This window comes from Streptomyces bambusae, from assembly GCF_020532645.1.
Classification (GTDB): domain Bacteria; phylum Actinomycetota; class Actinomycetes; order Streptomycetales; family Streptomycetaceae; genus Streptomyces; species Streptomyces bambusae.
Genome location: NZ_JAJAUZ010000005.1, coordinates 109,105 through 219,815 on the forward strand (window position 1 = coordinate 109,105; position 110,711 = coordinate 219,815).

Sequence of the window (110,711 nt, forward strand, 5' to 3'; positions counted from 1 at the left end):
CCGCGCCCACAACGGCCTGGTCTTCGACGGGACCGACGCGCAGCAGCGGCTGCGGCACGAGTACGAGGTGCTGCGCGCGCTGCACGCGGCCGCCCCCGGAGCGGCCCCCGAGCCCCTGGAGCACTTCACCGAGTGGGAGCACGACTTCCTCGTCACCGAGTACGTGGAGGGGCAGCCGCTGGTGGGCTGGCTGAGCCGGTCCTCCCCGCTGGCCCGCGCCGACCGCACGGCCGGGTCCGTCGCCGCGTACTACGGGGCGTGCCGGCAGCTGCTGGACGCGCTGGACGCCACGCTGGAGCGGGTGCACGCCGCCGGCTACCGGTTCGGGGACCTCAGCCTCGGCAACATCATGGTCACGCCGCCGGGCGGGGTCCGGCTGGTGGACTTCGAGGCGGCCTCGGCGCTGTCCGCGGCGCCCTCCGGGATGGGCACCCCGGGGTTCACACCGCCGCCCGGCCTGCTGCGGACCGGCACGGATCCGTTCCTGCAGGATCGTTACGGCATGGCGGCCGTCGCGTTCGCCTTCCTGGCGCCGTTCCAGGAGACCGCGGAACACGCCCCCGGCAACCTGGCGCTGCTGCGCCGCGACCTGGCGGACGTGGCCCCGCCGCAGGACCTGTGGCAGCGGGCGACCGCATTCCACCCGACGGCGGGCCGGCCGCAGGACCCGGACGGTCCCGGCCGCCTGCCCTCGCCCGCCGAGCTGGACGCCGATCCGCGCGGCAGCCTCACCCGGCTGGCCGGTGAGGTGGCCGCGGGCCTGCTGGAAACGGCCGACCCCGACCGGCCCGACTGGGCCTTCCCGCCCTCGCCCGATGCGTTCCGCACGAACACCGTGTGCCTGGCCTACGGCACGGCCGGGGTGGTGCACGCCCTGCAGCGTGCCGGGACCGCGGTGCCGGAGGAGATCCGCGCCCGGCTGCGCCGCGACACGCTGGCGCAGCGCCACGCGCTGCCCCCGGGCCTGCTCGTCGGCTCGGCCGGCATCGCCCGGACCCTGGCCGGCCTCGGCCTGCCGGACGAGGCGGCCGACCTGCTCGGGGCCGCCGACGCCCACCCGCTCACCGCCTCCTGCGCCACGCTGGCGGGCGGGCGCGCCGGGGTCGGCCTGGGCTGGCTGGCCCTGCACCGGCTCACCGGGGAGGGCAGCCACCTGGAGCGGGCCGCCGCGGCCGGGGAGGCCCTGCTGCACATCCCCGACCTGCAGGCCGGCCTCGGCGAGCACGACGCCCGCGGTCTGCTGCACGGCCGCTCGGGGCTCGCCCTCTTCCTCCACCGCCTGGCCGGCGCCACCGGCGAGGCCCGCTACCGGGAGGCGGGCCGCCGGCTGCTGCACCAGGAGCTGGACCGGACCTTCCCGCTGGACGACGGCGCCCTGTCCGTCTCCGACAACGCGCGCCTCACCCGCGCCATGCCGTACCTGGCCACGGGCGCGGCCGGGGTCGCGGCAGTGCTCACCCGCTACGTGGCCACCGCGCCGGACGAGCGGTGCGCCGAGGCGCTGCCGCGGCTGGTCGCCGGCATCCGGGTCTCGTGCACCACGAAGGAGGCCGGCCTGTACCGGGGGCTGGCCGGCCTGACCTGGTGCCTGACCGGGCACGCCGAGCTCACCGGCACCGACGCCGACCGCCGGGACGCCGTACGCGCCGCCACCGGTCTGCTGAAGTACGCCGTCCCGTACCGGCGCGGGGTCCGCTTCCTCGGCGCGGGCTCGCAGCGCTTCACCGCCGACCTGTCCAGCGGCGGGGCCGGAGTCCTGCTGGCCCTCCACCGCCTGCTGTCCGGCCCGCTCCTGACCGAGCCCCACCCGGGCTCCCACGAACCCCTGGGCACGGCGGCATTCAGCCCCGTGCCGAGGCCTGCCTGACCAGACCGGACCACCCACCCACAGAAGAGAGGCAGTACACCGATGACCCAGATCCTCGCGCTCCAGGAACTCGACACCGAGCCGGAGTCCGCCGTCCTTCCCCCCTGCTTCAGCGTCTCCTGGAGCATCAGCGACATCTTCCCCGAGCCGATGTAACGAGCCCGCACCCCGCGAGGGGCCGGGCCCGGTGGCACCACCACCGGGCCCGGCCCTGCGCCGTTCAGCGCACCCGGCCCCGCGGCTTCAGGTGTGCCGGCGGGAGGGCCGGGGCCGGGATCGGGGCGCCGTCGTAGCCTTTGACCTCGCCGAAGCGGGTGCCGTTCGTCCAGTCCTCGCGGGCCTGGGCGATCTCCTCGTGGGAGCGGCCGATCCAGTTCCAGAACATGACCAGTTCCTCTTCGAACGGTTCGCCGCCCAGGAGCATCACGGAGGCGGGGCCGTCGGTGCGGAGGGGGAGGTCGGGGCGGCCGCAGCCGAGGTAGAGCATCGAGCCGGGGTGGACGGGGACGCCGTCCACGTGGGCCTCGCCCGACATGCCGAGGACGGCGTACTCGAAGTCGGGCTCCAGCGGGAGGCGGGTGTCCGCGCCGGCGGCCAGGGTGATGTCGGCACCGACGATCGGGGTGTAGGCGTCACCCGGAGAGGTGGTGCCGTCGAGGCTGCCGAGGATGACGGTCGCGTCCAGGCCGGGCGCGGTGACGCGCGGCAGGTCGGCGTGGTGCCGGAAGTGCGGCTCGATGTGGCGGTGGGTGTCCGGCAGGGCCACCCACAGCTGCGCGCCGTGCAGGTAGCGGGCGTGCGGGCGGGGGCTCTCCTCCGAGTGGCTGATCCCCCGCCCGGAGGTCATCAGGCCCAGCTCGCGGGGACGTACGGTCTGGAGACTGCCGGTGCTGTCGCGGTGCAGCACCTCTCCCTCGTGCAGCCAGCTGACGGTCTGGAGGCCCATGTGCGGGTGCGGGGGCACCTGCATGCCGGGCTCGTCGGCGATGTCGTCCGGGCCGTAGTGGTCGACGAAGCACCAGGCGCCCACCATTCGGCGGCCGAGATTGGGGAGCAGCCTGCGGACCTCGGAGGATTCGCCCAGCTTGACCTGGCGCGGGGTGAGGAGTTCGCGTACGGGTTCGGCGACGACGAAGCCCCGGCCGCCGCACACGGAGAGCGCGGCCTGGCGATCGAGATTGCTCATGGCGACAACCTAGTGCTGTGGGTGCCGTTGCGGGGCCCGGGCGGCACCGCGGCCAGTTCGTGGAATTTTCAACTTCATCGTGCGGTTGACGCGTCCGAACGGCCCGCAACGGACGGGCCGCCGGCCGGAAGGGCGCCATGAGCGAGCGTACGACGTACTACGAGCACGGGACGGCAGCCGAGCGCTGGGCGCGGGCCCGGCTCTTCTTCGACGCGAAGGAGTACGCGACGGCAGCGAAGGTGCTCGACGGGCTGGCGGCGGAGGCGCCCGAGCAGCTGGCGACGCGGCTGCTGCTGGCCCGCGCCTACTACCACTCGGCGCAGCTGCGGAAGGCGGAGGCCGAGCTGCGGGGCATCCTGGAGCGGTGGCCTGTGGAGGACTACGCCCGGCTGATGCTCGGGCGGACCCTGGAGCGGCAGGGCCGGGCGGCGGAGGCCGCGCCGCACCTGCGGATCGCCGCCGCGATGGCGGGCGAGCTGCCGGGCGAGTGAGCAGTGCGGGGTCCGGGGTTCCGCCCCGGACCCCGCACCCCGGCCGGCGGGGCTGCGAAGTGCCGGGCCGGGGCCCGGCTCGGATAGCCTGGGCGGCACGATGACTGGCACCACTGAGAACCGTTTCACGACGCCGTGGGGTGAGTTCGGCCTCGGCCGCTACCCCGAGGACCCCCGCGACCGGCTGCGCGCCTGGGACGCCGCCGACGAGTACCTGCTGCGGCACCTCGCCGGGGAGGTGGGGGACGGCGGGCCGGTGCCGCAGGACGGCCGGCAGGTCACCGTGCTGGGTGACCGCTGGGGCGCCCTGACCTGCGCCCTCGCCGCGCGCGGCGGGGCGGCCGGGCTCACCCAGATCACCGACTCGTACCTCACCCACCAGGCCACCCGAGCCAACCTCGCGCGCGCCGGGGTGCCCGCGGCCGCGGTCCGGCTGCTGACCACGCAGGACGCCCCGCCGGAGCGGATCGACCTGCTGGTGGTCCGGGTGCCCAAGAGCCTGGCCCTGCTGGAGGACCAGCTGCACCGGCTGGCCCCGCACGTGCACGCGGACACCGTCGTGGTGGGCACCGGCATGGTCAAGGAGATCCACACCTCGACGCTGAAGCTGTTCGAGCAGATCCTCGGCCCGACCCGGACCTCCCTCGCGGTCCGCAAGGCCCGGCTGATCTTCTGCACGCCGGAAGGCGCCGCCGACCGCGCCGCCGGGCCGGGCGCGGGCTCCTGGCCGCTCACGTACACGCTCGACGGGGACGAGGGCGCGGCGGCCGGGCTCACGGTGACCAGCCACGCGGGCGTGTTCTGCGCCGACCGGCTCGACGTCGGCACCCGGTTCTTCCTCGGCCACCTGCCGCACGAGGCCGGCCGGGCCCGGATCGCGGACCTCGGCTGCGGCAACGGTGTGGTCGGCACCGCGGTGGCGCGCGCCAACCCGGCCGCCGAGCTGGTGTTCACCGACGAGTCGTACCAGGCGGTGGCCTCCGCCGAGGCGACGTTCCGGGCGAACCTGCCGTTCGGCGCGGCCGAGTTCCTCGTCGGCGACGGGCTGGCCGGGGTGCCGGAGGGCTCGCTGGACCTCGTGCTGAACAACCCGCCGTTCCACTCGCACCAGGCGATGACGGACACCACGGCGTGGCGGATGTTCACCCAGTCGCGGCGGGCGCTGCGGCCCGGCGGCGAGCTGTGGGTGGTCGGGAACCGGCACCTCGGATACCACCTGAAGCTGCGGCGTCTGTTCGGGAACTGCGAACTGGTCGCCGGGGACCCGAAGTTCGTGGTCCTGCGGGCCGTGAAGCGGCGCTGATCGCACACCGCACCCCACCTGCTCCACCCCCTGGAACCTCCCGCCGCCCGGCGGGAGGTTTCCTTTTGACTCTGAATTGGGTCACAAGACCTAGATTTATGGGTCAGGCGACCTATAGTTGCCGCATGACCCTGATCACCGATGCCCTGCACCACGACCCGGCCGGTCCCGTGCTGATCGCCGGCGGCTACGGCACCGTCGGCGCCGAACTCGCCCGGCTGGCCGCCGCCGACCGGCTCCCGGTCCTGCTCACCGGGCGGACCCCCGAGCGCGGCGCGGCGCTGGCCGACGAGCTGGGCGGCGCCGTGCGCCGCTGGGACCTTGCGGCTCCCGAGCCGTTCCGGGCCGGCGTACGGGCGGTCGTGGGCGCGGTGAACGACCCGGCGGACCGGGTGCTGCGCGCGGCCGTCGCGGGGGCGGTGCCGTACGTGGACATCACCCGCTGGACCTCGCGGCTGCAGCGCGCCCTCGGGGTGGCTGCCGCGCTGCGGCCCGCCGCGCCCGTGCTGCTGTCGTCGGCGTGGATGGGCGGGGTGAGCGCCCTGGTGGCGGCGGCGCTGGCGGACCGGCTGGGCGGGGCCGACCGGGTGGAGACGGCCGTCCGCTGGGACCTCGCGGACCGGGCGGGGGCCGATTCGGTGGAGTTCATGGACCGGCTCGGTGTGCCGTTCGAGGTGGTCGAAGCCGGGCGGACCCGGCTCGCGGTGCCGCTGGGCGACGTGCGGACGGTGCTGGTGGGCGGGGAGCGGACGCGGGTGGCGCGGATCGACACGCCGGAGCAGTTCACGCTGCCGTTCACCCTCGGGGCGGGGACGGCCGCCACCCGGATCGGATTCAGCTCGGCGGCCGCGACCTCGGCGCTGCTGGCGGTGGGCCGGACCGGGTTCTTCCGGTGGGGCGGCGGGGAGCGGTGGGCCGGGGCGCGGCGGTCGCTGCTGTACTCCCCCGGCGACGGCGGCACGGCCCGGCTGCGGGTCGACGTGGCACGGGCCGGGCGGGAGCTGACGGCCACGGTCACCGATCCGCGGGGGCAGGCCCGGCTCACGGCGGTCGGTGCGCTGCTGGGGCTGCGGCGGGTGCTGGGTGCGGACGGGGCGGCGGCACCGGACGGGGTGAGCTTCCCCGAGCTGACTCCGCTGCCGGGCGGGGTGCCGGGGGCACTGGCCGCGCTGGGCGTGGAACTGGCGGTGTCCGGAGACGGTGCCGGTGCCGGTGCCGGTGCGGGGGTCGCCGCGTGAGTGCGCCGACGCCGAAGGGCAGCCGGCGGCGGGCCGAGCTGCTGGATGCGGCGGAGCGGGTGCTGGCGGCCGGCGGCGGGGCCGAGCTGACCATGCGGGCGGTGGCGGGCGAGGCGGGGGTGCGGCTCGGGCACCTCCAGTACTACTTCCCGGGCCGGCCGGACCTGCTGGCCGCACTCCTGGAGCGGGTGCTGACGGGGGCGCTGGAGCGGGTCGCCGCGCTGGCCGGGGCGGACGCAGAGCAGCGGCCCGCGGCCGGGGACGTACTGGACGCCGTACTGCTGGCCGATCACGACGATCCGCGCCTGGTGCGGGTGTTCACGGAGATCTGGGCCATGGCGGCGCGGGAGGAGCCCGCCGCCGCGGCCGTGCGGGGCTTCTACGACGCGTACGCCGGGCATGTCGCGGAGTACATCGCGCGGGGGGCGCCGGGGGTGCCGGCGTCGGTGTGCCGGGCTCGGGCGGAGACGCTGGTGATGCTGGTGGAAGGGGCGGCGCTGATGCGGTCCGGGGTTGCGGGGGTCCGGTCGGCGGCGACGGATGCGGAGGTGCGGAGGGTGGCGCTGTCCCTGCTGGCGCCGGGGTGACCCTGCGGAGGCTTTTCCCCTGCCCGCCCCTTCCCGAACCGGGGCTCCGCCCCGGACCCCGGTCCTCAAACGCCGGACCGGCTGGAAAGCTGGCTTCCGTCCCGGACCCCGGTCCTCAAGCGCCGGACGGGCTGGGAGGCGGGCTTCCGCCCCGGACCCCGGTCCTCAAACGCCGGACCGGCTGGAGGCGGGCTTGCGTCCCGGGGCCGGCGGGCATGCGCCGGAGGGGTCTGGGCAGGGAAAAGGCGTTGCCGTGGGCTCCGTTGGCGGGAGACGCTTCCCGCATGTCCACGATCACGAACGAATCCTCCCGCGGCGTCTCCGACCTGTTCCGCGACGGACGCCTCCAGGCGATCCCCCGCCGGCCCGCCCGCCGCGAGCAGTTGCTCGACCACCTGGCCGAGACCCTGTTCGAGCCGGGCCGTTCGTACACGGAGTCCGAGGTCAACCACGCCCTGCGGACGGTGCACGAGGACTGTTCCGCCCTGCGCCGCTACCTGGTGATCGGCGGGCAGCTGTCGCGCACCAGGGACGGGAGCGCCTACCGGCGTGCCGACCGGGCGGCCGGATGATCCGGCCGCCCGGCGGCGGGCCGTCCGCGAGGGCCCCTTTCCCGGCGCGGACGTGGCCCGGTTACGGGTTGGTCAGACCCAGGGTGTAGGAGCCGGAGCCGCTGTAGGCGTCCACCACGTAGCGGTAGTAGCCCGCGGTGCCGGTGTAGCGGATGTCCTCGTTGGCGGTCTCGTTGCCGGAGACGGCGACGTCCACCCAGCCCGCGCCGTTCCACTTCTGCAGGTAGAGGTCGAAGTCCGCGCCGGCCGGGCCGCGCAGGCAGCCGAGGTGGCTGCCGGAGACGGACGAGTAGTAGTACGAGCCGTCGGGCTGGGCCTGGGCCTGGCCGGAGGCCAGCGTGCCCTGGTAGGTGAACTCGGCGTTGGCGCAGCCGGTGGGCGGGGTGGTGGTGCCGACCGTCAGGCTGTACGTGACGGTGTGGGTGGCGGAACCGGTGCCCTTGACGGTGATCGGGTAGGTGCCGTTCGCCGTGCCCGCCGCGACCGCGACGGTCATGGTGGCGGAGCTGCCGGAGGTCACCGAGGACGGGCTGAAGGAGACGGTGACGCCGCTCGGCTGGCCGCTCGCGGACAGCTGCACGGTCTGTGCGCTGCCGCCGGTGGTGCTGGTGTTCACCGTGGCGGTGACGGAGGCGCCCGCCTGGACCGAGCCGGCGGCCGGGTTCAGTGCGAGGGAGAAGTCCGGCGTGGTGGTGCCGCCGCAGTCGGTCTCACCGGACTGGGCGGGGACCCGGACGGCGTCCCAGGCGGTCTTGACGGCCTGGCACTCGGCGCTGCCGTAGGTGTTCTTGGCGCTGGCCAGGGTGGCCTTGCGGGCGGCCGGGTGGTTCCAGCCGGAGGTCTTGGCGAGCAGGGCGCCCATGAAGATCTTGCCGGCCTTCTGGATGCCGATGCCCGTCACCGACGAGGGACCGCCGGCGCATATCGGGCTGGCGGGCTTGCCGCCGCCCGGGTTCGAGCCCTCGGCGAGCAGGTAGAACCAGTGGTTCTGCGGGCCGGCCGCCGCGTGCACCTCGGTGCCGGAGGTGAGCTGGTTGTAGCAGTTGGGGTCGTTGTTCGCGAGCGACGGGTTGTACATGTACCGGATCGGCTTGTTGTCGCCGAGGAAGTTCAGCTTCTCGCCGACCGTGTAGTCCGGGGTGTCGTTGGGGTTGTTGGCGTAGTGCTCGGTCAGGGCGCCGAAGATGTCCCCGGTGGACTCGTTCATCCCCCCGTTCTCGTTGCTGGATCCGGCGCTGCCCGGGGTCTTGTCGAAGATCTCGTGGCCGTACTCGTGCGCCACGACGTCGATGCCGGTCAGCTGGTTGGTCTGGTTCTGGTTGCGGCCGTACGTGGTCTTGGTGCCGTCGTAGTAGGCGTTGACCTCGGACAGGCCGGCGCGGGCCGGGACCATGCCGCCCTGGCCGTTGACGCCGTTGTAGCCGAGCCAGTTCTTCAGCATGTCGGACTCGCGCTGGGCCGCGTACATGATGTCGACGCAGGCGGTCACGAGGTCGTTGGCGCCGCCGTTGCCCCAGGGCGAGGAACCGGTGTAGGCGCTGCCGTTCTGGCCGCCGCACTTGAAGCCGCCGCGGCTGGTGTCCGTCATGGAGGTCGCGGCGGTGTCGATGGTGACGTTGCCGTTGTGGTGGCCGCGGCCGTCGGCGTGCATGACCTTGTCGGTGGACCGGGCCACCTTGCCGGTACGGGCGTCGACGAAGGTGTCAAGGACGCTGGGTGCGTTCCCGGCCGTCCGGCCGCTGACCGTGGTGCGCCAGGTGAGGACCGCCTTGCCGCCCTTGAGGAGCACCGTCAGGCGGGGTGCGCTCGCGCTCTCCACCCGGGCGAGCTGCTTGCGGGCGGTGGCCAGGGCGGCGGCCCTGGAGACCTTGGCGGTGGTGCCGGTGCGGATGGCGGGGGCGGCGGCCGCGGTGACGTTGCGGACCCTGCCCTTGCTGTCGCTGAGCACGACCGCGTCGCCGCCGACGACCGGAAGGCCGCGGTAGGTGCGCTCGTACGAGGCGTAGTAGAGGCCGTTCGACCAGGGGGTCACCCCGGTGCGCACGAGGTCCTCGTCGGCGCCGTGCCGCAGGCCGTCGAGGCCGCTGGCGGCCGCCTGGTCGGCGGCGGCGAGGGCGAGCGACCTGCCCTGCTGGGGAGGCACGGGGCTGCTGCTCGGCGCGGCTGCCGATGCGGTGCCGGCGAGGGTGCCGGCGAGGCTCGCGGTCAGCGCGAGTGCCGCCACGGTCGCCGTCAGTCGGGTGGACTGCACGTCTGCTCCGTTCGTGGGGGGAGACGGATGTTTCGCGCCGAGTATGGATGTGAACATGACGTGTCAGGGACATCTCATCGGTCATAACGCGCGGGTTATGGTGCCGCCGCCGAACGGGCCGTACGCTGCCCGAATGCAGCTGGAGTTGAGGCACTTGGAGGCGGTCTGCACGATCGCGGAGGCGGGCAGTCTCGGCCGCGCGGCCCAGCGCCTGGGGGTCTCCCAGCCCGCGCTCTCGGCCCAGCTCCGCCGCATCGAACGGGTCACCGGCGGGGAGCTGTTCGCCCGCGGCCGTGGTGGCGTACAGCCCACTCCGCTCGGCGAGTTCGTCCTCTCCAAGGCCCGCCGGGTCCTGGGCGAAATGGACGAACTGGTCGCAGGCGCCCGGGCCGTGGCCACCGACACCCCGCTGCGCCTGGGCTGCATCCTGCTCGTCCTGATCGACGGACTGCTGGCACAGCTCGACCAGGTGACGGGGGGTCAGGACGTGGCGATCGGCCTGGAGAACTCGGCGACCGCACTCAGCCGGATGCTCGGCGCCGGACAGTACGACGTCATCGCGTTCGGCGAGGTCAACGATCACGAAGTGCCGCTGCCGGCCGGGGCGGCGGCCCGTACGCTCGTCCAGAAGGAGCCGTTCTGCGTGCGCATGTCGGCGGCCCACCCGCTGGCCGGCCGCGACCGGATCGACCTCGCCGAGCTGGCGGACGAACCGTGGATGACGCTCGTCGAGGACGACGACGGCGGCCCCGAGGCACTCGTCGAGGCCTGCGCGAAGGCCGGGTTCACTCCGTCACTGCGCTACCGGATCACCGACCGCAAGATGCACTACGACCTCATCGCCGCGGGCCGCGCGGTCTCGCTCAGCCAGCCCACCGCGCAGGCCGCACCGGGCACCGTGATGGTGCCGCTGGCCGGCGATCCGGTCACCGGCCGGATCCGGCTGGCGTGGAACCGCTCCGCGGTCTCCGCCCGCCAGGCCGACCTGCTGTACCGCGCCGCCGCCCGCGCCTACCTCGCGAACATCGGCAACAACGCCTTCCACCAGGCCTGGTGGGACGCCCGACCGGAACTCCACCCGGTCCTCGACTGACACGGCGCCGCCCCGGCGGCCGTACGGCTGCCGGGGCGGCGGCAAAGTGCCCCAGGGGGCTGCCCCTAGAAGTTGCCGTAGTTGACCTGCCAGGTCGGCAAGCCCATCCGGCGCCAGACCGCGACCACCCGGTCCCGGTCGTCCAGCGACACCCGGACCGCGAACCGGTTCCGGACGTGCGCGTCGAACAGCTCCGCCTTCACGATGTCGTCGCTGCGCCCGTCGCCCGCCGCGCGCATCCACAGCTCGTCGTACACGACCTCGTGCCTGCGCAGCCACGCCTCGGTCTGCGGGCGGTGCTCCTCGCTGCGCCCGGACAACAGCACGACGGTGTCGCCGTCGGCCCGCCGGAAGGCGTCGAGGGCCTGCTTGACCGGCGGGTTCAGGAGGTCCAGCTCGCAGCGGGTGAAGTCGTACGGGCCGCGGTCCCCGCGCAGCGCGAGGGTGCCGTCGATGTCGCACAGCACCGCCGACGGCAGCGCCGGGTCGGCCGTGTACGGCTCGGCGGACGGCCGGTCGTTGAACCAGTCGCCGGTGAGCCGCCAGCCGCCGCGCCGGGACTTCGCGTGCTTGTCCGCCAGGATCCGGATGATCTCCTCGCCGACGCCGGGCTCCCGGGCCGCGTCGCGCGCCACGCACTCCTCCACCGGCACGTCGGTGAAGTCGTGCACCACGAAGGTGGCGTCCAGGCCGGTGACGGCGGCCTTGAGGCGCTTGGGGATGTGCGGGGTCAGGTGGGTGTTGTCGACGACCACGTCGAAGCCGTCCTCGACGGCCGCCCGGACCGCCGCGTCCTGTACGGCGAGCACGGTCTGCTCGTGGCCGTGGGAACGCTCCCCGCGCGCGGCGGGCAGGTCCATCATGGCCCGCAGGTCGTCGAGGTTGATCCGGCGCATCCGGCCCCCGGACTCCTCCTGGAGCCGCCGGGCCGCGGTGGTCTTGCCCGAGGCGGGCAGCCCGGTCATCACGTGTACGAAGGGCACGGGGTCAGTTCTCCTCATCGGTGGTGAAGGGGTCGGAGGCCTCCGGCCGCACCGAGCGCCAGACCAGGAGCTCGGTCGGGCGCCCGTCGAGGCGCAGGAAGACGGCGGCCCGGACGCCGCGGTCCGGCAGCGCCTTGGCGGCCCGGGCGAACGCGGCCCGGTCGGCGGCGAGCGGGGCGAGCGAGCGGTAGGCCTCGTCGATGGCCGCCTCGCGGAGCGCGGCCGCCTCCTCCATCGCCTCGATCCGCTCGCGCACCCAGGCGTCGAACTCGTCGGGGACCTGCTCCAGGAGGGCGTCGAGCGGCTTGCCGCCGGAGGCCTGGACGTCGGCGACGGAGCAGCCGATGCCTTGCGCGACCTGCCGGGCGGGCAGGCCGGCGAACCGCTGGATGCCGTGGCTGCGCCAGATGTCCCGCTCGGTGACGCCGGTGAGCACCTTGTGCAGCCGTACGTACTCGGAGAACTTGGCCTTGGCCCGGACCCCGGAGGCGAAGCGCAGCACGAAGCCCTCGGCGTCGGTGCCGGTGGCCGCGGTGCCGCCCGGCCGGGTGTCGGTCGCGGTGAGGGCGAGCAGGTCGGCCAGCGGCATGGCGGGCCACACGGTGACGACCGAGCCGATGCCCGCCCAGGCGGGCGCCGCGCGCTCCAGCGGCACCTCGGTGCCGGCCGCGCCGAAGGCGGCGAGCAGCACCAGGTCCCGGCGGTCGCCGTAGTCGACGACGATACGGTTCTGCGGGTACAGGATCTCGGCGAGGTAGGTGGTGCCGGGGACCAGGGCGGCGGTGTCCGCGGCGTCCAGGCGGCGCTGCGCCCAGGTCGCCTGTTCGCTGGTGAAGGACCCCTTGGACGCCACCTGCCAGCGGCCGGCGTAGTGGAAGACCACGGCGAGGCTGCCGTCGACCTTGTCGTAGACCTCGAACGGCTCGTCCGGCAGGGCGGGGGCGTACGGCTGCCCCGACTCGTGCTCGCCGACGTTGAAGAACTTGGGCAGCGGCAGCGCCACGACCGCGCCGGTCTCGTCGTCGGCGACGAGTCCCCGGCACCGGGTGGTGACGGTGTTCCAGATGCGCTCGTACTGGCACACCCGCGTGTAGGTGTACAGCGACAGCGGCAGTTCGGGGTGCCGTTTGCGGACGACGTGTCCGGCGTCGAGGGCCTGCGCGAGCTCCTGCTGCGGCATCAGGTCGTGAAGAGTCAGGCGGTCCTGGCTCATGGGGTCCTCCCGTGGGTGATGCGCCATTCTCACGTGCGGGAGCGGCCTGCCGGTACCCATTTACGGGGCCGGCAGGCCCAAGAGTCGCAGGTCACGGCCGGTGGCGCCAAGCCGGGAGGGGCGGGGTCAGCCGCTGCCGTCGCGGTACGCCTCCAGCAGCCGGAGCCAGACCTCGCTGACGGTGGGGAAGGCGGGGACGGCGTGCCACAGCCGGGCGAGGGGGACTTCGCCGGCGACGGCGACGGTGGCCGAGTGCAGGAGCTCGCCGGTGCCGGGGCCGACGAAGGTGGCGCCGAGCACCACTTCGCGGTCGAGGTCGACGACCATGCGGGCCTTGCCGCGGTAGCCGTGGGCGTACAGGCCGGCGCCGGTGACGGCACCGAGGTCGTGGTCGACGGCCCGGGCCCGGTGTCCGGCCCGTTCGGCTTCGGCGAGCGTCAGGCCGACGGACGCGGCCTCCGGGTCGGTGAACACCACCTGCGGGCGGGCGGCGTGGTCGGCGGTCGCCGCGTGGGCGCCCCAGGGGGTGGTGTCGGGTGCGGTGCCGGCGGCCCGGGCGGCGATGGCCGCGCCGGCGATCCGGGCCTGGTACTTCCCTTGATGGGTCATCAGGGCGCGGTGGTTGGCGTCGCCGACGGCGTACAGCCAGTCGGTGCCGTCGACGCGGCAGCTCTCGTCGACGGGGAGCCAGGCGGCGGGGGCGAGACCGACGGTGTCGAGGCCGATGTCCTCGGTCCGGGGGGCGCGTCCGGTGGCGAAGAGCACCTCGTCGGCGCCGATCATCTCGCCGCCTTGGAGGACCACGGTGACGGGTCCGGTGCTGCCGTCGCGGACCAGCGCCTCGACGGTCACGCCGGTACGGATCGCCACCCCGGCCTCGCGCAGGCCGTCGGCGACGAGTTCGCCGGCGAACGGCTCCATGCGGGGCAGCAGCTGCGGGCCCCGGACGAGCAGGGTGACGCGGGCTCCGAGGGCCTGCCAGGCGGTGGCCATCTCGACGGCTACGACCGAGCCGCCGACGATCGCGAGCCGGCCGGGGACGTGCTGGGAGCTGGTGGCCTCGCGACTGGTCCAGGGCCGGGCGGCGGGCACCCCGGGCAGGTCGGGGAGGACGGCGCGGCTGCCGGTGGCGAGGACCACGGCGTGCCGGGCGACCAGGACGTGGTGGTCGCCCTCGGGGCTGGTGACGGTGATCTTCTTCTCGCCGTAGAGGCGGCCGTGGCCGCGGTAGACGTGCGCTCCGATGGAGGCGAGCCAGTCCACCTGGCCGTCGTCCTTCCAGTGCCCGGTCCACCAGTCGCGGTGGGCGAGCACGGCGGGTGCATCCAGCCTGCCCTGCACGGCCGGGGCCAGGCCCGGGACCCGGCGGGCATCGGCGCGGGCGAGGGCGGGGCGCAGCAGGGCCTTGCTGGGCACGCAGGCCCAATAGGAGCACTCGCCCCCGATCAGCTCGGCTTCCACCAGTGCGGTGCTCAGCCCCGCGGCGCGGGTCCGGTCGACGACGTTCTCGCCCGCCGGCCCCCCGCCCAGGACGACGACGTCGTACTCCACGGCTTCGGTCATGGGGACAGTCTCGGGGAACGGGCGGGCGGGTGCACCCGGGTCAGGCGCCCGCGGCGCCGGCGCCGCGTGCCTCGGCGATCTTCGCGCGGACCTCGTCCATGTCCAGGGCGCGGGCCTGGCCGATGACGTCCTCCAGGAGGGTCTCGGGCAGTGCGCCGGGCTGGGCGAACACGGCCACCTGGTCCCGGATGATCATCAGGGTGGGGATGGAACGGATCTCGAAGGCGGCGGCCAGCTCCTGCTGGGCCTCGGTGTCGACCTTGCCGAAGACCAGGTCGGGGTGGGTTTCGGAGGCCTTCTCGAAGACCGGGGCGAACTGCCGGCAGGGACCGCACCAGGACGCCCAGAAGTCGATCAGCACGAATTCGTTCTCGCTGACGATCTGGTCGAAGTTGTCCTTGGTGAGTTCAACGGTGGCCATGGCGTGGTCCCTCTTTCGTCGTGTGCGGCGCTTTCCTCGGGTGCGGGCAGCCGTCCGCCTCAACGGTGGTCCGGTCCCGGCTATTCCGGTCCCTTCAGAACGGGTACCCGGCGGGCTCGCTCCTGACCGTGGTCCAGCGGAGTTCCGTGAACGCGTCGAGGTTGGCCTCGCCGCCGAAGCGGGCGCCGGTGCCGGAGGCGGCGACCCCGCCGAAGGGCGCCACGGCCTCGTCGCCCACCGTCTGGTCGTTGATGTGGGCGATGCCGGTGGGGATGCGGTCGGCGAGGTCGAGGCCGCGGGCGGTGTCCCGGGTGACGATGCCGAGGGAGAGTCCGTACGGGCCGGCGGCGGCGAGCGCGGCGGCCTCGTCGAGGGTGCGGAAGGAGCGGACGGGGGCGACGGGGCCGAAGACCTCCTCGGCGTAGGCGGGGGTGTTGTCGTCGGCGCCGGCGAGGACGGTGGGGCGGTAGTGGAGGTCGCGGTGGGTGCCGCCGGCCACGAGCTTGGCCCCGGCGGCGGTGCTCGCCTCGACGAGGGCGTGGACGCGGTCGCGCTGGGCGGCGTCGATCAGCGGGCCGAGGTGCACCTGCTCGCGGTACGGGTCGCCTACCGCGAGGGCTTCGGCGCGGGCGGCGAGGGCCTCCACGTAGGCGTCGTAGCGGGATTCGTGGACCAGGTGGCGGCCGGCGGTCATGCAGATCTGGCCCTGGTGGAAGAAGGAGCCCCAGGCGGCGAGGCCGACGGCCGCCTCGACGTCCGCGTCGTCGAGGACGACGAGCGCCGAGTTGCCGCCCAGTTCAAGGTGGGCCCGCTTGAGGGCGCGGCCGGCGGCCTCGCCGACGGTCCGGCCGGTGGCGGTGGAGCCGGTGAACGAGACGACGCGGACCCGGGGTTCGGCGACCAGGGCGCGGCCGGTCTCGGCGCCGCCGGGCAGGACGTGCAGGAGGCCGTCGGGGAGGCCGGCCGCGGTGAACACGGCGGCGAGGGCGAGTCCGCCGCAGACGGCGGTGCGGGCATCGGGCTTGAGGAGGGCCGCGTTGCCGAGGGCCAGGGCCGGGGCGACCGAGCGGACGGCGAGGATCAGCGGGGCGTTGAAGGGGGCTATGACGCCGACGAGCCCGGCGGGCACCCGGCGGGTGTACGAGAGGCGGGGGGCCTCGCTGGGCAGTACCTGGCCGGTGGGGCGGGAGGCGAGGGCGGCGGCCTCGTAGCACTCCTGGGCGGCCACGTGCAGTTCGAAGGCGGCCTTGCCGGGGATGGAACCGGATTCGCGGACCAGCCAGGTGGTGAGTTCCCCGGCGTGCTCGGTGAACAGGTCGCCGGCCCGGCGCAGGACGGCGGCGCGCTCGGTGTGCGGGGTGCGGGCCCAGGTGTGCTGGGCGGCCTCGGCGCGGGCGGCGGCGGTGGCGACGTCGGCGGGGGCGGCGAGGCGGATCTCGGCGAGCGCGTCGCCGGTGGCGGGCTCGGTGACCGGGGCGGTGCCGCCGGTGCCGGGGTGGCCGTCCTGCCAGGTCGTCGGGTCGAGCAGCGGCATGGGGTGCGCCTCCGGTCTGGGCGGGCCCGGCGGGGGCCGGGATCGCGCGCCATGCTAACGAGCCGGCCCCTTCAAATCTGTTCAGTTATTGGGCAGTTGCTGACCGAAAATGATCCACTGCGGGGGCGGGGAGACCCCGCGGCGGCGAGGCGGCGGCGTGACCGGTGCCACCGCAGTGGAGCAGTGCTCTGAGCCGTGATCAGCGCTCCAGGACGAGAGCGATGCCCTGGCCGACGCCGATGCACAGCGCCGCAACTCCGGTGCCGGAGCCGGCGGCGGCCAGCTGGTGGGCGACCGAACCGGCAAGCCGGGCGCCCGAGGCGCCGAGCGGGTGGCCGAGGGCGATGGCGCCGCCGCGCGGGTTGACCACGGCCGGGTCGAGGTCGGGCCACTCGGCGAGGCAGCCCAGCGCCTGGGCGGCGAAGGCCTCGTTCAGCTCGAAGGTGGTGAGGTCGGCGAAGCCGCGGCCGGCCTTGCCGAGGGCGCGCTGCACCGCGTCGACCGGGCCGAGGCCGAAGAGCTGCGGCTCGATGCCGGTGACGGCCGAGGTGCGGATCCGGGCGAGCGGCTCGCGGCCGGTGGCGCGCAGGCCCTCCTCGTCGGTGAGCAGCAGGGCGGCCGCGCCGTCGTTGAGCGGCGAGGCGTTGCCGGCGGTGACGGTGCCCTCGGGCCGGAAGACCGGCTTCAGTTTGGCCAGGGCCTCCGGGGTGGAGCCCTCGCGGATGCACTCGTCGCGTACGAGGTCCACGCCCGGGTACGGCGCGACCTCGGCGTCGTACAGCCCGGCGGACCAGGCGGCGGCCGCCTTGCGGTGGCTGGCGAGGGCGAAGGCGTCCTGGGCCTCGCGGCCGATGCCGTGCTTGTCCGCGACGAGTTCGGCGCCCTCGCCGAGGGAGACGGTCCACTCCTCGGGCATCCGGGGGTTGGTCATCCGCCAGCCGAGGGTGGTGGACCACATCTGCTGGTGGCCCGCGGGGAAGGTGCGCTCGGGCTTCTGCACCACCCAGGGGGCGCGGCTCATGGACTCGACGCCGCCTGCGATGGCGACGGAGGCGTCGCCCAGGGCGATGGCGCGGGCCGCCTGGACGACGGCCTCCAGGCCGGAGCCGCACAGCCGGTTCACGGTGACGCCGGGCACGCCGACGGGGAGCCCCGCCAGCAGGACGGCCATCCGGGCGACGTCGCGGTTGTCCTCGCCGGCCCCGTTCGCGTCGCCGAAGACCACGTCGTCGATGCGGGACGGGTCGAGGTCCGGGGTCCGGTCCACGAGGGCGCGGACCACGTGGGCGGCCAGGTCGTCGGGCCGGACCCCGGCGAGCGCACCGCCGAACTTGCCGATCGGGGTGCGGACGGCGTCGACGATGTACACGTCGCGGATGCTCATCGGGGTCTCCAGGGCAGATCCGTGCGGGTCGGGCACGTCCCGGTCGGACGCGCCCGAAGTCTCCTTCCGCCGCCGCCGCCGTGTCAACGGCGGCCCTGGTGGGCGGGGGTGCGGCGGCGCGATGGTGCGCACCGGCAGGTCGGGTGGAGCCCCGCCGGACCGCTCCGGCGGCCGACGGGCCGCGCCGCCGCTTGGCGGGGCCGGCACCATCCCGGGGCGGGCGGGTCCGGGCAGGCCGGGCAGGTCGGGCGGGACCGCGGTCGGCCGGAACCCGCGGACGGCTGGCAGCGGGCGGGTCCGGCGGGCGGGCCGACAGGCCAGCGGCCGGGTGGTCGGGCCGGCCGATCCGTACGGTGTTCGGGCGGGGCCGCAGCGGCGGCGGAGCCCGGGGAGAGCGGCAGGCCGGGTCGGCCGGGCGGGCGAGCAGGCCGGGCGGGCGAGCGAGCGGGCAGGGGGCGGGACCGCCAGTCGGCCGGAACCGGCGGACGGTCGGCGGCGGGCCGGCGGGCGGGCAGGTCTGCCATTCGGCGGGGTCCGGCGGTCGGGCCCAGCGGTACGGCGGTCGGGCCGGCGGGCCGGCGGGCCGGCCGATCCATACGGTGTTCGGGCGGGGCCGCAGCGGCGGCGGAGCCCGGAGCGGGAGGTTGGCCGGATCCGGTCCGGGGGTGCGTCCCGGGCGGATGACACGTGTAACCATGGGGCTCGCACCACGCTTGGCCACCGCCCCGCCGCGCTGACCCGGCCCGGCCCGGCCCGGGGCCTCCCGTACGACACGCAGAAAGGCACGCCCGTGCAGCTGAACACGCACACCTGGGGCGACGGGGACCGGACCGCCCTGCTCGTCCACGGCCTGATGTCCGACCACCGCACCTGGCGGCGGGTCGGGCCGGCGCTGGCCGGGCTCGGCTACCGGGTGATCGCCGTGGACCTGCGCGGACACGGCGCCAGCGGGCGGGGCGCGTACGCCCCGGAGCTGTTCGCCGACGACCTCGTGGAGACCCTGCCCGCCGGCGCCGATCTGGCCCTCGGTCATTCGCTGGGCGGGCTGAGCCTCTCGCTGGCGGCGGCGCGGCTGCGGCCGGCGCGAGCGGTGTACTCGGATCCGGCCTGGACCGTACCGGAGCCGCTGCGGGGGCTGGGGCCGGAGCTGTCCGCCCAGTTCAAGCGGGCCGGGCGGAAGCAGGTCGAGGCGCTGAACCCGCGGTGGGAGGCGGCGGACGTCGACGTGGAGCTGGCGACACTGGCGCTCTGGGACGAGAGCACCGCTCTCGGTCTGGGCGGCACCGCGCTCGCGGGCGGCGGCCTGATGCCGGACACCCCTGCCGTGCCGTCCATGGTGCAGCTGGCCGACCCGAGCTTCCTCGTCTCCCCCGAGCAGGCCGCCGCCCTCGCCTCCCGCGGGTTCGAGGTCCGCACCGTACCCGGGGCCGGGCACACGATCCACCGGGACGACTTCGACGGGTTCATGGCCTCCCTCTCCGGCTGGTTGTGAAACCGCCCCGGCGCCGGGACTGACGCCCGCCGCCCCTCCCCGTTACTGTCGGTACTACCGGTCGGTAACAGGGGGAGGTCCGATGTCGGATGCGCAGGCCGCTGCGGAGTGTGCGGGGCTGGAGGAGACCGCGGGGGCGCTGGCGCGCGGGGAGCTGTCGGCCACCGAGGCGACCCGGCGGGCACTGGCGCGCATCGACGCGGCCCAGCCGGTCCTCAACGCCTTCCGGATCGTCCGTCACGAGGCGGCGCTCGCCGAGGCCGCCGCCTGCGACCGGCGGCTCGCGGCCGGTGAGCGGCTGCCGCTGCTCGGGGTGCCCGTCGCGGTCAAGGACGACATGGACGTGGCCGGCGAGCCCACCGCGTTCGGCTGCCCGGGGGACTTCCCGGCCAAGACGGCCGACGGCGAGGCGGTACGGCGGCTGCGCGCGGCCGGGGCGGTGATCGTCGGCAAGACGAACACGCCCGAGCTGGGCCAGTGGCCGGTGACGGAGGGCCCGGCGTTCGGGGACACCCGCAACCCCTGGCACCACGGGCACACCCCCGGCGGCTCCTCCGGCGGTTCGGCGGCCGCGGTGGCCGCGGGCATGGTGCCGGCGGCGCTGGGCTCGGACGGCGCGGGTTCGGTGCGGATCCCCGCGGCGTGGACGCACCTCGTCGGCATCAAACCGCAGCGCGGGCGGATCTCGACCTGGCCGGACCCCGAGGCCTTCCAGGGGATCACGGTGAACGGGGTGCTCGCCCGGACGGTCGCGGACGCCGCCCTGCTGCTCGACGCGGCGAGCGGGCAGCACCCCGGCGACCTGCACCGGCCGCCGCGGGTGGCGGCACTGGCGGCCGCCCGGCGGGAGCCGCGCCGGCTGCGGATCGCGCTGTCGTTCCGGATGCCGTTCACGGCCACCCCCAAGGCCCTGGACCCGGCGGTGCGGGCGGCGGTTGAGCGGCTGGCGGGGCGGCTGGAGGCGCTGGGGCACGAGGTGGTCCCGGCCGATCCGCGGTACGGGCAGATCGGGCTGACCTTCGTGCCGCGGGCCACGGGAGGGGTCCGCGAATGGACGGCCCGGGTACCGGACCCGGCCCTGCTGGACCCGCGCACCCGGGAGGCGGCCCGGACCGGCCGGCTGCTGGGCGGGGCACCCCTGCGGCTGGCCCGGCGGGCCGAGGGGCTGCTGCACCGGCGGATCGGCGAGATCTTCGGCCGCTTCGACGTGGTCCTCACCCCGACGACGGCCGCTCCCCCGCCGCCGATCGGCCATCTGACCGGCCTCAACGCCCTCCGCACGGACCGGACGATGATCGCCGCCTGCCCGTACGCCTGGACGTGGAACGTCCTGGGCTGGCCCGCGGTGAACGTCCCGGCGGGCTTCTCGCCCGACCGCCTGCCGCTGGGCGCCCAGCTGCTCGGCCCGGCCCGCAGCGAGCCCCTGCTGATCTCGCTGGCGGCCCAGCTGGAGTCGGACCTGCGGTGGTTCGAGCACCGGCCGCCGGCCGTCACGGCGGCGGCCCCGGGCGCTCGCACGGAGGCCTGAGAGCGCCCGCTCGCCCCGGCGGCGGCTGAAACCGGCTGGTTTCGGACGTCCTCGGACGGAGGGGAGGCGGATCCGCGCGGCGAGCCGGGCACCGGCGGCCACCCGGGCGGAGCAAAGCGGAGGATGCCCGGGCGCACACCCTCCGCAGCCGACCGGGTGGGGACCTGCCGGTCACGGGGCCGGGCACCCCGCCCCGGCCGGTCGGCACCGCCCCGCCGGGGATGTTTCGCGTGGAGCGAGCGGGTTGGCACCCATATATTCGGATATACGCCGTGTCCGACGCCACGGCGCGACGCCCGCTGCGTTCAGCCGCCCGATCGCCGCCCGACCCCCGCCCACCAGCGGGTTCCCCGACCGGAACCGACCCCGACCACCCCCCGGCCCACCCCCGGCGATCCTCCACCGCACGGCAACTCCCTTGGCCTGCTTCTGCGTTGGCGCAAAGGGATCTTGCCGCGTCCCCGCGTACCGGATTGGGTGGGGCGGTCACGGTATCGACAGGAGGATCCGGCCATGCCACAGGAGTCGCCCGGCGACCACGACCGACGGGTCACCGAACCCGAGGTCGAGGCGCTGGTCCACGGCATCTGTTTCAAGACAGGCCCGCCCCGATGTACCGGCGCCGAACTCGAATGGCTCGTGCTCGACGCCGACCACCCCGAACTCCCCGTCTCCCCCGAACGCCTCGGAGCCGCGCACGCCGCGGTGGGGGCCCTGCCCCTGCGTTCCCGCCTCACCGTCGAACCCGGCGGCCAGCTGGAGCTCAGCTCGCTGCCCGCCGCCTCCCTGACGGAGTGCGTCGACGGCCTCGCCGCCGACCTGACCGCCGTACGCACCACCCTCGGCGGCCACCGCCTCGCCCTCCACGGCCTGGGCCACGACACCCGCGGAAGCGTCCCGGAGCGCATCCTCCGGCACCCCCGCTACGAGGCCATGGAGACCTTCTTCGACCGCACCGGCGCCGCCGGCCGCAGCATGATGCGCGCCACCGCCTCCGTCCAGGTCTGCCTGGACGCCGGCCACGAGGAACCGGGCCCGCTCGGCCACGGCCGCCGCTGGGCGCTCGCCCACCTGCTCGGGGCCGTGTTCGTCTCGGCCTTCGCCAACTCCCCCGCCACCGGCGGGCCCTACGCCGGCTGGCGGTCGGCCCGGCAGGGCATCTGGACGGACCTCGACGGCCGCCGCACCCTCGCCCCGCCGATGGACGGCGACCCCCGGGCCGCGTGGACCCGGCACGCCCTGGACACCGACGTGATGTGCATCCGGGCCCCCGAAGGGCAGCGGTGGGAGGTGCCCGAGGGGCTCACCTTCCGGGACTGGGTGCGCACCGGCGGCCCCCGCCCGCCCACCGCGGCCGACCTGGACTACCACCTGACGACGTTGTTCCCGCCGGTGCGGCCGCGCGGCCACCTGGAACTGCGCATGATCGATGCGCAGCCCGGCCCGGACGGCTGGCTGGTGCCGGTGGCGGTGGTCACGGCCCTGTTCGACGACCCAGAGGCCTCGGAGACCGCGTACCGCGTGGCCAAGGGCCTGGCCGACCGGGCCGGGCCCGGACCGGCGCCGCGCAATCCGCTCTGGCTGGCGGCCGCCCGGCACGGGCCCGCCGACCCCGACCTGCGGACGGCCGCCGCGGCCTGCTTCCGGGCGGCCGCCGAGGCCCTCCCCCGGCTGGGCGCCACCACCGCGGTGCGCGACGCGGTGACCGCGTTCCGGGACCGCTACGTGGCCCGCGGCCGCTGCCCCGCCGACGAGTTCTACGACCGAGACCGGCACGGAAAGGGACCGAGAACGTGAACGACGTACCGCAGGCCCTCCGCGAGCGCGCCCTGACCGCCCTGTCGGCCGCCCGCGCCCGGACCGCCGCGCTGACGGACTGCGTGGACGAGCAGGACCTGACCGCCCAGCACTCCCCCCTGATGTCGCCGCTGGTCTGGGACCTGGCGCACATCGGCAACCAGGAGGAGCTCTGGCTGCTGCGCCACGTCGGCGGCCGCGACCCGATGCACCCGGAGATCGACTCGCTGTACGACGCGTTCGAGCACCCGCGGGCGGAGCGGCCGAGCCTGCCGCTGCTGCCTCCCGCAGAGGCCCGCAGGTACTCCGCGGAGGTCCGCGGCCGGGTGCTCGACCTGCTGGAGCACACCACCTTCGAAGGAACCGCGCTGCTCGACGACGGCTTCGCCTTCGGCATGGTCGTCCAGCACGAACAGCAGCACGACGAAACGATGCTGATCACCCATCAGCTCCGCAAGGGCGCCGCCGTGCTGGCCGCCCCGGACCCCGGGCCGCCGGCCGGCCCGCCGGTCACGGCCACCGAAGTCCTGGTGCCCGGCGGCCCGTTCACCATGGGCACCTCCACCGAACCGTGGGCCCTCGACAACGAACGCCCCGCGCACGTACGCGACCTGGCCCCGTTCTGGATCGACACGCTGCCGGTGACCAACGCCGACTTCCAGGCCTTCATCGAGGCGGGCGGCTACCGCGACCGGCGGCTGTGGGCGGCCGAGGGCTGGGACCAGATCCGCCGGCACGCCATCGGGGCGCCGCTCTTCTGGCGGCGCGAGCCCGGCGGCTGGGTGCGGCGGCGCTTCGGCGTCACCGAGCCGGTCCCCGCGCAGGAGCCGGTGCTCCACGTCAGCTGGTACGAGGCCGACGCGTTCGCCCGCTGGACGGGCCGGCGGCTGCCCACCGAGGCGGAGTGGGAGAAGGCGGCCCGGCACGACCCGGTCACCGGCCGCTCCACCCGCTACCCGTGGGGCGACGAGGACCCGACCCCGGCGCACGCCAACCTCGGCCAGCGCCACCTGCGCCCGGCCGCCGCCGGCAGCTACCCGCAGGGCGCCTCGCCGCTGGGGGTGCGGCAGTTGATCGGCGACGTGTGGGAGTGGACGTCGAGTGACTTCGAGCCGTACCCGGGCTTCACCGCCTTCCCGTACAAGGAGTACTCCGAGGTGTTCTTCGGCCCCGGCCACAAGGTGCTGCGCGGCGGCTCCTTCGCCGTGGACCCGGTCGCCTGCCGCGGCACGTTCCGCAACTGGGACCTGCCGGTCCGCCGGCAGATCTTCTCCGGCTTCCGCACCGCGAGGGACGCCTGATGTGCCGTCACCTGGCCTACCTGGGACCGGCCGTACCGCTGGGGCGGCTGCTGACCGACCCGGTGCACGGGCTGCTGCGGCAGTCCTGGGCGCCCCGCATGCAGCGGTACGGGACGGTCAACGCCGATGGGTTCGGCGTCGGCTGGTACGCCCCCGGCGACCCGGTGCCCGGCCGCTACCGGCGGGCCGCGCCGGTCTGGGGCGACCTGTCGTTCGTCGACCTGGCCCGGGTGGTGCGCAGCGAGGCGGTGCTGGCGGCGGTCCGGGACGCGACGCTGCCCGGGGCGGACGGGGAGGCCGCGGCCGCCCCGTTCGCCGACGGGACCTGGCTGTTCAGCCACAACGGGGCGGTGCGGGGCTGGCCGGAGTCGGCCGTCCCGCTCGCCTCGGACCTGCCGCCCGCCGAGCTGCTGCGGCTGGCCGCCCGTACCGACTCGGCGTTCGTGTGGGCGCTGGTGCTGCGCCGGCTGCGGGCCGGCGAGGACCCGGGCACCGCGCTCGCCGAGCCGGTCCGCGAGCTGGCCGCCGCCGCGCCGGGGTCCCGGCTGAACCTGCTGCTCACCGACGGCCGGACGGTCGCGGCGACCGCCTGGGGCGACTCCCTGTGGTACCTGTCCGACCCCCAGGCCGGCCGCACGGTCGTGGCCTCGGAGCCCTACGACGACGATCCGCGCTGGGCCGAGGTGCCCGACCGGACCCTGCTGACCGCTTCCCGTACGTCCGTCCTGCTGACCCCGCTCAAGGAGCCTGCACCGTGAGCCGTTTCCTGATGACCCGGACCCTGGACGAGCACGCCGCCGAGGCCGCGCTGCGCGCGGACGTGCTGCACGGCCTGACCGGGCAGCCGAAGGTGCTGCCGCCGAAATGGTTCTACGACAGCCGCGGCAGCGAACTCTTCGAGGACATCACCCGGCTGCCCGAGTACTACCCGACCCGGGCCGAGCGGGAGATCCTGCTGGCCCGGGCCGGCGAGATAGCCGCCGTGAGCGGTGCCCGGACGCTCGTGGAGCTGGGTTCGGGGTCTTCGGAGAAGACCCGGCACCTGATCGACGCGATGCCGGGGCTGGAGCTGTACGTGCCCGTGGACGTGAGCGGGAGCGCGCTGGAGGGTGCGGCGCAGACCCTGCTGGCGGCGCATCCGGCGCTGCGGGTGCACGCGATGATCGCCGACTTCACCCGGCCGCTGGTGCTGCCGCCGTCGGAGGGTCCGCGGCTGGTGCTGTTCCTCGGCGGCACCATCGGCAACCTGCTGCCGGCGGAGCGGGCCGCGTTCCTCGCCGCGGTGCGCCGCATGCTGTCGCCGGGCGATGCGCTGCTGCTGGGCACCGACCTGGTGAAGGACGAGGCCACGCTGGTGGCCGCCTACGACGATGCGCAGGGGGTGACGGCGGAGTTCAACAAGAACGTGCTGGCCGTCATCGACCGGGAGCTGGGCGCCGATTTCCACGCGTACGACTTCGACCACGTGGCGGTGTGGGACCGCGAGCAGGAGTGGATCGAGATGCGGTTGCGGGCCCGCCACGAGGTGGCGGTGAAGATCCGCTCGCTGGACCTGGTGGTGCCGTTCGCCGCGGGTGAGGAGATCCGTACGGAGGTGTCGGCCAAGTTCCGTCAGGAGGGGGTGCGGACCGAGCTGGCGGCGGCCGGCCTGGAACTGACGCGGTGGTGGACGGACGAGGCCGGCCGGTTCGCGCTGTCGCTGGCGACGGCGGCCTGAGCGGCCCTCGCGAGGGTGCGCCGGTCGGGGTGGCGGCCCGCCGGGATCCGCGGCAGCAGCCGGATCTCGGCGGTCACCCCGCGGGCCCGGGCGATCCGCCACAGCGAGGCGGTGAGGGGGTCGTCGCCGACGAAGGCGGGGGCGCCGGCGGTGGACCCGTCGGGCAGCCGGTAGGCGAGCCGGACGGGCTGTACAGGCACCCCGGCGTCCAGTGCGGCCTGGAAGGCGGCGTGCCGGAACGGGCCCTGGTCGCGGCCGCACCAGGTGCTGCCCTCGGGGAAGACGGCCACCCGGTCGCCGGCGCGCAGTGCGCCGGCGAGGGTGGCGACGGTGCCGGGCAGGGCCCGGATGCGGTCCCGGTCGATGAAGAGGGTGCCGGCCGAGGCGGCGAGCGGTCCGAGCACCGGCCAGCGCCCTATCTCGCCCTTGGCGAGCATCCGGGCGGGCAGCACGGCGGCGATGAGCGGGACGTCCAGCCAGGAGACGTGGTTGGCGACGACCAGCCGGCCGCCCCGGGGGCCGGGCCCGCCGGCCGCGTCGATGCGGATGCCGAAGGCCCGGACCAGCAGCCGGCACCAGGCCCGGACAGCCCGGTGCCGGAGCCGGCCGGGCAGCCGGCGTGCGGCCGGTGCGCCGGCCACCCCGGCCAGGAGGACCGCGGCGGCCGCCGCCAGCCGCAGCAGTGCCAGCGGCAGCGGGGCGGGGCGGCCGGGGTGGCCTGCGCAGGCCGGCGGCGTGCAGGGCGCGACGGGCAGCCAGACGCTCATGCGGACGGGACGAGCGAGAGGAAGTGCCGCAGGTAGCGCGGGTTGGTGCGGCGCAGCGACAGCAGGACGTACAGGTCGGCGACGCCGAACTCGGGGTCGTGGGCGGGTTCGCCGCAGACCCAGGCGCCGAGCCGGAGGTAGCCGCGCAGCAGCGGCGGCAGCTCGGCGCGGCCCTGGCGGGGCACGCCGTCGGACGGCCAGGGGCGGCGGGGGGTGACGCGGTACTCCTCGGGCGCGAGGTTGCGGGCGAGGACGGTGTCGCGGGTGGCGGCGGCGAGGGCGCCGCCGTCGTCGAGGGGGACGGAGCAGCAGCCGGCGAGCCAGTTGTGGCCGGTCTGCTCCATGTAGCGGGCGAGGCCGGCCCAGATGAGGGCGATGACGGCGCCGTTGCGGTGGTCGGGGTGGACGCAGGAGCGGCCGACCTCGACCAGGTCGGGGCGGATCGGTTCGAGGCGGCGGAGGTCGAACTCGCCGTCGGAGTAGAGGCGTCCGGCGATGGCTGCGCGCTCGGGCGGCAGCAGGCGGTAGGTGCCGACGACGTCGCCGCGGTCCTCGTCGAGGACGAGGAGGTGGTCGCAGTAGGCGTCGAAGGCGTCGGCGTCGAGGCCGGGCTCGGGGCCGCTGAGGCGGGCGCCCATTTCGCCGGCGAAGACCAGGTGGCGCAGCCGCTGGGCGGCGCGCACCTCGTGCTCGTCACGGGCGAGGCGGACGGTGTAGCGGGCGGGCGGGGCGGGGGCGGCGACGGTGGGGGACGGCGCCGGGGCGGTGCGGGCGGGGGCGGCGACGGTGGGGGACGGCGCCGGGGCGGTGCGGGCGGGGGCGGCGAGGGGTGCGGGCGTGGCGGGCGCGATGCTCATGGCGGCTCCAGGTCCGGACGCGGGAGCCGGGCCGCAGGCGTGCGGCCCGGCTCTTCCACTTGTTCCGTGACCGGCTGGATTCGACATGACGGAGCGGGGGCCCGTACATGTGCGGCGGCTGAATGGTCGGCGGGGCGGTCCTGGTCCGGACGACGGCCCCTGTGCCTGTCGGCGCCTCGGGGCGGGCAGGAGTTCGACGACGGGCCCTGGTGCCGGGGTGGTCAGCGGTCGGAGCTGAGGACCTTGGTGAGGGTGGCGGAGGCGCGGCGGGCGGCGGTCCTGGGGTCCTCGCCGAGCAGGACGGCCGTCATGTAGGGCTTGATCGGGTTCTTCGCCTCGACCTCGGCCCAGCGGCCGGTCTTGGGGGTGGCGCGGCCCTGGGCGGCGCCGACGGCCATGGCGGCGGCGCCCGCGTTGCCCTCGACGACGTGCGCGAGGGTGGTCTTGTTCGGTACGTAGCTCATCTCGCGGGCCAGTTCGGTCTGCCAGTGCTCGCCGACCAGTTCGGTGACAACCTCGATGGCGGCGCGGCGGTGTTCGGTGGCGGCCGGGATGATCAGGTCGGAGCCGCCGGTGAAGACGGCGCCGGGCTTGGCGGCGGTCTTGCCGGGTATCGGGAAGAAGCCGATCTTGTCCCGGAGGGCAGGGGCGGCGGCGAGGATCTGGGAGACCTGGCCGGGCGGGCCGATGATCTGGGCGACCTGGCCGCGGGCGAACACCTCCGCCTGCGGGGGCGTCTCCTCGTCGGCGTCCTTGGGGCCCTGGCCGAGGGCCTGGAGCTCCTGGTAGAACTTCATGCCCCTGAGGGCCTGGGGGGTGTCGAGGGCGCCGTTCCACTGGCCGCCGCCCTCGACGGCGAGCTCGCCGCCCTCGTCCCAGACGAACCCGGCGAGCACGTACCAGTTCTGGCCGGGCAGGTAGATGCCCTGGCGGCCGTCCCCGTCGAGCTTCTCGGTGGCGGCGATCCACTCGTCGCGGGTCTTGGGGAGCCTGGTGACGCCCGCGTCCCGGAACAGCTGCTTGTTGTAGATGACCACGCGGTTGGCGGCGTACCAGGGCACTCCGTACTGGGCGCCGTTGATGCTGCCGGGCTCGGCGAGGCCCTTGAGCCAGTCCTTGGCGCCCCAGTCGCGCAGGCCTTCGAGGGTGAGTTCGCTGAGGCCGTTGGTCTCGGCGTACTGGGCGACCTGGGTGTTGCCGACCTCGATGACGTCCGCGGTCTCCTTGCCGTCGAGAACGCCGTTGACCTTGTCGACGATGCCGGTCCACTCCTGGATCCGGATGTCGAGGTCGATGTCCTCGTGCTGCTTCTCGAAGCTCTTCGTGAAGCGGTCGATGAAGTCGTCGGAGGCGCTGCCCTTCATCAGCCAGACCGTGACCTTCTCGGACCCGCCGTCGCCCGATCCGGGGAGCTGGCCGCAGGCCGTCAGGGCCAGGGTCGCCAGCACGGCCGTGGGCATGGCGAGGAAGCGCTTCTTCACGAATGTCACCTTCGGGGGTTGATCGCAGATGGCTTGAAATTGGCATGGACCAATGCCCGGGTCAAGGGGTTCTGCGGGAGTTTTCTTCACACAAACCGCACGTGACGGGCCCACAACACGGGCCAATTGGGATCAACCACCCACGGGGCAGGGTGTGGCCGAAGCGGATTCCTGTCGGGCGACCGGAATCCGCCGGACGGCTGTGTGTGCGGGAGCGAGCACTCGCCCGTCCGGCGGACGGCGCGGCCGCCACGCCGCGGTCGGCGCGCGCGCCGGGGCCGGGTGGGGCACCGTGGAGTCAGATGCAGCAGTCGACCGACCGGGGAGTCCCCATGTCCAATCACACCTACCGGGTGACCGAGATCGTCGGCACCTCCGGCGAGGGCACCGACCAGGCGATCCGCAACGGGATCGAGCGGGCCGCGCAGACCCTGCGCAATCTGGACTGGTTCGAGGTCACGCAGGTGCGCGGCCACATCGAGGACGGGCGGATCGCGCACTACCAGGTCGGCCTGAAGGTGGGCTTCCGCCTCGACGACGAGGACTGACGGGAGAGGCGGCCGACGCGTGGCCGCGGCACGCCCCACCGCGCCGGCGCCCGCAGCGGGCGCCGGCCGGCCGCCGTCCGCCGGGTGTGAGGGGGCCGGACCCGCTCAGGTCCGGCCCTCACGCTCCTGGGCGTCCTTCAGCGCCTCCGACCCGTCCGCCCAGTCCGCGAGGACCACCCGGAACCCGGCCGCGCGGGCGGCCCGGCAGACCAGCTCGTCGTCGTCGACGAGCATCCGCACCTCGCGCCCGCGGCCGATCCGGCGGAGCACCTCGACCTTGGTGATGCGGGCCGGCCGGCGGTCCTGGTTGCCCCGCATCCACAGCCGGCCCTCCGGCAGCCCCTGCGCGGCCAGCCAGTCCGACGTGGCCTGCCGGCACCGCTCCGGACGGCCCGTCAGGTAGACCACCTCGCACTCCTCGGCGCTGGTCCGGGCCAGCTCCACGCCGCGGGCCAGCGGCGGATCGGCTTCGGCGGCGGCGAAGAAGGCGTCCCAGTCGCGCGGCTTGCGCTCCAGGAAGTGCTGGCGGTGTGCGGTGTCCGCCAGCGTCCCGTCCAGGTCGAACACGGCCAGCGGCCGTCGGCTGTTGTCGCTCATGCCGGTCAGCGTAGGCGGGCCCGCCGACGGCGGCGGGCCCGCGCGGTGCGGCCGGGCGCGCGGCCGGGGCTCAGCGGGTGGCGCGCACCAGCCCCTGGGCCGCCGCGCCGCGGGACAGCACGGCTTCGGTGACCTGCCGGTCGACGGCCGCGTACTCCTCGCGCCGGCCCTCCGGGGCCGGGCCGCAGGACACGCAGGCGACGCGGAACGGCGGTCCCATGTCGGAGTACTGGGTGAAGTACTCGGCCTTCACCACCTGCCAGCGACCCGGGTGACCGGGCCACGGCGCGAAGGTGAACCGCGGCACCGAGGACATGTTGCCGCGCTTCTTGTCGGCGGGGACGAAGCTCGCCACCTGGTCGCCCATGCCGTAGACCACCCACACGCCGTTGACCTTCTCGTACGGCTGCGGCACGTGGTTGTGGGTGCCGATGATCAGGTCGATGTCCGGCATGCCGCCGGTGCGGGCGGCGGTGAGTTCCTTCGCCAGGGTGCGCTGCTGCTCGTCGGGGGCGGTCTGCCATTCGGTGCCCCAGTGGACGCTGACGAGGACCACCTGGGCGCCGGCCCGCCGGGCGGCGCGGGCGTCGTCGAGGATCCGCTGCCGGTCGATGAGGTTCACCGACCAGGGCTTGCCGTCGGGCAGCGGGATCCCGTTCGTGCCGTACGTGTACGACAGTTGGGCCACCTTCGCGCCACCGGCGGTGTACCAGGCGGGTGTTGCCGCCTCCTTGGGGCTGCGGGCCGAACCGACGTGCTTCAGACCGGCCTTGTCGAGGTGGTCGAGGGTGCGGACGAGGCCTTCGTACCCGGCGTCGAGGGTGTGGTTCGAGGCGGTCGAACAGCCTTCGTAGCCGGTGTCCTTGAGGGAGGCGGCCAGCTGGTGCGGGGCCTTGAAGGTCGGGTAGCCGGTGTAGGGGCCGCCGGGCTGCCCGTACGGTATCTCGTGGTGGCACAGGGCGAGGTCGGCGGCGGACACCAGCGGCTTGACCCCGGCGAGTATCTTCCGGAAGTCGTGGCTCTGGCCGCCCGCGCCGGCGTCGTCCGCGGCCCGGGCGATGATCGACGGGTACGGGATGATGTCCCCGGTCGCCACGAGGGTGAACGGGCGCCCCGGGGCGGCGGCGGCCCCGGACTCCCGGGCGGCCCCGGCGCCGGCCCGCAGCCGCCCGTCGGCATCCGCGCCCGAGTCCGCGAGCTTCGGCACCAGCCACACCCCGGCGGCCCCCACGGCGAGCGCGGCGACGGCGGCCACCGCCGCCGGCCGGCGCACCCTGCTCCCGCGGGCTTCCGCCGGCTCCCGCTCGTCCCCGTGGCCGTTGTGCTCCATGCGCTGTCCTTCCGTTCCCCCGCTCACCGCTCCGGCACGCCGCGTCGACGCCGCGCACCGGAGCACATACGTTCGGTGAGACGGTCATACTGTCGCATGGGTTGCCCGGCGGGGCCCCCGGGATCCCGCCGGACGGGCGGGGCGCGCCGGGCGGCCGCTCACGGCCGGTGGGCCACGTTCAGCTCGGCCACCGAGGTCCACGGGTTCCCGCCGGCCTCGCCGGTGGCCCGGAGCCGGACGTAGCGGGCCGCCCGGGGCGTGAAGGCCACCTCCTGCTGCGCACCGGTGTCGGGGAAGGTGCCGGTGGCGGCGGGCGCCGACCAGGTGGTGCCGTCGGCCGAGGTGTACACCTCGTAGCCGGCGATCCGCCCGTTGCGCTGGTTCTGCCGGGGCAGGTACAGCAGCCGCGAGACCTGGTACGAGGCCCCCGGGTCGAGCGTGATCTCGTGCGGCATGGGCGCGGCGGGCGGGGACCACTGCGTGTGCCAGATGGTGGCGGGGTCGCCGTCGAGGACGTTGGCCGCGCGGCCGTCCTCGTAGGCGGTCTCCTCGCTGCCGACGGATGCGACGGACATCTGCGCCTGCGGGACGGTGGCCTCGCCGCTGCCGGTGTCGCCGAGGTCGTCGACGGTCAGGTCGTCGAGGATCAGGTCGGCCTCGTCGTGCGAGCCCTCGGGGGTGGCCTTGCGGATCCCGATCCAGGCGTCCGCGCCCGCGGTGAAGGTGCGGGTGAAGGTGGTGGGGGTGCGGGCCTGGCCGAGGGCGGTGGCGGTCTCGGCGCTGCCGGCGCCGGTGACGAACCGGTAGTCGTCGCCGTACCCCGCGGCGTAGCGGAACTGCACCCGGTAGCTGTGGCCGGGGGTGAAGCGCAGCGTCTGCGGCAGGGTCCGGTAGACGAGCCCCTGCCGTTCCTCGTGCGACTTCAGCGAGTGCTCGCCGCCGATCACGTCGTCGACCAGCTTGCCGCGCCAGCCGGCCTGCGTGTAGGGGGCGTTGCGCCCGGCGACGTGGGTGCGCGGGTCGGTGGCGGAGCCACCGGCGCCGCCGAACGCGAACGGGCCCCAGCCGGCGTCGGGTCCCTCGAAGTCCTCGGCGTACCAGTGGCCGCCGGACGGGGTGCGCACCGAGGGGGTGACGCGCACGTCGTCGAAGCGGACGGTGCCGGGGCCGGCGGCCGCGGACAGTTCGAGGACGGCGGAGGAGGCGCCGGCGGGCACGTCGAAGAGGACCTTCATCCGCTGCATGTTCGTGCCGTTCTTCTCGCTGCCGCCGAGGCTGTCGGTGAGCGGGGAGGAATCGGCGTACCCGGTGGCGGGGGTGCCGCCGGCCGGGGTGACGGCGAGGGTGGCGCGGCGCCCGGCCGGGGTGGCGACCCAGACGGAGGCCGCGCGGGTGCCGGGGGCTGGCGGTGCGGGTGTAGTCGACGACCCGCGGGAAGGCGGGGTCCACGCGGACGGACAGCTCGGGCGAGGCGATGGTGACGGGACCGGCGGCGGGGGCACCGGCCGCGGGCGCGGCAGCCGGCAGCGGAGCCGTCAGACCGGCCGCCACCGTCGCCGCGACCCAGTGGGGGGTTCGCATCGGGTTCTCCCTCGGTACGTCGGGGCCGCGCGTGCGGCCCCGGTTGGCGAGCCAGCCTGGCGCGCGGCCGGGGCGCCGCCCATGGACAAAACCGAGACCGGTCATGGACTTCTCGCCCCGGGCGGGGGCGGGGTGTACCGCGGCTGCGGTACGCGGGGCCGCCCGGGTACGCCGGAAGGAGGGCGGGCGGGTCCGCCTGTGGTCCACCGCCCCGGTGTGGTGCCGCCGTCTAGGGTGCGGGCATGAGGATCAGACTGCCCGGGCGCCGCGGGCGCCTGTTCGCGGGTGCGGCCGCCCTGCTGGTGGCGGTGGGCGCCGGTACCTGGAGCGCGACCGTGTCCGAGGGGCCGCCGGAGGTGCGGCGCACCGACCGGGTGCTGCGGATGCCGGGCGCCGCGATCGACACCTCGTACTTCACCGCGGGCGGGCCGGGGCGGCGGCCGGCGGTGCTGCTCGGGCACGGCTTCGGCGGCAGCAAGGAGGACGTCCGGCCGCAGGCGGAGCGGCTGGCGGGTGCCGGGTACGCGGTGCTGACGTGGTCGGCGCGCGGGTTCGGCGCGTCCGGCGGCCGGATCGGCCTGAACGACCCGGCCCACGAGGGGAAGGACGTCTCCCGGCTCGTGGACTGGCTGGCGGCCCGCCCCGAGGTGCGGCTGGACGCGGCGGGCGACCCGCGGGTGGGCGTCACGGGAGCCTCGTACGGGGGCGCGGCGGCGCTGCTGGCGGCCGGGTACGACCGGCGGGTGGACGCGATCGCCCCGCTGATCACGTACTGGGACCTGGGCGAGGCGCTGTTCCCGCAGGACGTCTTCAAGAAGCTGTGGGCGGGAGTGTTCTTCGGGGCGGGGGCGGTTCCCGGCACCGCGGCTTCCGGGCCGGCGGCCGGAGCCTCTCCGGCCGGGTCCGAAGCCGGGTCCGCAGCAGGGTCCGCAGCCCGGTCCCGTGCGGCCGCAGGCTGCGGCCGTTTCCAGCCCGAGCTGTGCGCCATGTACGAGCGGGTGGCCGTCGCCGGCCGGCCCGACACGGCCGCGCGCACCCTGCTGGAGCGGCGCAGCCCGGCCGCGGTGGCGGGCCGGATCAAGGTGCCGGCGCTGATCGTGCAGGGGCAGGCGGACTCGCTGTTCCCGCTGGACCAGGCCGATGCGATGGCCCGGACGATCGCCGGCAACGGCGCCCCGGTGTCGGTCGACTGGGCGGCCGGCGGGCACGACGGCGGGCTGCGCGAGCAGGGCCGCATCGAGGACCGGGTGCGGACCTGGTTCGACCGCCACCTGAAGGACGACCGGAAGGCGGACACCGGCCCCGCGTTCCGGATCGCGCGGACCGGCGGCCTCGACACCACCGACGGGGAGGTGCTGCTGCGCGGGGCGGCCGCCGGCCGCTACCCGGGGCTCGGCGGCAGCCGCCGGGAGCAGTACGCGCTCACCGGGCCGGAGCAGCGGTTCGCCAACCCGGCGGGCGGCGCCCCGCCCGCGCTGTCCTCGCTGCCCGGCTTCGGCGGGCCGCTCGCGGCCTTCGGCACCGGCCTGTCGGTCGACTTCCCCGGCCAGCACGCCCGCTTCGACTCGGCCCCCGTCGCCCGCGACCTGCGGATCACCGGCTCCCCCACGGTGCGGGTCCGGGTGCGCTCCACCGCCGAGGACGGCTCGGCGGTGCTCTTCGGCAAGGTGTACGACGTCGGCCCGGACGGACGGCAGCAGGTGCTGCCCGGGCAGCTCGCCGCCCCCGTGCGGGTGACCGGCGTACGGGAAGGGCGCACGCTCACCCTGACCCTGCCCGCCGTGGACCACGCGGTGGCGGCCGGACACCGGCTGCGGCTGGTGCTGGCCGCCACCGACCTCGGCTACGCCACCCCGGCGCAGCCCGCCACGTACACGGCGGCCCTCGAAGGCCCGCTGGCCGTTCCGCTGGCGCCGGAGGTGGCCACCGGCGAGGGCGGACTGCCGTGGTGGGTGTGGGGGCTGCCGCCGGTCGCGCTCGCCGTCGCCGGGGCGCTGCTCGCGGACGGCCGGCGGCGCAGCCGGGGTCCGGTGCCGGTGCCGGATCCGGAGCTCGCCGGGGTGCCGCTGCGGATCACGGGGCTGACGAAGCGGTACGCGAAGGGCTCGGACCGGTACGCGGTCCGCGACCTGTCGTTCGAGGTGCGGCAGGGCCAGGTGCTGGGCCTGCTGGGGCCGAACGGGGCGGGCAAGACGACGACCCTGCGGATGCTGATGGGGCTGATCCGGCCGGACGCCGGGGAGGTCCGGGTGTTCGGGCACGCGGTGCGGCCGGGGGCGCCGGTACTGTCGCGGGTCGGGGCGTTCGTGGAGGGCGCCGGCTTCCTGCCGCACCTGTCGGGGCAGGCCAACCTGGAGCTGTACTGGCGCTCCACGGGCCGGCCGGCGCAGGACGCGCACCTGACGGAGGCGCTGGAGATCGCCGGGCTCGGCGATGCGCTGGAGCGGGCCGTGCGCACGTACTCGCAGGGCATGCGGCAGCGGCTCGCGCTGGCCCAGGCCATGCTGGGGCTGCCCGACCTGCTGATCCTCGACGAGCCGACCAACGGCCTGGACCCGCCGCAGATCCGCGAGATGCGCGAGGTGATGATCCGGTACGCCGCCGCCGGTCGGACGGTCATCGTCTCCAGCCACCTGCTGTCGGAGGTGGAGCAGTCCTGTACGCATCTCGTGGTGATGGACCGGGGCCGGCTGGTGCAGGCGGGTCCGGTGGCGGAGATCACCGGCGGCGGGGACACCCTCCTGGTGACCCTGGACGGCCCGGCGGACGACCCGGCCGCCGGGAAGGTGGCCGCGCTGGAGGGCGTGGCCTCGGTGGTCCGTACGGACGAGGGGCTGCTGGTCCGCCTGGACGGGGCCACCCCGGCCGGCCTGATCGCCGAACTCGTGCGGCTGGACCTGCCGGTGACCGGCGCCGGTCCGCACCGGCGGCTGGAGGACGCGTTCCTGACCCTGATCGGAGGCCCGGCATGAGCGTGCGCAGTGAGGCGCGGACCCAGGACGCGGCGGCGGAGGGCGCGCCGGGCTACCGGGCCCGGCACACCCTGCCGCTGCGGGTGGAGGCGCTGCGGCAGTGGCGGCGGCGCCGCACCCTGGTGATGGGCGGGGTCCTGGCGGCGCTGCCGTTCGTGCTGGTCATCGCCTTCGCGGTGGGCGGCGGGCCCTCGGACGACCGGGGCGGCGGGGGCCGGATCACGCCGATCGACGTGGCGACGGCGTCGGGTGCGAACTTCGCCGTGACCTGCCTGTTCGTGTCGGCGGGCTTCCTGCTGGTGGTGCCGGTGGCACTGTTCTGCGGGGACACGGTGGCCTCGGAGGCGAGCTGGTCCTCGCTGCGGTACCTGCTGGCGGCTCCGGTGCCGCGGTGGCGGCTGCTGTGGAGCAAGCTGGTGGTGGCGCTGGCCTTCAGCCTGGCGGCGATCGTGCTGCTGCCGCTGACGGCCCTGGCGGTCGGCACGGCCGCGTACGGCTGGGGCCCGCTCCAGCTGCCGACGGGCGGCGAGCTGGGCGCCTCCCCGCTGCCCCGGCTGGCGCTCGCCACCGGCTACGTCTTCGTGTCCCAACTGGTCACCGCGGGGCTGGCGTTCTGGCTTTCCACCCGTACGGACGCCCCGCTGGGCGCGGTCGGCGGTGCGGTGGGTCTGACCATCGCGGGCAACGTGCTGGACGCGGTGACCGCCCTGGGCGACTGGCGCGAGTTCCTGCCGGCCCACTGGCAGTTCGCCTGGCTCGACGCCCTGCAGCCGCAGCTGGAGTGGGGCGGCATGGTCCGTGGCGCGGCCGTCTCCGCGTCCTGCGCCCTGGTCCTGTTCGCCCTGTCCTTCCGGGGCTTCGCCCGCAAGGACATCACCTCCTGACCACCCTCGGGCACGGGCGGCCGCGGGACCGGCCCCAGGGGGTGTTGCGAAGGTCCCGCAACACCCCCTAAGCGAGGTGGACCGACGGCGTCTCCGGCCGCGCCTCCAGTTCCAGGAGCCAGATCTCGTTGGCGCCCGGCCGGAGGAGCGGGCCGGGGACGTAGAGGGACTGCTGGGGGCCCCGGGACCAGTAGCGGCCCAGGTTGAAGCCGTTGATCCAGGCGAAGCCGCGGGTCCAGCCGGGGAGGGCGAGGGCGGCATCGCCGGGCGTGGTGACGTACGCGGTGCCGCGGTAGAGGCCGGGGGCGGCGGCGGGGGCGGCGGCGGACGGGAGGGTGCGGACGCGGACGGCGTCGTCGAAGGCGTCGAGCCGCAGGCCGCGGGCGCGCACGCCGTGCAGGTACTGGCGCTCGTGGCGGATGCCGCCGGTGATGCCCTTGGGTTCGCCGAGCCGGGGGCCGTAGTTGACGCGGCCGAGGGACTCCACCCACAGGTCGACCAGTGCGGGTCCCGGCACCGGCTCGGGCAGCCGGTCGTCCTCCTCGGTGAGGACGCCGGCCCGGACGCCGTCGACGAGGACGACGGCCCGGTCCCGCAGGCCGGGCACGCTCAGCGGGTACGGCTGCCGGGGTCCGGGCACGGTGGCCCGGTAGCGCACCAGGCCGCGGTCCACGCCGAGTTCCTCGAAGGTGGGCGGGGCGCCGAAGGTCCGCTCGGTTCCCCCGAGGGCGGCGAGCACGTCGTCGAGGGAGGTCCAGGCCGAGAGCTCGGCACTGACGGGTGCCCCCAACTGGGGTGGTTCCGGCGGGAGTTCCGGCAGCGGCACATCGGAGAATTCGGCGAGGACCGCCCGGAAGGCCGCGAACTTCGCCGTGGGGCGGCCCCGTTCGTCCACCGGTGCGTCGTAGTCGTACGAGGTGACGTCGGCCCGGAGCGGACCGTCGTGGAGGTCGCCGTCCCGGTTGGCGCCCGCCCAGCCGCCGAAGCTGGTGCCGCCGTGCGCCATGTACAGGTTGACGGACGCGCCCAGGGAGAGGATCTCGCGGAGGGTGGCGGCGGCCTCGGCGGGGTCGCGGCGGGCGGGGGCGCCGCCCCAGTGGTCGAACCAGCCGCACCAGAACTCCCCGCACATCAGAGGGCCCTTGGGCTGGTGCCGGCGCAGGGTCTCGAAGGCCTCGGCGGGCCGGGAGCCGAAGTTGACGGTGGCGAGGACCCCGGGCAGCGATCCGCCGGTGAGCATGTGGTCCTCGGGGCCGTCGGAGGTGAACAGCGGCACGGTCACCCCGCCCGCCCGCAGGGTGTCGGCGAGGTGGCGCAGGTGGCGGGTGTCGGAGCCGTAGGAGCCGTACTCGTTCTCGACCTGCACCAGCACCACCGGGCCGCCGCCCGGTGCGGTGCTCTGGTGCGGGACGATCATCGGGAGGAGTTCGGCGAACCAGGCGTCCACGCACGCCAGGTACTCGGGGTCGCGGGTGCGGATGCGGTTGCCGAGGGCGCCGGTCACCCAGTGCGGCAGGCCGCCGTTCTCCCACTCGGCGCAGATGTACGGGCCGGGCCGGACGATCGCCCGCAGTCCCGCCTCGTGCACGGCGGCCAGGAAGCGGCTGACCGCGGCCACGTCCCGGTACCGGCCGGGGTGCGGCTCGTGCAGGTTCCACGGGACGTACGTCTCGACGCAGTTGAGGCCCATCGCCTTCAGCATCGCGAGGCGGTGGCGCCACTGCTGCTCGTGCACCCGGAAGTAGTGCAGGGCCCCGGAGAGCAGCCGTACCGGCCGCCCGTCCTGCTCGAAGTGATCCTCACCCACGCGGAATTCGCTCACCGCCCCAGCATCGCCCTCTGGCGGCCCGCCGGTCCATGGACAAAGATCGGCGGTGCATGGACGGAGGTCGGGCGGTGTATCACACGTGGATGCGGTACTTCACCCCCGGACCGGTGCACCACCGGCTCGGGCTGGTCTGCCTCGGGGTGGGGCTGCAGTACGGGACGCTGCCGCCGGTGGGGCCGCGCGTCCTCGACCACCACGTGGCGGTCGTGGTGTCGGCCGGCAGCGGCTGGTTCCAGTCGCCGGACGGCAGCCGGCTGAGGGTCCGCGCGCCCGCGCTGATCTGGCTGGTCCCGGGCCGCGAGCACGCGTACGGGGCGGATCCGGTGACCGGGTGGGACGAGTGCTTCGTCGACTTCACGGGCCCGGCCACCGCCACCTACGCGGAGCTGGGGTTCATCGAGCCGGACCGGCCGGTGGTGCCGCTCGGGGAGGCGGAGGGGGCGCGGGCGGTCGTCGGGCGGATCGCGCGGGCCGCGCACCGCGGCAACCCGCTGCTGGAGGTGGAGTCCTCGGCGGCCGTCCACGAACTCCTCGTGGTGCTGCGGCGGGCCCGGGCGGACGCCGCGCCCGAGGGCCATCCGGTGCTCCAGGCCCTCACCCGGGACGCGTTCCTGCCGCTGTCGGTCGCCGAGCACGCCGCACGGCACGGCATGAGCCCGGCGGAACTGCGGACGGCGGTCCGCCGCGGCTCCGGGTGCAGTCCGAAGGACTTCCTGCTCGGCATCCGGCTGGGCCGGGCCAAGGAGCTGCTGGCGGCCACGGACCTGCCGGTGGCGGCGGTGGCCCGGCGGGTCGGCTACCACGATCCGGGCTACTTCTCGCGCCTGTTCACCCGCCGGGTCGGGGTGGCGCCGGTCCGGTTCCGCGAGCAGCAGGGCCGGACGGTGCCGGGCGGCTGGTCGCACCAGGTGCCCGACCCGGCCCGGCCGCCGACGCTGGGCCCGGCGGCATGACCGGTGCCGGTGCCGCGCGCCGCGGCGGCCGTGCCGCCGGCCGCCGGGCGATCCTGGACGGTGGGCGCTGACCTGCCGGTATCGATTTCCGGGTACGGTCACGGACAGGGGTGTGGACGGCCGGTCCACGAGCAGGCGACCGGGCGGCCACGGCGGAGCATCCACGGAGAAGGCAGAACGGACATGGCACGGATGGAGTTGCGGCCGCATCAGCGGGAGGCCGTCGATGCCGTGCTGCGCGCCCTCACCCCGCCGCCCGGCGGGCCGCACGGCCGGCGCGGGCTGCGCACCCAGGTGATCATGGCGACGGGGTCGGGCAAGACCCTGGTGGCCGCGCGCGCCGCCGAGGAGCTGCGGGCGCACCGGGTGCTGGTGCTGGTGCCGTCGCTGGACCTGCTCACGCAGTCGGCGGCCGGCTGGCGGCAGGCCGGCCGGCACGGGCCGGTGGTCGGGGTGTCCTCGCTGCGCGAGGCCGACGCCGGGTTCCGCAACACCACGGACGCCGGGCAGCTGGCCGCGTGGTGCCGGGAGTCGCCGCGGGTCACGGTGTTCGCGACGTACGCCTCGCTGGGGCTGGGCGTCATCGAGCGGGCGCACCGGTCGGGACTGCCGGAGTGGGACCTGGTCGTCGTGGACGAGGCGCACCGGACGTCCGGCCGGATCGGCAAGGCGTGGGCGGTGGTCCACGACAACGAGCGGGTGCCGGCGGTGCGGCGGCTGTACATGACGGCGACCCCGCGGCTGTGGCAGGCGGGCGAGGAGGAGCAGGCGGGCCGTCCCGGTGCGGAGAAGGCCGGTGCGGGCGAGCTGGTGGCCTCCATGGAGGACGATCCGGCCGGGCCGTTCGGCGCCGTCTGCCACGAGCTGACCCTGTCGGAGGCCATCGACCGCGGGATCGTCGCGCCGTACCAGGTGGTGTGCGTGGACGTGACCGATCCGGGGTTCCAGGCGGCGGTGCTGCTGGGTGCGGACGCGCGTTCGGACGCGGTGCGCGGGGCGCGGCTGGCGGCCCTGCAGACGGCCGCGGTGAAGGCCGCCACGGAGGAGGGGCTGGGCCGCACGCTCGTCTTCCACCAGCTGACGAAGGAGGCGGAGGCGTTCGCCGCGGGGCTGCCGGAGGTGGCGCGCCGGCTGCACCACACGGACCGGGCGCGGTTCCCGCGGGAGGTGTGGGCGGACTGGCTGTGCGGGGAGCACCGGCCGGCGCACCGCCGGGAGGTGCTGGAGAGGTTCGCGACGGCCCGGGGCGGCTTCCTCAGTTCGGTGCGGGTGCTGGGCGAGGGTGTGGACACCCGCTCGTGCGACTCGGTGTTCTGGGCGGACGTACGGGGTTCGATGCCGGACCTGGTGCAGGCGGTGGGCCGGGCGCTGCGGATCCGGCCGGGTGAGGGAAAGGTGGCCTCGCTGGTGGTGCCGGTGCTGCTGGGCCCGGGCGAGCGGCCCGACGACATGCTGTCGTCGCGGGCGTACGGGGACCTGGCCCGGCTGCTGGAGGCGCTGCGCGCGCACGACGCGCGGGTGGTGGAGGCGCTGGCGCAGCCGCAGGCGCCGGGCGCGTACCAACCGACCGGCCGTGGCGCGGGGCGGCAGGCCCGCGGGCTGAGCGGGCCGGCACGGGAGCTGCTGAAGTTCTCGGTGCCGCGGGATCCGGCGGCGCTGGCGGCCTTCATCAGCCTGCGCATCCTCAGCCCGGAGACCACGCACTGGAACCGCGGGCTGGCGGCGGCCGCCGCGTACGCGCAGCAGGCCGGGGACCTGCGGGTGCCGTTCGGCTACCGGACCCCGCAGGGGCCGGAGGCGCTGCCCGGCGGACCGGCGGACTTCCCGCTGGGGCAGTGGATCGCGGACGCCCGGCGGGCCCGCAAGCTGGGCCGGCTCGCGCCGGAGCGGGCCGCCCGGCTCGACGCGCTGGGGATGGTCTGGTCGCACTTCGACGTGGCCTTCGAGGAGGGCCTGGCGGCGGCGCAGGCCTGGGCCGCCGAGCACGGGCACCTGCTGGCGCCGCTGGACACCACCTGGCAGGGGTATCCGCTGGGGGTGTGGCTGAAGAACAACCGGGCGGCGGCCCGGCGCGGCGCGCAGGCCCCGGGGGGGCTGTCCGAGGAGCGGCGGCAGGCGCTGGAGGACATCGACGCGGCCTGGTGCCCGGACTGGCCGATCTCCTGGCAGCGGTGCTTCCGGCTGGTGCGCCTGCACACGGCGGCGGGCGGCGCGGTGCCGCAGGTGCCGGGCGAGCGGGTGGTGCAGGGCGAGGACCTGGGGGCGTGGGTGCAGGCCCAGCGGCTGGGCTGGGACGGCCTGGCGATGGCCCAGCAGTGGATGCTGCAGCACGTGCTGGGGCTGCTGCCGGCGGAGGCCGGGGAGCGGCCGCCGGCGCGGGTGCCGCATCCGGACAAGTGGGCGGCGAACCTGGCGGCGGCCCGGCAGTTCGCCGGCCGAGAGGGCCATCTGAAGGTGCCGCGCACGCACGTCGAGACCGTCGGCGGTACGGCGTACCGGCTGGGCGCATGGGTCGCCAACGCCCGCAGCCGGGCGGCCCGGCTGGCGCCCGAGCGGGTGGCGCAGCTCGATGCGCTCGGCATGCGGTGGGCGGAGTCGGGGGCGGGGCGACGGTGACGGGGGCCGTCCCCTTCGCCGGCCTTGTCAGGAGGCGAGCGGGAGGCCGTGGGCGAGGCGGAACGCGCCCTCCTCGCGGTGGACGTATCCCTCGTGGCTGAGGGTGCGCAGCAGGTGGTACGTGGTGGGCAGCGGGATCCCGGTGACCCGGGAGAGGCGCTTGGCGGTGGCCGGGCCTTCGGCGTGCAGCACTTCGACGAGCCGCAGGGCGCGCTGCACGGAGCCGATGAGGGTGGGGGCGGAGTCCTTCGTGGGATGGTCGGTGTCGGTGTCGGATGCCATCAGTAACCCCCTGATGCGAACGAACGGGACGACCTGCCACGCCGGTACGACCGGACGTCACATGCCATCAAAGCCCTCCCGGTCGCGGCTGACCAGCGGACTCGCGCGCCCGACCGTAAGATCATCTAATGCTCGATGCGCGGAAGATGAAGTTCCGTGTCGGCATCGGCTGGGCCGAGCGGGCGGACGTACCGGGTGCCGGGGGTGCCGCCGACGTCGGCGGGGCCGTCCGGCCGGAAGCCGGTGCGGTGCAGGACGGCGGCCGAGGCGGGGTTGCCGTCCGCGACCAGGGCGGTGAGGGCGGTGAGCCCGTACGCGGTGCGGGCGCGGTGGCAGACGAGGCGGACGGCGGCGGTGGCGAGGCCGTGGCCGGTGGCGCGGCGGGCCAGGCGGTAGCCGAGCTCGGCGCTGCCGGTGTCCGTGACGTCGAGCAGGTTGACCCGTCCCACGACGGTCCCGTCGTCGTCGGTCAGCACGTGGAAGTGGCAGGTTCCGCCGTCCTGTTCGTCGAGCAGCGCCCGGTGCCGGTCCTCGAACTCCGCGAAGTACGCGTCCCCCCGGTCGGGCACGAACTCCCCGAACCAGTCCCGGTTCTCCTGCTCGAACCGCAGCACGGGGGCGGCGTGCGCCGCCGTCAGCCGCACCATGACCACCCGTCCGCGGTCTCCGCCCGTCCCCATCAGCGCCCCCTTGCGATCGGGCCCCACCCTACGCACTCCCCCGCTCCCGCTGCGCGGGCCTTTTTCCGGCATCCGGCCCGCAGGCGAAGTCCCGGCGGGGCACACTCGAGCCCTTCCGGCGGCTAAGGACCGGGGTCCGGGGCGGAGCCCCGGAGTCCGGCCCCGCCGGCGAGCGGGGCGCGGGTTCAGGCGGGCGGGAGGACGCGGGAGACCAGGGTGCCGATGAGGGAGTCGACGGGGTACGGGTCCAGGAGGCCCGGCACGGTGAGGTCGTCGACGATCAGTCCGAGCATCGCCAGATACAGCAGGACCACCCCGTTCCGGTCCCCCGGCAGCCCGCTGTCCAGATGGAACCGCACGTTCGCCTCCAGCTCCAGCCGCAGGAACGACGTCAGCTCGGCCAGCAGCTCCGGCCTCCGCGTCGCCTCCAGCCGAAGCTCCAGCATGGCGATGTGCACGCTCCGCTCACGCCGCATCCGCTCGACCAGCCCCCGCAGCAGCGTCGCCGTGTCGAGCGGCCCGGCGAGGTCCGCCGCATCCGGCACCAGCCGCTCCCGGGTCCGGTGCAGCACCTGTGCGAGCATCTGCGCCCGGTTGGCGAAGTAGTTGGAGGCCGTCCCCGTCGGCACGCCCGCCTCCGCGTCCACCGCCCGCAGCGTCAGCCCCCGCGACCCCTCCCGGGCCAGGACCTCGATCGCCGCGTCGAGCAGCGCGGCACGGCGGGCCGGATTGTGGCGCATGGCAGGACCTCACGGGAGTACGGTGGGCGACGCCACTGCACATGCAGTGGCACCAGGCACGGTAACCCACTCGGAGCACTCCCGTCCGCCCCCGTCCCCTCCCGCCGCCTCCCGTGGGCGGTCCGCCCTGCGAACACCGTCCTCCCCCGCCCCGGCCAGGTGGTTGACTGGCCCCATGAGTGAGCTGTTCATCAAGATCTGCGGCCTGCGCACCGCGCACGACGTGGACACCGCCGTCCGGGCCGGCGCCGACGCCATCGGCTTCGTCTTCGCCGCCAGCCCCCGCCTGGTGGACGCCGGCACCGCCCGCCGCCTGGCGGAGCGGGTACCGGCGCACGTCCTGACCGTCGGCGTGTTCCGCGGCCAGCCGCTGGACGAGGTGCGGCGGCTCACCGAGGAGAGCGGCGTACGGGCCGTCCAGCTGCACGGCGACGAGGGCCCGGAGTACTACACGGCCCTCCGGACCCCCGGCCGCACCCTGCTGCGTGCCACGTCCACCACCGGACTCCCCCTGCAGTGCGGGGAGTTCGGCGAGGACCTGCTGCTGCTCGACGCCCCCGACCCCGGCTCGGGCAAGCCCTGGAACTGGGGCTCGGCAGACTTCACCGCTCCCGCCGGCCGCTGGCTCCTCGCGGGCGGCCTGACCACCGGGAACGTGGCCGACGCGGTCCGCGCGGTCGCCCCGTGGGGCGTGGACGTCTCCAGCGGCGTGGAGAGCTCCCGCGGCGTGAAGGACCCGGCGCTGATCGAGTCCTTCGTCGCCGCCGCCCGCGGCGCCCGCTGACGGACGCCGTCCGGCTCACCTCACGACGCCGCCTCCCGCGCACCCGCCGGTACGCCGCCGCCCGCCCTCAGCCCGGGCCGCAGCCCCCACGCGCAGCCGACGCCCAGCAGCACCAGCGCGATCCACGTGAGGGCCGCGAGCCCGGCGCCGCGGGCCGCGTCCAGGGCCGCCCCCGTGAGCAGGTTGCCGAGGGTGATCCCGATGCCGCAGACGGTGTTGTAGAGACCGTAGTGGGTGGCCACCAGGCGTTCGCCGGCGAGCCGGACGACGGTGTCCATCTCGAACGGGTACGCCGCCATCGTGCCGAACGCCAGCAGCAGCGCGGACAGCGCCGCCGGCACCGCGGCCAGCGCCCACCGCCCCGGCCCGCCGCCCGGCACCGGCACCGCGGCCGCCGCCAGCATCGGCAGGAAGGCGGCCGCCATGCACAGCACCCCGCCGGCGAGCGCCTGGTCCGGCCGCAGCCTGCGCCGGCACCAGGCGGTCACCCGGGTCTGGAACAGCACCGTGCTCAGCCCGGAGGCCACGAACAGCAGCGCGGTCGCCACCGTGCCGGCCGCGCCCGGCCCGCCCACCCGGCGTGCCTCCAGCGGCAGCGCCAGGTACACCTGGAACGACAGCACGTACGAGCCGCTCATCGCCACGGCGAAGACCAGGAAGCGCCGGTTGGCGAGGATGCCCCGCCACTCGGCGAGCACGCCCGGCCGCGGCCCGCCGCCGGTCTCGCCCCGCCGGGCCGGCAGCGCCCGCACCTGGACCAGGCCAAGCACGGCGAACACCCCCGCGGCCACCAGGCAGGTCAGCCGGAAGCCGGCCCCCGCCAGCGCCATCCCGACCAGCGGCCCGAGCAGGATGCCCGCCTGGTAGAAGGCGTTGAACAGGGCGAACGCCTCGATCCGCCGCTCCCCCGCGTCCTGCGCGAGGTACGCCCGCACGGCCGGGTTGAACAGCGCGCCCGCGAAGCCGGTGGCCGCCGAGCCGACGATCAGCGCGGGCACCGAGCCGGCCAGGCCGAGCGTGGCGAACCCGGCCGTGCGCAGCAGCAGCCCGGCGACGATCAGCGGCTTGTAGCCGAACCGGTCGGCGAGCGTGCCGCCGATCAGGAACATGCCCTGCTGGCTGAAGTTCCGTACGCCGAGGACCAGTCCGACCAGCCAGCCGGCCAGGCCGAGGCCGCCGGACAGGTGCTGCGCCAGATAGGGCATCAGCATGTAGAAGCCGAGGTTGATGGTGAACTGGTTGACCATCAGCAGGCGGACACTGCGGTCGTACGAGCGGAACTGCGCGAGCGCGGAGGTCACTTGAGCCCCCCGGCGACGGTGACCGGTCCGTCGCCGCGGGTCCCGCCCACCGGGTCGACGACGCGGGCGCACCGGGTCCAGCGGGTGACCTCGCGCTCCCCGGGGTGGGTGATCTCGTCGGGGCCCTCGGCGGGTTCGCCGCCCAGCAGCCCGTGCCGCGCGCACCAGGCGTCGTCGTAGACGGTCTCCAGGTAGCGCTGCGGGCCGTCGGGGAAGACCGCCGCGATCCGGGTGGCGCGCGGCTGGGTGCGGGCCAGCCAGCCGGCGACGAGGGCGACGGCGCCGACGCTCCAGCCGCCGGTGGCGTAGTGCGAGGCGGCGAGCCTGCGGCAGGCCCAGACGGATTCGGCGGGCGCGACCCAGTGCACCTCGGAGAAGTCGGGATAGGCGACGTTGCGCGGGTGGATGCTGGAGCCCAGGCCGCGCATCAGCCGGGCCCGGGCGGGCTGCCCGAAGATGGTCGAGCCGATGGTGTCGACGCCCACCAGCCGCAGTCCGGGCTGGAGTTGGCGCAGCACCCGGGAGACGCCCGCGGAGTGGCCGCCGGTGCCCACGCTGCACACGAGGATGTCGATGTGCCCGAGCTGGCCTGCGAGTTCGAGGGCCAGGGAGGTGTAGGCGGAGACGTTGTCGGGGTTGCCGTACTGGTCGGGGCACCAGGCCCGGCGGTCCTCGGCGAGGAGTTCGGCGACCCGGTCGCGGCGGGCCTGCTGCCAGCCGCCGGCGGGATGGGGGTCGGCGACGATGTCGATGCGGGCGCCGTACGCGGTGAGCAGCCGGACCATGGACGGTTCGAGTCCGGGGTCGGTGACGAGGGTGACGGGGTGGCCGTGGACCATTCCGGCGAGGGCGAGCCCGAGGCCGAGGGTGCCGCTGGTGGACTCCACGACGGCGGCTCCGGGCCGCAGGTCGCCGCGGGCGCGGGCGCGCTCCACCATGTGGAGGCCGGGGCGGTCCTTGATGCCGCCGGGGTTGAACCCTTCGAGTTTGGCCCAGAACCCGCGGTCCCCGCCGGTGAAGGGCCGGGACACGCGCAGGACGGGGGTGTTGCCGACGAGGCCGGCGAGGGTGGCGGCGCCGGGGGTGCGGCCGCTGGTGGAGGGAGAGTGCATGGTCTCGCTCTCGGTTCGGTACGGAGGCGGGTGCGGTACGGCGGGCTGCGCGGGGGCGGGGCCGGGTGACGCGACCGGGTACGGGCCTGCCGGCCGCCGGGGCGGCAGGGCACGGCGGGGCGCCGCCGCCGCGGGAGGCGCGGGGCGGTCTGACCCGCAGGTGCGGGAGCGGGTGGGTGCGGCCGGGGCCGGTTCACGCCCGGCCGTCCGGCCGGGCAGCACCGCGTACGCCTGCCGGCCCGGGAGCGCACACCGGGTCCGCGCACGGCCGTACGCGGGGCCGGGCGCGCGGCGCGCGCCCGCTCGGCCACCGCTCGCCGCGGGAGCGTCGGCCCGGCGCCCCTACAGGCGCAGCACCGCCGACTGGGCCGCGTGCGGTATCGGCACGACGAAGCCGCCGGTGGCCGCGGGCACGACGGCGGCCGGCACGGGCGCGGCCGGGGCGCCGTCCTGGGGTGCCGAGCCGAGCGGGGAGCGGACGGGCTGGGGGGCCTGCGGGCCCGCCTGGGGCTGGCCCAGGGCGCAGGTCTCGACGGCGTGTCCGGTGCCGTGCCCGCCGTGGTGCCCGGGGCCGTGCGGGCCGTACCCGCCGGCCGCGGTCAGGTGCACCGGTGCGGAGTCGGGCGCGACGGCGTGCGTGAACAGCAGCCCCAGCAGGACGAGTACGGCCATCGCGATGCGCGGTGCGGCCGCCCCACGGCGGCTCCGCATACCGGAACGTGACCTGCTCGTCATCACGTTGTGATCATAACTCAGGCCCCCGGCCCGGCGGATGAGGCGTTTCGGCCCCGTTGCGGCGGTCAACCCCCCGCCTGGGCGCTCCGGTTGCGGGCCGATTCGAGCAGGTAGGGGACGTCGATGACGGCGACGCCGGGGGTGAACAGCAGGCGCGCTTTGAGCCGCAGGGCGTTCTGGTTGTGCAGGGGCTGCTCCCACCAGCGGCCGACGACGTACTCGGGGATCACCACGGACACCACCCCGGCGGGATCCTCGGCGGTGAGTTCCTGGACGTGCGCGAGGACCGGGCCGACGACCTCGCGGTACGGGGAGTGCAGGATCTTCAGCGGCACGCCGAGGTCCCGGGCGGCCCAGTCCGCGCGCAGCCGGTCGGCTTCCTCGTCGGCGGCCACGGTGAGGGCGACGAGCGTGTCGGGCCGCAGGGTCTGGGCGAAGCCGAGGGCTTTGAGGGTGGGCGCGTGCACGGCGGCGACGAGGACGACGACGTGGTGCCGGGCAGGCCGCTTCGGCTTGTCTTCGGGGAGCAGCGCCACCTGCCGGGCCACCTGGTCGTAGTGCCGGCGGACGCCCTTCATGCCGAGGAAGAGGACCGGCATGGCGATGACGACGAGCCAGGCGCCGTGCGTGAACTTGGTGACGAGGACGATGACCAGGACCAGTGCGGTCATGACGGCGCCGACGGCGTTGATGGCCAGGGAGCGGTGGATGCGGCGGCGGGAGTCGACGGCGGTGGCGGGCGCGGCGAGTTCCTTGCGCCAGTGCCGCACCATGCCCGCCTGGGAGAGGGTGAAGGAGACGAAGACGCCGATGATGTAGAGCTGGATCAGGCGGGTCAGCTGGGCGTCGAAGGCGACGATCAGGGCGATGGCGGCGAGGGCGAGCAGCACCACGCCGTTGGAGTACACGAGCCGGTCGCCGCGGTTGTAGAGCTGCCGCGGGGCGTAGCGGTCCCTGGCGAGGATCGAGGCGAGCATCGGGAAGCCGTTGAAGGCGGTGTTCGCGGCGAGGACCAGCACGCCCGCGGTGACGACCTGGAGCAGGTAGAACAGGACGTGCCATTCGCCGAAGGCGGCGCGGCCGATCTGGGCGAGGGCGGTGGAGGTCGCGGCGTCCGCGGGCAGCCCGAGGTCGGCGGGGCTCTCGGCGACGTGCACCTCGAACACCAGGGCGAGGGTGGTGATGCCCATGAACATGGTGACCGACAGCAGGCCCATCACGGCGAGGGTGTTGGCCGCGTTGCGGCTCTTGGGCTTCCGGAAGGCGGGGACACCGTTGCTGATCGCCTCGACCCCGGTGAGGGCCGTACAGCCGGAGGCGAAGGCGCGCATCGCGAGCAGGACCAGGGCGATGCCGGCGTAGCTGCCCTCGGCGTGGATCGGCAGGTCCGCGGATTCGGCCCGGATGGTCTCGCCGGTCGCCATGCGGACCGCCGCCCACGCGAACATGAGGTAGATGACGGCGATGAACCCGTAGGTGGGGAGGGCGAAGACCCGGCCGGACTCGCGGACGCCGCGCAGGTTCATGACCGTGAGGAGGACCACGAAGCCGACGGACAGGCCGACTTGGTGGTCGTGCAGGGCGGGTGCGGCGGAGGTGATCGCGGAGACGCCGGAGACGACCGAGACGGCGACGGTCAGCACGTAGTCGACGAGGAGGGCGCTGGCCGCGGTGAGGGCGGCGGTGGGTCCGAGGTTCTCGGAGCTGACGACGTAGGCCCCGCCGCCGCCCGGGTAGGCGTGGCAGGTCTGCCGGTAGGAGGCGATGACGACGACGAGGAGGAAGACGATCGCGGCTGCGGCGTACCAGGTCAGGTGGAGCAGGGCGACCCCGCCGAGGGCGAGGATGAGGAGGATCTCCTCGGTGGCGTAGGCCACGGAGGAGAGCGGGTCGCTGCAGAAGATGGGCAGGGCGAGCCGTTTGGGGAGCAGGGTCTCGCCCAGGCGCGCCGTGTCGAGCGGCTCGCCGACGAGGACACGCTTCGGATGGATACGCCTCATTGGGGCATGATCGGCGCATTCACTCCTTTTGTTCCGTTGTGACACACGAGTTCCACGGACCGGTGGGCGATCCACAGGTCGTGGCGGGCGCTGGGCGACTGGAGCAGTGACCGCTCCAGCACCGCCTCCAGCCGGGTGAGGCGCTTGCGGGCCCCCGGTACGGACAGTCCCAGCGCGGCCGCGGTCGGCACGAGCTGCGCGTCGTGCTCCAGCCAGGTGCGGAGGGTGTCCCGGGCGCCGGGCGGGGCGTCCTCGTCGGCCAGCGGCCGCAGCTGACGGCCGGCCCACCGGACGACGGCCGGATGGGCGAGCACCTCGTCGAACGTGCGAGGGTCGGCACCGGCACCGGCACCGGCGCCGGGCGGCACGGCGGACCCGGCCACGGGCAGGTCCGCGGGCTCGCCGGCCCCGCCAGGCGTCAGCCGCAGCGCCAGGGACAGTGCGGACTGGTCGGCGAGCGCGGCGAGGTCCACGCCGAGCAGGCCCTCGACGTGCCGCAGCCGCCCGGCGAGGGTGTTGCGGTGCACCTTGAGCAGCCGGGTGGCGTGCGAGGCGAAGTTCAGCCAGGCGTGCGTGGTGGCCCGCAGCTCCTGGGCGCCGGGGTCCTGCGGGCGGCGCGGCCGGTACGTGTGCAGCGGGGCGAGCAGGGCGGCGGCCCAGGCCGCACCCGGGCCGTGGGCGGCCAGCGCGAGTTCCGGCCCGGCCCCGAACCGGGCGTGGCGGGCGTCCCGGCCGCGGGCCACCGCCAGGGCATGGAAGGCCTGCCGGTACGCGTCCGGCGCCTCGCGCAGGGGGACCGCCTCGCTGACGCCGACGACGCCGGCGGGCGTCGCCGCGGTGAGCGCCTCGGCGAGCGGGTCCCGGCCGTCGTCGGGGCCGGCCGGGCCCGCGGGCACGAACACGATGAGGTGGCGGACGTACACCGGGCAGGGCACCACCCAGGCCCGGCCGCCGGTGAGCCCGGCGCAGGTGCGGGCGACCGCGGCCCGCTCCCCCGGCGGGCATTCGACGACGTACAGCCGCATCGGGTCGGGCAGGGCGGGGGTGAGTGCCCCGGCGATCTGGTGGGCGGTCGACAGCCGGCCGTTCATCAGGAGGTGCAGCACGGCCTCGCGGGCCCGCGACTCGGCGCGCGCCGCCTGCTGGTGCCGGAGGTCGGCCTCCTCGGCGCGCAGGGCCAGCGCCAGCGGTACGGCGGCGTCCGCGAGCAGCGCCGGCAGCCGGTCCGGCAGTGGCCGGGGGGCGACGGCGGCCAGGGCGCGCAGCGGGGCGGCGGCCGCTCCGGCGGGCTCGTCGAGGGCGAAGAGGACGGCGGTGGAGCCGCCGCCGTCGAGCATGGCCGAGCGCACGCCGCGGGCGGACATCTCGACGGCGCCGCGCGCCAGCAGCCCGGCGGCGCCGGGGTCCGGCCCGGCGGGCGCGGCCCGCAGCACCGAGCCGTCCGCGGCGATCAGGCCGGTCCAGGCGCCGGTGCGGGCGGCGAGCCAGCGCAGCAGGGCGTCGGAGCCGCCGGTGAGGGCGAGCCGGTGGGCCTTGAGGACGAGGTCGGCGCGGGACCACGAGGAGTCCGCGGCCTGCGGCCCGGCGGTCACCGCACCGGCGGGCGGGTGGTGCGAGATGGCCCGCTCCCTTCGTGCAGCGGGGATGCGCCCCGGTGCGCCCCCAACTCGCGGGATTCAACCACCGGATGGTGGCTGTGCGCTGTGATACCGGTCTCGCCCGGCCACTGGGCGCAGCGAATCCTGTGCCGGGGGCCCGTCGCGCCTAGGTTGGTGCGTGCCGGGCCGAGCGCGGCGGGAACGGCTGCACGATGTGCACCCGCCGCATCCCGCTCGGAGCGGCGGCACGAGCGGCGAGGTCCCGGGGTCCGAAAGTCAACGGGGGAACACCGGGACCTCTCCGCTCAGCGCATCTTCGCGGCGGCGCTGCGGATGGCCTCCCGGATCCGGAAGTACGTGCCGCAGCGGCAGATGTTGGCGATCGCGTCGAGGTCGGCGTCGGTCGGCTCGGACGTCCGCTTGAGCAGCGCCACCGCGGCCATGATCTGACCGGGCTGGCAGAAACCGCACTGCGCCACGTCCTGCTCCAGCCAGGCCTCCTGCACGGGGTGCAGGGTGTCCCCGTCGGCGAGGCCCTCGATGGTGGTGACCTCGCGGCCCGCGGCCTCCCGGACCGGGACCACGCAGGGCCGGATGTCGGCACCGTCGAGGTGGCTGGTGCATGCCTTGCAGACGTCCACCCCGCAGCCGTACTTGGGACCGCGGACGCCCAGCAGGTCGCGCAGCACCCAGAGGAGGGGCAGATCGTCGGGGGCGTCGACGGTGACGCTGCGCCCGTTGACGGTGAAGGTGTGCGAGGGCACGAGGGACTCCTGTCAGCGCGGGTACGGGGTGAAGTCGACGTCGAAGTCGAGGGGGAAGCTGCGCGGCTTCGTGCCGGTGGCGCGGGCGTACGCGTTGGCGATGGCCCCGACGGCGGCGGGCACGCCCAGTTCGCCGGCGCCGCCCGGCTCCCCGGAGGCCGGCATCACGAAGATCCGTACGTCGGTGGGGGTGTCGCGCTGGCGGGCGTAGTGGAACTGGCTGTAACTGCCCTCCAGCGGCAGGCCCTTGTCGATGTGCAGCCCGGCCCGCAGGGTCGTGGAGATGGCGTCGGTGAGGCCGCCGAGCAACTGGGCCTCCAGACCACGGGGGTTGACGGGGCGGCCGACGTCGGCGGCGATCACCGCCTTGGTGACGCGCACGTGTTCGGGGTCCCGGGTGTCGATCTCGACCAGGCAGGCGGTGCGGGACTCGTACTCCTCGTGGAAGCCGACGCCCTGGGCGCAGCCCTCGGGCAGGGCGCGGCCCCACTCGCCCTCGGCCGCCACCTTGTCGAGGACGGCACGCTGGGCGTTGTTCTTGAGGAACTCCCGGCGGAAGGCCACGGGGTCCTTGCCGAGGCGGGCCGCGAGCTCGTCAACGACGATCTCCTCGGCGCCCCGGGTGTTGGCGGAGTACACGGAGCGCCAGGAGCCGGTGGGGATGCCGGTGGGTACCTCGGTGAGGGACTGGGTGGTGAGCCCGAAGTGGTACGGGGACTTCACGGTGGTGAGGAACAGGGTCTGGGCGAAGGTCGCGTTGCCGAGGCCGGCGGGCAGACTGGCGGCCGTGGCGGTGAGCATCTCGCCGAGGCCGTGCCGGAAGTCGGTCTCCGCGGACGCGACCCGGTGCTGGAACGAGAGCACCTGGCCGAGCGCGTAGGTGGCGCGGACGTGGTGGTGGCTGGCGGGGCGCATGCGGCCGTGCCGGGTGTCGTCGATCCGGGTCCACATCAGACGGACCGGGCGGCCGCAGGCCTTCGAGACGAGGGCGGCCTCCAGGGCGGCGTCGAAGAACAGCCGCCGTCCGAAGGAGCCGCCGGCCTGCACGACGTGCACGGTCACCTTGTCGGCGGGCAGGCCGAGTTCGGCGGCGATGGTCTGCTTGGCGACGATCGGCGACTTCAGCCCGGACCAGATCTCCGCCCGGTCGGACCGTACGTCGGCCACCGCGCAGTTGGTCTCCAGCGGGGCGTGGCTGACGAACGCGAAGTCGAACTCGGCGTCGACGTGGCCGGTCAGCAGCGGCGGGAGCAGCGGGGGCGGGGCCGCGGCGCGCAGCCGGCTGCGGATGTCGGCGTCGGAGAGCGCGTCGGCGGGGCCGGGGCCCCAGCCGACGTCGAGGGCGGCTCGGGCGTCGAGGGCCTGGCCGAAGGTCTCGGCGACGACCGCGACGCCGGTGCGCACGGTGACGACGTGGAGGACGCCGGGCATGGCCCGGACGGCGGCCAGGTTGGCGACGGACCGGACGGTGCCGCCGAGGGTCGGCGGGCGGCGCAGCACGCACGGCTTGGCGCCGGGCACGTCGAGGTCCAGGGTGTACTGCTGGCGTCCGGTGACCATGGCGCGGGCGTCGATGCGGTTCTGCGGGCGCCCGACCAGGGTGTGCCGGTCGGCCGGCTTGGGAGCGGCGGGCAGGACGGGCAGGCCCGGGTCGGCGGCGGCCTCGGCCAGGCTGCCGTACGGGGCGCTGCGTCCGTCCGGGGCGTGCACGGCGCCGTCGCGGGTGGTGAGGGTGCGGGCCGGGAGGTCCCAGCTGCGGGCGGCGGCGGCGACGAGCCGGGCGCGGGCGGTGGCCGCGGTCTGGCGGACGGGCCCGTAGAGCGAGCGGATCGAGTTGGAGCTGCCGGTGAGCTGGTTGAACAGCAGCTCGGGGCGGGCGTCTTCGAGGGCGATGCGGACGTCGTCGAGCGGCGCGTCGAGTTCCTCGGCGACGAGCATCGCGACGGCGGTGGTCAGGCCCTGGCCGACCTCGGTGCGCGGCAGCCGGAAGTGGATGATGCCGTCGGTCTCGACGCGCAGCACGAGCAGGTGCGCGGTGGGGGCGCCGGCGACGATGAACAGGTCGCCCAGGTCGACGAGGTCGGCGGGGGCCGGGAGCGAGGGCACCACGGCGTGTGCGGGCTGCGGGGCGAGGGCGTCGGCGCCGATCCTGGTCGCGAGGGCGAGGGTGGGGGCGGCGATGAGAGCCGTGAGGAACGAGCGCCGTGCGGGGCCGCGTTCGCCGGCGGCTCCGTCGGTCCGGTCCCGGTCCCCGGTGGGGGTGCTGCTGCCCTGGTCGGGGCCGTGCGCCGGCATCATCTGTGTCCCCACCCGCCTGCTGTCCGGGGTACTCCCCGGTCGGTTACCGGCCCGTAGCGTAGCGACCGGCCGCGACCTGCGGAAGCCGGTCCCCGCTGCGGGCCGCCGGGCCGCCGGCCGCGGACCCGCCGGCCACCGCCGGGATTCGGACAAGCGGATCGCACTCGACCGCCTGAGCGGGCGCCCCCGTACGCCCCCACCTCCGCGGAGGGCCGGTTTCCGGCCGGTCCCGAACGGTGGCCGGGCGCACGGGGCGGGCGCAGGATGGGAGGAGGAAGGAAGCCCCGGCGCAGACGGAACGAGGAGGTGCACGGCCATGGCGACCTACATGGACGTCCACACCGGCATGAAGGGGATCACGACCGAGCAGCTGGCGGCGGCGCACCGCGCCGACCTGGCGATCGAGAAGGACGAGGGCGTGCACTTCCAGCGGGCCTGGGCGGACCCGGTCTCCGGGCACGTCTACTGCCTGTCCGAGGCCCCGTCCGCGGAGGCCGTGCAGCGGATCCACGAGCGGACCGGGCATCCCGCGGCGGAGATCCACCCCGTCCCCATCACCGTGTCCTGAGCGGAAGGGACCCGGCCGGGAACTCCGGACGGCCGGGCGCGGAGCCTGCCGCTCCGCCGCCTGGCCGGAAACAATCGCACGGTGTACGGATGCCCGAGAAGCCTTTGGCATATGCCGGAAGCACCACCGGAACGGATGTTGCCAAATACCTTACGGGCCCTCGTGGGCTGTGCAACAGTCGTAACCGGCCCTTCCCCTCAGAGCCGCCGTGACGCGCCTGTATCGGAGTTCCCCATGCCGTCCCCTCTGTCTGCGGACCGCCCCGCCTCCTCGCCCGAGCCCGGCCCGGTCGATGCGCTCATCACGCAGACCCGGCAGCTGCGCGGCGAGGTGGACGCGGTCCGGCGCGACACCGTGGTGGACGACGACGACGCGCACGGCCGCTGGCAGCGGGCCCTGTGCGACCTCGCCGTGCACCATCTCGACGACCTGGACGAGCACTTGGGCCGTCTCAAGGACGGCCTGCCCGCCGTCCCGGCCCAGCCCGAGCACCGGGAGGCGCCCGCCGAGCGGCCGGCGCCGGACGACCGGCAGGGCCGGGTGGGCACCGCCGACTGGAACCTCCTGACCGACGAAGTCACCTGGTCCGACGAGCTGTTCCAGATCTTCGGCCGGGATCCGGAGAGCGGCCCGCTCACCCTCGACGAGTTCTGGTCCACCCTGTTCCCCGAGGACCAGCCGCGGCTCACCGCGCTGATGACCGACTGCCTGGTGGACGGCAAGCCCATCGACGGCGAGTTCCGCATCCTGCGGACCGACGGCTCGCTGCGCACCCTGCACATGCGCGGGGAACCGGCCCTGGACGCCGAAGGCTGCACCGCCTCGATGTGGGCCGTGGTCCGCGACGTCAGCGAACTGCGCCGCAGCGAGGCGGCCGTCGAGGAATCCGGCGCGTCGCTCCGGCAGCAGCAGGAGATCGCCCGGACCGAGCACCGGATGGCCGTCGAACTCCAGGAAGCCGTCCTGCCCGCCTGGCGCGGCACCCTCCGCTTCCCGTACGGCGGCACCGGCGCGCTCGACCTCGCCGCCCACTACCTGCCGTCCGCCCGCAGCTCACTGATCGGCGGCGACTGGTACGACGCCCTCGAACTCCCCGACGGCTCCTCGATGCTGACCGTCGGAGACCTCACCGGCCACGGCGTCGCGGCGACCTCCGGCATGGCCATGATGCTGGGCGCCCTGCGCGGCATGGCCATGGCCGGCATCGCCCCCGGCCCGCTGATGGGCTGGCTCAACCAGATGCTGGAGACCTCCGCCCAGCCCGCCCTGGGCAGCGCGGTGTGCTGCCGCTTCGACCCGGCGACCCGGACCCTGTCCTGGGCCCAGGCCGGTCACCCCGCACCGCTGCTGTTCCGCGGCGGCACGGGGAGGGCCCTGGCCCGGCCCGAAGGCGTGCTGCTCGGCGCCACCGCCGGCGCCGTGTACGGGCAGACCGACGAACGCCTCGACGTGGGCGACGTCCTGGTCCTGCACACGGACGGGCTGTCCGCGCGCTGTCCCGGCTTCGGGCAGCCGGACGGGACGGACCGCCTGCTGGCGCTCGCGCCCCGGTTCACCGAGGCGCGGTCGGCGCAGGACTGCGTCCGCATGGTGGTGGAGGAATTCGGCGGGACCGGCCGTGAGGACGACGCCTGTGTGCTCGTGGCGCGGGTCGGGGGCTGACCGCCGGCCTCCGGCACCCGCGCGCGACGTCCTGCCGTCCCGGTCCCGGGATGGCTGTTGCCGTGCTGGCTGTTCTTACCTGTCTTCCCGTGTTCCTGCCGTGCCCTGATCCTGCCCGTGCACCGCCCCCCGGGGAGTCCCCGGGGTCAGGGCCCCGGGATCAGACCTCCGTGCCGCGCGGGCGGCGGGACGGGCTCTTCGGCAGGGCCATCTTGATCTCCTCGCGCAGGTCCTCGATCTTCGCGTAGCCCGCGTACTGGCCGGTCAGCCGGTACATCTCGCGCAGCCGGTCCCACGTCCGGTGCGAGGAGGTCTCGCCCATGGACATCAGCGCCAGCCGGGCGTAGCGGTCCGCCTGCTCGGGGTCGTCGGCGATGAAGCAGGCCGAGGCCATCGAGATGTAGTCGAAGATCTGCGAGCGCTGGTGTCCGGCGGCACGCAGCCGCAGGGCCTCGCGGGCGTGCCGCTGCGCGATGGGCGCGGCGGACGGGTCGTGGTCGGCCAGGGTACGGAAGGCCAGGGCCTGCATGCCGTGCATGTCGGCCTCGTCGAAGTGCTGCATCCAGCTCGGCGGCGGCACGTCGCGCTTGTCGGAGACGAACAGCTCCTCGGCCTCGCCGAGGGTGCGCCGCATGGCCTGGCCCTTGCCCATGGCGGCCTGCGCCCAGGCCTCGATCGTGTGGAGCATGGCCCGCGTGCGCGGCAGGGTCTCCTCCCCGGACCCGGACTGGGCCAGCTGCATCAGGTCGAGCGCCTCGTGCGGCTTGCCCAGGTGCACCATCTGGCGGGCCGCCCGGGACAGCGCCTCGCCGGCCCGCGGCCGGTCACCGCCCTCGCGCGCCGCATGGGCGGCGATAACGAAGTACTTCTGGGCGGTCGGTTCGAGGCCGACGTCGTGGGACATCCAGCCGGCGAGGACCGCCAGGTTGGCCGCGACGCCCCACAGGCGCCGCTGGAGGTAGTCGGGGTGGCGGTAGGCGAGCATGCCGCCCACCTCGTTCAGCTGGCCCACGACGGCCTTGCGCTGGAGGCCGCCGCCCCGGGACGCGTCCCAGGCACGGAACACCTCCACGGAGCGTTCCAGGGCCTCGATCTCCTGGGAACCGATCGGCGCCGCCTCGTAGCGGTCGGCACCGATGGGATCCGCGTGCAGGGGGTTGTCGTAGCGAGGGGCGTCCAACGAGAGGGCCGGGTCGGTGTGCAGCCAGTCGTGCATGGCACTGCTGAGCGCCGATCCGGCGGTGAGCGCGGCACCCGCGCCCATCAGTCCGCGTCGGTTGAGCATGAGGTCCATTCCCGTGAATTCGGTGAGGACCGCTGCCGTCCGTTCCGGCGCCCAGGGCAGCCCGTCGGGGTTCTCCTTCACCCCCGCCGAAGGCTTTCTGGTGGCGCGCCGTTGCCGTACGAACCCGAGGTCCTCAATGGTCACGACACGGCCGAGCCGCTCGGTGAACAGCGCCGCCAGCACCGTCGGCACCGGTTCGCGCGGGGTCTCCCCCATGTCGATCCAGCGCCGTACCCGCGACGTGTCGGTCGCCAGCTGGTGGTGGCCCATGGCCGCCGCCTGCCGGTTGACCATGCGTGCGAGTTCGCCCTTCGACCAGCCGGCCAGGCCGAACAGGTCGTTCAGGCGGGTGTTGGGTCCTCTGCTCACGTCAAGCCCCCAGGTTCTCGGCTGTGTTGACAGTAACCCCCGCGCAGATGCCGAGCGACTATTCGCCAGGCTTCGCCAGGGGGCGCCACGTGGAAGGCCACCCGCGCCCGGGTGTCAGGTAGGAATGCGCCTCCCCGCCCCGGTGGCCGACCTGCCGGAGTGGTCCGGTTGAACGGCAGCCGTGCGGCACTCCCCAGGGTGTCCGCGGTGCCGGGACGGGAAGGCGTACGCAACTCGTCGGCGCACGAAGGGATCCGTATCACCCATGTACGCAGCATCGTCCTCCGTGTCCGCCCCCGTACGGCCCTACCGCACCTTCCAGGCGGGCGGCGGCCCCTACTTGGAGCCCGGCCGCGGCCCGGTCCCGGCGCAGGGCGCCGGCCGGCTCCGCCGGGCGCCCGGGGTGGCGCCGCAACCGCTGAGCGGAAGACTCGACCTGTCCGGCCCGCAGGGAGCCCAGCTGCGGACGGCCCTCGCCTCGGTGCACCGGATCTGTCCGGAGTTCGCACCCGTCCAGGTCCTGCGGCGCAGCGGACGGTCGGTCCTGCTGGTGGGCACCACCGGGCGGACGACCGCGGTCGCCAAGGTTTTACTGGACCACTCGCCGGCCTGGGCCGAGCGCTACCGGCATGAAATAGCTGCATACCGGGCGTTCGTCCGCCACCGGCCGCCGGTCAGGGTCCCGCGTCTCATCGCCGCCGACCCGGAGAACTGCACGCTGGTCGTGGAACGGATGCCCGGACGTGTCGCTGCCCTGCAGCGGCACCCGGTGGAGGCGCCCCCGCGGGCGGACGTACGGGCGGCCCTCGGGGCGATCTGCCGGGTGAACCAGTGGCGGCCGCCGGCCGAGCTGTTCGGCCGGCCCCTGGACTACGCCCGCCGCATCTCCCGGTACCACGAGCTCGGTCTGCTGACCGACCGGGACCTGGGAGACCTCCAGAAGCTGCTGCACGGCGTGGCCGTCGCCGGCGCCAAGCAGCCCGGCAGCCAATGGCAGTTCAACCACGGCGACGCCCTGCTGTCGAACCTGCTGCTGTCGCCGACCGGACCGGTCCTGCTCGACTGGGAGCACACCGGCTGGTACCTGCCCGGCTACGACCTCGCCACCCTGTGGACGGTCCTGGGCGACGCACCGGTGGCGCGGCGCCAGATCAGCCAGCTGGCGCAGGCCGCGGGCCCGGTGGCGCGGGACGCCTTCCTCGTCAACCTGATGCTCGTGCTCACCCGGGAGATCCGGACCTACGAGCTGGCGGTGCAGCGCTCGATGAACGCGGCCGCCCCGGTCCTGCCGGGCGCGCCCGGCGCGGTCGCCCCGATGACCACGGGCGAGGAGCAGCGGCTGCTGCTGCGCAGGCTGCACGACGACTGCGGGATGGCGCGCCGCGCCGTCCGGGCGGCGGTGGGCACCCGCTAGGGGCTGCAGGACGGCGGATTCCGGAATCCCGGGGTACGGGCGCACATCGCCCGCACCCCGGGATTCCGCATGTCGGCGGGCGGGCGGCGCCGTCGGACGCCGGGCGCAGGTGGCCGGAACCGGTACCCGCGCACGTGTCTTGACTTCACATGATCCCGCGAAGACCTTGCTGACGCAGCATCAGGTGTTCGGGGATCCCCGCCCCGCCTCCCCCACTCGGCTGGAGCCCGCCCATGTCCGCTCGCGCTTCACGTCCTGTCCTCCCCTCCCGCCGCACCGTCCTGGCCGGTGCCGGTGCCGGGGCGCTCGCCGCCGGACTGCCCGCCGCCGCCCGGGCCGCCGAGGGCGCGGTCCTCGGCGAGTACGACGTCGTCGTGGTCGGCTCCGGGGCCGCCGGGATGACGGCCGCCCTCACCGCCGCCGTACGCGGTCTGAGCGTCGTGGTGGTGGAGAAGGCCGCCACCTTCGGCGGTTCGGCCGCCCGCTCGGGTGCCGGGATCTGGCTGCCGAACAACAGCGTGATCCTGGCCGCCGGCGTGCCGGACACCCCGCAGAAGGCGGCGCAGTACCTCGCCGCCGTGGTCGGTCCGGAGGTGCCGGCGGCCCGCCGGGAGGCCTTCCTGACCCACGGGCCCCGGATGCTGGACTTCGTGATGGCGCACAGCCCGCTGAGGTTCCGCTACATGGCCGGCTACAGCGACTACTACCCGGACCTGCCCGGCGGTCTGCCGGGCGGCCGCTCGATCGAGCCGGACCAGCTCGACGGCAACGTCCTGGGGCCCGAACTCGCCCGCCTGAACCCGGCGTACATGCCGGTGCCCGCCGGGATGGTGGTGTTCAGCCAGGACTACAAGTGGCTGACGCTGGCCGCCGTGAGCGCGAAGGGCCTGGCGGTGTCCACGGCGTGCCTGGCGCGCGGCACCGAGGCGGCCCTGTGCGGCGAGAAGCCCCTCACCATGGGCCAGGCACTGGCCGCCGGACTGCGGGCCGGCCTGCAGCGGGCGGGCGTCCCGGTGTGGCTGGAGACCCCGCTGGTGGACCTGGTGCAGGAGGGCGGGGCGGTCACCGGCGTCGTGGTCGAGCGGGGCGGCGTGCGGGCCACGGTGCGGGCCCGGAAGGGCGTGGTCGTCGGCTCGGGCGGATTCGAGCACCACGCGGGCATGCGGGCGCAGTACCAGCAGCAGCCGGTCGGCACCCAGTGGTCGGTGGGCGCGAAGGAGAACACCGGCGACGGCATCCGGGCCGGGCAGCGGGCCGGCGCGGCGCTGGCCCTGATGGAGGACGCCTGGTGGGGGCCGTCGATCCCGCTGCCGGGGGAGCCGTACTTCTGCCTGGCCGAGCGGACCCTGCCGGGCGGTCTGGTGGTGAACGCGGCGGGCGCCCGGTTCGTGAACGAGGCCGCGCCGTACAGCGACGTCGTGCACGTGATGTACGAGAAGGACCGGGGCGCGCCGGGCTCGCACATCCCGGCCTGGCTGATCGTGGACCAGAACTACCGGAGCAAGTACCTCTTCAAGGACGTCCTGCCGGCCCTGGCGTTCCCGGACGCGTGGTACGCGTCGGGCGCGGTGAAGAAGGCGTGGTCCTGGGATGCGCTGGCGGGGCAGATCGGGGTGCCGGCCGGGGCGCTGCGGGCCACCCTGGGCCGGTTCAACGCGCAGGCGTGGAACGGGTCGGACCCGGACTTCCACCGCGGCGACAGCGCGTACGACCACTACTACACGGACCCGGGGGTGACCCCGAACTCCTGCCTGGCGCCGGTCTGGGCGCCGCCGTTCTACGCGTTCCGGATCGTGCCGGGCGACCTGGGGACGAAGGGCGGGATCGTGACCGACGAGCGGGCCCGGGCGCTGCGCGAGGACGGCTCGGTGATCCCGGGCCTGTACGCGGCGGGCAATGCGAGTGCCGCCGTGATGGGGCACAGCTATGCGGGGGCGGGCTCCACGATCGGGCCCGCGATGACGTTCGGCCACATCGCGGCGAACGACATCGCGGGCGCGTGACGGCCCGGGTCAGCCCTGCTGGAAGAGTTCGGCGGGGAGCGGCTTCAGCAGCGCGTAGAGGTCGTCGCTGATCGGGCGGTCCCAGCTGGCGATGGTGACGAGCACGTTGTCGCTGCGGTCGAACTGGACGCAGGAGATCCGGGTCTCCGACAGCTTGATCTTGCGGACGATGAGGAGGTTGTCGCCCTGCATGACGGGGCAGTCCTCGACGCCGGTGACCTCGACGTCCTCGTCGTTCTCCAGCGCGTCGAGGAGCTGGGCGACCTCGAAGGGGACCTGCTTGTCGGCGAGGTCCCGGGCGGGTGAGCCCTCGGGCAGGTTTCCGATGATCATCGCGGGGCCGCGGCCGCCGAACAGGTCGTACCGGAGGAAGACGCCCTGGCAGCTGCCGTCGGGCGCGGGGAGCAGGCCGGCCCCGAGATTCCCAGGCCAGTCCCCCGGGTCCATGGCCAGGACGTCGAAGTCCGGGCCGGCGGGGGTGGCGGCGCTGCGGCGGCGGAGGAAGGACATGCCGCCATGGTACGGGTCCCGGCCCGGTTCCCGGCGCCCGGGCCCGGCTCCCCGGGCCGCGCGGGGTGGGCCGGCGCGGCCGGGCGGCGCGGCGGGCCCCGGAGCGCGCGGAGCGGGCCCGGGGGGGGGGGGGGGCGCCCGGGGGGGGGGGGGGGGGGGCGGGGGGGGCGGGGCGGGGGGGCGGGGGGCGGGCGGGGGGGGGGGGGGGGGGGGGGGGGGGGGGGGTGGGGGGGGGGGGGGGGGCGCCCCCCGCCCCCGGGCCCGCCCGGGGGGGGGGGGGGGGGGGGGGGCGGGCCCCCCGGGGGGGGGGGGGGGCTCCCCCCCCCCCCCCGCCCCTCCGGCGTCACGTCAGAGCCGTGCCGCCCGGACCCGTGTTACGGGGTGACGGACTGGATCTGGACGCTGCCGCTGCCCGCCGCGGTGCCGCGGGCGTTGACCAGCGAGACCTCGCCGAAGAACTGGCGGCCCTCGGGGGCCGCGCTGCCGACGAGCACGTTGGCGCTGACCGTGGCGGAGGCGCCGTTGGCCAGGCTCACCGTGGCGCCCTCGTCGACCTGGACGGAGCCCAGCGAGTCGGCGAAGTACACGTCACGGTAGTCGTACGTGGTGGTACCGGCCGGGATCGCGTAGCCGATGACCTTGATGGAGTAGGTGCCGGCGGCCGGGTTGAGCAGGGTCACGGCCTCCTCGGAGTCGCCGTCGGCGGCGGAGCCGACCTTGACGCCGTCCTTGTAGACCTCGAGGTCGAGGTCGGCACCCGCGTCGGACACGCCGCCGATGGCGACGTCCAGGCGCTTGGCGCCCGCACCGATGGTGACCTCGGTGGTCTGGGTCTCACCGTTGGCGATGGAGGGCTTGGCCACCTTCGCGGAACCGAGCGGACCGCCCTTGAGCTTGCCCTCGAGGCCCGCCCAGTTGTTGGTGACGTTCCACTGGACCGGCGCCGGGGTGCCGATCTTCGCCTCGGGGATCACCTTGACCGCCGGGTCGAAGGCGGTGCCGAGCACCGACACGTCCAGCTTGTACGGGTTGTCGAGCAGCGGCGACGTGCGGCGCGACTCGACCTCGATCTCCCAGACGCCCGGCGTCGGGTTGGCGACCGACCGCAGGTCGGGGCGGCAGACGTTGGCCGGGTTGTTGTAGTTCGGGTAGCAGTTGACCGTCGCGGTCGGGTCCACGGCCACACCGTACGGGTGGATCGAGATGAAGCGGGTCTGGCTGCCCTCGGCGAGACCGCCGAGCGCGACCTCCAGGGACTTGGCGCCGGCCGGGACGTTCACGAAGAACGCCTTGTGGCTGTTGCGCTGGACCGAGCCGGTCTCGGTGAAGCCGAAGGACGGCTTCGTGAGCTGCTTGGCGATGACGACCGTGGAGAGGATCTGCTTGTCGATGCCCTCGGTGGTGGCGTCGTCGAGCTGGAGCAGGCCGCTGTGCACGCCGGCCGTGTCGGCCTTCGCCTGGACCTTGATGGTGACGGGCTTGTTCAGCGGCAGGGTGACGTAGTCGTAGCCGCCGACGACCTTGAAGGTGCCGTCGTTGTTCCGCCACGACAGGTCGTGCCGGACGCCGTGCTTCGGGCCCGAGGTACGGGTGACGACGACGTCGTAGACCTTCTTCTGGCCGGCCTTCAGGCCGCCCTCACGGTCGTAGATGCCGGTGCCGAAGCCCGGCTCCTTCAGGAACTGGTCGAGCGCGGTGTCGACCGGGGCCTTGACGGTGAAGTCGTGGGCCTTCGCGCCGCGCTGGACGGAGTCCCAGGCCGCGTTCACGTCGATGAGGCCCGCGCCCTGCTCGTGCGCGCCGTAGCCCTTGATCTTCTTCGCGGTGCTGACCAGCGCGGTGCGCAGGGCGACCGGCGGCAGCGCGACCTTGGCCTGCTTGGCGGCGGAGAGGAGCAGCGCGCTCGCACCCGCGGCCTGCGGCGAGGACATCGAGGTGCCCTGCAGCATGCCGTAGCCGGCCGGGAGGGCGTAGCCCGCCTCGGCGACCGGGGCACCCGGCAGCCAGGTCTGGATGGTGTTGATGGACGCACCCGGGGCGGTGATGATCGGCGCCTGGCCGCCGTCCTCGCGCGGACCGCGCGAGGAGAACGGGAACATGGCGTACTTCTTCTCCACGCCGGAGCCGTAGTTGGCGGCCCAGGTGTCCTTGGAGACCGCGGCACCCACCGAGAGGACCTTGTCGGCCAGGCCGGGGTCGCCGATGGTGTTGATGCCCGGGCCCGAGTTGCCGGCCGAGATGACCAGCTGGACGCCGTAGGTGTCGATGAGGCGCGTGTACATCTGGGCGCGGGCGTTGTTGCCGTCGTTGAGCGCCGGCAGGCCGCCGATCGACATGTTGACGATGTCCACGCCGCGGTTGACGACGAGGTCGATCATGCCCTCGGTCAGCGCCACGTTGGTGCAGCCGCCCGACCAGGAGCAGGCGCGCGAGGAGACGAGCTTGGCGCCCGGCGCCTGGCCGTTCATCTTGCCGCCGAACAGGCTGTTGGCGGCGGTGATGCCGGCCACGTGGGTGCCGTGCTCGGACTCGATGATGCCGACGTTGACGAAGTCGGCCTTCTTGCCGACCCAGTCACCGCCCAGCGGGTCCATCGGGACGTCCTTGCGGATCTCGATGACGAACGGGATCCGCTCGGCGACCTCGGTGGCCGGGTTGTCGGTGCCGAAGTAGCCGACCTGGAAACCGTCCTTGTACGGCTTCATCGGCTCGTTGTCCGTGAAGTCGCCATTCTGGTCGGTGTCCACGCGGACGGTGCCGGCGGCCGCGTCGTACAGCAGGCCGAACCGGTCGGTGGTGTCGCCGTCGCGGTTGACGTCACCGGCCATGTCGCCGGTCGCGGTGATCGACTCGGAGAAGCGGCTCCACTGGAAGGTGCCCTCGGGGGCCTTCCAGCTCTGACCGCCCGCGGCGAAGGTGCCGCCGGTGACCGGAGTGATCTGCGCGCGCCAGGTGGCGTCGGCGTCGGCCAGCGGGTCGGTCGCGGTCACCCAGTCGACGATCTTGCGCTCGCCGGTGGTGGTCTTCTGGAGGGCCGGGTGACCGAGGTCGACGCCGGAGTCCAGGATGCCGATGGTCACACCGCGGCCGTCGGCCTTCGGGTTCGCCTTGACGAAGTCCACCGAACCGGTCTCGAAGGACGGGTTGTACGGGTTCTTCGCCGGGGTGTCCTTGCCCGGGGCCGGGTAGGAGCCGGCGGTGCGCTTGACCGTGCCGGTCTCGCGGTCCGCGTCCGGACGCGGGTCCTCCAGCTTGATCTCCTGCCGCAGGTCGATGCCCGTGACGGAGGAGAGCTTGGCGGCGGCCGTCAGCGCGGCCTCGGCCTTCGCGGTGGGGAGGGTGGCGCGGACGTAACCGAGCTTGTCGTACGTCTTGCCCACCGACGCACCGGCGACGGCGTCGAGCTGCGCGGCCACCTGCTCGGTGTTGCCGGGGGTGGTGGCGACCATCGCGGTGACGGTCTTCTCGCCCTTGGCCTCGGCCTCGGCGAGCAGCTTGGCGTCGTCCGAGCCGAGCTTCTCCTCGGCGGACTTCACGGGAGCGGTGGTGGCCGGGTCGCCGGCCGTGAACGCGGCGAAGGCGGGCACGGGGCCCGTCGCTGCGAGGGCGGCCACCAGGCCCGCCGCGGCCGCGACGCGCGCAGCGCGTCTGGCCCCGGATATCGAACTGGGGGATTCGAGGGTCATCAGCATCCCTGATATGTGAAAGAAACGGTCCGGATTTCGGTGCCGGATGACCGGTCAGCTTTCCGCACGTGACAGGGGTTTGGGGAGGCCTGCCGGAGACGGGGTTCCGACATGGCGCACACCCGCCAGTGCGAGGGATGCGTCAGCGGGCTCGTACCGGGACAGACCGGTACGAGCCGCGAGTGTTGATGACCTGTCAGAAGTCGACTTGTCTACTCAGTTGTCGTCGCGTGTGCGGGCGTAGTGCCGGGAGGCTTTTGCCCGGTTTCCGCAGGCCGCCATCGAGCACCAGCGCCGGGTCCCGTTGCGCGAGGTGTCGAAGAAGTGCAGGACACAGGCCTCGTGGGCGCAGGCGCGGATCCGGTCGGGCGCGGTGCGCAGCAGTCGCAGGTAGTCGTGCGCCGCGGTCCAGGCCGGCCCCCAGGCGCGGTCCTCGACCTCCGCTACCTCATCCGGACCGGAGGGGGTCAGTGTCGGGCGCAGCCGGCCGTGTCCGAGGACCTTGTCGACCACTGCACACGCAGTGGCGTCGGCCGGGTCGCCGACCGCGCGGGCGAGCGCCTCGCGGGCGGTGAGGAGGTGGATCAGCGTCGGGGCGTCGGCGCGGAAGCGGTCCGCGAGTCCGGCGCTCTCCAGCCATACGGCGAGCCCCTCCAGCCGGGTCAGCCCGGCGGCGCCCGCGAACAGGTCCTGGCGCTCCCCGTCCTGCATCCAGCGGGTGTTGAGCAGGTCCAGGGAGACGGGTTCCCCGATGAGCGGGCGCGGGTCCCTGGTGGCGGCCATCCCGGTCTCCTCCTTCTTCGGCTAACCACTCAAGCGTACGTGACCGGTTGACGCTCCTTCCTCTAACCCTTAAAGTCATTTTCAGAGGTTAGAAAGAGAACGCGATGACGGCGTGCGGGATCCGCCTGTGCGCCCACCGGAGAAGGGGAAACCGTCATGACCGCCACCGGCACGCTCACCACCGGCCACGTGGGCCTGAACGTCACCGACCTCGCCCGCTCGCTCGCCTTCTACCGCGAGGCCCTCGGCTTCGGCCTGCTGGGCGAGGGCAAGGAGGCCGGCCGCCGGTACGCCTTCCTCGGCCAGGACGGCGTCCTCGTCCTGACCCTGTGGGAGCAGGCCGAAGGCGCCTTCGCGCCGGCCGCCGCGGGCCTGCACCACCTGGCCCTGTCCGCGGCCTCGATGGACGAGGTCCGGGCCCACGAGGCCCGGCTCAAGGACCTGGGCGTGACCTTCGCCCACGAGGGCGTGGTCGCCCATGCCGAGGGCGCGGCCTCGGGCGGGATCTTCTTCCACGACCCGGACGGCACCCGCCTGGAGATCTCCGCCCCGGCCGGCGCCGAAGACGCTCCCGCCCCCTCGGGCGCCGCCCCCACCTGCGGGTTCTTCTAGACACGGTCGGTCGGCAGCAGTACGTCGTCAGGAGAGGCGGAGACGGTCATGGCAACAGCAGGCGCACCGGTCGGCGGCCCCTACCACCAGGGCTCCCGCACCGTGCAGGACCGGGTCGGGGTCCGGGAGCTCGCCGACCACGTCGGCCGGTCGATCGGCCCCGGCATCCGGGACGTCGCCGCCGCCTTCCTCGGCGTACAGCCGTTCCTCGTCGTCGGGGCCGCCGATGCGGCCGGCCCCGACGGCCGCCTGTGGGCCTCCCTGCTCACCGGCACGCCGGGATTCGTCCGGGCCACCGGCCCGCACCGGATGGCCGTCGCCGGCGGGGTCCCGGACGGGGACCCGCTCGCCGGCGCCCTCGCCGCCCCCGGCACCGCCGTCGGCACCATCGCCCTCGACCCGCGCACCCGCCGCCGGATGCGCCTCAACGGCACCCTGGAGCCGACCCCGCGCGGGTTCGCGGTCACCGCACGGCAGGTCTTCTCCAACTGCCCCAAGTACCTGCAGAAACGGCAGCCGCTGGGCCCCGCCGGGGACGGCCCCGGCATCGTCCGCCGCGGCTCCTCCCTCACCCCGGACCAGCAGCGGGCCGTCCGCAGCGCCGACACCTTCTTCATCGCCAGCACCGCCGGCGACGGGGTGGACGCCAGCCACCGCGGCGGCAACCCCGGCTTCGTCGAGGTCCGCTCCGCGACCGAACTCGCCTGGCCCGACTAGCCGGGCAACGCCATGTTCCTGACCCTCGGCAACCTGGCCGCCGACCCCCGCGCCGGACTCCTCTTCCCCGTCTGGGAGACCGGCCGCACCCTCCAGCTCACCGGCCGGGCGCGTACCGAATTCGGCGAGGACGGCTCCCGTACCGTCCGCTTCACCGTGGAGGAGGCCGTCGAGGCCCTGCATCCGGGCCGGCTGCTGTGGAGCACCCCCGAGTACTCCCCGGCCAACCTCCCCGTCCCCGCCCCGGTCCCCGCCCCCGGATCCGCAGCCGCCCCGGATCACCGCGGGAGGACGACCACGTAGGCCGCCGGGTCGCGGTCGCCGGACGCCGTCAGGGCGGTCCGGATGACCGCGGCCTGCTGCTCGGCGTGGTCCCGCAGCTTGCGCGGCGTGATGTACACGACCGTCAGCCCCAGCCGCTCCAGGTGCTCCCGCTTGCGCGCGTACTCCGTCCACTGGTCGTCGCCGCCCTGACGGGGTGCCCGGGTGTCCAGCTCCACCGCCACCGCCTGGTCCGGCCAGTACGCGTCCACCCCGCCCAGCTGCGGGCCGCCCGGCAGTCGCAGGTCCACGTTCCACAGCGGCTCCGGCAGGCCGAACACCCGCACCAGCTCGTACAGCCGGTCCTCGGCGATCGCCCGCCCCTCCGCCAGCAGCGAGTCCACCGCGTCCACCACGTGCGGCCGGCTCAGCAGCCGGGCCGCCGTCAGCTCCCGCACCACCGCCGCCGGATCGCAGTGCCCGCCGCGCACCGCCTCGCTCAGCAGCCGCCGGACCGTGCCCGCGTCGTCCAGGTCCGCCACCGCGTCGGCCAGCGCCCGCGCCACCGGCGCCACCGGCACCCCGGTGACCTGCACCGGCTGCGGTACGACGGGCGCCCGCACCAGGTGCACCCAGCCGACCGACCGCAGCCGCCGGGTGCCCGGCACCAGCACGTCGATCCGGTCCAGCGCGAGCAGCGGCGGAGCGGCCGAGAACCCGTACAGCGCCAGCGCCGCCGCCCCCGTGATCATCGCCTCGCCGCCGCGCCGGCCGGCGTACAGCAGCGCGCCGTGCAGCCGCTCCTCGCTCGTCGGCACGCCCGGGTGCAGCAGGAACACCCCGGGCAGCACCTGCTGCCAGGGCCCGCCGGGCCGGCAGCGCTCGGACGTGTCGGAGGGCGTGATCCCGTGCTGCCGCAGCTGGCTGACGCTCAGGATGCGCGGCTTGCTGCCGGTGAGGTGCTGGAGCGGCCGGGGGATCGAAACACCGTGGAAGGTGGGGGAGTTGTTCATGAAGCGGAGATTCCCGCTCCCTCCGGGCTCTCTAACCGCTGTTACGCGCCCGTCGACAAATCCGGACAAGCCCGCACTAAAGTACGGGCGTTCGACTGCCGACACTGCGCAGCGCCCGGACCCGTGCGCCCGGCCCCGAACCGCGCCCGGACCCGTACGCGCAGATGCGGGCGGCGCGGGGGACACCTGCCCCCGCCCCGCCCGCACCGTCACCGCGTCAGGCCGTCACCGCGTCAGGCGGTGGCCCCGTCGCAGGCCTGCGCCCGCAGCGCGCGGGCCAGGTCGTCGCGGGACTCCAGCACCAGCCGGCGCAGCGCCGGCGCCGCGTCCTCGTGCGCCGCCAGCCACGCGTCCGTCGCGTCCAGCGTGGCCTGGTCGTCCTGGAGCGACGGGTACAGCCCGCGCACCACGTCCATGCCGATCTGGATGGACCGCTCGGCCCACAGCCGCTCGATCACCTCGAAGTACTTCGGGGCGTACGGCGCCAGCAGCTCCCGCTGGGTCGGCTGCGCGTGACCCGAGATGGTGGCCTCCACCAGCGCGTTCGACAGCGCGTCCGACTCCACCACGGCCGCCCAGGACTGCGCCTTCACTGCTGCCGAGGGCCGCGCGGCCAGGCAGCGCACCGAGTGCCGCTTGCCCGAGGCGGTGTCGTCGCGGGACAGCTCCGCCGCGATCCGCTCCTCGTCGGCGAGCCCGTGGGCCGCCAGCGGGGCCAGCATGTCCCAGCGCAGCTCCTGGTCCACGTCCAGCCCGTCGATCCGCGCCGAGCCGTCCAGCAGCCCCTGGAGCAGCTGGAAGTCCGCGTCCGTGGTCGCCCCGGCCGCGAAGAACCGGGCCCAGGTCAGCTGGTGCTCGGAGCCCGGCTCGGCCAGCCGCAGCTCGTGCAGCGCCCCCGCCGACAGCTGCCGGGAGCCCTGCTCCCGCCACTGCGGGGCCGCGTAGTGGGTGATCGCCGTGCCGGCCTGCGCGTGCAGCATCTGCAGCACGCCCACGTCCGTCTCGCGGCCCGCGAACGCCAGCACCAGCGTGATGAAGTCGCGGGCCGGCATCAGGCCGTCGCGGGTCATGTTCCACAGCGCCGACCAGCACAGCGCCCGCGCCAGCGGGTCCGTCAGGTCGCCCAGGTGCCGGCGCAGCGTGTCCAGCGAACCCTCGTCGAAGCGGATCTTGCAGTAGGTCAGGTCCTCGTCGTTGACCAGGACCAGGTCCGGCCGCTCGTTCCCGGTCAGCTCCGCGACCTCGGTGCGCGCCCCGGCCACGTCCACCTCGGCCTGCGCGTAGCGCACCAGCGCGCCGTCCGTGAGCCGGTAGAGGCCGACGGCCACCCGGTGCGGGCGCAGCACGTCGCCGTCCTGGAGGACGGCCAGCCCGGTGATCCGGCCCTCGGCGTCGTACGTCACCGCCGGGGTGAGCGCGTTCACGCCGGCGGTCTGCAGCCAGGCCTGCGTCCAGGCGCCCATGTCGCGGCCGGACACCTCGGCCAGCACGGTCAGCAGGTCGTCGAGGGTGGTGTTGCCGTACGCGTTCGCCTTGAAGTAGCGGCGGGCGCCTTCCAGGAAGGCGTCCCGGCCCACGTACGCGACGAGCTGCTTGAGGACGGCCGCACCCTTGGCGTAGGTGATGCCGTCGAAGTTGAGCTTGGCGTCCTCCAGGTCACGGATGTCGGCCGTGATCGGGTGGGTGGAGGGCAGCTGGTCGGCGCGGTAGGCCCACGCCTTGCGGTTGTTGGCGAAGGTGACCCAGGCCTGGTCGAAACGGGTGGCCTCGACCTGCGAGAAGGAGCCCATGAAGTCCGCGAAGGACTCCTTGAGCCACAGGTCGTCCCACCACTTCATGGTGACGAGGTCGCCGAACCACATGTGGGCCATCTCGTGCAGGATCGTGTTGCAGCGCCGCTCGTAGGACGCCCGGGTGACCTTGCCGCGGAAGATGTACTCCTCGCGGAAGGTGACCATGCCCGGGTTCTCCATGGCGCCGAGGTTGTACTCGGGCACGAACGCCTGGTCGTACTTGCCGAACGGGTACGGGAAGTCGAAGTTCTCGTGGAAGAAGTCGAAGCCCTGCTTGGTGACGAGGAAGACGTCGTCCGCGTCGAAGTGCTTCGCCAGCCCCTTGCGGCACATCGCGCCCAGCGGGATCGTCAGGTCCCCGCGGGTGTAGGTGTCCGTGACGTAGTGGTACGGGCCCGCCACGACGCAGGTGATGTACGTCGAGATCGGCGCGGTCTCCGCGAACCGGCGGGTGTCACCCTCGCGGGACTCCTCGGCCCCGTTGCTCCACACGTGCCAGCCGGCCGGCGCGGACACCTCGAAGCGGAACCGCGCCTTGAGGTCCGGCTGCTCGAAGTTGGCGAAGACCCGGCGGGCATCGGCCGGCTCGTACTGGGTGTAGAGGTAGACCTCGCCGTCCTCCGGGTCGACGAACCGGTGCATGCCCTCGCCGGTCCGGCTGTAGGCGCAGTTCGCGTCGACGACCAGGACGTTCTCGGCGGCGAGGCCGTCCAGTGCGATCCGGGTGCCGTCGAAGACGGCGGTCGGGTCCAGCTCCTGCCCGTTGAGGGTGACGGAGTTCACCGACGGGGCGACCAGGTCCGCGAAGCTCGACGCGCCGGGCACGGCCGAGCGGAAGCGGAGGGTGGTCACCGAGCGGAATGTGCGAGGTCCGTCCGCCGGCTCGGCCTCGTCCACCGCCGAGCGCAGGTCCAGCGAGACCTCGTACGCGTCGACGGACAGCAGCTCGGCCCGCTCGCGGGCTTCGTCGCGGGACAGATTCTCACCGGGCACGGGCACTCCTTCGTGCAGTTCGCCTCAACATCGATCACCCGATCCTCCCACGGGGAATGCGCCGGACCGCGGGCCGGTTGGCGTGGTGGACGCCCATGTGAGGCGTACGGGAACGAACGAGCAGAGGAGAGACATGTCGGACACCCAGGTGCGCGAGAAGACGCCCGTCGACTTCTGGTTCGACCCGCTCTGCCCCTGGGCCTGGATGACGTCCCGCTGGATGCTGGAGGTCGAGAAGGTCCGCGACGTCGAGGTGCGCTGGCACGTGATGAGCCTCGCCGTCCTGAACGAGAACAAGCTCGACGAGCTGCCCGAGGTCTACCGGGACCTCCTCGGCCCCAAGGGCTGGGCCCCGGTCCGCGTGGTGATCGCCGCCCAGCAGAAGCACGGCGACGAGATCACCGGCAAGCTGTACACGGCTCTGGGCACGCGGATCCACAACGAGGGCCAGGGCCCGACCCGCGAGGTCATCGCCGCCGCCCTGGACGAGGTCGGCCTGCCGGCCGAGCTGCTGAAGTACGCCGACTCCGACGAGTACGACCTGGTGCTCCGGGAGTCGCACGCCGAGGGCATCAACCGGGTCGGCCAGGACGTCGGCACCCCGGTCATCTCCGTGCCCGGCACGGACGGCAAGGACGTCGCCTTCTTCGGCCCGGTGGTCACCCCGACCCCGCGCGGCGAGGACGCGGCCCGGCTGTGGGACGGCACCCTGCTGGTCGCCGCCACCCCCGGCTTCTACGAGATCAAGCGCACGCGCGTGCAGGGCCCGAGCTTCGAGTAGGAGCGCCCGCGGTTCCCGGCATGCAGAAGGCCCCCGTCGAGTCACGTCCTCGACGGGGGCCTTCCGTTACACACGTCCGCCGTGAAGGTTGAGAAGACGATCACGAGGCGGACGGCTCGGAGGTGCGGATCAGCCCTTGACGGGGATCAGCAGCGGGGTGTTCGCCTTGGCGTCGGCGTAGCGCTTGGCCACGTCCTGCCAGTTGACGACGTTCCACATGGCCTCGATGAAGTCGACCTTCTGGTTCTTGTACTGCAGGTAGAAGGCGTGCTCCCAGGCGTCGAAGACCAGGATCGGGGTGCTGGCCACGCCCACGTTGCCCTGGTGGTCGTAGACCTGCTCGACGACCAGGCGGCCGCTGACCGGCTCGTACGCGAGCACGCCCCAGCCGGAGCCCTGGGTGGCCGAAGAGGCGAAGGTGAGCTGCTTCTTGAACTTCTCGAAGGAGCCGAAGGACTCGGTGATCGCGTCCGCCAGCTCGCCCACGCCGTCGGCCGCGGTGGGCTCGCCGCCGCCCTCGCCGGTCTTGGGGCTGGCCATGTTGTGCCAGTAGATGCTGTGCAGGATGTGGCCGGAGAGGTGGAAGGCCAGGTTCTTCTCCAGGCCGTTGAGCGCGCCCCAGTTCTCCTTGTCCCGGGCCTCCGCCAGCTGCTCCAGCGTGGTGTTGGCCCCCGTGACGTAGGCCGCGTGGTGCTTGTCGTGGTGCAGCTCGATGATCTGCGGGTTGATCACCGGCTCCAGCGCCGCGTAGTCGTACGGCAGTTCGGGAAGCGTGTAGATCGGCATACGTGAATCGGTCCCCTCGGCATGCTCACTGCTATTGCAATCAATGCGCAACTGCACGCTAGCAGTATCTATTCCGCTGATCATGTAAGGGTCACCTCACCCTGGGCCTTGGCGCAGCAGGGGACGGAGGCATGCCGAAGGCCCCCGGCGCGGTGCGCCGGGGGCCTCGGAGAAGGGGAAGGAGGGGAGGGCGGCCGGTCAGGCGGCCGCGCGCCGACCGGCGGTCCGCTGCCGGACGTATCCGGTGACGGCCAGGGCCGCCGTCAGCCCGCCGGTGAACAGCACCTGCACCCGCGTGTCGGCGTCCCACGCCATCAGACCGAGCACGCCCACCACCCCGGCCAGCGCCACCCACGTCAGGTACGGGAAGCCCCACATCCGCACGACCAGCTTCTCCGGCGCCTCCCGCTCCAGCCGGCGGCGCAGCACGAACTGCGAGACCGCGATGAAGCCCCAGACGACCAGGATCACGCCGCCGACCATGTTCAGCAGCCAGGCGAACAGGGTGTCCGGGTACCAGTACGACAGCAGCACGGTGACGAAACCGAAGCCGGAGGAGGCCAGCACCGCGCGCCGCGGCACCCCCCGCGTGACCGTGCCCAGCGCCTTCGGGCCCTGGCCGCGGGCCACCAGCGAGTACGCCATGCGCGAGGAGCCGTAGATGTTCGCGTTCATCGCGGACAGCAGGGCGATCAGGATGACCACGTTCATGATCTGGCCGCCGCCGGGCACGCCGAGCCGGTCCAGCGTCGCGGCGTACGGGCCCAGTTCGGTGACGGCCTCGTCGTCCCACGGCACCAGCGTGACGATGACCAGCATGGAGCCGACGTAGACGACCGCGATCCGCCACATGGTGGTCCGCACGGCCTTGGCGACGCCGCGCACCGGGTCCTCGGACTCGGCGGCCGCGATCGTGACCGTCTCCAGGCCGCCGTACGCGACCACCGAGGCCAGCAGGCCGACGAGCAGACCGCTCACCCCGGTCGGCAGGAAGCCGCCGTCGCCCAGCAGATGGGCGGTGCCGGGGGCGTCGCTGCCGGGCAGCACCCCCAGGATCGCGAGCACGCCCAGCCCCAGGAACAGGGCGATCGCGCCGATCTTCAGGGCGGCGAACCAGAACTCGAACTCGCCGAAGTTCTTCACCGCGGCCAGGTTGCTGCCGCAGAAGAAGGCCATGAAGACCAGCACCCACAGCCAGGACGGGGTGCCCGGCAGCCAGCCCTGCACGATGTGCGCCGCGCCGATCGCCTCGATCGCCACGCCCACGCACAGCAGCGTCCAGAACATCCAGCCCGCGGTGAAGCCGGCCCACGGGCCGATGGCCCGCTCGGCGTGCACGGAGAAGGAGCCGGACGCCGGGTTCGCCGCGGACATCTCGCCGAGCATCCGCATCACGAACATGACCAGCACGCCGGACGCGGCGTAAGCGAGCACGATCGAGGGCCCCGCGGCCGCGATGCCGGCACCGGAGCCGACGAACAGTCCGGCGCCGATGACCCCGCCGAGGGCGATCATCGAAAGGTGGCGCTGCTTGAGGCCGCCTCCCAGCGAGGAGCCGGTGGCGGGGTCCGCCTGCTGCTGTCCGGGCGGTGTGAGCGTGGTCTGGGGCATGAGGGACCTGTCCGTTTGCGGTGGGACGGGGAGGGATGCACCAGTCTGATCAATGTCCGCGGAACGGACGGATCGTGTCCGCTATCCGGACACCCGCATGACCCGCCGTGATCACTCCCGCACCCTCGACCCACCCCCGGCCCACCCTCGACCCACCCCCGGCCCACCCCCGACCCACCCCCGGCCCACCCCGGCCCACCCCCGACCCATCCTCGGACCCGCCTCGCCCCCTGCCCGGCCCCGCCTGCGCCCGCCCTCCGTCGCCGTACGGGCGGCCCCGGGTACGCCGATGCCCCCGCGCCGGGCACCGGCACGGGGGCATCGGGGGAAGAACGGGACCGTCAGACCGTACTGCTCACCGCACCGGCCTCGCGGTCCGCACCGGACCCGCCGCCCCCGCGGCGCTCCCGCCAGAACGCCACCGCCAGCACCACGGCCGTCGCCCCGCCCGACCACAGCAGCTGCGGCCGCGCGCCGTCGTCGAACAGCATCAGCACCAGCACCGCGGCCATCGCCGCCAGCGCCGCCCAGGTCAGGTACGGGAACGCCCACATCCGCAGCACCAGCCGCTCCGGCACCTCCCGCTCGATCCGGCGCCGCAACCGCAGCTGGGACACCGCGATCAGCACCCACACGAACAGCAGGACCGCGCCCACCGCGTTGAGCATGTAGAGGAACACCGACGTCGGCCACAGCAGGTTCAGCAGCACCGACACGAAGCCGAAGGCCACCGACGCGAACACCGCCCGCCGCGGCACCCCGCCGCCCGACACCGCCAGCAGCGCCTGCGGCGCCTCACCCCGCTCGGCCAGCGAGAAGATCATGCGCGAGGACCCGTACAGGTTCGCGTTGAGCGCCGACAGCAGCGCCACGAACACCACCACGTTCATGATCTGCCCGGCCGAGCCGACGCCGATCGAGTCCAGCACCGCCACGTACGGGCTCTCGTCCGGCTTCGCCGACCGCCACGGCAGCAGGGTCACGATCACCAGCATCGACCCGACGTAGAAGAAGAGGATCCGCCACACCGCGCTGCGCACCGCCCGCGCCACCGACCGCGCCGGGTCGTCCGACTCGGCCGCGGCGATGGTGACGACCTCCAGGCCGCCGAACGCGAACACCACCGCGAGCACGCCGGAGACCACTCCGCCCCAGCCGTTCGGCAGGAAGCCGCCCTGCCCGGTGAGGTTGGCCAGCCCCACCGGATCGGTGTCGGGCAGCCACCCCACGATGGCCAGCGTGCCCAGCACCAGGAACAGCACGATCGCGCCGACCTTCAGCGCGGCGAACCAGAACTCGAACTCGCCGAAGTTCTTCACCGCCGCCAGGTTGCTGACGGTGAAGAACACCATGAAGACCAGCACCCAGGCCCACTGCGGGAACCCCGGCACCCAGCCGTTCGCGATCTTCGCCGCGCCGGTGGCCTCCACCGCGAGCACGACGACGAGCAGGAACCAGTACAGCCAGCCCACCGAGAACCCGGCCCAGCGGCCGAGCGCCCGCTCCGCGTGCACGGAGAAGGAACCGGAGGCGGGCATCGCGGCGGACATCTCGCCCAGCATCCGCATCACCAGCATCGCCAGCGCCCCGGCCAGCAGATACGACACGATGATGCCGGGGCCGGCCACGGAGATCCCGGCGCCGGAGCCGACGAACAGGCCGGCGCCGATCACCCCGCCCAGGCCGAGCATGGTCAGGTGGCGCTGTTTCAGCCCGTGGGCCAGCGGCTCTTCGGGCAGCGCTTCTTCGGGCAGCGGATCGTGCATGAAGGTGCTCGTACTCTCGAACATGAGGCGACGGTGAAGGATACGCGGCAATTGGCGGGATCCCACAGTCTCCCCGAGTGGTGGTCAAGGACGCAAAACGGAAGTCTCATGCAACCGGGCTCGTGATGTGCATCACCTCTCTTCCGGCGTGGCGTCGGAGCTTTGTGTGATCCCCACCAATGCGGGCGACCTTGCTTTGTGTCCGGACGACGGTGATCGGTGCCGCGGCCCGCGGATAGCGTCGCGGTGTCCCTCCCCGAGCCCCTCACTCACCGGAGCCTCCATGAGCACCGCTTCCGTCTCCCTGCGCCCCGGCGCCGTCCTCGCCGACCTGCTGCCCGCGAGCCGCACCCGCGACGCCGCGCTGGTCCTCGGCGGCGCCGCCCTGATGGGCCTCGCCGCGCAGATCTCCGTCCACGTGCCCGGGCTCGTCGTCCCCGTCACCGGCCAGACCTTCGCCGCCCTGCTCGTCGGCACCGCGCTCGGCGCCCGCCGCGGCTTCCTCTCGCTCGCCCTCTACACCCTGGTCGGCATGGCGGGCGTGCCGTGGTTCGCCGGCGGCACCGCCGGCGCGGGCGGTGCCACCTTCGGCTACGTCCTCGGCATGCTGCTCGCGTCCACCCTCGTCGGTGCGCTCGCCCGCCGCGGCGCCGACCGCTCGGTGCTGCGCACCGCCGCCGCGATGACCGCCGGCTCGCTCGTCGTCTACGCCGTCGGCGTCCCGTACCTGGCGCTGGCCACCGGCATGTCCTTCTCGAAGGCCCTCGCCGTCGGCATGGTGCCCTTCCTGATCGGCGACGCCCTCAAGGCCGCCCTCGCCATGGGCCTGCTGCCCGCCGCCTGGAAGCTGGCCGGCCGCCGCGGCTGACCGCCCGGCCGCAGATGCACGGAACGCCCCCGGACCACGCTGTCCGGGGGCGTTCGCGTACGTACTCACAGACCGGGAGGACCGCAGGCGGTCCGTCGGATCAGGGGGTCAGCGAGGTCTTGCGGCGACGGTCGAGCACGAACCCGACGAGCACCACGGCGGCGGCGACCAGCGTCGACAGCATGACCACCTTGCGGTTGGCGTCGTCGAAGAACATGTAGCCGATCACGAACGCGATCATCCCGGCGGTGGCCCAGGTCAGCCACGGGAACAGCCACATCTTGACCGTCAGCTTCTCCGGCGCCTCGGCCTGGAGGATCTTGCGCATCCGCAGCTGGGTCAGGCAGATGACCAGCCAGACGAACAGCGCGATCGCACCCGAGGAGTTCAGCAGGAAGCTGAAGACCGTGTCCGGATTGGTGTAGTTGAAGACCACCGCGACGAAGCCGAAGACGGTGGAGCCCAGGATCGCGGCGGTCGGCACGCCCCGCCTGTTGACCTTCGCGAAGGCCTTGGGCGCGTCACCGCGCTCGCCCAGCGAGAACGCCATGCGGGAGGCGGTGTACAGGCCCGAGTTCAGGCAGGACAGCACGGCGGTCAGGACGATCACGTTCATGATCTGGCCGGCGGCCGGGATGCCGATGGAGTCGAGGGCGGCGACGTACGAGCCCTTCTCGACGATCGACTTGTCGTTCCACGGCAGCAGGGTCAGGACCACGAAGATCGAACCCAGGTAGAAGACGCCGATGCGCCAGATGACCGAGTTGGTGGCCTTGGTGACGGCGCGGCGCGGGTCCTCGGACTCGCCGGCGGCCAGCGTGACGATCTCGCTGCCCATGAAGGAGAAGACGACCATCAGCACACCGGTGAGGATCGAGCCCCAGCCGTTCGGCATGAAGCCGCCGGAGTCGGTGAGGTGCGCGAAGCCCGCACCCGGGTTGTCCGAGCCCGGCAGCACGCCGAACACGGCCAGGAAGCCGATGCCGACGAAGGCGGCGATGGCGACGACCTTGATGCCGGCGAACCAGAACTCGAACTCGCCGTACGAGGCGACCGAGCCGAGGTTGGTGACCGTCAGCACGGCCATCACGATCAGGGCCCAGGCCCACTGCGGGACCGCCGGCACCCAGCCCTCGAGGATCACCGCACCGGCGGTGGCCTCCACGGCCAGCACGACGACCCAGAAGAACCAGTACAGCCAGCCGATGGAGAAGCCGGCCCAGCGGCCCAGCGCGCGGTCGGCGTACGCCGAGAACGAGCCGGAGTTCGGGCTGGCCGCGGCCATCTCGCCCAGCATGCGCATGACGAAGACGACCATGGCGCCGACGAGGGCGTAGGAGATGAGGATCGCCGGGCCGGTCTTGGCGATACCGCCGGAGGAGCCGACGAACAGACCGGCGCCGATCACACCGCCGATCGCGATCATGGACAGGTGGCGGTTCTTGAGACCGGCCTTCAGACCGTCGGAAGACTGCGGGCCGCTGGGTTCGCCGGCGGTTCCATCTGCCTTCTGAAGGGTCGTCGTGGAGCTCATGGACGAATCCTTAGGTTCTCGGGTTGCGAGCCCGGGCATTCAATCCCGACCGGCGCCCGGGGCGGAAGACCCCAATCCACTTCGTTGCCCGGGGCACAAAGTCCCGGACCTTGGTCCCAACCCTCCCCAACTGGGAACTTAGGGATTACTTGAGCTTTCCGCGTGACTTACGCGACACCCCCCGGCCCCCGCCGACGGCGCCCGTGCCACACTCGGAGCCATGCGCGTGTACCTCGGATCCGACCATGCAGGCTTTGAGCTCAAGAACCACCTCGTGGACTGGCTCAAGAACAACGGCCACGAGCCCGTCGACTGCGGGCCCCACATCTACGACGCCGTCGACGACTACCCGCCGTTCTGCCTCCGTGCCGCGGAGAAGACCGCCGCGGACCAGGACAGCCTCGGCATCGTGATCGGCGGCTCCGGCAACGGCGAGCAGATCGCCGCCAACAAGGTCAAGGGCGTCCGCGCCGTACTGGCCTGGAGCGTCGAGACGGCCAAGCTCGGCCGCGAGCACAACAACGCCAACGTCATCTCCGTCGGCGGCCGCATGCACACCGAGGAAGAGGCCACCGCCTTCATCGAGGCCTTCCTCGCCACCCCGTACTCCGGCGAGGAGCGCCACACCCGCCGCATCGAGATGCTCTCCGCCTACGAGCAGACCGGCGAGCTCCCCCCGATCCCGGCCCACCACCCGCAGCAGGGCTGAGTCACCCCAGCGCGAACCGTGCCACCGGCCCCCGGCCGGTGGCACGGGCGTTCCACCCCCCAGGAGACCCCAGCCGTGCCCGAAGGCCACACGATCCACCGCCTCGCCCAGGACCACGCCGAGCGCTTCACCGGCCGCACCGTCCGCGTCACCAGCCCCCAGGGCCGGTTCGCCGACAGCGCCGCCCTGCTCGACGGCCGGGAACTGGCCGTCGCCGAGGCCCACGGCAAGCACCTCTTCCTCGGCTTCGACGGCCCCGGCGAGGACTGGGTCCACGTCCACCTCGGCCTCTTCGGCAAGTACGGCTTCGGGCCCGCCCCCGCCCCGCCCGCCACGGACACCGTCCGGATGCGGCTCCGCAACGACGACCACTACGCCGACCTGCGCGGTCCCACCACCTGCGCGCTCGTCACCGCAGCCGAGAAGCAGGCGATACACGACCGCCTCGGCCCCGACCCGCTGCGGCCCGCCGACGACCCCGACCGCGCCTGGCAGCGGATCTCCCGCAGCCGCACCACCGTCGCCGCCCTCCTCATGGACCAGAAGGTCGTCGCCGGCATCGGCAACGTCTACCGCGCCGAAGTCCTCTTCCGGCACGGCATCGACCCCTACCGCACCGGCCGCGACCTCGGCCGCACCGAATGGGACGCCCTCTGGACCGACCTCGCCGCCCTCATGCGCGAAGGCGTCCGCAACAACCGCATCGACACCGTCCGCCCCGAGCACATGCCCGAGGCCATGGGCCGCCCGCCCCGCGTCGACGACCACGGCGGCGAGGTCTACGTCTACCGGCGCGCCCAGATGCCCTGCCACATCTGCGGCACCGGGATCCGCACCGCCGACCTCGCCGCCCGCAACCTCTTCTGGTGCCCCACCTGCCAGCAGCGCTGACCTCCTGCGGGATCCGTCAGAAGCCGTGCGGCAGCCAGGGCGCCACGTCACCCGCGAACGCCCGCGACGCGACCGCCAGCGCACCCGGCCGCAGCTCCCGCACCCGGCCGGCCGCCGCCAGCGACAGCAGCGAGTTCCCGCCCAGGTACACCGCCGCCAGGTCCCGCGCCGACAGCGCCAGGTCCGCCGGGTCCCCGGTCCGCACGCAGGACACCCCCGACGCGTCCGCCGACAGCCGCCAGCGCCCGCCGTTCCACGGGCAGAACTCGTCCGCCACGTCCAGCACCACGTCCACCGGCACCCCGTACGAACGCGCCTCCAGCGCCGCCCCCAGCTCCACCAGCCGCACGTGCAGCGCGTCCCGCAGCAGCAGCTGCGACCTCCGCACGTCCGTCACCAGGTGCAGCACCGGATCGTCCGCCGGCCGCCGGTGCGCCCGCACCGTCCACGTCAGGTCGATCCCGCACACGTACCGCCACAGCGCCGCATACGCCGCCGGATCCACCGCGTCCAGCTGCAGCACCTCGACGGACCCCGCCGAGCCCTTCCGTTCCCACTCCGGATTCACCTGGTACCGCGCGTACCCCAGGACCTCGCCGTCCGGGCCCTCCGCCAGCACGCACGCCAGCGGCGCCTTCCCGCCCCGCTCCGACACCGGATCCAGCAGCCCCTGCCGCTCCCACCCCGGCTGCCGCGCCGGCATCCCCGGCCGCCCCGGCACCAGCGCCGCATACACCCGCTCACACGCCGGCAGTGCCTCCAGCGGATCCACCAGCCGCATCCGCACCGCATCCGCACCCGGCGGCACCGACACCCGCACCCGGGTCGTGTCGATCTCCATGGACAGCCCGTACGCGCCGATCCCGTAACCGAACCGCGGATAGATCGCCGGATCCGACGCCGTCAGCACGGCGAGCGGCTCACCACCCGCCCGGACGTCGTCCAACTGGCGGCGCATCATCGACGTCAGCACCCCGCGGCGCCGGTGCGTCGGCGCCACCCCCACCATCGTCACCCCGGCCGCCGGCACCACCGCCCCGCCCGGCACCGCCATCCGGAAGCTGAACGCCGACGCCGACCCCACACAGTCGTCACCGTCCCACACCGCCAGGGACCGATCGATCTCGGTCAGGTCCCGGTAGAGCTCACGGCCCTCGGCGGGCTCAGGTGCCCCGCCGAACGCAAGCTCCAGCTGCCGGAACCAGACGTCCCACTCCTCGGCCCGCAGCACCCGCAATTCATGTCCCATGCGCCATCCCTATCAGCGGCGATCAACCCCCGGCGACCACATTTCCCCGCGTCCGTCACCTCCGGTCAGGGGGTACCCCTGCGCACGCACAGCCTGGATGGATAAGGTCCCGAACGATGGCCGGAGCACGCGTGGAATCGTTCTCGGCCCGGATGCGCAAGGCTGCGCTCCGGGCCCGCACCGCCCTGCGCAAATCCGCCGTCGACTACTTCCGCGGCGACGCCTCCGACTGGCTCGCCCTCACCGGCCTCCTCGCGACCGTCCCCGCCATCGCCGTCGGAACGATCACGATGCCGGTCTGGTTCGCGCCGTCCGCCCTGGTCCTGCCGATCGTCGCCGGCGGCCTGCTGCTGCGCCCCGCCAGCCTGCTCGGGCTCTACGCCGCCGCGGCCGCCGCCCTGATCGTCGAATCCGTCGCCCTCGGCCCCTACAGCGGCGGACCCGCCCGGGTCACCCCCGGCACCGTCCTCGTCGTCGCCGCCTGCGGGTTCTTCGGCCTGATCATCGCCCAGTTCCGCAGCCGGGTCGGCGTGCCCTGGCGGCGCGGCGGCACCATGCTCTTCGACCTGCGCGAACGCATCCGCGTCCAGAGCAAGCTGCCCGCCCTGCCGCGCGGCTGGCACCGGGAAATGGCCCTGCGGCCGGCCGGCGGCCAGTCCTTCTCCGGCGACTTCGTCGTCGCCGCCCGCACCAACGGCGGCCGCACCCTCGAAGTCGTCCTCACCGACGTCTCCGGCAAGGGCATGGACGCCGGCTCCCGCGCCCTGCTGCTCTCCGGCGCCTTCGGCGGCCTCCTCGGCTCCCTCCCGCACCGCGACTTCCTTCCCGCCGCCAACGGCTACCTGCTCCGCCAGGACTGGGACGAAGGCTTCGCCACCTCCGTCCACCTCGTCCTCGACCTGGAGACCGGCGACTACGAACTCCTGTCCGCAGGCCACCTCCCCGCCGTCCAGCTCACCGCCGGCACCGGCCGCTGGCGGGAGGTCGCCGGCGAAGGCCCGCTGCTCGGCGTCTACGACGGCGCCGAATTCCAGCCCGCCACCGGCAACCTGCGCCCCGGCGACGTCCTGATGCTCTTCACCGACGGCCTCGTCGAGACCGCGGACCGGGACATCAGCGAGGGCATCGACCGCCTCACCGGCGAAGCCGACCGCTACGTGGCCTCCGGCTTCGAAGGCGCCGCCTGGCACCTCATCGAGAAGGTCGCCAAGGACGTCAACGACGACCGCGCCCTCCTCCTCATCCGCCGCTCGTCGACCTCCGGCCCCACGGGCGGCCGTCCCGGCCCCGCCGGGTGACCCCGCAGCCGGGGGCACATTCCGGCCCCGCCGGCGTTCGAGGCGCGGGGCCCCGGGGCGGAGCCCCCGAATCCCCGACCGACACCACCCAGGAGGCGCGCCATGCAGATGACCACGGCCGAGGTGGAGGCCACCGCGAGGGCCGCCCACACCGGCCAGACGGACAAGGCGGGCCGCCCGTACGAGGAACACCTCCGCGCCGTGGCGAACGGCGTGAGGACCCGCGGCGGCACGGAGACCCAGATCCAGGCCGCCTGGCTCCACGACGCCGTGGAAGACCACGCCCTCACCGAGGAATGGCTCGCCGCGGCCGCGCTTCCCCAAGCGGTCAAGGACATCGTCCTGGCCGTCACCAAGCGCCCCGGCGAAGAGCCCGCCGCCTACGCGGCCCGCATCCGGGCCACTCCCGGCGCCCTCCTCGTCAAGCAGGCCGACCTCGCCCACAACGCCGACCCGGCCCGCCTCGCCGCCCTCGACCCGGCCACCCGCGACCGCCTCACCGCCAAGTACGCCGCCATGCGCACCCTCCTCGGCCTGACCGAGGACTGAGACGCCCGTACCCAAACCCCCGCCGTCCCCACCCGGTTGGCGAGAAACATCTCCCATCGATTCGTCACGAGACGGATAGCCGGGCCCCGTTGGTGGCACGATGGACCATGTGGGGGCGTGCGGGGAAGCGCGTCCCGGGGCCGAGCAGGCCGATCAGGGGACGACCTAAGGTGTGATCAGTAGTGGCCATTTCGCTGTCCGTGGTGGTTCTTTTGGCCGTCATCATGGTGATCCTGATCCGCGGGAACCACATCAAGCCGGGCCCCGCCATCGTCGCCACCCTCTTCGGCTTCTTCCTGGCGTCCAGCTCCATCGCCCCCGACGTCAACCAGTTCCTGAAGTCCCTGAGCGACACCATTTCCGGCATCGACCTGTAGTCGGCGGCGGCCCGCAGCCGCCCGGAAACGCAGGAGAGCCGGCCCCAGAGGGACCGGCTCTCGCGTCGTGGAGCGGGTGACGGGAATCGAACCCGCGTAGCTAGTTTGGAAGACTAGTGCTCTACCATTGAGCTACACCCGCGCGCAGCACCGCAGGTCACAGGACCGCGGTACGGACAGCATCCTAGCGGGTCCCGGCGCCGGATCGCACACCCCATTCCGAGGCGCGCAACTCCGCGCCCATGGACCTCGCGGGCATGTACCCTACGTGTCGCACCGACGGGGTGTGGCGCAGCTTGGTAGCGCGTCCGCTTTGGGAGCGGAAGGTCGTCGGTTCGAATCCGGCCACCCCGACCAGCTCAGTCCGAGCAGTTCCGGATCATGCGTCTCCTCATGATCGCGTTGTGGGCGGCCGACCGCTTGCGGTTACTATGCAAGCTGCGTGCCCGTGTGTCTGATGTGCCGGGCCCGATCCGCAGACCCGCTGAATCGCAGCGGTCCGCAGAACCCCAGAAGTCAGCCACAAGGAGACCGAACCGTGAAGAGCGCCGTGGAGACCCTGAACCCGACTCGGGTTCGGCTCACTGTCGAGGTGCCCTTCGAGGAGCTCAAGGACAGCCTCGACGCGGCGTACAAGAAGATCAACCAGCAGGTCACGGTCAAGGGCTTCCGCAAGGGCAAGATCCCGAACCGGGTCATCGACCAGCGCTTCGGCCGCGGTGCGGTGCTGGAGGAGGCCGTCAACGACGCCCTCCCGAAGTTCTACACCGAGGCCGTCAACGAGGCCGAGGTCAACCCGCTGGGCCAGCCCGAGGTCGACATCACGGAGCTGAAGGACGGCGAGCTGCTGGCCTTCACCGCCGAGGTCGACATCCGCCCCGCCATCGAGATCCCGGACTACTCCGGCATCGAGGTCGAGGTCGACGCCATCGAGGTCACCGACGAGGACGTCGAGAAGTCGGTCGAGCAGCTGCGCAACCGCTTCGCGTCCACCAACCCGGTCGAGCGCGCCGCCGAAGACGGCGACGTCGTGACCGTGGACCTGGAGGCCAAGGTCGACGGCGAGGTGCTCGAGGACGGCGTCGCTTCCGGCGTCTCCTACACCATCGGCTCGGGCGAGCTCCTCGACGGCATCGACGAGGCCGTCAAGGGCCTGGAGGCCGGTGGCGAGGCCACCTTCACCTCGCAGCTCAAGGGCGGCTCCGCCGAGGGCAAGGACGCCGAGATCACCGTCAAGGTGACCGCCGTCGCCGCCAAGGAGCTCCCGTCCCTGGACGACGAGTTCGCGCAGATGGCGAGCGAGTTCGACACCCTCGACGAGCTGAAGGCCGACAGCCGCAAGCGCCTCGAGAACATGAAGCAGTTCGACCAGGCCACGCAGGCCCAGGAGCGCGTCCTGGAGAAGCTGCTGGAGCTCGTCGAGGTCCCGATCCCCGAGAAGCTCCTCGAGGACGAGATCAACACCCGCAAGCACAACCTGGAGCACCACCAGCTCGGCCAGATGGGCCTCACGCTGGAGAAGTACCTCGAGTTCCAGGGCAAGACGGTCGAGGAGTTCGACGGCGAGACCCGCGAGCAGGCCGTCAAGGGCATCAAGACCCAGTTCGTCCTCGACGAGCTGGTCAACAAGGAGAAGCTGAACGTCAGCCAGGAGGAGCTCACCGAGCACCTCCTGCGCCGCGCGCAGTCCTCCGGCATGTCCCCCGACCAGTTCGCCCAGGCCGTCGTCGAGGGCGGCCAGGTCCCGATGCTGGTCGGCGAGGTCGCCCGCGGCAAGGCCCTCGCGGTCGTCGTCGAGGCCGCCAAGGTCGTCGACACCAAGGGTGAGGTCGTCGACCTCTCCGACGACGAGGACGAGGTCGAGGAGGCCGCCGCGGTCGTCGAGGCCGCCGTGGACGCCGAGGCCGAGGCCAAGTAGGACCCCGCGGCCCAGGCCCCGGGCCAGGCCGTGACGAGGGCCCGGACGCACCGCGTCCGGGCCCTCCGGCGTCCCCTCGCGGACCACTTGAGGGGCCTTGCGCACCTTGCGCTCCCAGCGAACAGTTCGGGAAGCGGGATGGCGTTGTCCGACCTGCGCGTTAGGGTCCATGAATACGAGGGCACTGCCCTCTGAACGAGACGCTGAGACGGCAGGCGCCGTCGGAGACGAGCAGGTGGATACGTGACGAATCTGAAGCCTTACGCCGCGGGTGAGCCGTCCATCGGTGGCGGCCTCGGCGACCATGTCTACAACCGGCTGCTCGGTGAGCGCATCATCTTCCTCGGCCAGCAGGTCGACGACGACATCGCCAACAAGATCACCGCGCAGCTCCTCCTCCTGGCCGCGGACCCGGAGAAGGACATCTACCTGTACATCAACAGCCCCGGCGGCTCCGTCACCGCGGGCATGGCGATCTACGACACCATGCAGTACATCCCGAACGACGTGGTCACCATCGGCATGGGCATGGCCGCCTCCATGGGCCAGTTCCTGCTCACCGGCGGCACCGCGGGCAAGCGCTTCTCCCTGCCGAACACCGACATCCTGATGCACCAGGGTTCGGCCGGCATCGGCGGTACGGCCTCGGACATCAAGATCCAGGCCCAGTACCTGCTGCGCACCAAGCAGCGGATGGCCGAGATCACGGCGCACCACTCCGGCCAGACCGTCGAGGCGATCATCCGCGACGGCGACCGCGACCGCTGGTTCACCGCCGAGGAGGCCAAGGAGTACGGCCTCATCGACGAGATCATCTCTGCCGCGTCCCTCGTGCCGGGCGGCGGCGGCACCGGGGCCTGATCCCAGCCCCGACCCCAGCCCCACAGCCCGCAGAACGCCACAGGATGGTGAACACCCACATGCAGAACAACCTTTCCGCGAGCGGCCTCTACACCGGCGCGCAGGTGGACAACCGCTACGTCGTCCCGCGCTTCGTCGAGCGCACCTCGCAGGGCGTCCGCGAGTACGACCCGTACGCGAAGCTGTTCGAGGAGCGCGTGATCTTCCTCGGCGTGCAGATCGACGACGCCTCCGCCAACGACGTCATGGCGCAGCTGCTGTGCCTGGAGTCGATGGACCCGGACCGCGACATCTCGATCTACATCAACAGCCCCGGCGGCTCCTTCACGGCGCTGACGGCGATCTACGACACGATGCAGTTCGTGAAGCCCGACATCCAGACGGTCTGCATGGGCCAGGCGGCCTCCGCCGCCGCGGTCCTGCTCGCCGCCGGCACCCCCGGCAAGCGCATGGCCCTGCCGAACGCCCGCGTGCTGATCCACCAGCCGTCCGGCGGCACCGGCCGTGAGCAGCTCTCCGACCTGGAGATCGCCGCCAACGAGATCCTGCGCATGCGCGACCAGCTGGAGTCCATGCTGGCCAAGCACTCGTCCACGCCGATCGAGAAGATCCGCGAGGACATCGAGCGCGACAAGATCCTCACGGCCGAGGACGCGCTGGCGTACGGCCTGATCGACCAGATCATCTCCACCCGGAAGATGAACAACGTCTGATCCTTGCGGCCCCTTGACGCGGCCGGATCGCCACCGAAGGCGATGTGAACCGCGTCAAGGGGGCCCCGAGATGGGGGCCCGGCAAGGTACCGTCGGATAGAGGCACCAGGAGCGCTGAACCAAGCGTCTCCCAGGCGAAGGGGAAGCACCTCGTGGCACGCATCGGTGACGGCGGCGATCTGCTCAAGTGCTCGTTCTGCGGAAAGAGCCAGAAGCAGGTGAAGAAGCTCATCGCAGGACCCGGTGTGTACATCTGCGACGAGTGCATCGACCTCTGCAACGAGATCATCGAGGAAGAGCTCGCGGAGACCTCCGAGGTGCGGTGGGAGGAACTCCCCAAGCCCCGCGAGATCTACGAGTTCCTGGAGAGCTACGTCGTCGGCCAGGAGCCGGCGAAGAAGGCGCTCTCCGTGGCGGTCTACAACCACTACAAGCGCGTCCAGGCCGGCGAGAACGGCGGCGCGCAGGGCCGTGACGACGCCATCGAGCTGGCGAAGTCCAACATCCTGCTGCTGGGCCCCACCGGCTCCGGCAAGACGCTGCTGGCCCAGACGCTCGCCCGCATGCTCAACGTCCCGTTCGCCATCGCCGACGCGACGGCGCTGACGGAGGCCGGGTACGTCGGCGAGGACGTCGAGAACATCCTGCTCAAGCTGATCCAGGCGGCCGACTACGACGTCAAGAAGGCCGAGACCGGGATCATCTACATCGACGAGATCGACAAGGTCGCCCGCAAGAGCGAGAACCCGTCGATCACGCGTGACGTCTCCGGCGAGGGCGTCCAGCAGGCGCTGCTGAAGATCCTGGAGGGCACCACCGCATCGGTGCCGCCGCAGGGCGGACGCAAGCACCCGCACCAGGAGTTCATCCAGATCGACACGACGAACGTGCTCTTCATCGTGGGCGGCGCCTTCGCCGGCCTGGAGAAGATCATCGAGTCGCGGGCGGGCGCCAAGGGCATCGGCTTCGGGGCGACGATCCGCTCGAAGCGGGAGATCGAGGCCAGCGACCAGTTCCAGGAGGTCATGCCGGAGGACTTGGTGAAGTTCGGGATGATCCCGGAGTTCATCGGCCGCCTCCCCGTGATCACCTCGGTGCACAACCTGGACCGCGAGGCCCTGCTCCAGATCCTCGTCGAGCCGCGCAACGCGCTGGTCAAGCAGTACCAGCGCCTCTTCGAACTCGACGGCGTCGAGCTGGACTTCGAGCGCGGCGCGCTGGAGGCCATCGCCGACCAGGCCATCCTCCGCCAGACCGGCGCGCGCGGCCTGCGCGCCATCATGGAAGAGGTCCTGATGTCGGTGATGTACGAGGTCCCGTCCCGCAAGGACGTCGCCCGCGTCGTCATCACCGGCGACGTGGTCCGCTCCAACGTCAACCCCACCCTCGTCCCCCGCATCGTCCCCAAGGACCAGGGCCCGCACGAGAAGTCGGCGTAACCCGCCACCCACGCGCGAAGGGGCGCCCCACCGACCGGTGGGGCGCCCCTTCGCGTGCGTCCGCAGGTGTTACTTCTTCACGCGGGCCGTGTTGTAGAGCTTGGCGGCGTAGTCGGAGGTCTGCTCCAGGGAGTAACCCTTGCCCGAGGCCATGACCGCAGCAAGGTCCGCCGCGGAGACGAAGCCCACGGTGCTGTAGTCGCTCCACACGCACACCGGCATGGTCATGCCCTTGGCAAGGGGGTTCGACGTGCTCCCCTTGAACGTAAACTTCACTTCCTGGCACTTCATCAGAGCACCCGAGAACCCGGCGGGGGTCATCGCCTTGGGGGAGCCGAGGAACTCCGCCTCGCCGTCCTTCGTGTCCTCGGCCGCGCTCTTCCGGGCCATGGCGAAGTACGCGTCGATCAGCTTGGCAGGGTCTTCGACCTCGCCGTAGTAGCCCTTGAAGCTCAGGGACTTGGCGGCCATGGGGTTGGCTGCGTCGCCGGACTTGTACTCCGCGCCGACCTCGACGGGGTCCTTCATGCCCGCCGCGGCCATCTCCTTCTTGTCCTTGTCGGAGATCTCGCCGTTCTTGTCCTTGTCCTTCTTGAACTCCGCGACCGCTGCCGGCGGGACCAGCTTGTAGCCCTTGGTGGCGTCCGAGACGTCGCCGTTGCCGCTCTTGTTCATCAGGAAGAAGGCGCCGCCGCCGACGATCGCGAGGCCGACCACGGCCGCGACGACGATGAGGCCCTTCTTCTTCTTGGCCGGGGGCTGCATCGGCGGGACCGGGCCGCCGTACGGGGGCGTCGGGGGCTGCTGGCCGTACGGGTTCGGCTGGGGCGGCATGCCGGGCTGCTGCGGGTAGCCGTAGCCCTGCGGGGGGACGCCCTGCGGGGCCTGCTGCGGGTATCCGTACCCGGGCTGCGGGGCCGGCTGGCCGTACGGGTTCGGCTGGGGCTGGCCGCCGTACGGGTTCGGCTGCGGCGGCTGTCCGCCGTACGGTCCGGGCTGCTGCGGCTGGCCACCGTACGGTCCGGGCTGGTTGTAGCTCATTACTACCTCGTCCCCCTGTGCAGGATCCTTTATGTGTCGCAGACATCCTGGCGGAAGCCGAGCGGCCACATCCCCCCGGGGCACCCGATTACCGGTTTCATGGCGGGACTGTGACGGCTCTAAACTGTGCCCGTGACCGAGAACTCGCAGACACCCAGCAGCCCCAACTCCGAACTGCCGACCACCTACGCGCCGGCCGAGGTAGAGGGGAAGCTCTACGAGCGCTGGGTGGAGCGCGGTTACTTCGAGGCCGACGCGAAGAGCGACAAGCCCGCGTACACCATCGTCATTCCGCCGCCGAACGTCACGGGCAGCCTGCACCTGGGCCACGCCTTCGAGCACACCCTGATCGACGCCCTCACCCGCCGCAAGCGCATGCAGGGCTTCGAGACGCTGTGGCAGCCCGGCATGGACCACGCCGGCATCGCCACCCAGAACGTCGTCGAGCGCGAGCTCGCCAAGGAGGGCAAGTCCCGCCACGACCTGGGCCGCGAGGCGTTCGTCGAGCGCGTCTGGCAGTGGAAGGGCGAGTCCGGCGGCCAGATCTCCGGCCAGATGCGCCGCCTCGGCGACGGCGTCGACTGGTCCCGCGAGCGCTTCACCATGGACGAGGGCCTGTCCGAGGCCGTCCAGACCATCTTCAAGCGGCTCTACGACGACGAGCTGATCTACCGCGCCGAGCGCATCATCAACTGGTGCCCGCGCTGCCTGACCGCGATCTCCGACATCGAGGTCGAGTACCAGGACGACGACGGCGAGCTGGTCTCCATCCGCTACGGCGAGGGCGAGGACTCCCTCGTTGTCGCCACCACCCGCGCGGAGACGATGCTCGGCGACACCGCCGTCGCCGTCCACCCGGACGACGAGCGGTACAAGCACCTCGTCGGCCGCCAGATCAAGCTGCCGCTGACCGACCGCAGCATCCCGGTCGTCGCCGACACCCACGTCGACCCCGAGTTCGGCACCGGCGCCGTCAAGGTGACCCCGGCGCACGACCCGAACGACTTCGAGATCGGCCAGCGCCACGGCCTGCCGAACCTCGCCGTCATGGACGAGCGCGCCATCATCACCGCGCCCGGCCCCTTCCAGGGCCTGGACCGCCTGGAGGCCCGCTCCGCCATCGTCGGCGCGCTGCGCGCCGAGGGCCGGATCGTCGCCGAGAAGCGCCCGTACACGCACTCCGTCGGCCACTGCTCGCGCTGCAAGACCACCATCGAGCCGCGCCTGTCGATGCAGTGGTGGGTCAAGGTCGGCCCGCTCGCGAAGGCCGCCGGCGACGCGGTCCGCGACGGCAAGGTCAAGATCCACCCGCAGGAGATGGAGAAGCGGTACTTCGACTGGGTCGACAACCTCCACGACTGGTGCATCTCGCGCCAGCTGTGGTGGGGCCACCGCATCCCGGTCTGGTACGGCCCGAACGGCGAGGTCGTCTGCGTCGGACCCGACGAGCAGCCGCCGACGGGCGAGGGCTGGCACCAGGACACCGACGTCCTCGACACCTGGTTCTCCTCCGGCCTGTGGCCGTTCTCCACGCTCGGCTGGCCGCAGCAGACCGAGAGCCTCGCGAAGTTCTACCCGAACTCCGTCCTGGTCACCGGCTACGACATCCTCTTCTTCTGGGTCGCCCGGATGATGATGTTCGGCCTGTACGCGATGGACGGCGTCCCGCCGTTCCACACCATCGCCCTGCACGGCATGGTGCGCGACCAGTTCGGCAAGAAGATGTCGAAGTCCTTCGGCAACGCGGTCAACCCGCTGGACTGGATGGACACGTACGGCTCCGACGCGGTCCGCTTCACGCTGGCCCGCGGCGCCAACCCTGGCGTCGACGTCCCGATCGGCGAGGACTGGGTCCAGGCCTCCCGGAACTTCGCCAACAAGATCTGGAACGCCACCCGCTTCGCGCTGATGAACGGCGCCACCATCGAGGGCGAGCTGCCGGCCCCCGAGCAGATGACGGCCACCGACCGGTGGATCCTGTCGCAGCTCAACAAGACCGTGGCCGAGGTCGACGCCTTCTACGACGACTACCAGTTCTCGAAGCTGTCGGACTCGCTGTACCACTTCGCGTGGGACGAGGTCTTCAGCTGGTACGTCGAGCTGTCGAAGACCACGTTCTTCGCGGGCGGCGAGCAGGCGCAGGTCTCCGGCCGGGTCCTCGGCGAGGTCCTCGACGTCATGCTGCGGCTGCTGCACCCGGTCGTCCCGTTCGTCACCGAGACCCTGTGGACCACGCTGACCGGCCGCGAGTCCCTCGTGATCGCCGACTGGCCCGCCGACAGCGGCTTCCGCGACGAGGCCGCCGAGGCCGAGATCGAGCTGGTCAAGGCCGTCGTCACCGAGGTCCGCCGGTTCCGCAAGGAGCAGGGCCTGCAGGACGGCCAGAAGGTCCCGGCCCGCCTGGACCTGACCGGTACTCCGCTGGCCGCGCACGAGGCCGCGATCCGGCAGCTGCTGCGCCTCCAGCCGGAGGGCGAGGCCTTCAGCGCCACCGCCACCCTGCCGGTCGCCGGTGCCACCGTGGCCCTCGACCTCTCCGGCACCATCGACGTCGAGGCCGAGCGCAAGCGGCTCGCCAAGGACCTCGCCGCCGCCGAGAAGGAGAAGCAGCAGGCCGAGGGCAAGCTCGGGAACGAGGCCTTCCTCGCCAAGGCCCCCGACAACGTCGTGGACAAGATCAAGGGCCGGCTGGCCAAGGCCGAGGCGGACATCGCCCGGATCCAGAACCAGCTGGACGCGCTGCCCGCCGCCTAGGCACCCGGCGCACGCGAAGGCCCCCCGCTCTTCCGGAGCGGGGGGCCTCCTGCGTTCCCGGGACCCGGGGGATCGTGAACCGGTCCGGTTCAGGCGAACCGTCCCGCCGTCAGCCCCGCCATCACCGCGTACAGCAGCAGCGGCACCAGCCAGTGCGGCGCCTCGGCCAGCGTGCGCGGCAGCCGCACCACATGCCGGGTCACGTACCAGAACAGCGGGACCACCACCGCCCACACCAGCACGCACCACGGGCACAGCGCACCGATGACGTACAGGCACTGCGTGAAGAGCCACAGGACGAAGCCGAACGCGGCCGTCACCCCCGCCTGCACCAGCAGCCACAGCCACCGGGCGAACTCCGCACCGGCCAGCAGCGCCAGCCCCAGCCCCGCCAGCACGCCGAAGCCGGCCAGGCCGAGCAGCACGTTCGGCACGCCCAGCACGCTGCTCTGCCAGGTGCTCATGACGTCGCCGCAGCTGAGCACCGCGTTCACGTTGCACCCCGGCGTGAACCGCGGATCCTCCAGCATCCGGATCCGGTCGTACGCCAGCACGCCCGAGGCCAGCGCCCCGAGCAGACCGGAGACGAGCAGCAGCAGCGGCAGTCCCCGGCGGGACCGCCGGGGGAGGGGCGCAATGATCATTCTTACGACGCTACGCAGCGCAGCGCGGCGGCGGCAGGGCGGAAGGTCGCCCGCCGAATGGGTCGAATGTCCCGATCTGAGGTGCCATAAATCACTTCTTTCGGGCGCCGGGCGGGCCGGATCCACAGGGCGGACCTTGGATGATGGAAGGCATGCACGTCACGCCTCCCGCCCCGGTGCGCCGACGGACCGCGGCCGCGGTCCGGGCGTTCGCGGCGGCCCGGCTGCGCTCCCCGCGGGCGCTGGACGTGCTCACCGCCCTCGGCTGCTTCGGCCTGATGATGCTCGACCTGCCGGGCCTGGCCGCTGCCGACAACTCCCTCAACGGCGCGACCGCCACCCTGGTCCTGGCCGCCGGCGCGGCCACCATGCTGGTGCGCCGCCGGGCGCCTTGGGCCGGCTACCTCGCCGCCCTCGTGTTCGTCGGCTGGCTCCACGAGCTGACGCTGATCCAGTTCGCCCTGTACTCCCTGGGCCGCTACCGCGGACGCAACGCCGGCGCCCTCGGCACCGCCGCCTACATCGGCTACGCCTACCTGCTGTTCAACCTGCCCGGCTGGCCCGTCGAGCGGGCCCAGACCCTCAGCGGCTTCCTCAGTCTCGTCGTGCCCATCGGGGTGCTCGCCGCCGCCGTCGGCATCGCCGCCTACCGGCAGGACCTGGTCCGCGAACTGGACCAGCAGCGGGCCGAGTCGGCCGTCTTCCGGGCGGTGCAGCAGGAACGCACCGCGGTGGCGCGCGACGTCCACGACTTCGTGGGCCGCGAACTGACCCTCCTGACGGTCCGTTCCGAGGTCCTCGCCCTGCGCTCGCGCGGCACGGCCCACGAGAAGGACTTCGACGAGCTGTCCGAGACCGCCCGCCGCGCCCACCTCGTCCTCAACGACATCATCGTGCAGCGCGGCGAGCGGGCCGTCACCCCCGGAGTGGACGGCCTGCCGGCGCTCGCCGAGGAGAGCGGCCGGGCCGGCTCCCCGGTCCGGCTGACCGTCGACGAGGCCAGCCACGCGGTCTCCCCGCTGCGGCAGGCCGCCGTCTACCGCGTGGTCCAGGAATGCCTCACCAACGCGGCCAAGCACGCCCGCGGTGCCACCGTCGACGTCACCGTCACGGCCGACGGCCCGCAGCTGCGGATCACGGTCCGCAACGCGCTGCCCGCCCGCACCCCGCTGCGCGCCCCCGTATCCGCCGGCTCCGGCACGGCCAGCATGTCCGAGCGGGTCGAAAGCCTCGGCGGCACCCTCACCACCCACCGCAACGACGGCACGTACGAGGTCGTGGCCACCCTGCCGCGCGGCTGACCGCGGCTGACCGCGGCTGACTGCGGGGGAGCCGCGGCTCAGGCCCGGGCCGGCGCCAGCAGACCGCCCAGCGCGTCCAGGTCCTCCACGCACCGGCCCGACCCCAGCGCCACGCAGTCCAGCGGATCGTCCGCCACGAACACCGGGATCCCCGTCGCCGAGGCCATCCGCAGGTCCAGTCCCGGCAGCAGCGCTCCGCCGCCCGTCAGCACGATCCCGTGCTCCATCACATCGCCCGACAGCTCCGGCGGGCACTCCTCCAGAGTGCTGCGCACCGCCGCGATGACCGCCTCCACCGGCTCGTCGAGGGCGCTGCGCACGGCGGCCGCCGACAGCTCCAGGGTCCGCGGCATCCCGCCGACCCGCTCCCGGCCGCGCACCGTGAACGTACGGGTCTCCAGCTCGGGCCGGTCCGGCACCGGCCAGGCCGAGCCGATGGCCACCTTCACGTCCTCGGCCGTCCGCTCGCCGATCAGCAGCCCGTGCTCCTGGCGCACGTATGCGGAGATCGCCGCGTCCAGCCGGTCGCCGCCCACCCGCAGCGACTGCGAGGTGACGATCCCGCCCAGCGAGATCACGGCCACCTCGGTGGTCCCGCCGCCGATGTCGACCACCATCGAGCCGCGCGCCTCCGACACCGGCAGCCCGGCCCCGATCGCCGCCGCCATCGGCTCCTCGATCAGGTGGACGGCCCTGGCCCCGGCCCGCGTGGAGGCGTGCACGATCGCCCGCCGCTCCACCGGAGTCACCCCGGAGGGCACGCACACCACCATGCGGGTACGGGAGCGGCGGCCCGGCACCGCCTTGCGGACGAAGTGCCGGATCATCTCCTCGGCCGCCTCGTAGTCGCAGATCACCCCGTCCTTCAGGGGGCGGATCGCGGTGATCGAGCCGGGGGTCCGGCCGATGGTCTCCTTGGCCTCGGTGCCGACGGCCAGGGCTGTGCTGGTGCCCGCCCGGACGGCCACCACCGACGGCTCGTTCAGCACGATCCCGTGCCCCCGGGCGTAGACCAGGGTGTTCGCGGTCCCCAGGTCGATCCCTATGTCGCGGCTGGATGCTGTCTTGTTGCTGCTGACCTGCGGCATTTGTTCCCCTATCCTCTGCCGCAAGGCTTGCATAACGATCAGGCCGCACCTTTCGCCGAAGGTCCCGAAACGGCCGGGTCGAAAGTCCCGGCGCCCCCCGTCCGTAGACTGGCCCTGTGAGTGAGCAGCAGCCCGAGAGTGCCGACCGGTTCGACGAATTCGATGAGATCGTCGCCGAGGAGACCGACCGCGACCCCGACCTGGCGGTGATCGAGGCCGGCAGCCGCACCCTGCGCGCCCAGGCCGGCCCGCCGCAGGGCGACCCGGTCCCGACCCGCCCCGAGGACCCGGAGGTGGACCGGGCGCTGCGCGAGGTGGAGCAGGAGCTCGCCGGCCGCTGGGGCGAGACCAAGCTGGACCCGTCGGTGTCGCGCATCGCCGCCCTGATGGACGTGCTGGGCGAACCGCAGCGCGCGTACCCGTCCATCCACGTCACCGGCACCAACGGCAAGACCAGCACCGCCCGCATGATCGAGGCCCTGCTGAACGCCTTCGAGCTGCGCACCGGCCGCTACACCAGCCCGCACGTGCAGTCCGTCACCGAGCGCATCAGCCTGGACGGGGCGCCGATCACCGCCGAGCGGTTCATCGAGACGTACCAGGACATCAAGCCGTACATCGAGCTGGTCGACGCGAAGGAGGACTTCCGGCTGTCCTTCTTCGAGGTGCTCACCGCAATGGCCTACGCGGCCTTCGCGGACGCCCCGGTGGACGCGGCCGTCGTCGAGGTCGGCATGGGCGGCACCTGGGACGCGACGAACGTCATCGACGGCTCGGTCGCGGTCGTCACCCCCATCAGCCTGGACCACACCGACCGGCTCGGCGGGACGCCCGGCGAGATCGCCCAGGAGAAGGGCGGGGTCATCAAGCAGGGCGCCACGGTCATCCTGGCGCAGCAGCCGGTCGACGCCGCCCAGGTGCTGCTGAAGAAGGCCGTCGAGGTCGACGCCACCGTGGCCCGCGCGGGCATGGAGTTCGGCGTGGTCGGCCGCGAGATCGCCGTCGGCGGCCAGCAGCTGACGCTGCGCGGCCTGGGCGGCGAGTACGAGGACGTCTTCCTGCCGCTGTACGGCGAGCACATGGCGCACAACGCGGCCGTGGCGCTGGCCGCGGTCGAGGCGTTCTTCGGGATCGGCGCGGAGCACGCGCGGCCGCTGGACGTGGACACCGTCCGCAAGGCGTTCGCCTCCGTCACCTCCCCGGGCCGGATGGAGGTCGTGCGCCGCAGCCCCACCGTGGTGCTGGACGCCGCCCACAATCCGGCGGGTGCGCAGGTCACCGCGGCCGCGATCACCGAGGCGTTCGGCTTCAGCCGGCTCATCGGCGTGGTCGGCGCGAGTGACGGCAAGGACGTCCGGGGCGTCTTCGAAGCCTTCGAACCGATTTTCGCCGAGGTCGTGGTGACGGCGAACACCAGTCACCGGGCGATGAGCGCGGACGAGCTGGCCGCCATCGCGGTCGAGGTCTTCGGTCCCGACCGGGTGCAGGTCGAGCCGCGCCTCGACGACGCCCTGGAGGCGGCGATCACCCTGGCCGAGGAAGAGGCCGAGTACGGAGGAGCCGGCGTCCTGGTGACCGGCTCCGTGATCACGGTGGGCGAGGCGCGCCTGCTGCTGAAGAGGAGCTGAGTCATGCGCACGCTGTGTGCGAGCACCCTGATCGGCGAGTTCTTCGTCATCGGGTTCGCGGGTCTGGTCGCCATGAAGGGCGATCTGTCCCAGGCGGTGGTCTGGTCGGTGTGCGGCGTCGGCATGTTGCTGTCCGTGCTGCTGTGCGGGATGCTCTCCCGCCCCGGCGCGGTGCAGATCGGCTGGGCCCTGCAGATCGGCCTGGTCCTCAGCGGCTTCGTGGTCCCCACCATGTTCTTCCTGGGCCTCGTCTTCATGGCCCTCTGGTGGTGCTCGGTCCACTACGGCCGCAAGGTCGACGAGGCGAAGGCCCGCTGGGCCGCGCAGGCCGAGGCCGCCCCCGCGCCTGACGCTGCGTGACGGTGCGGCGGGCACGCACTGTAGCCTCGTAGGACCGCACCCGTATGCCGCAAGGAGTTGTCACCATGACCCAGCGCACGCTCGTCATCCTCAAGCCGGACGCGGTCCGGCGCGGGCTGGTCGGCGAGATCGTCGGCCGTATCGAGCGCAAGGCCGGCTGGACCATCCCGGCGATGGAGCTGCGGACGCTCGACCAGGAGACCCTGGAACAGCACTACGGCGAGCACAAGGGCAAGGTCTTCTACGAGCCCCTGATGGGCTTCATGGCCTCCGGCCCCGTCGTCGTCCTCGTGGTCGAGGGCGAGCGGGCCATCGAGGGCGTGCGCGCGCTGGCCGGCCCGACCGACCCGATCGCCGCGGCGCCGGGCTCCATCCGGGGTGACTTCGGCACCATCACCCGGGAGAACCTGATCCACGCCTCGGACTCCGAGGAGTCCGCCGAGCGCGAGCTGAAGCTGTTCTTCCCCGGCCTGGTCTGACCCCTCCCGGGACCCCCGGCACCGACCTCGTGTCAGCCGAATAGCGCTCTCCACCTGGGGCGACCGAAGTAATTTCGGTCGCCCTTCGGTATTCCCCGGCAGGGCCGGGAACGCATGGCCCGGACACGACGTCACCATAACGGGGGCGGGTATCCGTTCCGGCGGGAAAGCCGGAGTCCCGTCGCGCGATGTGAGCACATGCGGCACTACGATGGGGCCTCCACCCACACACCCACCTCGCCGACTCCTGACAGCAGCAGCTTTCAACCGGGAAGGCCAGACGCTCCTCATGGGGAACAAGGGGAACTCAATGTCGTTCATCGGCCGTGACATGGCTGTCGACCTCGGGACCGCCAACACGCTGGTGTACGTGAGGGGCCGGGGGATCGTCCTGAACGAGCCTTCCGTCGTCGCCATCAACACGAACACCGGCGGCATTCTCGCGGTCGGCTCCGAGGCGAAGAAGATGATCGGCCGGACGCCCGGCAACATCGTCGCCGTACGTCCGCTCAAGGACGGCGTGATCGCCGACTTCGAGATCACCGAGCGCATGCTCCGGTACTTCATCCTCAAGATCCACAAGCGCCGCTACCTGGCCCGCCCGCGCGTCGTGGTCTGCGTCCCCTCCGGCATCACCGGGGTCGAGCGCCGCGCCGTCATCGAGGCCTCCACCCAGGCCGGCGCCCGCCAGGTGCACATCATCGAGGAGCCCATGGCGGCCGCCATCGGATCCGGCCTGCCGGTCCACGAGGCCACCGGCAACATGGTGGTGGACATCGGCGGCGGCACCACCGAGGTCGCCGTCATCTCCCTCGGCGGAATCGTCACGGCGCAGTCCATCCGGGTGGCCGGCGACGAGCTCGACAACGCGATCATCCAGCACATCAAGAAGGAGTACTCGCTCCTCCTCGGCGAGCGCACCGCCGAGCAGATCAAGATCACCATCGGTTCGGCGTACGACCTCGACAAGGACGAGCACACCGAGATCCGCGGCCGCGACCTGGTCTCCGGCCTGCCCAAGACCGTGGTCATCTCCGCCGCCGAGGTCCGCAAGGCCATCGAGGAGCCGGTCAACGCGATCGTCGACGCGGTCAAGACCACCCTCGACAAGTGCCCGCCCGAGCTGTCCGGCGACATCATGGACCGCGGCATCGTCCTCACCGGCGGCGGCGCCCTGCTGCGCGGCCTCGACGAGCGGCTGCGCCGCGAGACCGGCATGCCGATCCACATCGCCGAGGACCCGCTCGACTCCGTCGCGCTCGGATCCGGCAAGTGCGTCGAGGAGTTCGAGGCCCTCCAGCAGGTCCTGGACGCCCAGCCCCGCCGTTGACACACCCCCGCAAGGGGACTATGCGGAACACACAGATCCGCCGTACGGGTGCTACCGCGCCCGTGCGGCGGATCGTTGATATACAGACACAAAGATTCCGATGAGGAAGGCACGGCCGCCGCACGTGAGGGACACACGAGAGAGCCGGCTGCTCCTGGTACTGCTGGTCGCCATCGCGTTCGCGCTGATCACGGTGGACATCCGGGCGGGCGAGGAGTCACCGGTCGACGGTGCCCGGCAGGCCGCCGCCGCGGTCTTCGGACCGGTCGAGAAGGGCGTCGCCGACGCGGTCGACCCGGTCGCCAACGCCATAGGAGCCGTACGGGACTCCGGCGAACGCCACAACCGGATCGCCGTGCTCGAACGCGAGAACGCCGCGCTGAAGGCCAAGCTCGGCAGCGACGACCGCAACCGTGCCCGGCTCGGCGAGCTCGACGCCATGCTCAAGAAGGCCGGCGCCGGCCAGTACGGCATCAAGGGCGCCGAAGTCATCGCCATAGGAGCGGCCCAGGGCTTCTCCTGGACCGTGACCATCGACGCCGGCAGCAAGGACGGCATCCAGCGGGACATGACGGTCCTCAACGGCGACGGCCTCGTCGGCCGCGTCACCACCGTCGGCCCCGACACCGCCACCGTCCTGCTCGCCAACGACCCCGACTTCACCGTGGGAACCCGCCTGGAGAAGTCCGGCGAACTCGGCTTCGCCACCGGACAGGGCGACCGCGCCCTCTCCGTCCAGATGCTCAACGGCCGGGCCAAGATCGCCCCCGGCGACCGGCTCGTCACCTTCGGCTCGCGCGGCAACAAGCCCTTCGTGCCCGGCGTCCCGATCGGCGAGGTCGTCCGCCTGGAACCCGCCCGCGGCGACCTCACCCGCACCGTCTGGCTCCGCCCGTACGTCGGCTTCTCCCGCCTCGACATCGTCGGCGTCGTCGTGATGCCGCCGCGCACCGACCCGCGGGACGCCGTACTGCCGCCCCGCCCCGAGAAGCCCAAGCCCGTCCCGACGGTCACCGTGACGGTCACGCCCTCGCCGAGCGGCGCACCCGCCGGCGACGCCGCCGCGGACGCCGGACAGCCGGCCGACGACTAGGAGACCGCCATGCGCTTCAACCGGATCCTGCTCGCGTCGTCGTTGGTCGTGGTCGCCCTCGTCGTCCAGGTCACCATCCTGGGCAGGCTCCAGCTGCCCGGCGCCGTCCCGGACCTCGTGCTGCTCACCGTCATCGCCCTCGCGCTCGTCTACGGCCACACCAGCGGCGCCGTCATCGGCTTCGGCGCCGGACTCCTCTCCGACCTCGCGCCCCCCGCCGACCACGCCGCCGGCCGCTACGCGCTGGTGCTGTGCCTCATCGGCTACGTCGCCGGCCTCGTCCGCCCCGACAACGGCCGCTTCCGGTCCGCCTGGGGCCCGCTGCTGACCGTCGTCGCCGCGGCCCTCGGCTCCACCCTGCTCTACGCGGGCGTCGGCGCCCTGGTCGGCGACACCGCCGCCCGCCATGTCGGCCTGACCGGACTGCTGTTCACCGCGGCCTTCTACGACCTGCTGCTCGCGCCGTTCACCGTGCCGTTCATCATGGCGCTGGCCCGCCGCGCCGAGAACGATCCGATGGCCGTCGAGGCCAACGGCGGCCCGCCGCAGGGCACCGACGTGTCCTCCGGCTGGCTCTCCGGCGGCACCGGCCTGCGCATCGGCAGCCAGCGCGGCGGCCTGCGGCTGCGCACGGCCCGCAGCCGGGCCGGACGGGCCGGCCGGATAAAGGGCGTCAAGGGCGTGAAGAGCGTCAAGAAGCTGTGACGGGGGACCAGGCGTGACCAACATTCCCGAGACCGGCCGCACCCCCCGGGTGCAGATCCGGCTCGTCATCATCCAGGTGATCGTCTTCTCGCTGCTGTTCACCCTCGGCGGGCGGCTCTGGTACCTCCAGATCCGCAACGGCGACGAGTACACCGACGAGGCGAAGAGCAACCACGTCCAGCGGGTCGTCCACCCCGCCGTGCGCGGTTCGATCCTCGACGCCCGCGGCGTCCCGCTGGCCGACAACGAGACCCGCCTGGTGGTCTCGGCCAGCCGCACCGAGCTGATGAAGATGAAGGACCGGGGCAAGGGCGTCATGACCCGCCTCGCCGACGTCCTGGACATGACCCCCAAGGAGGTCATGGACAAGATCCGGCTGTGCGACTCGCAGACCCCCAAGCCCTGCTGGAACGGCTCCCCCTACCAGCCGATCCCGGTCACCCTCGAAGCCACCACCCAGCAGGCGCTGCAGATCCGCGAGCGCCCCGAGGACTTCCCCGGCATCACCGCCGAGCCCACCGCCGTCCGCCGCTACCCGGCCCCCGGCAAGGCCCGCACCTCGCAGGTGCTCGGCTACCTCTCCCCGGTCACCGACGAGGAGATCCAGAAGGCCAAGGACACCGACTCGCCGCACCTGCGCTCCGACCAGGTCGGCCGCTCCGGCATCGAGCGCACCTACGACAAGCAGCTGCGCGGCAAGGCCGGGGTCACCTCGTACGAGGTCGACAACCTCGGCCGGGTCATGGGCGAGACCGAGTCCGACCCGGGCGTGCCCGGCTCCACCCTCGTCACCAGCATCGACGCCCGGGTGCAGGCCGTCGCCGAGTTCGAACTCGCCGCCGCCATGAAGGAAGTCCGCAAGACCACCGACAAGATCACCGGCCGCAAGTACGAGGCCGACTCCGGCGCCGTCGTCGTCATGGAGTCCAAGACCGGCCGGGTCGTCGCCATGGCCTCCCAGCCCGACTACGACCCCAACGCCTGGGTCGGCGGCATCTCCGCCGCCGACTACGCCAAGCTCACCAGCAAGTCGTCCAACTACCCGCTGCTCAACCGGGCCATCCAGGGGCAGGCGCCGGCCGGCTCCGTCTTCAAGGTGGTGTCCGCGAGCGCGGCCGTGCGCGCCGGCTTCGACTTCAACGACAAGTACCTGTGCAGCTCCTCGTACAGCATGGGCAACCGGAGCTTCGCGAACTTCGAGTCGCAGGGGCACGGACCCATCACCCTCGGGGACGCGCTCAAGTACTCCTGCAACACCGTCTTCTACCGCCTCGGCCACCAGGAGTGGCAGCGCGACGGCGGCCTCAAGCCCAAGAAGGGCGCGCACGACTGGTTCTACAAGACCGCCCACGACTTCGGCTTCGGCTCCGAGACCGGCATCGACGTCCCCAACGAGGTGCAGGGCCGGATCCCCGACCGGCAGTGGAAGCAGCGGTTCTGGGAGGCCAACAAGGACGCCTGGTGCAAGCAGGGCAAGAAGGGCGGCACGTACGTCGAGCAGATCGCGTACGAGAGCTGCCTCGAAGGCAACCAGCTCAAGGCCTACGACAGCATCAACTTCTCCATCGGCCAGGGCGACGTGCTCATCACGCCCATCCAGCTGGCCACCGCCTACGCGGCCATCAGCAACGGCGGCACCCTCTTCAACCCCACCATCGGCAAGGCCGTCATCAGCCCTGACGGCAAGCGGATCGACGAGATCAAGCCGCGGTCCCACGGCCGGCTGCCGGTCGGCCCCGAGACCGTCAGGGACCTCGACAAGGGCCTGCGCTCGGTCGTCGAGGCCGGCGGCACGGCAGCCTGGCGGTTCGGCGGCTGGCCGCAGGACAAGATCCCGATGCACGCCAAGACCGGCACCGCCCAGGTCTACGGCAAGCAGACCACCTCGTGGTTCGCGACGTACACCAAGGACTTCACGATCGTCATGACGATCTCCCAGGGCGGCACCGGCTCCGGCGCCTCAGGCCCCGCCGTCCGCAACATCTACGACGCCATGTACGGGCTCGACAAGACCGGCAACCAGGACCTCAGGCGGGCCCTGCTGCCCCGCCCCCAGGCCGGACTGCCGAAGATCGACGCCGACGGCTCCATCGACGCGCCGGCCGTCAAGCCGTACGTCCCGCTGCCGGAGGCACCTCCGACCGGGCAGGCCGGTCCGCCCGGTGAAGTGTGGATGGGCGGGCGGACGCTGTGACCGGAGCGAACAACTTCTCGGTGTCCCGGTACGCACCCGAGCGCGGACCGCTCGCCAGGCTGACCGCACGCGACTCGCTGCTGCGCCGGCTCGACTGGCCGATACTGCTCTCCGCGATCGCGCTGTCCTTCATCGGCGCGCTCCTCGTGTGGTCGGCCACCCGCAACCGGACCCAGCTCAACCAGGGCGACCCGTACTACTTCCTGGCGCGGCACGCCCTGAACACCGGCATCGGGCTGGTGCTGATGATCGGCACCGTCTGGCTCGGCCACCGCACCCTGCGCGGCGCGGTGCCGGTCCTCTACGGGCTCTCGCTCGTGCTCGTGCTGGCCGTGCTCACGCCGCTCGGCGCCACCATCAACGGTGCGCACGCGTGGATCGTGATCGGCGGCGGCTTCTCCCTCCAGCCCAGCGAGTTCTGCAAGATCACCATCATCCTGGGGATGGCGATGCTGCTGGCCGCCCGCGTGGACGCGGGCGACCTGGTGCACCCCGACCACCGGACCGTGATGAAGTCGCTGTGCCTGGCCGCCGCGCCCATGGGCATCGTCATGCTGATGCCCGACCTGGGCTCCGTCATGGTCATGGTGGTGATCGTCCTCGGCGTGCTGCTGGCCTCGGGCGCCTCCAACCGGTGGGTGTTCGGCCTGCTGGGATCCGGGGTCGTCGGCGCGCTCCTGGTCTGGCAGCTCGGCGTCCTCGACGAATACCAGATCAACCGGTTCGCGGCCTTCGCCAACCCGGAGCTGGACCCGGCGGGCGTCGGCTACAACACCAACCAGGCGCGGATCGCGATCGGCTCGGGCGGGCTGCTGGGCTCCGGCCTCTTCAAGGGCTCGCAGACCACCGGCCAGTTCGTGCCCGAGCAGCAGACCGACTTCGTCTTCACGGTGGCCGGCGAGGAGCTGGGCTTCGTCGGCGCCGGGCTGATCCTGGTGCTCCTCGGCATCGTGCTGTGGCGGGCCTGCCTGATCGCCCGCGAGACCACCGAGCTGTACGGGACCATCGTGGCGGCCGGGATCATCGCCTGGTTCGCGTTCCAGTCCTTCGAGAACATCGGGATGACCCTCGGGATCATGCCCGTGGCCGGCCTCCCGCTGCCGTTCGTGTCGTACGGCGGCTCGTCGATGTTCGCGGTCTGGGTGGCGATCGGGCTGCTCCAGTCGATCAAGGTGGAGCGGCCGATGTCGGCTTAGGGCCTCTCTGACGGGGGCGCCCCTGCGCCAGGTTCCGGCTACTTACCCGTAACCCGCCCGATGCGGGCCGTTCAGGACTAAGTTCGGTCCATGGCGGACACGAAGCGCGAGATCGAGCGGAAATTCGAGTTCACGACAGCCAAAGCCGGGCGCCGGTTCCTCGCCGAGCCCCCCGACCTGACCGGGACCGCGGGCATCGCGGCCGTCCTCGACCGGGGCACGGACGACCTCGACGCCGTCTACTACGACACCCCCGACCAGCGGCTCGCCGCCGACGGCCTGACCCTGCGCCGCCGCACCGGCGGCTCCGACGCCGGCTGGCACCTCAAGCTCCCCGTCGCCCCCGGCGTCCGGGACGAGGTGCAGGCCGCCCTCACCGACGACCTCCCGCGGGACCTCGCCGGACTCGTCCGCTCCCGGGTCCGCAGCACCGACCCCGTCCCCCTCGTCCGCCTGCAGTCCGCCCGCCGGGTCCTGCACCTGCTGGACGCGGACGGCGGGCTGCTCGCCGAACTCAGTGCCGACGAGGTCCGCGCCGAACGGCTCACGCTGCCGCGCGCCGTGGCCACCTGGACCGAAGTCGAGGTGGAACTCGCCGACGACGGTGACCCCGCCCTCCTCGACGCCGTCGCCAAACAGCTCAAGAAGGCCGGCCTCGCCCCCTCCGACGCACCCTCCAAACTCGCCCGCGCCCTCGCCGAGACCGGCGCCGAAGCCCCCCGCCGCACCCCGCCCCCCGACGACGGCACCGCCGGCGCCGTCCTCCTGGCACACCTCCACGACCAGGTCCGCGCCCTCGTCGCCCAGGACCCCGCGGTGCGCCGCGACCTGCCCGACGCCGTCCACCAGATGCGCATCGCCACCCGGCGGCTGCGCAGCGCCTTCCGCACCCACCGCCGGATCCTCGACCGGGCCGCCACCGACCCGCTCGGCGAGGAGCTCCGCTGGGTCGCCGCCGAGCTGGGCGTCGACCGAGACCAGGAAGTCCTGCTCGACCGCCTCAAGGACGCCCTCGACGGCCTGCCCCGCACCCTGGCCGACGGCCCGGTCCGCAGCCGGCTGCGGACCTGGAACAAGACCCGCCGGGCCGGCTCGCGGCGCCGCGCGCTCGCCGTCCTCGACAGCACCCGCTACCTCGGCCTGCTCGACGCGCTCGACGCCCTGCTCGCCGACCCGCCCCTGCGGCCGGCGGCCGCCAAACCGGCCGACGCCGTGTTCCGCAAGGCCGTCCTGCGCGACTACGAACGGCTGGCCGGCCGCATCGACAGCGCCCTCGGCCTGCCGGAGGGCGAAGAGCGCGACCTCGCCCTGCACGACGCCCGCAAGGCCGCCAAACGGGCCCGTTACGCGGCCGAGGCCGCGGCACCCGCCCTCGGCAAGCCGGCCGAGAAGTTCGCCAAGGCCATGAAGTCGGTGCAGACCCTGCTCGGCGACCACCAGGACAGCGTCGTCGCCCGCGAGGCGCTGCGCGGTCTGGCCGCCCAGGCCCGCGACGCCGGCGAGCCCGGCTTCACCTGGGGCCTGCTCTACGGCCGCGAGGAGGCCTTGGCCGAACGCCGCGAACGGGAACTGCCGGAGGTCTGGGAGAAGGCCGCCGCCCCGGGCCTGCGGGACGCCCTCGGCGGCTGACGGCCGATCATGGACGGGGCGGGGGTGGCTGCGCCTCAAGGTACGCTTGAGAGTCACCCCCTGCCCGCTTCACGAAAGTCGCGTGATGTCCGAGTCGGTCTTCCCACAGCTCGAAGCTCTGCTCCCGCATGTGCAGAAGCCCATCCAGTACGTGGGTGGTGAGCTGAACTCCACCGTCAAGAAGTGGGACGAGTGCGACGTCCGTTGGGCGCTGATGTACCCCGACGCGTACGAGGTCGGCCTGCCCAACCAGGGCGTCATGATCCTGTACGAGGTACTCAACGAGCGCGACGGCGTCCTGGCCGAGCGCACGTACAGCGTGTGGCCGGACCTCGAAGCCCTGATGCGCGAGCACGACGTGCCGCAGTTCACGGTCGACAGCCACCGCCCGGTGAAGGCCTTCGACGTGTTCGGCCTGTCCTTCTCCACGGAGCTGGGCTACACGAACATGCTCACGGCCCTGGACCTGGCGGGCATCCCGCTGTCCGCCAAGGACCGCGGCCTCGACGACCCGATCGTCCTCGCGGGCGGCCACGCGGCCTTCAACCCCGAGCCGATCGCCGAGTTCATCGACTGCGCGGTCATCGGCGACGGCGAGCAGGCCGTCCTCGACATGACCGAGATCATCCGCGCCTGGAAGGCCGAGGGCCGCCCGGGCGGGCGCGAAGAGGTCCTGCTGCGCCTGGCGAAGACCGGCGGCGTGTACGTCCCGGGCTTCTACGACGTCGAGTACCTGCCGGACGGCCGCATCGGGCGCGTCGTGCCGAACCGCTCCGGCGTGCCGTGGCGGGTGTCCAAGCACACCGTGATGGACCTGGACGAGTGGCCGTACCCGAAGCAGCCGCTGGTGCCGCTCGCCGAGACGGTCCACGAGCGGATGTCCGTCGAGATCTTCCGCGGCTGCACCCGCGGCTGCCGCTTCTGCCAGGCCGGCATGATCACGCGCCCCGTGCGGGAGCGAAGCATCACCGGCATCGGCGAGATGGTGGAGAAGGGCCTCAAGGCGACCGGCTTCGAGGAGGTCGGCCTGCTGTCGCTGTCCTCCGCGGACCACACCGAGATCGGTGACATCGCCAAGGGCCTCGCGGACCGCTACGCGGACGACAAGGTGGGCCTGTCCCTGCCCTCGACCCGCGTCGACGCGTTCAACGTGGACCTCGCGAACGAGCTGACCCGCAACGGCCGCCGGTCCGGCCTGACCTTCGCCCCCGAGGGCGGCTCCGAGCGCATGCGCAAGGTCATCAACAAGATGGTCTCGGAAGAGGACCTGATCCGGACCGTCGCCACCGCGTACGGCAACGGCTGGCGCCAGGTGAAGCTGTACTTCATGTGCGGCCTGCCGACCGAGACCGACGAGGACGTGCTCCAGATCGGCGACATGGCGGTCAACGTGATCGCCAAGGGCCGCGAGGTCTCCGGGCAGAACGACATCCGCTGCACCGTCTCCATCGGCGGTTTCGTGCCGAAGCCGCACACGCCGTTCCAGTGGGCCCCGCAGCTCTCCGCGGAGGAGACGGACGCCCGCCTGGAGAAGCTCCGCGACAAGATCCGCGGCGACAAGAAGTACGGCCGCTCCATCGGCTTCCGCTACCACGACGGCAAGCCGGGCATCGTCGAGGGCCTGCTCTCCCGCGGCGACCGCCGCATCGGCGACGTCATCCGCGCCGTGTACGAGGACGGCGGCCGCTTCGACGGCTGGCGCGAGCACTTCTCGTACGACCGCTGGATGCAGGCCGCGGAGAAGGCCCTGCCCGGGTACGGCGTGGACGTCGCCTGGTACACGACGCGCGAGCGCACGTACGAGGAGGTCCTGCCCTGGGACCACCTCGACTCGGGCCTCGACAAGGACTGGCTCTGGGAGGACTGGCAGGACGCCCTCGACGAGACCGAGGTCGAGGACTGCCGCTGGACCCCGTGCTTCGACTGCGGCGTCTGCCCGCAGATGGACACCCAGATCCAGATCGGCCCCACCGGCAAGAAGCTGCTGCCGCTCAGCGTGGTGAAGTAGCTCCCGCCGCTGTTCCGTCCCTCACACGTATGCCCCCGCCGGGTTCGCCCCCGGCGGGGGCATACGTGCTCGGGTCGGCATGCCCGGTCTGCCGGTCGCCGTCACGGCGCGGGCGCACCGCCCGGCCGGGCCGGGTTCCATCGGCTGAGCCCCTGCGGCGGTACTTCCGGGAACCGCGGAGGTCACGGGCGCGTACTCTGGGTAGTACGACAGCCGACGGTGCGGCGACCGCCTCCGAGATCTCCCTGCGCAAGCGGGCGTGAGCCGGGGGCAGGGAGCGGCCGTCCGGCCCGACAGACCTCAGGGCGACGCGCGAGCCGCGGAGCCCCGCACAAGGAGAAGAACCACTGGGCAAGCGACAGCCCGAAGGCCCGCCGCCCGCACCGGCGGTGCAGCGCATCCGACTGCGCTACACCAAGCGCGGCCGCCTCCGGTTCACCAGCCACCGAGACTTCCAGCGGGCCTTCGAGCGGGCCCTGCGCCGCGCCGAGGTGCCCATGGCGTACTCGGCCGGCTTCACCCCGCACCCGAAGGTCTCGTACGCGAACGCCGCTCCGACCGGCACCGGCTCCGAGGCCGAGTACCTGGAGATCGCGCTCACCGCGGCCCGCGACCCCGAGAAGCTCCGCGAGCTGCTCGACGAGTCACTGCCGGACGGCCTCGACATCACCGACGCCGTCGAGGCCCGCACCTCCGGCCTCGCCGACCGGCTCACCGCCTCCGTCTGGGAGCTGCGGCTGGAAGGCGTCGAACACGCCGAGGCCGAGCGGGCCACCGCCGCGTTCCTCGGAGCCGAGAGCGTCGAGGTCCAGCGCCGTACCAAGAACGGCCTGCGGACCTTCGACACCCGCGGTGCTGTAGTCAGCCTCGAGGCGCTTCCTGCCCCGGCTGATAGGACCGCGGACAATGCCTGTGCGATACTGCGCCTGGTTGTTCGGCACGTGACACCTGCCGTGCGACCCGACGACGTCCTGTCCGGTCTCCGAGCTGTGGCCGACCTGGCGCCGCCGGTCCCCGCAGCGGTGACCAGGCTGGCGCAGGGGCTCTTCGACGAGGAGTCCGGCACGGTGACCGACCCGCTCGCGCCCGACCGCGAGGCAGTCACGGCCGCCCCACCCACGGCCGCCGCAGCTGCCGACGCGAAGGCGCCGGAAGGTTCCGCGTAGGGACTGTCGTCGCACGCGCAGCCCTCGAACTCGGGAGCCACCTGGGTCGGGCCGCGCACCGACCTGAAGACTTCCGCCAGGCCGTACGGACATCACGTACGGAACCGGCGGCTCGGACAACAGCTCCCGTGCGGTGCACGCGCCCCGGAGGCCGGTCCGCGCACGTTGATGCGCGGACCGCGCCGGACCGGATGTCAGCCGCGGCGCCCGGGAGCGTGACGGGAGAACCCCCGCATGCTCAACAACGAACCCCTTCACAACGGCGCTGACGACAGCCCCAGTGACACCCTGCCGCCGCGCCGCCGGCGCCGCGCGGCGTCCCGCCCGGCCGGCCCGCCCGGCGGTGCCGTGACCCCCGAGCCGGCTGCCGAGGCCGCTCCTGCCGCCGCGCCGGCCGCCGACGAGGCCCCCGCCGCCGCCCCGGCCCGTACCCGCCGCCGCGCCACCCGCGCCGCGACCACCGCCGCCGTCGCCGAGACCCCGGCCGTCGTCGAGGCTCCGGCTGTCGAGCCGGTCGTCGAGGAGGCTGCTCCGGCCGCCGCTCCGGCGCGTTCCCGTCGTCGTGCGACGCGTGCCGCGGCTGCTCCGGTGGCCGAGACCCCGGCCGTCGCCGAGGCTGCGGCTGTCGAGCCGGTCGTCGAGGAGGCTGCTCCGGCCGCCGCTCCGGCGCGTTCCCGTCGTCGTGCGACGCGTGCCGCGGCTGCTCCGGTGGCCGAGACCCCGGCCGTCGCCGAGGCTCCGGCTGTCGAGCCGGTCGTCGAGGAGGCTGCTCCGGCCGCCGCCCCGGCCCGTACCCGCCGCCGCGCCACCCGCGCCGCGACCACCGCCGTCGAGGCCCCGGCCGTGA

General features: G+C 73.5%; 86 protein-coding genes, 2 tRNA genes and 3 pseudogenes (1 of these 91 running past the window's edge). 51 read left to right on the forward strand and 40 right to left on the reverse strand.

All coding sequences use genetic code 11. The features are described from left to right. Positions 1-1,867 carry the 3' portion of a class III lanthionine synthetase LanKC gene (lanKC, locus tag LG634_RS05510; RefSeq protein ID WP_226732471.1) on the forward strand. The gene continues 758 nt to the left of window position 1, outside the view, so only the last 1,867 of its 2,625 coding nucleotides appear in the window; its start codon lies beyond the left edge, outside the window; it ends in the stop codon at positions 1,865-1,867. Between the two features lie 220 nt (positions 1,868-2,087). Here the strand turns inward: lanKC and LG634_RS05515 are convergent, their stop codons facing one another. Further along, complete coding sequence (locus tag LG634_RS05515; RefSeq protein WP_226732472.1) at positions 2,088-3,053, reverse strand: pirin family protein; 966 nt, start codon at positions 3,051-3,053, stop codon at positions 2,088-2,090. 137 nt (positions 3,054-3,190) lie between these two features. Between LG634_RS05515 and LG634_RS05520 the strand changes: the two genes are divergently transcribed. From LG634_RS05520 to LG634_RS05540, 5 genes are all read left to right on the forward strand, one after another. After that, positions 3,191-3,544: a tetratricopeptide repeat protein gene (locus LG634_RS05520; RefSeq protein ID WP_226732473.1), complete on the forward strand. Its 354-nt coding sequence runs from the start codon at positions 3,191-3,193 to the stop codon at positions 3,542-3,544. A 100-nt stretch (positions 3,545-3,644) separates the two neighbouring features. After that, positions 3,645-4,847, forward strand: coding sequence for a methyltransferase (locus tag LG634_RS05525; RefSeq protein WP_226732474.1), 1,203 nt, complete (start codon positions 3,645-3,647; stop codon positions 4,845-4,847). A 125-nt stretch (positions 4,848-4,972) separates the two neighbouring features. After that, a complete protein-coding gene (locus LG634_RS05530; protein WP_226732475.1) occupies positions 4,973-6,085 on the forward strand; it encodes a saccharopine dehydrogenase family protein in 1,113 nt (370 codons plus the stop codon). After that, positions 6,082-6,672, forward strand: coding sequence for a TetR/AcrR family transcriptional regulator (locus tag LG634_RS05535; protein ID WP_226732476.1), 591 nt, complete (start codon positions 6,082-6,084; stop codon positions 6,670-6,672). The genes LG634_RS05530 and LG634_RS05535 overlap by 4 nt, the downstream gene beginning before the upstream one ends. A gap of 284 nt (positions 6,673-6,956) precedes the next feature. Beyond that, positions 6,957-7,244 (forward strand): DUF2087 domain-containing protein, encoded by a 288-nt coding sequence (locus LG634_RS05540; RefSeq protein ID WP_226732477.1) that lies wholly within the window; start codon positions 6,957-6,959, stop codon positions 7,242-7,244. Positions 7,245-7,305: 61 nt separating this feature from the next. On the opposite strand, the gene LG634_RS05545 is transcribed toward LG634_RS05540, so the two are convergent. Next, positions 7,306-9,495 carry a M4 family metallopeptidase gene (locus LG634_RS05545; RefSeq protein ID WP_308072296.1) on the reverse strand — a complete coding sequence of 730 codons (2,190 nt, stop codon included), beginning with the start codon at positions 9,493-9,495 and terminating at the stop codon, positions 7,306-7,308. Positions 9,496-9,628: 133 nt separating this feature from the next. Here LG634_RS05545 and LG634_RS05550 point away from each other — a divergent pair, with 133 nt between their 5' ends. Further along, positions 9,629-10,588 (forward strand): LysR family transcriptional regulator, encoded by a 960-nt coding sequence (locus tag LG634_RS05550; protein WP_226732478.1) that lies wholly within the window; start codon positions 9,629-9,631, stop codon positions 10,586-10,588. Between the two features lie 65 nt (positions 10,589-10,653). On the opposite strand, the gene LG634_RS05555 is transcribed toward LG634_RS05550, so the two are convergent. From LG634_RS05555 to LG634_RS05580, 6 genes are all read right to left on the reverse strand, one after another. Then, positions 10,654-11,571: a phosphatase domain-containing protein gene (locus tag LG634_RS05555; protein WP_308072298.1), complete on the reverse strand. Its 918-nt coding sequence runs from the start codon at positions 11,569-11,571 to the stop codon at positions 10,654-10,656. Positions 11,572-11,575: 4 nt separating this feature from the next. After that, positions 11,576-12,784 carry an RNA ligase gene (locus tag LG634_RS05560; protein ID WP_226732480.1) on the reverse strand — a complete coding sequence of 403 codons (1,209 nt, stop codon included), beginning with the start codon at positions 12,782-12,784 and terminating at the stop codon, positions 11,576-11,578. Between the two features lie 126 nt (positions 12,785-12,910). Further along, positions 12,911-14,347: a dihydrolipoyl dehydrogenase family protein gene (locus LG634_RS05565; protein WP_226732481.1), complete on the reverse strand. Its 1,437-nt coding sequence runs from the start codon at positions 14,345-14,347 to the stop codon at positions 12,911-12,913. Between the two features lie 40 nt (positions 14,348-14,387). Further along, complete coding sequence (trxA, locus tag LG634_RS05570) at positions 14,388-14,831, reverse strand: thioredoxin (RefSeq protein ID WP_226732482.1); 444 nt, start codon at positions 14,829-14,831, stop codon at positions 14,388-14,390. A gap of 31 nt (positions 14,832-14,862) precedes the next feature. Further along, positions 14,863-16,302: an aldehyde dehydrogenase family protein gene (locus LG634_RS05575; RefSeq protein WP_226732483.1), complete on the reverse strand. Its 1,440-nt coding sequence runs from the start codon at positions 16,300-16,302 to the stop codon at positions 14,863-14,865. A gap of 199 nt (positions 16,303-16,501) precedes the next feature. Next, positions 16,502-17,686, reverse strand: a complete 1,185-nt coding sequence (locus tag LG634_RS05580; RefSeq protein ID WP_226732484.1) for a thiolase family protein — start codon at positions 17,684-17,686, stop codon at positions 16,502-16,504. A gap of 790 nt (positions 17,687-18,476) precedes the next feature. Between LG634_RS05580 and LG634_RS05585 the strand changes: the two genes are divergently transcribed. The 6 genes from LG634_RS05585 to egtD all read left to right on the forward strand — a co-directional run bounded on the left by LG634_RS05585 (position 18,477) and on the right by egtD (position 25,521). Beyond that, complete coding sequence (locus tag LG634_RS05585) at positions 18,477-19,178, forward strand: alpha/beta fold hydrolase (protein WP_226732485.1); 702 nt, start codon at positions 18,477-18,479, stop codon at positions 19,176-19,178. An 82-nt stretch (positions 19,179-19,260) separates the two neighbouring features. After that, positions 19,261-20,706: an amidase gene (locus LG634_RS05590; protein ID WP_226732486.1), complete on the forward strand. Its 1,446-nt coding sequence runs from the start codon at positions 19,261-19,263 to the stop codon at positions 20,704-20,706. 513 nt (positions 20,707-21,219) lie between these two features. Beyond that, a complete protein-coding gene (gene egtA / locus LG634_RS05595; RefSeq protein WP_226732487.1) occupies positions 21,220-22,503 on the forward strand; it encodes an ergothioneine biosynthesis glutamate--cysteine ligase EgtA in 1,284 nt (427 codons plus the stop codon). Beyond that, complete coding sequence (gene egtB, locus LG634_RS05600) at positions 22,500-23,804, forward strand: ergothioneine biosynthesis protein EgtB (RefSeq protein WP_226732488.1); 1,305 nt, start codon at positions 22,500-22,502, stop codon at positions 23,802-23,804. The genes egtA and egtB overlap by 4 nt, the downstream gene beginning before the upstream one ends. Next, positions 23,804-24,562, forward strand: coding sequence for an ergothioneine biosynthesis protein EgtC (gene egtC / locus LG634_RS05605; protein ID WP_226732489.1), 759 nt, complete (start codon positions 23,804-23,806; stop codon positions 24,560-24,562). The genes egtB and egtC overlap by 1 nt, the downstream gene beginning before the upstream one ends. Beyond that, positions 24,559-25,521 carry an L-histidine N(alpha)-methyltransferase gene (gene egtD / locus LG634_RS05610; RefSeq protein WP_226732490.1) on the forward strand — a complete coding sequence of 321 codons (963 nt, stop codon included), beginning with the start codon at positions 24,559-24,561 and terminating at the stop codon, positions 25,519-25,521. Before egtC ends, egtD begins: the two co-directional genes overlap by 4 nt. On the opposite strand, the gene LG634_RS05615 is transcribed toward egtD, so the two are convergent. The 3 genes from LG634_RS05615 to LG634_RS05625 all read right to left on the reverse strand — a co-directional run bounded on the left by LG634_RS05615 (position 25,416) and on the right by LG634_RS05625 (position 28,626). Next, on the reverse strand, positions 25,416-26,288 hold the full coding sequence (locus tag LG634_RS05615; protein WP_226732491.1) for a lysophospholipid acyltransferase family protein: 873 nt from the start codon (positions 26,286-26,288) through the stop codon (positions 25,416-25,418). The genes egtD and LG634_RS05615 overlap by 106 nt on opposite strands. Then, positions 26,285-27,145, reverse strand: coding sequence for a GNAT family N-acetyltransferase (locus tag LG634_RS05620; RefSeq protein ID WP_226732492.1), 861 nt, complete (start codon positions 27,143-27,145; stop codon positions 26,285-26,287). The genes LG634_RS05615 and LG634_RS05620 overlap by 4 nt, the downstream gene beginning before the upstream one ends. Positions 27,146-27,366: 221 nt before the next feature. Continuing rightward, entirely contained in the window at positions 27,367-28,626 is a 1,260-nt protein-coding gene (locus LG634_RS05625) for an extracellular solute-binding protein (protein ID WP_372482375.1), read from the reverse strand. A 332-nt stretch (positions 28,627-28,958) separates the two neighbouring features. Here LG634_RS05625 and LG634_RS05630 point away from each other — a divergent pair, with 332 nt between their 5' ends. Continuing rightward, positions 28,959-29,174: a dodecin gene (locus tag LG634_RS05630; RefSeq protein WP_226732493.1), complete on the forward strand. Its 216-nt coding sequence runs from the start codon at positions 28,959-28,961 to the stop codon at positions 29,172-29,174. 105 nt (positions 29,175-29,279) lie between these two features. On the opposite strand, the gene LG634_RS05635 is transcribed toward LG634_RS05630, so the two are convergent. From LG634_RS05635 to LG634_RS05645, 3 genes are all read right to left on the reverse strand, one after another. Then, positions 29,280-29,771: a phosphatase domain-containing protein gene (locus LG634_RS05635; protein ID WP_226732494.1), complete on the reverse strand. Its 492-nt coding sequence runs from the start codon at positions 29,769-29,771 to the stop codon at positions 29,280-29,282. A gap of 70 nt (positions 29,772-29,841) precedes the next feature. Continuing rightward, entirely contained in the window at positions 29,842-31,101 is a 1,260-nt protein-coding gene (locus LG634_RS05640) for a CapA family protein (protein ID WP_226732495.1), read from the reverse strand. Positions 31,102-31,259: 158 nt separating this feature from the next. Continuing rightward, positions 31,260-32,345 carry a discoidin domain-containing protein gene (locus LG634_RS05645; protein ID WP_226732496.1) on the reverse strand — a complete coding sequence of 362 codons (1,086 nt, stop codon included), beginning with the start codon at positions 32,343-32,345 and terminating at the stop codon, positions 31,260-31,262. A 579-nt stretch (positions 32,346-32,924) separates the two neighbouring features. Between LG634_RS05645 and LG634_RS05650 the strand changes: the two genes are divergently transcribed. Then, positions 32,925-35,654, forward strand: coding sequence for an alpha/beta fold hydrolase (locus tag LG634_RS05650; RefSeq protein WP_226732497.1), 2,730 nt, complete (start codon positions 32,925-32,927; stop codon positions 35,652-35,654). Then, positions 35,651-36,538 (forward strand): ABC transporter permease, encoded by an 888-nt coding sequence (locus tag LG634_RS05655; protein ID WP_226732498.1) that lies wholly within the window; start codon positions 35,651-35,653, stop codon positions 36,536-36,538. Before LG634_RS05650 ends, LG634_RS05655 begins: the two co-directional genes overlap by 4 nt. Before the next feature lie 67 nt (positions 36,539-36,605). Here the strand turns inward: LG634_RS05655 and LG634_RS05660 are convergent, their stop codons facing one another. Further along, positions 36,606-38,360: a glycoside hydrolase family 35 protein gene (locus tag LG634_RS05660; protein WP_226732499.1), complete on the reverse strand. Its 1,755-nt coding sequence runs from the start codon at positions 38,358-38,360 to the stop codon at positions 36,606-36,608. A 74-nt stretch (positions 38,361-38,434) separates the two neighbouring features. Between LG634_RS05660 and LG634_RS05665 the strand changes: the two genes are divergently transcribed. After that, the gene (locus LG634_RS05665) at positions 38,435-39,319 is read left to right on the forward strand and encodes a helix-turn-helix domain-containing protein (protein ID WP_226732500.1); all 885 of its coding nucleotides are present in this window, start codon (positions 38,435-38,437) and stop codon (positions 39,317-39,319) included. A gap of 183 nt (positions 39,320-39,502) precedes the next feature. After that, entirely contained in the window at positions 39,503-41,935 is a 2,433-nt protein-coding gene (locus LG634_RS05670) for a DEAD/DEAH box helicase (protein ID WP_226732501.1), read from the forward strand. 54 nt (positions 41,936-41,989) lie between these two features. Here the strand turns inward: LG634_RS05670 and LG634_RS38410 are convergent. The 3 genes and pseudogenes from LG634_RS38410 to LG634_RS05685 form a co-directional block, all read right to left on the reverse strand. Beyond that, positions 41,990-42,217: pseudogene (locus tag LG634_RS38410) on the reverse strand (helix-turn-helix domain-containing protein); the annotation flags it as partial. 125 nt (positions 42,218-42,342) lie between these two features. Further along, the gene (locus tag LG634_RS05680; RefSeq protein WP_226732502.1) at positions 42,343-42,897 is read right to left on the reverse strand and encodes a GNAT family N-acetyltransferase; all 555 of its coding nucleotides are present in this window, start codon (positions 42,895-42,897) and stop codon (positions 42,343-42,345) included. A 185-nt stretch (positions 42,898-43,082) separates the two neighbouring features. Then, positions 43,083-43,637, reverse strand: a complete 555-nt coding sequence (locus LG634_RS05685) for a TetR/AcrR family transcriptional regulator (protein WP_226732503.1) — start codon at positions 43,635-43,637, stop codon at positions 43,083-43,085. 175 nt (positions 43,638-43,812) lie between these two features. On the opposite strand from LG634_RS05685, the gene LG634_RS05690 reads away from it, so the two are divergent. Then, on the forward strand, positions 43,813-44,421 hold the full coding sequence (locus LG634_RS05690) for a phosphoribosylanthranilate isomerase (protein ID WP_226732504.1): 609 nt from the start codon (positions 43,813-43,815) through the stop codon (positions 44,419-44,421). 20 nt (positions 44,422-44,441) lie between these two features. Here the strand turns inward: LG634_RS05690 and LG634_RS05695 are convergent, their stop codons facing one another. The 7 genes from LG634_RS05695 to LG634_RS05725 form a co-directional block, all read right to left on the reverse strand. After that, positions 44,442-45,722 carry an MFS transporter gene (locus tag LG634_RS05695; protein WP_226732505.1) on the reverse strand — a complete coding sequence of 427 codons (1,281 nt, stop codon included), beginning with the start codon at positions 45,720-45,722 and terminating at the stop codon, positions 44,442-44,444. After that, positions 45,719-46,834, reverse strand: coding sequence for a PLP-dependent cysteine synthase family protein (locus LG634_RS05700; protein ID WP_226732506.1), 1,116 nt, complete (start codon positions 46,832-46,834; stop codon positions 45,719-45,721). The genes LG634_RS05695 and LG634_RS05700 overlap by 4 nt, the downstream gene beginning before the upstream one ends. A 342-nt stretch (positions 46,835-47,176) precedes the next feature. Continuing rightward, the gene (locus LG634_RS05705; protein ID WP_226732507.1) at positions 47,177-47,545 is read right to left on the reverse strand and encodes a hypothetical protein; all 369 of its coding nucleotides are present in this window, start codon (positions 47,543-47,545) and stop codon (positions 47,177-47,179) included. A gap of 89 nt (positions 47,546-47,634) precedes the next feature. Further along, a complete protein-coding gene (locus tag LG634_RS05710) occupies positions 47,635-49,569 on the reverse strand; it encodes an APC family permease (protein ID WP_226732508.1) in 1,935 nt (644 codons plus the stop codon). Continuing rightward, positions 49,566-51,161 (reverse strand): helix-turn-helix domain-containing protein, encoded by a 1,596-nt coding sequence (locus LG634_RS05715; protein ID WP_226732509.1) that lies wholly within the window; start codon positions 51,159-51,161, stop codon positions 49,566-49,568. Before LG634_RS05715 ends, LG634_RS05710 begins: the two co-directional genes overlap by 4 nt. Positions 51,162-51,472: 311 nt before the next feature. After that, positions 51,473-51,931 carry a (2Fe-2S)-binding protein gene (locus LG634_RS05720; protein WP_226732510.1) on the reverse strand — a complete coding sequence of 153 codons (459 nt, stop codon included), beginning with the start codon at positions 51,929-51,931 and terminating at the stop codon, positions 51,473-51,475. 12 nt (positions 51,932-51,943) lie between these two features. Continuing rightward, a complete protein-coding gene (locus LG634_RS05725) occupies positions 51,944-54,226 on the reverse strand; it encodes a xanthine dehydrogenase family protein molybdopterin-binding subunit (protein ID WP_226732561.1) in 2,283 nt (760 codons plus the stop codon). A gap of 319 nt (positions 54,227-54,545) precedes the next feature. On the opposite strand from LG634_RS05725, the gene LG634_RS05730 reads away from it, so the two are divergent. Next, on the forward strand, positions 54,546-54,797 hold the full coding sequence (locus LG634_RS05730; protein ID WP_226732511.1) for an SCO4226 family nickel-binding protein: 252 nt from the start codon (positions 54,546-54,548) through the stop codon (positions 54,795-54,797). A gap of 234 nt (positions 54,798-55,031) precedes the next feature. Further along, a complete protein-coding gene (locus tag LG634_RS05735; protein ID WP_226732512.1) occupies positions 55,032-56,459 on the forward strand; it encodes a PP2C family protein-serine/threonine phosphatase in 1,428 nt (475 codons plus the stop codon). Positions 56,460-56,619: 160 nt separating this feature from the next. Here the strand turns inward: LG634_RS05735 and LG634_RS05740 are convergent, their stop codons facing one another. After that, the gene (locus LG634_RS05740) at positions 56,620-58,113 is read right to left on the reverse strand and encodes a DNA-binding protein NsdB (RefSeq protein ID WP_226732513.1); all 1,494 of its coding nucleotides are present in this window, start codon (positions 58,111-58,113) and stop codon (positions 56,620-56,622) included. Positions 58,114-58,378: 265 nt separating this feature from the next. Here LG634_RS05740 and LG634_RS05745 point away from each other — a divergent pair, with 265 nt between their 5' ends. Beyond that, positions 58,379-59,527: an aminoglycoside phosphotransferase family protein gene (locus LG634_RS05745; protein ID WP_226732514.1), complete on the forward strand. Its 1,149-nt coding sequence runs from the start codon at positions 58,379-58,381 to the stop codon at positions 59,525-59,527. Positions 59,528-59,760: 233 nt separating this feature from the next. Further along, positions 59,761-61,530: a 3-oxosteroid 1-dehydrogenase gene (kstD, locus tag LG634_RS05750; RefSeq protein ID WP_226732515.1), complete on the forward strand. Its 1,770-nt coding sequence runs from the start codon at positions 59,761-59,763 to the stop codon at positions 61,528-61,530. 9 nt (positions 61,531-61,539) lie between these two features. Here kstD and LG634_RS05755 read toward each other — a convergent pair whose 3' ends face one another. From LG634_RS05755 to LG634_RS05765, 3 genes are all read right to left on the reverse strand, one after another. Beyond that, on the reverse strand, positions 61,540-62,040 hold the full coding sequence (locus tag LG634_RS05755; protein ID WP_226732516.1) for a hypothetical protein: 501 nt from the start codon (positions 62,038-62,040) through the stop codon (positions 61,540-61,542). A 374-nt stretch (positions 62,041-62,414) separates the two neighbouring features. Next, on the reverse strand, positions 62,415-65,726 hold the full coding sequence (locus LG634_RS05760) for a S8 family serine peptidase (RefSeq protein ID WP_226732517.1): 3,312 nt from the start codon (positions 65,724-65,726) through the stop codon (positions 62,415-62,417). A gap of 216 nt (positions 65,727-65,942) precedes the next feature. After that, complete coding sequence (locus LG634_RS05765) at positions 65,943-66,509, reverse strand: CGNR zinc finger domain-containing protein (protein ID WP_226732518.1); 567 nt, start codon at positions 66,507-66,509, stop codon at positions 65,943-65,945. 156 nt (positions 66,510-66,665) lie between these two features. On the opposite strand from LG634_RS05765, the gene LG634_RS05770 reads away from it, so the two are divergent. Further along, on the forward strand, positions 66,666-67,121 hold the full coding sequence (locus LG634_RS05770) for a VOC family protein (RefSeq protein WP_226732519.1): 456 nt from the start codon (positions 66,666-66,668) through the stop codon (positions 67,119-67,121). Positions 67,122-67,169: 48 nt separating this feature from the next. Beyond that, a pseudogene (locus tag LG634_RS05775) lies at positions 67,170-68,141 on the forward strand (pyridoxamine 5'-phosphate oxidase family protein). Here the strand turns inward: LG634_RS05775 and LG634_RS05780 are convergent. Then, positions 68,117-69,112, reverse strand: coding sequence for a hypothetical protein (locus tag LG634_RS05780; RefSeq protein WP_226732520.1), 996 nt, complete (start codon positions 69,110-69,112; stop codon positions 68,117-68,119). The pseudogene LG634_RS05775 and the gene LG634_RS05780 sit on opposite strands and share 25 nt — an antisense overlap. A gap of 233 nt (positions 69,113-69,345) precedes the next feature. Beyond that, positions 69,346-71,898, reverse strand: a complete 2,553-nt coding sequence (gene pepN / locus LG634_RS05785; RefSeq protein ID WP_226732521.1) for an aminopeptidase N — start codon at positions 71,896-71,898, stop codon at positions 69,346-69,348. 133 nt (positions 71,899-72,031) lie between these two features. Here pepN and LG634_RS05790 point away from each other — a divergent pair, with 133 nt between their 5' ends. Beyond that, positions 72,032-72,679 carry a mycothiol-dependent nitroreductase Rv2466c family protein gene (locus tag LG634_RS05790; RefSeq protein ID WP_226732522.1) on the forward strand — a complete coding sequence of 216 codons (648 nt, stop codon included), beginning with the start codon at positions 72,032-72,034 and terminating at the stop codon, positions 72,677-72,679. A gap of 129 nt (positions 72,680-72,808) precedes the next feature. Here LG634_RS05790 and LG634_RS05795 read toward each other — a convergent pair whose 3' ends face one another. From LG634_RS05795 to LG634_RS05805, 3 genes are all read right to left on the reverse strand, one after another. Further along, complete coding sequence (locus LG634_RS05795) at positions 72,809-73,465, reverse strand: superoxide dismutase (protein WP_226732523.1); 657 nt, start codon at positions 73,463-73,465, stop codon at positions 72,809-72,811. Between the two features lie 198 nt (positions 73,466-73,663). Next, on the reverse strand, positions 73,664-75,076 hold the full coding sequence (locus LG634_RS05800; protein WP_226732524.1) for an amino acid permease: 1,413 nt from the start codon (positions 75,074-75,076) through the stop codon (positions 73,664-73,666). A 341-nt stretch (positions 75,077-75,417) separates the two neighbouring features. Then, on the reverse strand, positions 75,418-76,866 hold the full coding sequence (locus tag LG634_RS05805) for an amino acid permease (RefSeq protein WP_226732525.1): 1,449 nt from the start codon (positions 76,864-76,866) through the stop codon (positions 75,418-75,420). Positions 76,867-77,125: 259 nt separating this feature from the next. On the opposite strand from LG634_RS05805, the gene LG634_RS05810 reads away from it, so the two are divergent. After that, entirely contained in the window at positions 77,126-77,710 is a 585-nt protein-coding gene (locus tag LG634_RS05810) for a biotin transporter BioY (protein ID WP_226732526.1), read from the forward strand. A gap of 100 nt (positions 77,711-77,810) precedes the next feature. Here LG634_RS05810 and LG634_RS05815 read toward each other — a convergent pair whose 3' ends face one another. Beyond that, a complete protein-coding gene (locus LG634_RS05815; protein ID WP_226732527.1) occupies positions 77,811-79,244 on the reverse strand; it encodes an amino acid permease in 1,434 nt (477 codons plus the stop codon). A gap of 220 nt (positions 79,245-79,464) precedes the next feature. Between LG634_RS05815 and LG634_RS05820 the strand changes: the two genes are divergently transcribed. Further along, complete coding sequence (locus tag LG634_RS05820) at positions 79,465-79,953, forward strand: ribose-5-phosphate isomerase (protein WP_226732528.1); 489 nt, start codon at positions 79,465-79,467, stop codon at positions 79,951-79,953. A gap of 75 nt (positions 79,954-80,028) precedes the next feature. After that, complete coding sequence (locus LG634_RS05825; protein WP_226732529.1) at positions 80,029-80,844, forward strand: Fpg/Nei family DNA glycosylase; 816 nt, start codon at positions 80,029-80,031, stop codon at positions 80,842-80,844. A 16-nt stretch (positions 80,845-80,860) separates the two neighbouring features. On the opposite strand, the gene LG634_RS05830 is transcribed toward LG634_RS05825, so the two are convergent. Continuing rightward, on the reverse strand, positions 80,861-82,093 hold the full coding sequence (locus tag LG634_RS05830; protein WP_226732530.1) for a GNAT family N-acetyltransferase: 1,233 nt from the start codon (positions 82,091-82,093) through the stop codon (positions 80,861-80,863). Positions 82,094-82,209: 116 nt separating this feature from the next. Here LG634_RS05830 and LG634_RS05835 point away from each other — a divergent pair, with 116 nt between their 5' ends. The 3 genes from LG634_RS05835 to LG634_RS05845 all read left to right on the forward strand — a co-directional run bounded on the left by LG634_RS05835 (position 82,210) and on the right by LG634_RS05845 (position 84,317). Further along, a complete protein-coding gene (locus LG634_RS05835; RefSeq protein ID WP_226732531.1) occupies positions 82,210-83,391 on the forward strand; it encodes a PP2C family protein-serine/threonine phosphatase in 1,182 nt (393 codons plus the stop codon). A gap of 108 nt (positions 83,392-83,499) precedes the next feature. Next, complete coding sequence (locus LG634_RS05840) at positions 83,500-83,940, forward strand: HD domain-containing protein (RefSeq protein WP_226732562.1); 441 nt, start codon at positions 83,500-83,502, stop codon at positions 83,938-83,940. Positions 83,941-84,122: 182 nt separating this feature from the next. Then, positions 84,123-84,317 (forward strand): hypothetical protein, encoded by a 195-nt coding sequence (locus LG634_RS05845; protein ID WP_226732532.1) that lies wholly within the window; start codon positions 84,123-84,125, stop codon positions 84,315-84,317. A gap of 68 nt (positions 84,318-84,385) precedes the next feature. On the opposite strand, the gene LG634_RS05850 is transcribed toward LG634_RS05845, so the two are convergent. Then, a tRNA-Gly gene (locus LG634_RS05850) sits at positions 84,386-84,459 on the reverse strand. A gap of 138 nt (positions 84,460-84,597) precedes the next feature. On the opposite strand from LG634_RS05850, the gene LG634_RS05855 reads away from it, so the two are divergent. The 5 genes from LG634_RS05855 to clpX all read left to right on the forward strand — a co-directional run bounded on the left by LG634_RS05855 (position 84,598) and on the right by clpX (position 89,248). Continuing rightward, positions 84,598-84,674 (forward strand) — tRNA-Pro (locus tag LG634_RS05855). Between the two features lie 181 nt (positions 84,675-84,855). Beyond that, entirely contained in the window at positions 84,856-86,235 is a 1,380-nt protein-coding gene (gene tig, locus LG634_RS05860) for a trigger factor (RefSeq protein WP_226732533.1), read from the forward strand. Positions 86,236-86,478: 243 nt separating this feature from the next. Further along, positions 86,479-87,096 (forward strand): ATP-dependent Clp protease proteolytic subunit, encoded by a 618-nt coding sequence (locus LG634_RS05865; RefSeq protein ID WP_226732534.1) that lies wholly within the window; start codon positions 86,479-86,481, stop codon positions 87,094-87,096. A 44-nt stretch (positions 87,097-87,140) separates the two neighbouring features. Beyond that, positions 87,141-87,809, forward strand: a complete 669-nt coding sequence (locus LG634_RS05870; protein ID WP_308072306.1) for an ATP-dependent Clp protease proteolytic subunit — start codon at positions 87,141-87,143, stop codon at positions 87,807-87,809. A gap of 152 nt (positions 87,810-87,961) precedes the next feature. Then, the gene (clpX, locus tag LG634_RS05875) at positions 87,962-89,248 is read left to right on the forward strand and encodes an ATP-dependent Clp protease ATP-binding subunit ClpX (protein ID WP_226732536.1); all 1,287 of its coding nucleotides are present in this window, start codon (positions 87,962-87,964) and stop codon (positions 89,246-89,248) included. Positions 89,249-89,317: 69 nt separating this feature from the next. Here the strand turns inward: clpX and LG634_RS05880 are convergent, their stop codons facing one another. Then, positions 89,318-90,289, reverse strand: coding sequence for a hypothetical protein (locus LG634_RS05880; RefSeq protein ID WP_226732537.1), 972 nt, complete (start codon positions 90,287-90,289; stop codon positions 89,318-89,320). A gap of 132 nt (positions 90,290-90,421) precedes the next feature. Here LG634_RS05880 and LG634_RS05885 point away from each other — a divergent pair, with 132 nt between their 5' ends. Then, positions 90,422-93,043, forward strand: a complete 2,622-nt coding sequence (locus LG634_RS05885) for a valine--tRNA ligase (RefSeq protein WP_226732538.1) — start codon at positions 90,422-90,424, stop codon at positions 93,041-93,043. Positions 93,044-93,132: 89 nt separating this feature from the next. On the opposite strand, the gene LG634_RS05890 is transcribed toward LG634_RS05885, so the two are convergent. Then, positions 93,133-93,687: a vitamin K epoxide reductase family protein gene (locus LG634_RS05890; RefSeq protein ID WP_226732539.1), complete on the reverse strand. Its 555-nt coding sequence runs from the start codon at positions 93,685-93,687 to the stop codon at positions 93,133-93,135. Between the two features lie 152 nt (positions 93,688-93,839). Here LG634_RS05890 and LG634_RS05895 point away from each other — a divergent pair, with 152 nt between their 5' ends. Beyond that, positions 93,840-94,988 carry a sensor histidine kinase gene (locus LG634_RS05895; RefSeq protein WP_226732540.1) on the forward strand — a complete coding sequence of 383 codons (1,149 nt, stop codon included), beginning with the start codon at positions 93,840-93,842 and terminating at the stop codon, positions 94,986-94,988. Positions 94,989-95,026: 38 nt separating this feature from the next. On the opposite strand, the gene LG634_RS05900 is transcribed toward LG634_RS05895, so the two are convergent. After that, a complete protein-coding gene (locus LG634_RS05900; RefSeq protein ID WP_226732541.1) occupies positions 95,027-96,076 on the reverse strand; it encodes a rod shape-determining protein in 1,050 nt (349 codons plus the stop codon). Positions 96,077-96,192: 116 nt separating this feature from the next. Between LG634_RS05900 and folC the strand changes: the two genes are divergently transcribed. The 12 genes and pseudogenes from folC to LG634_RS05960 form a co-directional block, all read left to right on the forward strand. Next, on the forward strand, positions 96,193-97,704 hold the full coding sequence (folC, locus tag LG634_RS05905; RefSeq protein ID WP_226732542.1) for a bifunctional tetrahydrofolate synthase/dihydrofolate synthase: 1,512 nt from the start codon (positions 96,193-96,195) through the stop codon (positions 97,702-97,704). Between the two features lie 3 nt (positions 97,705-97,707). Further along, entirely contained in the window at positions 97,708-98,064 is a 357-nt protein-coding gene (locus LG634_RS05910) for a DUF4233 domain-containing protein (protein ID WP_226732543.1), read from the forward strand. Between the two features lie 65 nt (positions 98,065-98,129). Further along, positions 98,130-98,543 (forward strand): nucleoside-diphosphate kinase, encoded by a 414-nt coding sequence (ndk, locus tag LG634_RS05915; protein WP_226732544.1) that lies wholly within the window; start codon positions 98,130-98,132, stop codon positions 98,541-98,543. Positions 98,544-98,853: 310 nt separating this feature from the next. Beyond that, entirely contained in the window at positions 98,854-99,873 is a 1,020-nt protein-coding gene (locus LG634_RS05920) for a rod shape-determining protein (protein WP_125647420.1), read from the forward strand. A gap of 124 nt (positions 99,874-99,997) precedes the next feature. Continuing rightward, complete coding sequence (mreC, locus tag LG634_RS05925) at positions 99,998-100,966, forward strand: rod shape-determining protein MreC (RefSeq protein ID WP_226732545.1); 969 nt, start codon at positions 99,998-100,000, stop codon at positions 100,964-100,966. Positions 100,967-100,975: 9 nt separating this feature from the next. After that, positions 100,976-101,671 carry a rod shape-determining protein MreD gene (gene mreD, locus LG634_RS05930; protein WP_226732546.1) on the forward strand — a complete coding sequence of 232 codons (696 nt, stop codon included), beginning with the start codon at positions 100,976-100,978 and terminating at the stop codon, positions 101,669-101,671. Positions 101,672-101,684: 13 nt separating this feature from the next. Further along, positions 101,685-103,865, forward strand: coding sequence for a penicillin-binding protein 2 (mrdA, locus tag LG634_RS05935; protein WP_226732547.1), 2,181 nt, complete (start codon positions 101,685-101,687; stop codon positions 103,863-103,865). Then, the gene (gene rodA, locus LG634_RS05940; protein WP_226732548.1) at positions 103,862-105,061 is read left to right on the forward strand and encodes a rod shape-determining protein RodA; all 1,200 of its coding nucleotides are present in this window, start codon (positions 103,862-103,864) and stop codon (positions 105,059-105,061) included. Before mrdA ends, rodA begins: the two co-directional genes overlap by 4 nt. A 90-nt stretch (positions 105,062-105,151) precedes the next feature. Further along, complete coding sequence (locus LG634_RS05945; RefSeq protein ID WP_226732549.1) at positions 105,152-106,690, forward strand: CYTH and CHAD domain-containing protein; 1,539 nt, start codon at positions 105,152-105,154, stop codon at positions 106,688-106,690. Between the two features lie 82 nt (positions 106,691-106,772). Beyond that, positions 106,773-108,698, forward strand: a complete 1,926-nt coding sequence (locus tag LG634_RS05950; RefSeq protein WP_226732550.1) for a TIGR03960 family B12-binding radical SAM protein — start codon at positions 106,773-106,775, stop codon at positions 108,696-108,698. A 389-nt stretch (positions 108,699-109,087) separates the two neighbouring features. After that, the gene (locus tag LG634_RS05955; protein ID WP_226732551.1) at positions 109,088-109,864 is read left to right on the forward strand and encodes a TIGR03936 family radical SAM-associated protein; all 777 of its coding nucleotides are present in this window, start codon (positions 109,088-109,090) and stop codon (positions 109,862-109,864) included. A gap of 234 nt (positions 109,865-110,098) precedes the next feature. Beyond that, a pseudogene (locus tag LG634_RS05960) lies at positions 110,099-110,711 on the forward strand (hypothetical protein); the annotation flags it as partial.

Excerpts from the sequence above, each read along its gene's own strand:
- LG634_RS05830 (WP_226732530.1), bottom strand. The coding sequence starts at position 82,093 with ATGGGACATGAATTGCGGGTGCTGCGGGCCGAGGAGTGGGACGTCTGG.
- LG634_RS05795 (WP_226732523.1), bottom strand. The coding sequence starts at position 73,465 with ATGCCGATCTACACGCTTCCCGAACTGCCGTACGACTACGCGGCGCTG.
- LG634_RS05550 (WP_226732478.1), top strand. The coding sequence starts at position 9,629 with ATGCAGCTGGAGTTGAGGCACTTGGAGGCGGTCTGCACGATCGCGGAG.
- LG634_RS05815 (WP_226732527.1), bottom strand. The coding sequence starts at position 79,244 with ATGAGCTCCACGACGACCCTTCAGAAGGCAGATGGAACCGCCGGCGAA.
- LG634_RS05680 (WP_226732502.1), bottom strand. The coding sequence starts at position 42,897 with ATGGGGACGGGCGGAGACCGCGGACGGGTGGTCATGGTGCGGCTGACG.
- LG634_RS05810 (WP_226732526.1), top strand. The coding sequence starts at position 77,126 with ATGAGCACCGCTTCCGTCTCCCTGCGCCCCGGCGCCGTCCTCGCCGAC.
- LG634_RS05780 (WP_226732520.1), bottom strand. The coding sequence starts at position 69,112 with ATGAACAACTCCCCCACCTTCCACGGTGTTTCGATCCCCCGGCCGCTC.
- LG634_RS05790 (WP_226732522.1), top strand. The coding sequence starts at position 72,032 with ATGTCGGACACCCAGGTGCGCGAGAAGACGCCCGTCGACTTCTGGTTC.
- egtC (WP_226732489.1), top strand. The coding sequence starts at position 23,804 with ATGTGCCGTCACCTGGCCTACCTGGGACCGGCCGTACCGCTGGGGCGG.
- LG634_RS05735 (WP_226732512.1), top strand. The coding sequence starts at position 55,032 with ATGCCGTCCCCTCTGTCTGCGGACCGCCCCGCCTCCTCGCCCGAGCCC.
- LG634_RS05730 (WP_226732511.1), top strand. The coding sequence starts at position 54,546 with ATGGCGACCTACATGGACGTCCACACCGGCATGAAGGGGATCACGACC.
- LG634_RS05525 (WP_226732474.1), top strand. The coding sequence starts at position 3,645 with ATGACTGGCACCACTGAGAACCGTTTCACGACGCCGTGGGGTGAGTTC.
- LG634_RS05540 (WP_226732477.1), top strand. The coding sequence starts at position 6,957 with ATGTCCACGATCACGAACGAATCCTCCCGCGGCGTCTCCGACCTGTTC.
- LG634_RS05800 (WP_226732524.1), bottom strand. The coding sequence starts at position 75,076 with ATGCCCCAGACCACGCTCACACCGCCCGGACAGCAGCAGGCGGACCCC.
- LG634_RS05630 (WP_226732493.1), top strand. The coding sequence starts at position 28,959 with ATGTCCAATCACACCTACCGGGTGACCGAGATCGTCGGCACCTCCGGC.
- LG634_RS05805 (WP_226732525.1), bottom strand. The coding sequence starts at position 76,866 with ATGTTCGAGAGTACGAGCACCTTCATGCACGATCCGCTGCCCGAAGAA.
- LG634_RS05890 (WP_226732539.1), bottom strand. The coding sequence starts at position 93,687 with ATGATCATTGCGCCCCTCCCCCGGCGGTCCCGCCGGGGACTGCCGCTG.
- LG634_RS05835 (WP_226732531.1), top strand. The coding sequence starts at position 82,210 with ATGGCCGGAGCACGCGTGGAATCGTTCTCGGCCCGGATGCGCAAGGCT.
- LG634_RS05770 (WP_226732519.1), top strand. The coding sequence starts at position 66,666 with ATGACCGCCACCGGCACGCTCACCACCGGCCACGTGGGCCTGAACGTC.
- LG634_RS05560 (WP_226732480.1), bottom strand. The coding sequence starts at position 12,784 with ATGAGCCAGGACCGCCTGACTCTTCACGACCTGATGCCGCAGCAGGAG.
- LG634_RS05640 (WP_226732495.1), bottom strand. The coding sequence starts at position 31,101 with ATGGAGCACAACGGCCACGGGGACGAGCGGGAGCCGGCGGAAGCCCGC.
- LG634_RS05590 (WP_226732486.1), top strand. The coding sequence starts at position 19,261 with ATGTCGGATGCGCAGGCCGCTGCGGAGTGTGCGGGGCTGGAGGAGACC.
- LG634_RS05620 (WP_226732492.1), bottom strand. The coding sequence starts at position 27,145 with ATGAGCATCGCGCCCGCCACGCCCGCACCCCTCGCCGCCCCCGCCCGC.
- LG634_RS05755 (WP_226732516.1), bottom strand. The coding sequence starts at position 62,040 with ATGTCCTTCCTCCGCCGCCGCAGCGCCGCCACCCCCGCCGGCCCGGAC.
- LG634_RS05895 (WP_226732540.1), top strand. The coding sequence starts at position 93,840 with ATGCACGTCACGCCTCCCGCCCCGGTGCGCCGACGGACCGCGGCCGCG.
- LG634_RS05880 (WP_226732537.1), bottom strand. The coding sequence starts at position 90,289 with ATGAGCTACAACCAGCCCGGACCGTACGGTGGCCAGCCGCAGCAGCCC.
- ndk (WP_226732544.1), top strand. The coding sequence starts at position 98,130 with ATGACCCAGCGCACGCTCGTCATCCTCAAGCCGGACGCGGTCCGGCGC.
- LG634_RS05760 (WP_226732517.1), bottom strand. The coding sequence starts at position 65,726 with ATGACCCTCGAATCCCCCAGTTCGATATCCGGGGCCAGACGCGCTGCG.
- LG634_RS05745 (WP_226732514.1), top strand. The coding sequence starts at position 58,379 with ATGTACGCAGCATCGTCCTCCGTGTCCGCCCCCGTACGGCCCTACCGC.
- LG634_RS05575 (WP_226732483.1), bottom strand. The coding sequence starts at position 16,302 with ATGCCGCTGCTCGACCCGACGACCTGGCAGGACGGCCACCCCGGCACC.
- LG634_RS05900 (WP_226732541.1), bottom strand. The coding sequence starts at position 96,076 with ATGCCGCAGGTCAGCAGCAACAAGACAGCATCCAGCCGCGACATAGGG.
- LG634_RS05650 (WP_226732497.1), top strand. The coding sequence starts at position 32,925 with ATGAGGATCAGACTGCCCGGGCGCCGCGGGCGCCTGTTCGCGGGTGCG.
- kstD (WP_226732515.1), top strand. The coding sequence starts at position 59,761 with ATGTCCGCTCGCGCTTCACGTCCTGTCCTCCCCTCCCGCCGCACCGTC.
- LG634_RS05615 (WP_226732491.1), bottom strand. The coding sequence starts at position 26,288 with ATGAGCGTCTGGCTGCCCGTCGCGCCCTGCACGCCGCCGGCCTGCGCA.
- LG634_RS05635 (WP_226732494.1), bottom strand. The coding sequence starts at position 29,771 with ATGAGCGACAACAGCCGACGGCCGCTGGCCGTGTTCGACCTGGACGGG.
- LG634_RS05520 (WP_226732473.1), top strand. The coding sequence starts at position 3,191 with ATGAGCGAGCGTACGACGTACTACGAGCACGGGACGGCAGCCGAGCGC.
- LG634_RS05765 (WP_226732518.1), bottom strand. The coding sequence starts at position 66,509 with ATGGCCGCCACCAGGGACCCGCGCCCGCTCATCGGGGAACCCGTCTCC.
- mreD (WP_226732546.1), top strand. The coding sequence starts at position 100,976 with ATGCGCTTCAACCGGATCCTGCTCGCGTCGTCGTTGGTCGTGGTCGCC.
- LG634_RS05670 (WP_226732501.1), top strand. The coding sequence starts at position 39,503 with ATGGCACGGATGGAGTTGCGGCCGCATCAGCGGGAGGCCGTCGATGCC.
- LG634_RS05840 (WP_226732562.1), top strand. The coding sequence starts at position 83,500 with ATGACCACGGCCGAGGTGGAGGCCACCGCGAGGGCCGCCCACACCGGC.
- LG634_RS05725 (WP_226732561.1), bottom strand. The coding sequence starts at position 54,226 with ATGCCGGCGCACGGCCCCGACCAGGGCAGCAGCACCCCCACCGGGGAC.
- LG634_RS05690 (WP_226732504.1), top strand. The coding sequence starts at position 43,813 with ATGAGTGAGCTGTTCATCAAGATCTGCGGCCTGCGCACCGCGCACGAC.
- LG634_RS05705 (WP_226732507.1), bottom strand. The coding sequence starts at position 47,545 with ATGCGGAGCCGCCGTGGGGCGGCCGCACCGCGCATCGCGATGGCCGTA.
- LG634_RS05580 (WP_226732484.1), bottom strand. The coding sequence starts at position 17,686 with ATGAGCATCCGCGACGTGTACATCGTCGACGCCGTCCGCACCCCGATC.
- LG634_RS05870 (WP_308072306.1), top strand. The coding sequence starts at position 87,141 with ATGGTGAACACCCACATGCAGAACAACCTTTCCGCGAGCGGCCTCTAC.
- LG634_RS05645 (WP_226732496.1), bottom strand. The coding sequence starts at position 32,345 with ATGCAGCGGATGAAGGTCCTCTTCGACGTGCCCGCCGGCGCCTCCTCC.
- LG634_RS05710 (WP_226732508.1), bottom strand. The coding sequence starts at position 49,569 with ATGAGGCGTATCCATCCGAAGCGTGTCCTCGTCGGCGAGCCGCTCGAC.
- LG634_RS05945 (WP_226732549.1), top strand. The coding sequence starts at position 105,152 with ATGGCGGACACGAAGCGCGAGATCGAGCGGAAATTCGAGTTCACGACA.
- LG634_RS05685 (WP_226732503.1), bottom strand. The coding sequence starts at position 43,637 with ATGCGCCACAATCCGGCCCGCCGTGCCGCGCTGCTCGACGCGGCGATC.
- LG634_RS05910 (WP_226732543.1), top strand. The coding sequence starts at position 97,708 with ATGCGCACGCTGTGTGCGAGCACCCTGATCGGCGAGTTCTTCGTCATC.
- LG634_RS05530 (WP_226732475.1), top strand. The coding sequence starts at position 4,973 with ATGACCCTGATCACCGATGCCCTGCACCACGACCCGGCCGGTCCCGTG.
- LG634_RS05820 (WP_226732528.1), top strand. The coding sequence starts at position 79,465 with ATGCGCGTGTACCTCGGATCCGACCATGCAGGCTTTGAGCTCAAGAAC.
- LG634_RS05655 (WP_226732498.1), top strand. The coding sequence starts at position 35,651 with ATGAGCGTGCGCAGTGAGGCGCGGACCCAGGACGCGGCGGCGGAGGGC.
- LG634_RS05700 (WP_226732506.1), bottom strand. The coding sequence starts at position 46,834 with ATGCACTCTCCCTCCACCAGCGGCCGCACCCCCGGCGCCGCCACCCTC.
- LG634_RS05565 (WP_226732481.1), bottom strand. The coding sequence starts at position 14,347 with ATGACCGAAGCCGTGGAGTACGACGTCGTCGTCCTGGGCGGGGGGCCG.
- LG634_RS05515 (WP_226732472.1), bottom strand. The coding sequence starts at position 3,053 with ATGAGCAATCTCGATCGCCAGGCCGCGCTCTCCGTGTGCGGCGGCCGG.
- LG634_RS05920 (WP_125647420.1), top strand. The coding sequence starts at position 98,854 with ATGTCGTTCATCGGCCGTGACATGGCTGTCGACCTCGGGACCGCCAAC.
- egtA (WP_226732487.1), top strand. The coding sequence starts at position 21,220 with ATGCCACAGGAGTCGCCCGGCGACCACGACCGACGGGTCACCGAACCC.